The organism is Streptomyces inhibens (assembly GCF_003389455.1).
Lineage (GTDB): Bacteria > Actinomycetota > Actinomycetes > Streptomycetales > Streptomycetaceae > Streptomyces > Streptomyces inhibens.
On the sequence record NZ_QUAC01000185.1, the window covers coordinates 1 to 81851 of the forward strand.

Sequence of the window (81851 nt, forward strand, 5' to 3'; positions counted from 1 at the left end):
CGGCGGCCTCGATGGCGGCGGCGACCGCGCCCAGGGCGGCCGACCGGGCGGCAGCACCGCCGGTCAGCCAGCCGGGCTGGGCCGCACGGGCCCGCTCGACGGCATCCGCCGCGGCGAAGGCACCGGGGGCCGGAATCGACACGAGCACATCGGAAGGGTCGGCGGGATTGCGGGAGGTGAGGGTAGGTGCAGCGGCGGTCACAGGAGGAATCCTCCGGGGAAGGGGTCGTCCGGGTCGAGGAAGTACTGGGCGGTGCCGGTGATCCAGGCGCGGCCGGTGACGGTCGGTACCACGGCGGGCAGCCCGCCGACCTCCGTCTCGGCGACCAGTCGGCCGGTGAAGCGGGTCCCGATGAAGGACTCGTTGACGAAGTCACGGTCCAGGGGCAATGCACCGCGGGCATGCAGCTGTGCCATCCGCGCCGAGGTGCCGGTGCCGCAGGGCGAGCGGTCGAACCAGCCCGGGTGAATCGCCATCGCGTGCCGCGAGTGGTCGGCGTCCGAGCCGGGAGCGGCCAGATAGACATGCTTGACCCCGGCGATCTCCGGGTGCTCGGGGTGCACGGGCCGGTCCGGCGACGCGTTGATCGCGTCCATGACGGCGAGCCCGGCGGCCAGCAGGTCGTCCTTGCGGGCGCGGTCGAACGGCAGTCCCAGCGCGTCGAGTTCGACGAAGGCGTAGAAGTTGCCGCCGAAGGCGAGATCGTAGGTGACCGTCCCGTACCCCGGGACGTCCACCTTGCGGTCCAGGCCGGCACAGAACGCGGGCACATTGGTGAGCGTGACCGACTTCGCCGCACCGTCCTGGACGTGTACGTCGACGGTGACCAGGCCGGCCGGGGTATCAAGCCGCACCTGGGTCACCGGCTCGCTCACCGGCACCATGCCCGTCTCGACGAGGACGGTGGCGACCCCGATGGTGCCATGCCCGCACATCGGCAGCAGCCCGGAGACCTCGATGTAGAGGACGCCGTAGTCGGCGTCGGCGCGGGTCGGCGGCTGGAGGATGGCGCCGCTCATGGCGGAGTGTCCGCGCGGCTCGTACATCAGGAGCGTCCGGATGTGGTCGAGATGCTCGATGAAGTGGAGCCTGCGCTCGGCCATGGTGGCGCCGGGGATCACACCGACGCCACCTGTGATCACGCGCGTGGGCATGCCCTCGGTGTGCGAATCGACGGCGTGGAAGATATGGCGCGTACGCACGATGAGTCCTTTCGCAGCAGCGCGGGGGTGGTCAGCGGTGACCGTCGGCGACGGCCTTCTCGGTGGCGGCCCGGACTCCGGCCTCGATCTCCCCCGTGAGAGGGAAGCGCGGCGGGCGGGTGGGGCCGCCACGGCGGCCGACGATGTCCATGGACAGCTTGATCGACTGGACGAACTCGGTCTTCGAATCCCAGCGCAGCAGCGAGTGCAGGGACTTGTAGAGCGGCAGGGCGGTGGCCAGGTCACCGGCGACGGCGGCGTGGTACAGCTCGGCGCAGGTGGCGGGGAAGGCGTTGGGGTATCCGGCGATCCAGCCGACCGCACCGGCCACGGCGAGTTCGAGCAGGACGTCGTCCGCGCCGATCAACAGGTCGAGTTCCGGGGCGAGTTCGGCGATCTCGTAGGCGCGCCGTACGTCGCCGGTGAATTCCTTGACGGCGACGATGCTGCCATCCTGGTGCAGCCGGGCCAGCAGCCCGGGCGTCAGGTCCACCTTGGTGTCGATGGGGTTGTTGTACGCGACGACCGGCACCCCCGCCTTGGCGGCCTCGGCGTAGTGGGCGATGACGGCCTGCTCGTCGGCCCGGTAGGTGTTCGGGGGCAGCAGGAGGACCGAGCCGCAGCCCGCTTCGCCCGCCTGCTCCGCCCAGCGCCGGGCCTCGGCACTGCCGTAGGCGGCGACTCCGGGCATGACCCGCGCGCCGTCGCCCGCCGCTTCGACCGCGGTGCGCACCACGCGGGCCCGCTCCTCGTCGGTGAGGGTCTGGTACTCGCCGAGCGAGCCGTTCGGGACGACGCCGTCGCAGCCGTTGTCGATCAGCCAGCGGACATGCTCGGCGTACGCTTCGTGGTCGACGGACAGATCGTCGTGCAGGGGCAGCGTGGTGGCGACCATGATTCCGCGCCAGGGACGGGTGGTGTTCCAGGTGGTGGCGGTCATGCCGGTGAACCCTTCGATAGTGTGTGACATTTTACTGATGGATGCGGCGCCCACAAGGGCGGACCGCGGGTCAGTCGTCGACGCCCGGTGGGGGTCCCCCCTGCTCCTTCAGAGCTCGGGGGAGGCATCGGGCCGGATCCCGGTGGGTTCGTCGAGCGAAGCGAGTGCCGAGAGCGGCACGGGCACGGCGAACGGACGGCGTTCGGCGGGTGGTTCCACGGCCGCTTCGCCTGCCGCCAGGCACGCTACGGCCGCCCCGCACATCCGCCCCTGGCACCAGCCCATACCGGCCCTGGTGAGGAGTTTGACGGTGTGCGCGTCGCGGGCCCCGAGGTCGGTGACGGCTTCGCGGATGCTTTTGGCGGTCACTTCCTCGCAGCGGCACACGTCGGTGTCGTCGGTCAGCCAGCCCGTCCAGCCCGCTGCCGGGGCATGGCTGAGGGCCATCGCCTCGGCGAAGGCGCGCATCCGGTCCCGACGGCGTTGCAGCTCACGAACGCGCCCCTCGTGAACGGGGTGCCCGTACAGTCTGGCGGCTGCCGCGAGCCCGGCCAGTTCCCCTTCCGAGCGGGCGAGCTGCGCGCCACCGATACCCCCGGTCTCCCCCGCCGCCCACAGGCCGCGCACCGAGGTTTCCTGAAGGCCGTCCAGGGCCAGGGCGGAGGTCCCGCCGGCCACGGGGCGGGTGGCGCAGCCGAGTGTGGTGGCCAGTTCGATCTGCGGGGCAAGGCCGTGCCCCACCGCGAGCGCGTCACACTCGATCCGCCGGCCCGTCCCCCGTACGGGCCGCCAGTCGCGGTCGAGCCGGGTGACGGTGACGGCCTCCACCCGGTCGGTGCCGTGCACCTCGGTGACCGCGCTGCGGGTGCGCAGCCGTACCCGGTGCCGCAGCAGCGCGGCACCATGGACCGCCGCCTCGACAAGTTTCTGCGGGTTGGCCGCGAGCGCGCGGGGGTGACGGGCGTATCCCAGATAGCCGGACGCCTCGATGACGGCCGGGACCTGTGCGCCGGCGGTGGCGAGCGAGGAGGCGACCGCGAGCAGCAGGGGCCCGCTGCCCGCCACCACCACGCGCTTACCGGGCAGCACCAGACCGGACTTGAGCATGGCCTGCGCTCCCCCGGCGCCCACGACACCCGGCACGGCCCAGCCGGGAAAGGGCAGTTGGCGTTCGTACGCGCCGGTCGCGAGCAGGACCGTACGGGCCCGCACCCGCACCGACCGCTCCGCGGTGCCGTCGGCCCCGGTGACGGCATGCACCGCCCATGGGCCACCGTCCTCCTTTGTGACCGCCCAGACATGGTGTCCGGCGAGATGGCTGACGTCGCTCTCCTCCAGGCGCCGGCGCAGCTCCGCGAAGGCCCGCCAGTCATGGTGCAGGGCCTCGGGCCGCGCCGCGCCGATGGCCCGCGCAGGATGCCGGTAGAACTGCCCACCGGTCTGGGGCGAGGCGTCCAGCAGGACCACGGACAGGCCGAGTCCGGCCGCCGTGACGGCGCCCGCGAGACCGGCGGAGCCCGCTCCGATCACCGCGAGGTCGTACGGGTCAGACGCTGAGGCGGGCATGGCCGTGTCCCTCCTGGGTGGTGATCGCGTCGCCGGGGCGGGCGGGCACCAGACATGCCCTGCGGTTGGGCTCTCCGTTGATGGTGGCGAGACAGTCGTAGCACTGCCCGATGCCGCAGAAGGCACCCCTCGGGCGGCCGGTGTTGCGCGTGGTGCGCCAGGCGAGGATGCCTGCAGACCACAGGGCTGCGGCGACGGACTGCCCGGGCAGGGCGGTAACCGGACGGCCGTCCATAGTGATCTCGAAGGACGAGCCGGGGTTCGCCCCTACCAGTTCGGCGGGGGTACGGGCCACTGCGGGCCTCCTCTCTTGGTGGACGGATCAGACGGCAGCTTCGAAGCGGGCGGGGCTGAACGGGCTCATGTCCAGGGGAGGTTCACCCTCGCTCAAGGCCCGCGCGATGAGCAGCCCGGTGGCTGGTGCGAGCCCGACCCCCGCGCCTTCGTGACCGCAGGCGTGCAGCAGGCCGGGCACCCGTGGATCGGGGCCGATGGCCGGTAGATGGTCGGGCAGGTACGGACGGAACCCGGCATATGTCCGGATCGCCCGGACCCCGGCCAGGAACGGGAACAGTGCGGTGGCCTGGGCCGCCAGGCGGCGCAGCACCTCGGTCGACAGCGTACGGTCGAAGCCGACCCGTTCCCGGCTGGCACCGATCAGGACCGGGCCCGCCGCGGTGCCCTCGACCACGGCCGAGGTCTGGAGCGCCGCCGAGCCGCTGGCGACGTCGGCAACATAGTCGGCCGCGTACACCTTGTGCCGCACCACACGCGGCAGCGGTTCCGTGACGAGAACGAAGCCGCGGCGCGGCAGCACAGGAAGCTCGACGCCGGCGAGCCGGGCGACCTCGCCGCCCCAGGTGCCGGCCGCATTGACCACGTACGAGGCATGCACCTCGCCGGCCACCGTACGCACCCCGCGTACCGATCCGTCCGCCGTGGTCAGCAGGCCGGTGACCTCCTCCCCGAGCCTGAGGCGCACCCGGTCACCGCCCGCGCGCAGCAGATGCGCGGCGGCCAGGGCCGGCATGACCTGCGCATCCTGGCGGTAGTGGAAGCCGCCTGCCAGGCCGGGAGCCAGATGGGGCTCCAGGTCCTGCAACCGGTCCGCCGGGATTTCCTCCGCCCGCACGCCAGCCCCCTCCTGTCCGGCCGCGAAGTCGCGCAGGGCGCGCATCCCGGCCTCACCGGAGGCGACGACGAGGCCGCCCTTGGGTTCGTACTCGATCTGTGGCGGGAGCAGTTCGGCCAGCTCCCGCCACAACTCGGTGGACAGCAGCGCGAGATCGAGCTCGGGTCCGGGCTCTTTGTCGGAGACCAGGAGGTTCCCCTCGCCGGCGCCCGTGGTGCCGCCCGCGACGGGGCCGCGGTCGATCACGGTGACGGAGAGGCCGGCTCGGGCTGCGTAGTAGGCGCAGGCCGCGCCGACCACGCCCGCACCGACGACGATGACGTCCGAAGTGTTTCTCGTGGGCACGGCAGTAATATTTCACATTGCACTGACGGTTGCCAAGGGTTTCGCGGGATCCCAGGTGACTACCTCATCCGCGGGGGCGGCAACCTCGGACACGAGTGAGTAACGGACTTCTCGACGCCTTGTCAGTGCAATTTCACATTACTATGTTACCGGTCACATTCCAGCGCTCCCTCTGGCTGGCCGACTGTTCTCGGAGTGACCACTGATGAAAAAGCGCACCCTTATCGCCGTCGCCACCGCCCTGGCGGCGACCACCGCACTCGGCGCGGCCGGCTGTTCCGGCTCCAAGGGCCAAGGATCCGGCGGCAAGAACCCGGCGACCGCCAACCAAGGCGCCGCAGTGGGCGGCACTCCGCAGAAGGGCGGCACCCTCACGGTCCTGTCCAATCAGGACTTCAGCCACCTCGACCCGGCCCGCAACTGGGTCATGAGCGACATGGATTTCGGGACCCGGCTGCTCTACCGCACCCTCGTGACCTACAAGGCGGCTCCCGGCACGGCGGGCGGTGAGCTGGTCCCGGACCTGGCAACCGACCTCGGCACACCGTCCAACAGCGCCAAGACCTGGACCTTCCACCTCAAGAAGGGAATCAAGTACGAGGACGGGACGCCGGTCACCGCGCAGGACATCAAGTACAACGTGGAGCGATCCTTCTCCCCCGACCTGCCGGGCGGCTCCGACTACGCGGCCCGCTACCTCGCCGGCGCCGAGGGCTACCAGGGGCCGGCCCAGGGCAAGCACCTCGACTCCATCAAGACACCCGACGACCACACCATCGTCTTCGAACTCCGCAAGCCCTTCGCGGAGTTCCCCAACGCCACGGTGATGCCGAACTTCGCCCCGACGCCCAAGGAACAGGACAAGGGGCCGCAGTACGACAACCGTCCCTTCTCCTCCGGCCCGTACAAGATCGAGTCGTACGAGCGCGGTAAGAAGCTGGTGCTGGTGCGCAACACCCACTGGGCCGCCTCGACCGACGCGGTGCGCAAGGCGTACCCGGACAAGCTGGTGGTGGTGATGGGGCTGAAGGCCAACCAGATCGACGACCGGCTGATCGCCAGCCAGGGCCCGGACGCCTCTGCCGTCTCCTGGGGGGCACTGCGGCCGGAGAGCGCGGCCAAGGTGCTGCCGAACGCGGAGGTGAAGAAGCGGCTGATCGCCGAGTCCACCAACTGCACGGACATGGTCCAAATGCACACCGGCAAGACCCCGTTCAATGAGGTGAAGGTCCGTCAGGCCGTGCAGTACGCGCTCGACAAGGACTCGGTGCTCACCGCCTCCGGCGGGCCCGCGTTCAATGACCTGTCCACCGCCTACATGCCCGCCACCCTCTTCGACGGCAAGCAGCCCGACACCCTGAAGATCCCCGCGACCGGTGACGTCGAGAAGGCGAAGCGGCTGCTGAAGGAGGCGGGCAAGCCGGACGGGTTCGAGACAAAGATGACCGTCTCGACGGGGGACAAGGGGCGGGCCGAGGCGATCCAGCAGTCGCTGGGCAAGGCCGGGATCAAGGTCACCATCGAGACCGTCGACCCGTCCGCGTTCTACGCGACGATCGGCGACACCAAGAACCGTACCGACATGGTGTACACGGGCTGGTGTCCCGATTACCCGTCGGGATCCACCTTCCTCCCCTTCGTCTTCGACGGCCGCTTCATCAAGGAGAAGGGCAACTCCGGCAACCACTCGCTCTTCCGCGACAAGCCGACCATGAAGCGGATGGATGACATCGCCGCCATGACCGATGCCAAGCAGGCCAACGCCGCCTGGCGGAAGCTGGACGGCGAGATCCTCGCCAAGTCGCCGGCCGTCCCGGTCCTGGTCCGCCGTTGGCCACTGGTCCTCGGCACCAACATCGCGGGCGCCTACGGCCAGACCTCCTTCGGCGGCCAGCTCGACTACGCCACGGTCGGCCTCAAGGCCCCCTCCAAGAGCCAGGGCTGAGGGACCGTCAAATCATGACCACCGCAACCGCACCAGCGGAGGTTCCCGCGGGCAGCGGCCCCTGGCAGCTGGCCCGCGCGGAGCTGCGCCGCCGCACCTCCGTCAAGGTCTCCCTCTTCATCGTCGCGCTCTTCGTCCTCATGGCCGCCGGCGCCCCGCTGCTCAGCGGGCTCGGCGGCTGGTCTCCCGATGACTTCGACAAGGCCGCCGTCGATCCCTACCTGGGCGGAATGCCGATCGGTCCGCTCGGCGGGATCTCTGCCGACCACTGGCTGGGCGTCGAACCGGTCACCGGCCGCGACCTGTTCGCCCGTGTCGTGCAGGGCGCCCAGGTCTCCCTGCTGATCGCCTTCACCGCGACCGCGATCGTCGTGGTCGCGGGCACGGCGGCCGGGATCGCGGCCGGCTACTTCGGCGGCCGCACCGACGCGGTCCTCAGCCGCCTCATGGACCTGACCATGTCCTTCCCCTCCCTCATCTTCATGATCGCGATGATGTCGGTGGCCAAGGACGTCAACCGGATCGTTCTGATGACCGCCGTCATCGGCCTGTTCGGCTGGCCCGGCATCGCCCGTGTGGTCCGCGGCCAGACGCTCTCGCTCAAGCACCGCGAGTACGTCGACGCCGCGCGGGTGGGCGGATCGGGGCCCTGGCGGATCCTGACCCGCGACATCCTCCCGGGCGTCGCCGGGCCCGTCATCGCGTACACCACCCTGATCATCCCGGGCATGATCGCCACCGAGGCGGCCCTGAGCTACCTGGGCGTCGGCGTCCGCCCGCCCACCCCCTCCTGGGGCCAGATGATCGCCGAGAGCGTCGCCTTCTACGACACGGATCCCATGTACTTCGTCATCCCGAGCATCTGCCTCTTCCTGACCGTGCTCGCGTTCACCCTCCTCGGCGACGCGCTGCGGGACATCCTCGACCCGAGGGGAAGCCGCACATGATCCGCTATCTCAGCCGCCGGCTGATCGGCGTGATCGGCGTACTGGTCGCGATCGCCGCCGTCACCTTCACCATCTTCTACGTCCTGCCCTCCGACCCGGCCGCCGCGGCCTGCGGCAAGTCGTGCAGCGCCGAACGCCTGGAGGCGATCCGCGCGCACATGGGCCTCGACCAGCCGCTCTGGCAGCAGTTCTGGGACTTCCTCAGCGGCATCTTCACCGGCCGCACTCTGGGCAGCGGCCAGTACACGCTGCACTGCGGCTTCCCGTGCCTGGGCTACTCGTACGAGAACAGCGAGTCCGTCTGGGACCTGCTGATGGACCGGCTTCCGGTCTCCGCCTCGCTCGCGTGCGGCGCGGCGGTGCTGTGGCTGCTGCTCGGCCTGTCCGCCGGGGTCACCGCGGCCTTGCGCAAGGACACCCTCGTCGACCGGGTCCTGATGGTGGGCGCGGTCGGCGCCGCCTCGCTGCCGGTGTACTTCACCTCGATGATGCTGATCTACGGGCTGATCCGGGTCGCGGGGCTGCTCCCCTATCCGCAGTACGTGGCCTTCGGCACCGATCCTCTGCACTGGGCGAGCAATCTGCTGCTGCCGTGGCTGGCGCTCGCCATCCTGTACGCGGCCATGTACGCGCGCCAGAGCCGGAGCTCGATGATCGAGACGATGGCGGAGCCGTTCATCCGCACCGCCCGCGCCAAGGGCCTGCCGCGCCGCACGGTCGTCGTCAAGCACGGGCTGCGGGCCGGTATGACCCCGATCCTGACCCTCTTCGGCATGGACCTGGGCGGGCTGCTCGCGGGTGCCGTCATCACCGAGTCCATCTTCGGGCTGCCGGGCATCGGGCGGCTCTTCCACGGCGCGCTGTCGACCGGCGACCAGCCGGTCATCCTCGGCGTGACGCTGCTCGCCGCCACCTTCATCGTCGTCGCCAACCTGGCCGTCGACCTGCTGTACGCCGTCGTCGACCCGAGGGTGAGGTTTTGATGACTGATCCTCAGATTCTGCTCTCCGTACGGGACTTGAGTGTCACGTTCGCAACGAAGCGGGGGCCGGTGCGGGCGGTGGACTCGCTCAGCTTCGACGTCCACCGGGGCCACACCCTCGGCATCGTCGGCGAGTCGGGCTCCGGCAAGTCGGTGACCTCGATGGCCGTGCTCGGACTGCACACCGGCGCCGAGGTCACCGGTTCGATCAGCCTCGACGGGCAGGAGCTGGTGGGGATCCCGGAGCGGGAGTTCAACCGCCTGCGCGGCCGCCGGATGGCGATGATCTTCCAGGACCCGCTCTCCAGCCTGCACCCGTACTACACGGTCGGCGAGCAGATCGCCGAACACCACCGGGTCCACTTCAACTCCCGCCGCTCGGTGGCCCGCAAACGGGCCGTGGAGATGCTCGCCGAGGTCGGTATCCCCGAGCCCGAGCGCCGCGCCGGAGAGTATCCGCACCATTTCTCCGGCGGCATGCGGCAGCGCGTGATGATCGCGATGGCGCTCGCCTGCGAGCCCGAGCTGCTCATCGCGGACGAGCCGACCACCGCCCTCGACGTCACCGTCCAGGCCCAGATCCTGGAGCTGATCGCCCGGCTGCAGGAGGAGCGCGGGCTCGCCGTCGTCATGATCACCCACGATCTGGGAGTGGTGGCTCGGGTCGCCCACGAGGTCCTGGTGATGTACGGCGGGCGCGCCGCCGAACAGGCCCCGGTGGACACCCTGTTCGCCTCCCCTGCCCACCCCTACACCAGGGGCCTGCTCGACTCGCTCCCTCGTCTCGACGACGCCGACGACGTACCGCTGCGGGCGATCCCCGGCAGCCCGCCGTCCCTGCTGACCCCCGCCCCCGGCTGCGCGTTCGCGCCCCGCTGTGCCCGGGCGGCCGGCGCCTCCCCGAGCGACCGGCTGCGCTGCGAGACCGAACGGCCCCTGCTCTCCGGACCGGCCGGCCATCCGGCCGCCTGCCACTTCCCCGCATACGAAGGCGTCGCCTCATGACCAGTACAGCTCAGCCACTCCTCAGCGTGCGGGAGGTGACGATGGCCTTCCCGGGAAGGCGTCGCGGTACGGCTCCGGTGCGGGCCGTGGACGGCATCAGCTTCGATGTGGCGCCCGGGGAGACGCTGGGCCTGGTCGGGGAGTCCGGCTGCGGCAAGTCCACCACCGGCCGCATGATCATACGGCTCCTCGAACCCACCACCGGCTCGATCACCTTCGACGGCCGCGACATCAGCCATCTCTCCCAGCGTGAGCTCAAACCCCTGCGGCGTGAGCTCCAGATGGTCTTCCAGGACCCGCACTCCTCCCTCAACCCCCGCCAGACCGTGGCCAGGATCATCTCCGATCCCCTTCTGGTGCAGGGGAGTTCGGCGGCGGATGCGCGCAAGCGCGCGGCCGAGCTGATGGACCTGGTCGGACTCATCCCCGAGCACATCGACCGCTATCCGCACGAGTTCTCCGGCGGCCAGGCCCAGCGCATCGGCATCGCCCGCTCGCTCGCCACCAACCCCCGGCTGGTCGTCGCCGATGAACCCGTCTCCGCCCTCGATGTCTCCGTACAGGCCCAGATCGTCAACCTCATGGAGCATCTCCAGCAGGAGCTGGGGCTCGCCTACCTCTTCATCGCCCACGACCTCTCGGTGGTGAAGCGGGTCTGCGAGCGCGTGGCCGTCATGTACCTCGGCCGGATCGTCGAAATCGGCGACAAGGAACGGGTGTACACCTCCCCCGCCCACCCCTACACCCGCGCACTGCTCTCCGCCGTGCCCCTGCCCGACCCCGCAGCCGAACGGGCCCGCGAGCGCATCACGCTCCTCGGCGACCCGCCCAGCCCGGCGGCACCCCCGCCCGGCTGCACCTTCCACCCGCGCTGCCCCAAAGCCCGCGCCGTCTGCCGGACCGAGGCACCGCTGCTGCGGATCGCGACAGCGGGAGAGCGGCGGGAGGTCGCCTGCCACTTCCCCGAGGCGGCCTGAAAGCGGTTGTGCCCCGGATCCACACAAGGGAATCCGGGGCACAACTTCCGTTCTTTCGCTACGACTTGGTGACGCGTACCGTCTCTCCGTAGCCGTCGGCGCTCAGCACGTCGATCCGTACACCGGCCGCGGAGTCGGTGAAGGACTCACCGGCCCAGTACGGGGCATCGTCCAGCGGGCGGCACCCGCTTGCCGGAGTGGCGCCGGGTTTGGCGTCCATGACCTGGATCGGTCCGTAGCCGGTCCGCACGGACGTATCGACCTTGTAGACCAGCGCGCCGGTCGAACAGGCCGCGGTGTCCGCCTGGACCGACCGGCGGGATTCGACGACGTATGCGGTCGTCGGTCCGGTAGGCACCACGGCTATTTTGGTGCCACTGCCGTACTCGACCGCGGTGAGATACACCGTGCTGCTGCCCGCCGAGGCTTGGCAGTGGACCTGGCTGTCATCGGTCCAGCCGAGCTTCCACGACTCCCAGCCGAAATACTGCGGCGCCTTCCCGCCGACCAGACCCATCACATCCCAGCCTCCGACGAACCGGTGGCCATCGCTGCCCGTGTCAAAGGCGTAGAGGTCCGGCAGTCCGAAGGTGTGGGCGGTCTCATGGCCGACCAGTTTCGGACCCCAGTGCCACATGTCCTGGCCGAAGGTCACCGCCCACTTGATCCTGGTGCCGTCGGCGACGACACCCGCCGTGCCCGGGTCGTACACGTACGTGGGGGTGAAGGAGATCGCCGGCGCGTTCCTCGTCGCGACGACGTACACCATGTCGTACTGCGAGAAGTCCACCTGCGGATCGGCGGCCGTCACGGCATCCCTGAGGTATGCCTCGTGTGCCTCGTGGCCGAGACCGCGTGCGAAGCCGTAGTCGGTGGAGTTGTGCGGCATCCGTACCCAGCGCTGCTGCTGGGTGATGGCGAGCCACGCCTTGCCGTGCGAGGCGTTCCACACCCAGTCCGCGCCGGGCGTGAGCTGCGCGGCGTCGTCGGCCGGGGACTCGGTGGCCGGCGCGTCCGGGAAGTCCACAAAGATCATGCCGACCTTGATGGTGCCGGCGGGGCGCTGGAAGACGGAGTAGTCGGTGTCGTGGCCTTCGTCCGTCCAACCGGTGGTGCCGCGCAGGGCGCAGGATGATGGGTCGGCTGCGGCCGCCTTGGCGGACGGCGTGCCGAGGAGCAGCAGGAGCATGGCGGCGAGCAGTGCAGGCAGGAGCACCTTGTGCGCCGGCGTCAGGGGGTGGGGCAGTCTCACCGGATCACTACCTCTCGGTGTATGGCGTGTGACATTTCACATAAGACTGCGGATGCACGGCCCTGTCCGAAAGCTGTCGTAGCTCCATAACATCCACGCCATGGATCTGGAGGTACGGCATCTGCGGGTGGTCTGCGCGATCGCCGAGGCGGGCAGCCTCACTCGTGCCGCCGCCGCCCTGTGCATGACCCAGCCGGGAATCAGCGCCCAACTGCGCCGCATTGAAGCCATGCTGGGTGGAGCGCTGTTCGACCGGAGGCAGGCCGGCGCCGTCCCCACGCCCTTCGGCGAGCTGGTACTGAGCCGGGCCCACGCCATCCTGCCGGGCATCGACGGCCTCCTCGCCGACACCGCCCGGGCCGCCCTCCGAACGACAGCCCCTGACCGGGTCCGCATCGGGTCGGTCGGCGCCCCCTTGCTCGGCCATCTCCTCCTGGCCGTAAAGGAATTGCTGCCGCACTCCGAGGTGACCTCACGCTGTCACTATTCTCCCGCCACTCTGCTCGACGACCTTGCGGCGGGCCGCCTGGAAGCGACGGTGCTCGGCGACCATCCCGCCCAGGAGCTACCGCCGCGTGAGGGCGTGGCGCTCAACCCGATCGTCACCGAGCCCGTCTTCGCCCTCCTGCCGACGGCCCACCCGCTGGCGGCGCAGGAGGAGGTCTCTCTGGCCCAACTCATGGACGAGGACTGGGCAGTTCCCCGCCCCGACAGCGACCGCACTCGCGAATACTGGTCGTCCGTCTGCGCTCAGGTGGATCGCCGCCCGTTCACCCCGTACGAGGCCGAGGGGCGGCAGTTGATCGAGATCATACGGGCCGGTCTGGCCGTCAGCCTCTGCCAGGCCACCTTCATCGAGGTACCGGGCGTCGCTGTCCGTCCCCTGGCCGGAAATCCTCTGTGGTACCGGCATGTTCTGGCCTGGCACCGCGACGGCCCGCTCGCCGCACACGGTGCCGCAATCCACCGCAGAGTCGCCGACGGCTATCTGGAGACGTGCGCCGCCAGCCCTGTGTACGCACGCTGGCGGGAACGGCATCCGCATGCGGCCAGGTTGGCGGAGGCCAGAGGCTGAGCGGTGACGGTGCCGGGGTAGGGGAATCCGCCCTCATGGCGTGTGGCCGCGGCTCTCAACAGCTTCAGCTTGTTGATCGCCCGCTCGGCAGTGTTGCGCGGCGGCAGCTGCGCCGACGTGTTCGCCGACTTCTTCGTCGAGCCGGTCGACGAGGAGCATCGCCACATCGTCGGCAAGGTAGCCCTGGGTGTGTCGGATCAACCCCTGGTGCAGCTGTTCCAGGAACTCCTGCGGGGTGCGGGCGTGCACCGCTTCCATGGCCTCGGGAAGGGCGAAGAAGGCGTTGTCACGATCGCGGGCTTCGATCACTCCGTCGGTATGCAGCAGCAGACGGTCTCCGGGGGCGAACGGATAGCTCTCCGCCGTGCCGGGAGAACCGATGATGAAGTCCTCCAGGCCGAGGGGCGGCAGCAGGGAGGTGGGCATCAGCGGCTGAACCTTGCCCTGGCGCAGCACCAGCGGAGGCGGATGGCCACGGTTGACCACCTCGACCACGGGTCGGTCCGGCACCTGCACCACGATCGCGGTGACGAAACCCTCCAACCGGGTTTCCTGGTCGACCGCACCGGGCACGGCGCACTCCCGTCGCAGTGCAGCCACGCAGTGGTTCATCACCTCCCCCAGCTCATCCTCGTAGTGCACGGCCTCCCGGAACGCGCCCAGCACAGCCGCGGCCGAGCGCACAGCGGGCAGCCCCTTGCCCCGGACGTCCCCCACGATCATCCGGACCCCGTAGCGGGTCTGGACGGCCTCGTACAGATCGCCGCCGATCTGCGCCCCCCTCTCGGCCGCGAGGTACAAGCTCGCCGCCCGCACCGGTCCCAGCCGGGCGGGCACAGGTCTCAGCAGGACCTCTTGTGCCGCCGCAGCGATCCGGCGGACCTGGTTGAGCTCGCCCTCCCTGCGCGTACGCACGGCGCTACTCGTCGTGACACTGGCCAAGGACACCAGGAAGAGAGCCAGCAGGTTGGTGTAGACCTGCTGGCCGCCCCACGCATGGTTGTAGGTGGCGGTGGTCACGCTGACCGCCAGAGCGACAGCCGCTGCCGAGAGGGTGCCTTTGGGGCCCATCGTCACCGCGGCAAGCGCCGGCGTCGCGGTGAGGAGCGGGCCGGTATACAGGAAGTGTGCAGGTGAGAGCTCGATACCCACCACGAGCAGGGCGATCGCGAACGGCACACACTGCCCGAGCGTGAACAGACCCCGGCTATAGACGCCTGTTCCTGGTCGAGGAGGTGAGCGGAAGAGCGACCGCATGGGTACAGCCTGCCTCGTTGAAGCGCACTGTTCCACTCATCGCTCGTCCTGGCCTCCCACGCCTGCGGTGACCCCTGACCGGGACCGGGCATCAGGCGGCGCAACCAACGGCGAGGCACAGGGTGCCGTCAGGTGGCGTGCCATCCGGACCAGCGGGTCACCGCGATTTCCACCACGGGCCCTTCCGGCGGGCGGTCGGCGTACTGCTGCCGGTACTTCCGCGTCAGCAGGCTTACATAGCGCGCGGACGCCGCCGACCCCTCGGCCGGTGGCAGCACGGCGGCCGTGCCGTCCGCGCGCGCCCACCACAGGCGGTCCCAGTCCTCGTCGTAGCCGTCGGCCAGGAGGCAGACCTCGGGGTGGGCTCGGATGTTGGCCAGCCGCTTCAGCCGGGCCGACCGCTTCGGCTTGTGGTCCACGGCGAAGACCACGGTGTCACCGGTGAGCGCGAAGACCGCGGGGACCAGGTGCGGGCGGCCGGCGGCGTCGATGGTCGCGAGGCGAGCGATCCGGGCCCGGGTGAAGCACTCCCGGGCCCGGCCGCTCGTCATCCTCGGCACGGTGGCACCCGACGGCTCACCGGAAGCGTTCCGCGGCATCGGCGAACCGGTCCAGATACGACAGCGTCTCGGCCTCCGGCTTCGTCGGCAGGTAGAACAGCAGCCGCTCCACATCGAGCCGGGTGTACTGCTCGATGATCTCGGGCTTGTTCGCCACCCCGTAGACGGTCACCGGCACGTCCCGGCCCGCGATGCTCCGCAGCCGGTCGATCTGCGGCCCCAGCTGTTCGGGCGGCAGGCTGATGGCCAGCCAGGCGTCGCCGAGATCGGCCACCCGGTGGAAGGCCGCCTCGCCGCCGCCCACGAAGAGGGGCGGGTGGGGGCGCTGGACCGGCTTCGGCCAGCAGTAGACGGGGTCGAAGTCGACGAACTCCCCGTGGAACTCGGCCTTGTCCTTCGTCCACAACTCGCGCATGGCCCGCAGCCGCTCGTCCACGAGACGGCCCCGGGTGCGCGGATCGGTGCCGTGGTTCTCCATCTCCTCCCTGTTCCAGCCGATACCGACCCCGAAGACGGCCCGTCCGCCGGAGACAAGGTCCAGGGAGGCCACCTCCTTGGCCGTGAGGATCGGGTCCCGCTGTGCCACCAGAGCGATGCCGGTGCCCAGCAGGATCCGTTCGGTCACCGCGGCGGCCGCGCTGAGCGCGACGAACGGGTCGAGGGTGCGGTAGTAGATCTCCGGCAGCTCGCCGCCACCCGGGTACGGCGAGCGGCGGTCCACCGGAATGTGGGTGTGCTCGGCGATGAACAAGGAGTCGAGCCCTCGCTCCTCGATGGCGCGCCCGAGCGCGGTGGGCGCGATGCCCTGGTCGGTGATGAAGGTTGCTACACCGAACTTCACAGCGGCTCCCTCGGCTTCCAGGCTCTCGGGTTCGTGGGCTTTGCGGGGTTCGTGAGTTCGTGAGTCCGCGGCCAAAGGCCAGGTACCCCGATCGGCCCCGGCGCAACAATCCGTGCGGCCGACCGGGCGACCACCGAGCAGGGCGTACGGGGCGGAGGTGCCCGGGGCGATGCCACGGCGGGCTGTCCCGGCAGGACCGCGCGTGACGGGAGCGGCACTCGGCGCATACGTCAAGAGCACCATAAACAGTCGCGAAACCACTCACCGGGGCGTAACGCGCGCCCGAGATGCGGTCAAGGAACCGAAGCCCAGGTCAGTCCCGGGGCGCGGGATTTCCCTGATGAGCCATCAGAAAAGTTCGGCGTCGACTCGGCGCACGACCCCTTGCCAAGCCAGATCGTACGTGTTCGGATTATCTCCATCGGGCGGCCCCCCACCGTCACGAATCCGCTGCTCAACCCCTGTACGGCGGGGCGAGTCCGCCCTGCCCCCCGCTCCCCCATTCCCTTCGATCGACGCGTCCTGAGCGTGGCCGCCGCATGCCCGCGGCCGGCGCGAAGGCCGTGCTCGGTACCCGTAAGCGAGCCCTGGGAGGAACCCCGTGTTCGATCTCTCGTCCGTCGATCTGCTCGACGCGTTCACCCGCGAGCTGCGGCTGTGCAAGGTGCGCAGCGGCGAGCATGTCGTCGTGCTCTCGGAGCCCGGCAGCCGCGGCGACTACGTGGCGGCGGCCTTCGGTGCGGCGAAGGCGTGCGGTGCGCATGTCATCTCCGCGACCGTGCCGGGCGGCAGCCCCGCACCGATGCCGAGCACCCACACCGGTGCGGGCCCGGGTCTGGTCTCCGTCCTCAACGACAGCACCGCACAGGACCTGCTGAAGTCCGCTGACCTGGTCGTCGATCTGACCCGCGAGGGCTTCATCCATGCGCCGGTCCAGCAGGAGATCCTGCGCGCCGGAACCCGCATCATCTTCGTCTGCGACGCCCCCGACGTACTCATCCGCAATCTGCCCGCGGAGGGCGACAAGGCCGAGGTGCAGGAAGGTGTCGACCTGCTGAAGCGGTCGTCCGTCATGCGGGTCACCTCGGACGCCGGCACCAACCTGACCGTACAGCTCGCGGGCGCCAAGCCGGAGTTCCAGTGCGGATTCGCCGACGATCCGGGCCGCTGGGACCACTGGCCGAGCACGATGGTGCTGTGCTGGCCGGAGATCTCCGACGGGCAGCTCGTGCTGGCCGAGGGCGACATCCTGCTGCCCTTCAAGGAGTACGTCCGCGACCCCGTCACGCTGCAGATCGTCGGCGGACATATCGAGAAGGTCTCCGGCGGCGCCGAGGCCGAGATGCTGTCCATGTTCTTCGAGGACGCGCAGGACCAGTGGGCGCGCAGCCTCTCCCACATGGGCTGGGGCCTGATGCGCACGGCCGACTGGTTCGCCACCGCGATGTACGGCAAGGACGATCTGATGGGCATGGACGCCCGCGCCTTCGCCGGGAACTTCCTCTGGTCGACCGGCCCCCACCCGGTGCTGGGCCGCGAGTCGTACGCCCATCTCGACATCGCCATGCGCGGCTGCACCGTCTCGGTCGATGGCACCGAGGTGGTCACCGACGGGCAGCTCACCGACCGCTGAGCCCGCCACCTCGCGCACGAATCACCCGTACACGCCCGTGAGTTGGAGGAAGAGTGGCGTCCAGTCAGTCGTACGAAGTCACCGTCGTCGGGGGAGGTCTCGGCGGGCTGACCGCCGCGCTGGCACTGCGGCAGCGCGGTCTGCGGGTCACCGTCCTGGAGCAGGCGTCGCAGCTCGGCGAGGTCGGCGCGGGCATCCAGACCGCGCCGAACGCCAGCCGGATCCTGATGGGCCTCGGGCTGCGCCGGCAGATGGAGGCCATCCACACGGAGCCGCTCGACCAGGTGCGGCGCCGCTGGAAGGACGGCAGCATCGTCGGCCTGACCTCGCTGGGGCAGCGCTGCAAGGACGAGTTCAACGCCCCTTACTGGCACTACCACCGCGCCGACCTGCACCGCATCCTGCTGGACGCGTGCCTCGACCCCGCGGGGCCGGGCCCCGTCGTGGAGGTGCACACCGCGAGCACGGTCGTCGAGCTGGACCGCACCGACCCGGAACGTCCCGTGGCGGTCACCGAGGACGGGCGGCGCTACGCCGGTGACGCGCTCATCGGCGCCGACGGCATCCGTTCGCAGGTACGCGATCTGATGGGCGCCCCCGACACACTGCTGTTCTCCGGCGAGATGGCCTACCGGGCGCTGATCCCGGGCGATCTGATCGCGGCCGACCCGGCGACGCGCTGGCTCGTGGACCGCTACCAGAGCACCATCTGGTACGGGCCCGACCGGCACCTCGTCCACTACATGATCCGCGGCGGCGAGTACCTCAACATCGTGGCCTGCGTACCGTGCACGGACGAGGTCCGCGAGAAGTGGGCCGTCCCCGCGACGGCGCAGGATCTCATCGACGCCTTCCCCGGCTGGGACGACCGTGTGCCGGCGATGCTGTCCAAGGCGAAGGAGGATGTCTCCGTCTTCGCGCTCTACCACCGGCGCCGCGACCCGGTGTGGATGGACGGCCGCACAGCCCTCCTCGGCGACGCCTGCCACGCGATGCTGCCCTACCAGGCGCAGGGCGCCTCGCAGGCCATGGAGGACGCCGCGGTGCTCGCCGAGGAGCTCGGCGCGGTCACGGCCGACGGCATCGAAGGGGCGCTGCGCCGCTATGTCGACCGGCGCGCCAAGCACGCCGGGATGGTCCAGGACGCGTCGCTGCAGAACAAGACCTTCTACCACCTGCCCGACGGCCCCGAGCAGCGGGCCAGGGACGAGAAGCTCAAGACCTTCGACGGCGAGTCGGACCTCTCGTACGACTGGCTGTGGGGTGGCACCCCGCTCAACGATCCCGATCTCGGCGCGTTCTCCTACCAGTTCGCCCGCTGAGACCTCCCCTCCCGCAACACCGTGGAGCGAACGTGAAAACAGGCGATCAGATCGTTCAGGAACTCCCCTGGAGATGGTCCGTCCAGGGAAAGATCTTCATCATCGGTGGCCTCGGCTACCTCTTCGACGCCTATGACATCGCCCTGAACGGCTTCCTCATGCCGCTGCTGGGCGCACACTTCGACCTCTCGCTCGGCGGGCGCGGCCTCGTGGCCACCGCCAACCTCGTCGGCATGGCCGTGGGCGCCGTCGCCTGGGGTGCGGTCGCGGACCGGATCGGGCGCAAGAAGGCCTTCAGCGTCACTCTGCTGATCTTCGCCCTGTTCTCGGTGCTCGGCGCGCTCGCCCCGACGTACCCGGTCTTTCTCGCCCTGCGCTTCCTGGCCGGTGTGGGGCTGGGCGGCTGCATCCCCGTCGACTATGCGCTGGTGGGCGAGTTCTCGCCGCGCAAGTACCGGGGCCGGGTGCTGACCGCGCTCGACCTGTGGTGGCCGATCGGCGTGACGCTGTGCGGGCTCGTGTCGACGGCGATGCTGTCCCTCGACGGGAACTGGCGGTGGATGCTCGCGACGATGGTGCTGCCCGCACTACTGCTGTTCTGGGCGCGCCGCGGCATCCCCGAGTCGCCGATCTATCTGACGAAGAAGGGCCGGGAGACCGAGGCCCGGCACGTCATCGACGACCTCGTCGCCCGCACCGGCGCGCCTGTCGAGCCGTACGTCATCCCCGAGCCCGTCGCCGAGACCGGGCCGCGTGGAGTGGCCTCCGCGGCCGAACAGCTGCGCCGGATCTGGAAGTTCAGCCCGCGCATCACCTCCGCGGCCTGGCTGCTGTTCGCCACGGTCATGCTCGTCTACTACGCGGCGCTGAGCTGGCTGCCGTCCATCCTCAAGGAGGAGGGTCTCGGCGAAACGGCCGCCTTCATGAGCACCACCCTGATGAGCGGCGTCGGCATCGTCGGTGTCCTGGTCTCCACCGCGCTCGTCGATACCGTCGGCCGCAAGTGGCTCATCGGGGTCTCGGCGCCGGTCGCGGCGCTCGCGCTGGTGGTGTTCGCGCTGGTGATGAAGGTGCCGACGGGGTCGGCCGTGGCGATCGCCGCGTTCGGCTTCCTGATGCAGCTCACCATCCCCGCCATGTACGCGTACGTCTCCGAGCTGTACCCCACTCCCCTGCGGGCCAGCGGCTTCGGCTGGGCCTCGTCGGTCAGCCGGGTGCTCACCGGCTTCGCTCCGCTGCTGTTCGGCTCGGTGATGTGGCCCGTGCTGGGGCTCCCGGTGACGTTCGCGCTCCTGGGGCTCGCCGTGCTGGTGGCCGTCGTATGGATGGCGGTGGCGGCTCCGGAGACCAAGGGCCGGGCCCTGGACGGCGACGACGAGGAGCTGCGCGTGCCCGCGCCCCGGACGGTGCCGGAGCAGGCAGCCATCTGACGGTCCGGCCGCCCGACGGCACACCACGTACGACAGGAGGAGCATGAAGCCCGCCCCGTTCCGGTATCACCGGGCCCCCGACGTCGACGGAGCCACCCGGCTGCTGGCCGAGCTCGGTGACGACGCCAAGGTCATCGCCGGCGGACAGAGCCTCGTCGCGATGATGAACTTCCGGCTGGCCCGCCCGCGGCATCTCGTCGACATCGCCGGCATCCGGGAACTCGGCCGGCTGCACCGGGACGCCGACGGCGGTCTGCGCATCGGGGCGCTCACCACCCATCACACGGTGGAGACCGACCCGACGGGCGTGCTCGGGACGGGCTTCGCGGTCCTGCGGGACGCCATGGGCTGGATCGGACATCTGCCGATCCGTACGCGCGGCACGGTCGGCGGCAGCATCGCGCACGCCGACGCCACCGCCGAGTGGTGCCTGCTCGCGGTGGTCCTCGGTGCCGAGTTCGTGGCGCGCGGCCCGCGCGGCGAGCGCAGGATCCCGGTCGCGGACTTCTTCCTCGGCTACTACACGACCGCCCTCGCCCCCGACGAACTGCTCATCGAGATCGTCTTCCCGCGTCCCGCTCCGCACGCCGCCCTCACCGAATTCGCCGAGCGGCGCGGTGACTTCGCTCTCGTGGCGGCCGCCGTGGACCTCGACATCGAGGAAGGAACCGTACGCGGCGGCCGGGTGGCGCTCGGCGGGGTGGCGGCCGCGGTGGTGCGGGTGCCGGAGGCGGAGGCCGTCCTGGCCGGCGGCGGCTCCTTCGACGACTGCGCGTCCGCAGCGGCGGCAGCCGTCGAGCCCCCCGCCGACGCGTCCGGCAGCACGCACTACCGCAAGGAACTCGTCCGGACGCTGGTCCGGCGCGCCTGTGAGGAGGCGAAGTCCCGGTGAAGGAAGGGAAGTTGGTGGGCAGGTCGGTCGCGCGCCGCGAGGACCCGCGGCTGCTGTCCGGGCGCGGCCGGTTCGTCGACGACATCGCGCTGCCCGGCATGCTGCACGCCCAGTTCGTGCGCAGCACGGTCGCCCATGGTGAGATCGCCTCGGTCGATCTCTCGGCGGTACGCCATGTCCCCGGCGTCGTGGCGGCGTTCACGGCGGACGACCTGGAGCTGGGCGACATCACCGCCCAGCTGGGGCGGCCCCTCTCGGAGTACGTCCCGACCGCGATGCCCGTCCTGGCCCGGGACAAGGTCCGCTACGTCGGGGAGCCCGTCGCGATCGTGGTGGCCCGGGACGCGTACGCCGCGGAGGACGGCCTGGAGGCGGCCAAGGTCAGCTATACGACGTTGCCGCCGGTCACCTCCGAGGAGGCGGCGCTGGCGCCCGGCGCTCCGCTCGTCCACGACGAGGCCGCCCGCAACACCCTCGTGGACGTCTCCCTCTTCGCGACGGACGGCATCGACGAGATCTTCGCGTCCGCGCCCTGCGTCGTCCACGTCGAGTCCAGGACCGGCCGGCAGAACGCGCTGCCGCTGGAGACCCGCGGCGTCGTGGCGCACTGGGACGACCGCGAGGAACAGCTCGTCGTGCAGACCTGCACCCAAGTCCCGCACCAGGTACGGACGGTGGCATCCCGTAGCCTGCGCCTCGACGAGCGCGCGGTGCGGGTGGTCGTGCCCGACATGGGCGGCGGCTTCGGCCAGAAGTGCGTCGTCGGGCGCGAGGAGATCGCGGCCGCCGCGGCGGCGCTGCGGCTGCGCCGGCCGGTGAAGTGGATCGAGGACCGCAAGGACGCCCTGTCCGCGTCGTTCCTCGCCCGCGAACAGCATTACCAGGTGCGTGCCGCCTTCGGCGCGGACGGCAGGATCCTGGGGCTCGACGCGGATGTGGTGTGCGATATGGGCGCCTACTCCTGCTACCCGTTCACGGCGGGCATCGAGCCGCTGATGGCCTCCGCCGAGATGCCCGGTGTCTACAAGGTGCCCGCCTACCGGGTGCGCGGCCGGGCGATCACCACCAACAAGGCACCCACCGCGCCCTACCGGGGCGTCAGCCGTCCGCAGTACGTGATGGTCGTCGAGCGGCTCTTCGAGCGCGCGGCCCGCGAACTGGGCCTGGACCCGGTCGAGATCCGCCGCCGCAACGTCATCACCGACTTCCCGTACACGGGCGTCAACCACATCACCTACGACCCCGGTTCCTATCTGGAGTCGCTGAATCTGTGCGAGCGGCTCGTCCAGGACGAGGGCTGGTACGAGAAGCAGGCCGCGGCGGCGGCCGAGGGGCGGCACCTCGGCATCGGCTACGCATGCTTCAGCGAGCGCACCGGATACGGCTCCACGGCCTTCGCCCAGCGCAAGATGCAGGTCGTGCCGGGCTTCGACATCTCCGAGGTACGGATGGACACCAGCGGCGCGGTGACCGTCACCACCGGCACGATGAGCCACGGGCAGAGCCACGAGACGACGATGGCGCAGATCGTCGCCGACGAACTCGGCCTGGACATCGCCAAGGTGAGGCTCCACCAGGGCGATACCGACCGCATCACCTACGGGTGGGGGACGTTCGCGAGCCGCTCCATCACCGTAGGTGGCAGCGCGGTGCGCCTGGCCGCGGCGAAGCTCGGCGACAAGCTGCGCGCCATCGCCGCGGCCCGCTGGGGCATCGACGCCGACGAGGTGGAGCTGACGGACGGTGCCGCCCGCCGCCGGGACGACACCTCCGAGGTACTCACCTACGAGGACATCGCCGATATCGCCTACCTCCGGGCGCACCTGCTGCCCAAGGACATCGAACCGGGCCTGGCGGCCACCGCCACCTTCGACGTCTTCACCGACGGCACCTTCTCCAACGCCACCCACGGCGTCGTCGTCGAGCTGCACCAGGGCACCGGACAGGTGGAGATCCTGCGGTACGTATGCGTCGAGGACTGCGGCGTCGCCATCAATCCGCAGGTCGTGGAGGGGCAGTGCCGGGGCGGCATCGCGCAGGGCATCGCGGGTGCGCTGTTCGAGCAGGTGACGTACGACGACATGGGCGAGCCGTCGGCGACCAGCTTCATGGACTACAAGGTGCCCACCGCCCACGAGATCCCCGATGTGCTGATCCACCATCTGGAGACACCCTCCGCGTTCACCGAAACCGGCGCGAAGGGCGCCGGCGAGGGCGGCACCATCGGGGCGCCCGCCGCCGTCCTCAACGCCGTCAACGACGCCCTGCGCCCCACGGGCGTCGAGCTCGACCACACGCCCGTCACTCCCGAGACCGTGCACCGCGCCCTGAACCTGGAGGCCGCATCATGACCGACACCACCGCGCCGGCGCAGCGGGAGGTGCAGCTGATCACCCTCGACGTCAACGGCGAGCAGCACGAGGTGATCACCGAGCCGCGGCGCACCCTCGTCGACGTACTCCGTCACGAGCTGCGGCTGACCGGTACACACGTCGGGTGCGAGCACGGCATCTGCGGCGCCTGCACCGTGCTGGTCGACGACCGGCCCGTACGCGCCTGCCTGATGTTCGCGGCGCAGGCCGAAGGCGCCCGGATCCGTACGGTCGAGTCGCTGTCCGAGGGTGACCAACTCGGGGATCTCCAGCAGGCGTTCAGTACACACCACGGGTTGCAGTGCGGGTTCTGCACGCCCGGCTTCCTGATGCTCGCCGAGGGGTTCCTCGCCGAGCGGCCGGAGGCGACCAAGGAGGAGATCCGGGAGGTCGTCGCCGCCAATCTGTGCCGGTGCACCGGCTACCAGACCATCGTCGAGGCGATCGACGGATGCGCGCAGGCCCGGCGCCGGGCCTGCGCGAGCCGCTGTGACAGCAAGGAGAGTGACGTATGCAGCTGACCAACGCGGTCCCGGTCAAGGCCTCGCCGGACGAGGTCTTCGCGCTGATGAACGATGTCGAACGGGTCGCCTCGTGCATGCCGGGCGCCGCGCTCGACGGGCAGGACGGCGACGTCTGGCATGGCAGGGTGAAGATCAAGGTGGGGCCGATCAGCGCCGCGTACGCGGGCACGGTGCGGTTCCTGGAGGTCGACGCCGAGCGGCGGCGGCTGCGGGTCCACGCCCGCGGGGCCGACACCCACGGCAGCGGGGACGCGGAGGCCGATGTCGCGCTGGAGGTGGTGGCGGCGCCCGAGGGCGCGCTGCTCCAGCTGTCCACGGATCTGGTGATCCGGGGCAAGATCGCCCAGTTCGGCAAGGGTGCGATCGCGGCGGTGTCGGACCGGATTCTGCAGCAGTTCGCGCAGAATCTGGGGAGCCTGCTGGACCAGGACCGGGTCACCGGAGCGCCTGGCCCGCAGGGCGCGGCTGCGGCCCCGTCCCCTGCCCGGCAGCCCGCCGCCTCGCAGCCCGCGCTCGCGCAGGGCGCCGAGCTCGACGGTCTGGCGATGCTGCTCGGCCCCGGGGCCGCCAAGTACGGCCTGGCCGCCGGGGCATTCGCGCTCGGCCTCTTCGAGGGCTGGCTGCTCGGCCGGCTCGGCGCCCAGGCGCGGGAGCTGCGGGCCCTGCGGAGGGCGTCATGAGCGCCGCGCGGTACGGGCAGGAGACGGAACGCACCTACGCGCGGGCGGGCTTCGGCGCTCCCGTGCGCCGTGGCGGCCGGCCCGCGATCGTCGTGGTCGACCTCACGCGCGGCTTCACCGAGGACGGCTTCCCCTCGGGCGCGGACCTGACCGACGTCGTCGGCGCCACGGGCGGGTTGATCGAGGCGGGGCGTCCGGCCGGGGTGCCGGTCGTCTTCACCGCGATCGCCTACACGCCGGCCGAGGCGGCGGGCGACGCCGTCACCTGGCTGCACAAGGCGCAGGGCATGCGGGCCCTGACCGAGGGCAGCGCAGAGGTCGCGATCGATCCGCGGCTGCCGCGCGCGCCCCAGGACCATCTGATCGTGAAGAAGGGCGCCTCCGCGTTCTTCGGCACCTCACTGGCCGCCCTGCTGACCGGCCTCGGCTGCGACACCGTGCTGGTGTGCGGGGCGACGACGAGCGGCTGTGTGCGGGCGACGGCCGTGGACGCCGTGCAGTCCGGGTTCTCGGTGCTGGTACCGCGCGAGTGCGTCGGCGACCGGGCACCGGGCCCGCACGAGGCGAATCTCTTCGACATCCAGGCCAAGTACGGCGATGTGATCGACCTCAAGGACGCCCTCGCATACCTCGGCGGCCTGCCCAGGAGTGCCCCATGACCCCATCGAGCCCGACGCCGGAGGACCCCATGCCCCCCACCCCGCCCGCCCGCTGTCTGTCGCAGTCCGCGCTCGCCGATCTCGCCGACGTACCCGCCACGAGCCGCTGGGTGCGCTCGGCCGGCACGCGCCTGCACATCCTTGACTACGGCGGCCCCGGCGTCCCGCTCATCGTGCTGCCCGGCATCACCAGTCCCGCGATCACGATGGACTTCGTGGCGCGTGAACTGACCGATCTCGTACGTCCGTTGGTCGTCGACATCCGCGGGCGCGGGCTGTCCGACGACGGTGGTTCCTACGGCCTGGAGGAGTACGCCGAGGACACCGAGGCCGTCGTCACCGAGCTCGGACTCGACCGCCCGGTGCTCTTCGGGCACTCCATGGGCGCGCGCATCGCGGCCGTGACCGCCGTCCGGGGCAAGGTCGCGCTGCGGGGCACGGTGCTGGGCGACCCGCCGATGAGCGGACCGGGGCGCGGGCCCTACCCGACAACTCTGGACGCGTTCCTGGGCCAGCTGGCGCAGGCCGTGCGCGGTACGGACGCGGACGAGGTGGCCCGGGCGTGGCCGCGCTGGCCGCGTGCGGAACAGGAACTGCGGGCCCGCTGGCTGGCCAGCTGCGCGCAGGAGGCCGTCGTGGCCACCCACCGCGGCTTCGAGAGCGAGGACTTCTTCGACTGGTGGCCCTCGGTGCCGGGCCCCACGGCACTGCTGTACGGCGCGGACAGTCCCGTCGTCACCGCCGAGGGTGCGGCCGAGGCCGCCGGGCTGCACCAGACGGCCGCGCTCACCGAAATCCCGGACGCCGGCCACATGCTGTTCTGGGACAACCCGCCCGCCGCGCTCGCGGCGCTGCGCGAGGCGCTGCGCCCGATGCTGACCTGACGGCCGCCCGTGGGCCCCCTTCCCGGACCGTCCCGATCCGGCTGCCGAACCGGTCAAGAGCCGTGCTTAAGTGAGCTCATGGCTGACGAAACCGCACCCTCGCCGTCCACACCGCCCCGGGCTCCCGCCGCGCTGACGGCCGCCCCCGGCTACCAGGTCCGGCGCCTCTACCAGGCGTATCTCGCGGTCTGGATCCGCGCGGTGGACCCGACGCTCACCGGGCCGCAGTTCGCGGTGCTGCAAGCGGTGGACGCGGCGCCGGGGCACGACCAGCGGTCGATGGCGTCGGCGGTGGCCCTGGACACGTCGACGATGGCGGACGTCGCCCGGCGGCTGGAGAAGCGGGGCCTGATCGTGCGCAGGACGGCCGCCGACGACGGCCGCCGCAAGCTGCTCTATCTGACCGAGGAGGGCGAGCGGACCCTCCACGACGCGAACAGCCGCGCCCGCCGGCTCGACGAACGGCTCCTGGAGCCGTTCGGAGCCGAGGGGCGCGAAGAGATCGTGCATCTGCTCACGTCCCTCGCCGACCACTGGGAGGGACTGACCGAGGACGCGTAGCCCGTCCGCCGCGGCGGACCACGGGTCCTGGGTCGTCAACGACCGTACGTACACCGGACATCCGGAGGATCCCGTGACCGACCACCACATCGGCATGATCGTGCCCAGCTCGAACCTGACCATGGAGACGGAGCTGCCGCGCATGCTGCGCGAGCGCGAGGCCGTCCTCCCCGAGGACCGGTTCGTCTTCCACAGCAGCCGGATGCGTATGCAGCATGTGACGCCCGAGCAGCTGCGCGCCATGAACGCGCAGACCGAGCGCGCGGCCCTGGAACTCGCCGACGCGCGGCCCGACGTGGTCGCCACGGCCTGCCTTGTGGCGATCATGGCCCAGGGCCCGGGGCACCACTGCACCGCCGAGGCCGAGATCACCGGCGTGCTCCGTTCCCAGGGCGCGCAGGCGCCGGTGGTCTCCAGCGCCGGGGCCCTGCTCGACGGCATCAAGGCCCTGGGGGCCGGGCGGGTCGCGATCATCACGCCGTACATGAAGCCGCTCACGCGCCTGGTCGCGGACTACATCGAGGACGCGGGCATCGAGGTCGTGGACGCGCTGAGCCTGGAGGTCCCGGACAATCTGGCGGTCGCCCGCCTCGACCCCGCGGATCTGCGCGACCACTGGCGGCGACTGGACCTGTCACGGGCCGACGCGCTCGTCCTGTCCGCGTGCGTCCAGATGCCGTCACTGCCGTCGCTCCAACCGGTGGAGGACGCGGCGGGCCTGCCGGTACTCTCGGCGGCCGCCGCCACGGCGTACCGCATCCTCACCGAACTGGACCTGCCCACGTTCGTCCCGGGCGCGGGCAGCCTGCTGAGCGGCGGTGTGCCCTGCCCCGCCGCGGCCTGAGCCGCTGCGGGACATCCTGGCATGCGCCGCTACTACTGACACACCAACCCCAGGTGCCCTGATGCCCTGATGACAAGGACCGGCGCAGAGGCCGAGGGCCGACCCGCTACCAGGCAGGCGACCCTCGGCATACGTCTCTTCGCGTTCTGTCAGGCACGCCGTGCACCGCGCCCGCACCGCCCGCTCGGCCTACGGCACCAGGTCCGACGTTCCCCGCTGGTGCGGAATCGCGACCTCGTCGGACTGCTGCAGTGCCACGGTCCGCGTCGGGGCGGGAATCCTGATGCCCTCGGCCCGGTACCGCTGGTGCAGGCGCTTGATGAACTCGTGCTTGATCCGGTACTGGTCACTGAATTCGCCGACGCCGAGGATCACCGTGAAGCTGATCCTGGAGTCTCCGAACGTGTGGAAGCGGACGGCCGGTTCATGGTCGGGGAGAGCACCGCTGACGTCGGTCATCACGCTCTTGACGACCTCGGTGGTGACCCGCTCGACGTGTTCGAGATCGCTGTCGTAGCCGACCCCCACCTGCACCAGGATCGACAACTGCTGTTCCGGCCGGGTGAAGTTGGTCATGTTGGTGCCGGCCAGCTGGGCGTTGGGGATGATCACCAGGTTGTTGGAGAGCTGGCGCACCACGGTGTTTCGCCAGTTGATGTCGACGACATAGCCCTCCTCGCCACTGCTGAGCCGGATGTAGTCACCGGGCTGCACCGTCTTCGAGGCGAGGACGTGCACACCAGCGAAGAGGTTGGCGAGGGTGTCCTGCAGCGCCAGGGCTACCGCGAGGCCACCCACACCCAGCGCGGTGAGCAGCGGGGCTATGGAGATGCCCAGGGTCTGCAACACGACGAGAAAGCCCATCGCCAGCACCACGATGCGCGTGATGTTGGCAAAGATGGTGGCCGATCCCGCCACCCCGGATCTGGACTGTGCCAGGGACTTCACCAGTCCGGTGATCACCCGGGCCGCGGTGAGCGTGCCGACCAGGATGAGCAGCACGGTCAGCGTCCGGTTGACGTTGCGTCCGACCGTCGGCGTCAGCGGCAGCGCCGCGGTGGCCGCCGCCAGCCCGGCGCATATCGCCGCCCAGGGCACCACGGACCGCAGCGCATCCACGATGACGTCGTCCCCGCTCCACCGCGTCCGGTGCGCGTGCTTGGCCAGCCACCGCAGGGCCGCGCGCAAGAACAGGCCGGCCACGATACCGGCGGCCAGCGCGGCCCCCGCGACGATCAAGTCATGCAGTGTGAGGGCACGGTTCACCGGCCGGCTCCCACTGCCCGGAGGAACAGCTCTTCCGAGCACCGGATGTAATGTTTCGTCACCTTGACACCTGCTTGTCTCTAGGACTGTGAATGCACCGAGACGTCCGCGGACGCCCCGACACAAGCTGCCATCCTGCCGCACGCGGCGCGGCACGCAGCGGGTACCCCAGGAGGGAACCTCTGCCAGCTCGTTGGTGGGGGTGAGGCACTCGCTTCCCGGGGCGTCGGCACACCTGAGACCACCCCTGAAAGCTCATCGGCCAGCGGCGGCATGGTGGCCCAGAGCTCACCGCAGTCACCGAACGTGAGCGCTGACCGCGGAAGCACGACGGACGGCCGACGCGGGCCAGATGCCCAGGCAAGCACCTTGCTTGCGTCGCCTCGCCCTCCCTCTGGAGATCCCCGTGACGACCTTTGTCACCGTTGCCACCTGCTACGCCTGCACTCACATCGCCACCGCCCTGCGCCGCGCGAGCCATACCGACCTGAGCCTGACCCGCGACACCAGCAGCCCTCGCGCCCGCGCCCCGGCCGCCGCCGGCATCCGGCCCGTAGCCGGCGACATCACCGACCCCGACACCTACCGGCACCATGTGGAAGACGCCGACACGGTGGTGCACACCGTGCTGGACATGAACTACCCCGTCGGCACCGACACGAAGCTGTTCGCCAAGCTGCGTGCCGCCCAGGACCGCACCGGCCGCACCCGCCACCTCATCTACACCACCGGGGTGTCCAGTTACGGCCGCACCGGCATATCGCTGCTGGACGAGGAGCCCCCGGGACAATCCCGACAGCCCGCAGCACCATCGCCGCAACCATCGCCCATCTCACCGGCGACGGCCGACTCCCTATCACCGACACCACCCTCACGATCAACGACGGCGGCCTGAATTCCTGAACCGGCGGGCCACGCCTGAGGGGTCCACAGCATCCCCTGCCTGCGGCCCTGCGGTCAGGGTCAGGCGGGCGCCGGGAGGTCGCGGATCATGTCCGCCGCCTTCTCAGCGATCATGATCGTGGGAGCGTTGGTGTTGCCCCGCACCACGGTGGGCATCACAGACGCGTCCACCACCCGCAGGCCGCTCACACCGTGCACCCTGAGCCGGGAGTCGACCACCGGACCGATGGAGCAGGTGCCCGCCGGGTGGTAGAGGGTCTGCAGCTCGCGCCGGGCGAAGTCCAGCAGGCCGGCGTCCGTCAGGGAGTCGGGGACGCGGAAGTCGGCCCTGCGGTGCTTGCGCAGGCTCGGCTGGTCGGCGATGTCCAGCAGGATCCTTACGGCCCTGACCATCGTGGCGCGGTCCTCCTCGGTGGTCAGGTAGTTGTGCAGGATGTGCGGCTTTGCGCTGGGGATCGCGGACCGCAAGGAGACCTTGCCTCGGCTGGTGGGGGTGAGCAGGACCGCGCCGAACATGAAGGCGTGGTCGAAGACGGGGCTGATGCCCTCCTCGTGGAACATCACCGGGGTGGCGTGCACCTGAATGTCAGGGGCGTCGAGGTCTTCGCGGGTTCGGTGGAATCCCCCGGCCTCACCCACGTTGGAGGTGAGCGGGCCGCGGCCCTCGTCCTCCAGCATGCGCACGTTGTCCGGTGTCTCGGCGGTCAGCAGCGATTCGGTGTCGGTCAGATAGGAGAGGCCGACGTGCGCGTGGTCCTGCAGGTTCTCCCCCACCGGGAGGTCCACCCGGGCGTCGATGCCACGGGCCACCAGTTCATCGGCGGCGCCGATGCCGGAAAGCATGAGCAGTTGCGGGGAGTTGTAGGCACCTGCCGACAGCACCACTTCCCGTTCCGCGTGCCGTCGCAGCAGTTCACCGCCCCGCTCCAGCTCGACACCGGTCGCGCGATCACCGTCGAACAGCACGCGGGTGCACTGCGTTCCGGTGAGCACTTCGAGGTTCGGCCGGGCGAGGGCCGGTCGCAGATACGCGACGGCCGTGCTGCAGCGCAGACCGTCTCGCTGGGTGAGGTGGTAGTAGCCGACGCCGTCCTGTTCGGGCCCGTTGAAGTCGGCGGTGTAGGGGTGGCCGGCCTCTTGTGCTGCAGCCACGTAGGCAGCCATCAGCGGATGCCGGGAACGGCCCTCGCTGACCGTGAGCGGCCCGCCGCCGGCGTGCCACGGGGACGTGCGCCCCTGGAAGTCCTCGGCGCGCAGGAAGTACGGGAGGACGTCGTCCCAGCTCCACCGCTCGGCGCCGGCAGCGGCCCAGGCGTCGTAGTCGCGTCGGTTGCCCCGGATGTAGATCATGGCGTTCATCGACGACGATCCCCCGAGCATTCGGCCCCGGGGCAGGAACCGGCGCCGGCCGTCGAGGCCCGGCTCGCAGTCGCTGAGGTAGCTCCAGTCGTACTTCGTCTGGAACAGCTTGCTGAAGGCGGCCGGTACGTGGATCTCCTGGGCGTCGTCCACCGGCCCGGCCTCGACGAGCAGAACGCGGATGTCCGCGTCCTCGGTGAGCCGGGCTGCCAGAACGCATCCCGCCGACCCGGCACCCACGATGATGTAGTCGTACACCCATCCCCCTCACCCAGCACCCTGCGGACCTCTCCACCCAAGCCGTATCGGCACGTCCGCTCACACCGTGAAACCAGCCATTGTCGATCGTTCCGCCGACGGCCCGTGCGGCTCCGTCCTCGGGGCGGGCACCGTACTTTCCGACCGCCGCCCTCGCCCCCGCCATGGCCGAAACGGGCGGCGGAGCGATCAACAACCTCGGTTCGCGAATCGCTCGGCTGGGCATCCCTGTCGCGGCCCTCTACAGCTCCAGCAAGGGAGCGGCGGAGACGCTGACCCGGGCCTGGGCCTGGGCCGCCGGGTTCGGGCCGTCCGGCGTACGCGCCAACGCGATCTCCCCGGGCGTGGTGCGTGCGCCTGCGCCCGACGAGACCGAGGCGCGCACCCCGGCGACGTCATGATGAAGGGAACCCCGGCCGGCCGCGTCGGCAGCCTGGAGGCCATCGCGAACGCGGCGGTGTACCCGGCGGGCGACGAGTCCGCGTTCGTACAGCCGCCGCATCCTCCGCAACCGCCGCAACTGCTGCCTCCGCAGCCGGAGGAGGCGTTCCAGGACGTCAGCACGAACGAGACGACGACCAGGGCGGCGAGGATCCAGCTCCCCGCGACCGGGGCGAAGGCCGTCGGGACACGGCTTTCCGCCGGCGCTCGGCGTCGGGAACGGTCCAGGTCGCGACGCCACCATCAGGTATCGCCGCCGCGGGCAGGTACTTGACGTAGTCAAGTCACGGCGCCGGCCTGCGGAAACGCGGGTCGGTGCCTGTGCCGCTCGCGAGAAGCCGATGCCCAGGACGGCGACCCTCAAGTGGCCCACGCCAGTCGACCTTCCCTTTCAGCGGACCGTCCCTTCAGTGGACCGTCACCTTCAGCGGACCGTCACCTTCATGATGCGGCCGGAGGCTTCGACGACGAACAGCTCACGCCGCGGATCGTGGTCGCCGAAGCCGCGGGGTACGCGGACGCTGGAGGGCATACGCAGACCGGTCGCCAGGACACAGGATCCGCCGGTCTTCGGGTCCACCCGGATGAGTTCGCCATCGCGGAAGCTGGCGACCACCAGGTCGCCACCGAAGGAGGTGAGGTCGTCAAGGACCTTGGCATCCCAGGGGTTTGGGCTGAGTTCGGTGACCGTGGTGTGGCGGGCCGGGTCGTTCAGGGGGATGCGTACGACGGGTGACGCGGTGCTGGTGATGACACTCGCGTACAGCTGGTCGCCGACGATCTCCAGGCCGTTGGTGCCGAAGACGGAAGCGGCCCGCGTCCACTGCTCGTCCTTTGTACCGTCCGGGCGGATCTTGAGGATGCCGGTGGCCAGCTCGCGGCTGACGTAGAAGTTGCCGGCGGCGTCGATGGCAAGGCCGTTGATGCCGGATATCCCGTCGACGACCTTCTCGGGTTCCGGATGGGCGGCGGTCGGGTCGAAACGAACGATGCCGCCGCCTAATCCCGAAGTCAGCGGATTCACACCGAAGTTGACGTACATGAATCCGTCCGGTCCGCGTCGGATACCGCCGGGACCGTTCACCGGGAAGCTGGTCTTGAGCGTGCCGTCGGGGGCATAGCCCTCTACCCGGTGCTTGGCAATATGCGCGACCCAGAGGGTGCCGTGCCCGTCGAATTCCAGGTTTTCGCGCCAGTCCAGGAGCGGTACGCCCCCTTCGCGGAACACCTCCACACTCACACGCTGCGTGCACGGCTTCAGGGCCGTGCGCGCCGAGGCCCGCGCCTCGGTTGCCGCCACCGGCGTCTGCGTACCGGCGACCAACAGCGCTGACATCAGACCTGCCGCCGCGGCCGTACCAAACCCACGTATCGTCATCCCGCTACCTCCCATTGACCAGAAATTCGTTTATCCCTGGAGAGCTGAGCCGTCCGGCATTCTCTCGTCAGAGTGCTGTGGCTTGAGCGTTCAGGTTCACATCCAGGTGGCGATTGGCTTGTCTTTATCGTCCGGCGTCCACTCGACGGCGGTTGGCGCGCCCGTACCGTTGTCGGCGAGGAAGATGACGCAGCCCTCGATGCTCCGCCCCTTCGTCGCCTTCTTGAATTCCGCACTATCGGCGGTCGTGCACCTGCCGAACCCCCGGGTGGCCGGCTTCAACGAATCGCTGAAGTCGAGAGACGGCAGCACGTTGCGGCGGCGGTTGAGGCGGCGGGCTCCGCCACGCTCGTTCTACTGCCCGGCGCCGGCAAGCCGAGAACGAGAAGGGCAGCGCAGCGAAGGAGAGCGCAGCGGAACAGCCCCGGCCCAGTGTGCATGACGGAACGCCCAAGTTGAAGCAACTTTCTAGAATGATCTTCTAGATATGCTCTAGAGTGCCGGCCATGAAGGACGTCACTACGGCGGTAGTCACCGGCGGCAACCGCGGCATCGGGTACGCGGTGGCCGCCGAACTCGTCCGGCGGAACTACCATGTTGTGCTGGTCACACGGGATCGGGAGCGGGGCGAACGGGCGGCTGCGGCGCTGGGCGGATCGGCCGACCTGGTGGTCGGCGATCTGTCCGTGCTGTCCGAGGTGCGATCGGTGGCGGACGGGCTGCTACGGCAGTGCGGGCACATCGACGTACTGGTGCACAACGCGGGAATCTGGCCGTCCCGGTTGGTGCACACACCGGACGGGTTGGAGCGGGCCTTCGTCGTAAATCATCTGGCGCCGTTTCTCCTCAATCACCTGCTGGAGGAGCGACTGCTGGCGAACCGGACCCGGGTGGTCCAAGTCAGTGCCGGCCTGTACATCAAGGGGCGGCTCGATCTGAACCGGACTCCCGTCGGAGCCGACTTCCACCAGATGCGCACCTACTGCACCACCAAACTCGCCAACCTCCTCATGGTCCCGCTCTTCGCCAGACGTTGGCAGGGAGCGGGCGTGCATATCGACGCGGTACACCCGGGCGTGATCAGGACCGACCTCGGAGACCCCGGCGGGGTGCGGGGCCTGCTGCTCAAGGCGGTGAAGCGCTCCTGGGCCGCACCAGGGCAAGGCGCCGCCCCCGTGGTCCGGCTCGCTCTCTCATCCGGTGGCCCGTCCGGCCGATACTTCGACGTCGACCAGCAGGTACCCCTTGAGCCCATCGCGGCCGATCCGGCCATGGCGGAGCGGGTGTGGGACCAGGCGATGACGCTGACGGGACTCAGTGGTGTCGCCTAAGCGGCAGCCGAGGAAGGCCACCCCGCCGCCCAGAGCGCGATGACAAGGGAGCGCGCGGCGGCAAGCGAGGACACGGCGGCACCGCAGGACGCGACGACGACAACCGAGAGCGCGACGGCAACCGAGAGCGCGACGGCAACGGAGGACGCGACGACAACGGAGGACGCGACGACAACGGAGGACGCGACGACAACCGGTCGGGTCAATCGCATCAATCGGATCAACCCAAGGGGTCTCTCCCTCTCTCCGCATCCAGGGGCTCGACATCGGAGCCGCCTACGCCTTCGGCCGGCCGCTCACCCTCACCGGCGTCAGGCGCTTCCTCGACAGCTCCACGGTTCAGAGCATGCGCTGGCTACTCCTCCCCCGGGATCGCGCCCCTGGCCATCCGCCCACCCAGTCGGTACGCCCGCTCCGCGAAAGAGCACATGCCTACCTCGCCCGCAAACGCCGTCCGGACGAGCGGCCCTAGCTACTCCGGTCGCAGGGACCGCCAGATCCGGTCGGGCAGGATCCGCGCGGCCTGGGCGAGATCGACGTCGTACGTGCTGGACAGCCAACGGCGCGCGGTCTCGGCAACCGGTCCGATGACCAGCGCCTCGATCAGGGGCTCAGGGGTGGGCGCGATCTCGCCGGCTTCGATCCGCGGCCGCATCCACTCCACAACGCCGCCCAGCATGACCGCCTTGGCCGCGCGAATCTGGTCGGCGTGGGCCGCGAGATAGCCGGAGTAGGCGGAGGCATGGATGAACAGAGCGGCGTCCGGGTGCTCTTCGGTGAAGCGCAGATAGGCCCCGACGAGTGCGCGGACGCCGGTGTGGGCGGTACGAGTACGGGTCAGGGCAGCGGTCAGCTCGTCGAAAAGCTGCCCCATGCACCTGGTGTACAGAGCGGCCGCGAGACCGTCGAAGCTGCCGAAGTGGTGATAGAGACTGCCGAGGCTGACGCCACTGGCCGCGGTGACCGCGTTCACCGTGAACCCCTGCTGGCCCGATGAGGCATACACCTGGAGCGCGGCGGTCAGGAGGCGGTCGACGGTGGCCTCGCCGCGCTGCTGTTTAGGAGACATGGTGCGGTCCCGTCGACGTCATGTAGACACCCTAATGCAATCAGAACTAGAAGGAATCATTAGAAAGACGTTCAACAATGCCCGGCTGATGAGCCATGCGTGACGTATACATCCTTCCGCGACGGCGAACTCATCCCTGAGTCGACCCGGCGGCCGGCCGGTCCTGCATTCTGGCCGGCAGTAGCAACGATTCAGCCGACGCCAGCTACCTGCACCGCGCATTGATCAATCAGCAGAACGCCCCGGCCTCCGGCAGTGAACGGTCCTCCCCGCACGGGCAGGCCGGGAGACCGTGGCCTCGGTCCCACAGTGCCCGTGCAGGACGCCGGGCGCTGGCGTCGATGATGCCCGCAGGTCCCACACGGCCACGTCTCAGGATCGTCCACGCCCTCGGGCCTGGGGCCAGGACCTCGCGCACGTAGACGTAGCCGGGGCACGGCGACGTACCTGGCCACCGCGCGGCCGCGTCAGCCAACAGAAACATGCGGCTGGTCGAGATCCGCACCGGCTCAGCCATCCGCCCGGCAGGCTCCCCCGCGCACGGGCCCGTCTCGACGGGACCCGCGCGTGAGGTGGTCCCACTTAAGTGAGTCAGGCCCGGCCGTGGCGGGGGCCAGCGCGTTGGCGCTGTCGACCGGACCGGTGTCTGCGTTCAGACGTCCGGCGATCGCGGGTTCCCCTTCGAAGGGTGACGGGAGGCCGGAACCCCGAGGCGCACCCAGTGCGGCCCGGGTGGTGACGGCGAGATCAGGGGTACGGCATAGAACAGCTGGCCCAGTCCGAAGCTGCGGCGAACCGTCGAGCGCCCGCTCATGATCGAGGCGCGCAGTTCGAAGGGCCTTGGGACTTAGGACTTGGGGCTTGGGGCTTGGGGCTTGGGGCTTGGGGCTTGGGGCTTGGGGCTTGGGCGTCGACGTACACGAACAGTGCGTCCTATCCGTCAGGCCGGGCCGGAGGCATCCTGGCGGACTCGTGCCGCTTCGTCCGCCTGGCCCACGTCAACCAGCAGCTCGCTGAGGCGCCCCAACGCGGCCTGCTGTTCGACCTGGAACCGGCCCGGCCGCGCCCGAGTGAGCTGACGCCGATGATCGGCGGCCGCCCAGGCTTACGCAAGCGCCTCTCCCGCCCCGCCCCTCTGTGGCCAACTCCTCACGGGTACGGTCGAGTTGTCGGGCCCGACGCAAGAAGGTCTGCGAGTGCCTTCGACTGGCGCCGAGGCGGCGGCCTCCTGCCTGGCGACCCTCCTCCTACGGGCCGCAACGCTGAGCGAGCCCACGAGAGCGATCAGCCCACCCGCGATGGCAGTGGAATATTTTTCTTTTTGCGCGGCCTGCCTCACCACGGGCGCACTCACCCACAACGAATGCTGCGTGAGCGACACCCCCAGCCCTGTCGTGGACGCGCAAAACCCTGGCATGACAGGAGAGATGGCATCTCACAACAACCAACTCAAGGAGCACGTGGCGCTCCACCGGCCCCAACGCCCGGCCTCCGCCTCGGGCCTACGGCTTGCTCGTGTGGTGTGGGCAGCCATCGAACGCACTGCCCTGACTGCGTTGGAGCCCGCACTCTTCAGGGCTTCAGCGACCGTGATGTCAGAAGGTGAGCGTCTGCCCCTCACGCTGGGCCTGCTGTTCGGTGTAGGCGACGCCGTGGACCTTGAGTCCGGCTGGATCGAGCAGGGTGATCGATCCACCATGGTTGCCGAGATTGAATCCGTCGTGAACCGGGACGACGATGGTGGTACCCGGTTCAAGGCTCCCGGCGGGCAGTGCCAGCAAGTGTTGCTGCTGGTCGGAGAGGTGCCACCCGTTCAGGTCGACCGGGGCGGCAGAGGTGTTGACCAGAGTGACGGTTTCGGCCTCGGGTGCCGGGCCGACGGGGTTGACCAACGCGGCGAGGATGCGAAGGGTTGCCTCGTCGCCGGCGGGCGGAGGAGGCGCGGCTGCAATGGTGTGGCCCGTGGTGTCGTCGGTGTGCCATGCCTGCGATTGAAACGCCAGGAAGATGGCGATCCACCGGGATTCGGCGGGGAAGTGCAGGAGCAGGCCGCCGTCCTGCCACACCCCGTCGTCGTCGCGGAACCGCCCGGTATTGCCCTGGTTCATGTGGACGTCATGGATGCCGTCGCTCGGGCGGAAGCGGAACACTTTGTCGACGGGGGCCGGTTCGCCGAACCGCTGCCCGAAGACATAGACGGATGCCGTCCGATCGGCGATGGCCCGCTCCACGGAGTGGTCGAGAAGGTCGGCCAGGTCGTTGTCCACGCCGGGCAGTTCAGGTGGCAGTGTCCGCATCTGCGACGGATCGAAAAGGTTGCCGCGAATGAAGTCAAGGCTGGCTGTGCCCGCGCGTGATGGCAATGACGTCCAACCACTGCCGGCCGGCGGGAGCAGTTGGGTCATCGGGTGCCGGAAGTCGTCAAGAGCTATGTACAGGAGCTCGGACGGGGACTGCTGGGAAAGAACGTTGATTGCGGCGCGATAGGAGGTGCCGTCGTTGTCGGTGAGGTGGACCTGGTAGTGGGGCGAATCGTCGCCACCTTCACGCCGTCGTTCGACCGCCCTGCACGCCAATACACCATACTGATTCAGCGGCATGTGTCCGTCCTCCCAATTACTGTCCAGTTACCTTGGTTAGTCGTTAACCGTGAATTAGAGATAATGCAGGACCAGCCTGGCGCGATCGTGCATCGTTGCCGTCGCCGCCGTGCAGGGTGCGGCGATCGACGAACGCACCTTGCTGCCGCGGGGCGAGGCCTGACTGAGCCGACTCTGGTAGAACAGTCAGGCTGGGCAGTCCCTTTGGTCAATATCAGCTGTGAGGAGCTTGCCAGCTGCGGCGAGTGCGGGCGATTCGTCGTTACCTTCGACGAGCGTCATGAATGAGTAGGAGTGAGTGATCGAGTTCCTGAGCGTCGAAGAACCGAAGCGTGTCGATGTCTTCGACCTCCAGAACGGCGAGCACATCGAGATTCATTCGGCGGATCCGCGCGGCGATCACCTTCTGGTCCTGGGGTCCTTTCCCTTCACCAGCATGCCCTTATAGGTGCGCAGACGCATCTGCTCGGGGGTGTCGAGCAGATGGCTGGCGGGCAGCTCACCGTAGGGCCCTGCTGGATGGACGTCACCAACCCGATGTCGTCCACCGGCATGGTGGCTGCCAGGTACTGACGCCCCTCGGAGACGTGCAGCACAACCGCCACCTGCATCTGCATCTGCATCTGCATCTGCATCTGCACATCGCAGCCGGCGACGGGGCGGCCCGGTTCATTCCCCGCAGGTGACCCCGAACCGGGCACGGTGCTGTGTTGTGCTGCGGGTGTCAGGCAGTTTCGGGAGGCGGGGTGCGGCCGAGCGTCCGGACGGGTCCCTCTTGCCGGTTGGCGTCCGGTGAGTGTGCTCCGCCCGGAGCCGAGGCGACGCACACAAAGGCTGCGTCGGCTTCAGCGGGTCCGTTCACGAATCGCCGGTCGGGGCGGGCGGATGTGGTCGCTCACCGCCCGCGGGCCGGGCGGCGTCCAGGAGGCCGACGAACATGGTGCGGTGCAATTGCGCGACGTGGCGCCGGGCGATGTCGACCGCACCCGTCGGGTCGCCGCGGCGTACGGCGTCCACCAGTGCGTGGTGCTCGCAGTTGGACTGCCGGAGGGTGTCCAGGGGGTAGGGCAGGTAGTAGCGGTAGAGGTCCTCCAGTACGGCGCTGTACGGCGCGGCGGCGAAGGTGACGCCGGTGGCATCGGCCACCGCGAGGTGGAAGCGTTCGTCGTAGCTGCGGAATTCGGTCCAGCTCTGCGCTCCGTCCATGCCCGCGACCAGCCCGTCGAGGAGGTCGAGGGCCGCTTCGTCGGCGTTGAGGGCCGCCAGGTGGGCGATGCCGCATTCGAGGACGAGCCGGTGATCGATCAGGCGATGGACCTCGGCGGCTGCCGCACGGTAGGCCGCGGCCTCGGCCACCGCGCCTTTCACGGGGCGCTCGGCCACCAACGTGCCGCCGGTCCGGCCGCGCCGACGCTCCAGTACGCCGTCGTTGCGCAAGGAGGCGAGTGCGCGACGGACGGTTATGTCGCCGACGCCGAGCGCTGCGGCGATCTCATCGGTGGGCGGCAGGCGCTCGCCGGGGGCCAGCAGGCCGAGTTCGACGGCCAGGGCGATGCGGGCGCGCACCGTGCCCAGGGCGGAGAGGCGTTGAATGCCACCCAGTGGCGGGGCATTCAGACCCCGCGCCGCGGTTTCGGGCTCCGTGGCGTCCGGAAGGTGTCCAGGCATGGCCCACTCCAACAAACATCTCATTATGAGCTCTTTGAGAATAGCTCATTTCGCTCTAATTTCATGCGGGTCGTGCTGTTCCCCGCGGTCCGAGATCGTGCCGAGCAGCTTTCCCGGCTCACCGGCGACCTGGGTATCTGGCTGGCACCAGGGAGCGTGCGTGTACGGGAGCCCGGCGGCGAACTGTTCAACACCGCGATGGCCTTCTCGCCCGAGGGACGGCTGGCCGCCTCCTACCGCAAGATCTTCCCCTGGCGGCCCCACGAGCCCGCAACGGTCGCGTGGGCTTCTCGATCTGCTACGACACGTGGTTCCCCGAAGTCGCGCGCCACCTTGCATGGATGGGCGGGGATGTGATCATCAATCCCGCCCTGACCACCACGACCGACCGCGCGCAGGAGCTGGTGCTCGCCCGCGCCATCGCCATCGCCATCGTCAACCAGGTGTTCGGTCCAGGCAATTCGCCATGTCCTGTCAGACGACCGTGATCGGACAACCGTCATCGGGAAGCCGTCATCGGACAGCCGTGACCGGACACTCAGGTCGTGGTCTTCACCGGCTCCGCCTCCGCGGGCCCTGTCTTCGTGTGCTCGTTGAGGCGCTTGCCGAGCAGGACGAACAGCAGGATGAGCCCGACCGTGAGGACGATATGGCCCAGGCCGGCGATCCACGACACGGCCTCGGGGACATGGTTGCCGAGCACGGTCTCGGTGCCGCGGATGAGCATCGTGAGGACGGTGATCGCGATGCCCGCGTTGTAGAACCAGAAGAAGTACGTGAACTGCTTCGACTCGGACAGTTGGAACTGCTTGTCGAGGGCGAGGACGATGAGGAAGCCCAGCATGCCCAGCGCGAGCAAGTGGGTGTGGACGACCGACAGTTGAGTGTCGCCCTCAAAATCGTTGATCTTGGTGATCTCCCGGTAGTACAGCCCGGAGATCAGCCCGAGGATCATGTAGACGTGTGCCGCATAGTAGGACTTCCGCATCCCCGCGCCCTCTTCCGGATGGTCAACTACCGTACTGACGGGGGATATTGAAGCACTGCGGGCAGGGTCCGTCCCCAGATTTCGGAGATCGTTCAAGACCGGCAACCCTCGGCTGCCCCTGCAGCGCCCTGGGGCGCGCTGTGGCGTTCAAGGCTCGTCGTGAAGCCGGCGCCCCGCACCGACCCGCAGATCATTTACGGGACAGCACTGGGAGACTCCGACCCGTCCGCACCTGCCGCTCCCCCGGCCGCGTCGACCGCGCGTCCGGCCGCGTCGCCTGCACGACCGGCCACGTCGGCTGCACGACCGGCCGACTAGGGCCCACCGACCGATGAAAGCGGAACAAAGCAGGCGTACGCTGGCGAAAACGCCGTATTGCACCGCGAGTGAGCGATGGAGGCGGCGCATGACCGACCCTTACGGCTTCCTCAAGATCCCCCGTCGGCCCGTACCGCCGCGCCCCGTCGAAGAACGGCTCAACGACTGGAACGAGGTCTACGCGGGACAGGCGCTGCTTCCGCTCGTGTCGGAGCAGGCGGGCCGCTGCATGGACTGCGGCATACCGTTCTGCCACAGCGGCTGCCCGCTGGGAAATCTCATCCCCGAGTGGAACGCGTACGCCACGCGGGGCAACTGGCGAGCCGCGGCCGAGCGGCTGCACGCGACGAACAACTTCCCCGAGTTCACCGGACGGCTGTGCCCGGCGCCGTGCGAGGACGCCTGCGTGCTGGCCCTCAATGCCGATCCGGTGACGATCAAGAACGTCGAGCAGGCCATCGCCGACCAGATATGGGAGCGCGGGTACGCGCCCCCGCATCCGCCGGAGCGGCTCAGCGGGAAGACCGTCGCCGTCATCGGTTCCGGGCCTGCGGGGCTGGCGGCGGCGCAGCAGCTCACCCGTATCGGTCACACCGTCGCCGTCTACGAGCGCGCCGACCGCATTGGCGGACTGCTGCGCTACGGCATCCCCTCGTTCAAGCTGGAGAAGCAGCAGCTGAACCGCCGCATCGAGCAGATGCGGGCGGAGGGAACCAAGTTCCGCACGGGTGTGGACGTCGGCGGCGATCTTGACGCCACCGAGCTCAGAAGGCGCCACGACGCGGTGGTCATCGCCGTCGGAGCCATGGAGCGACGGGAGCTCCCCGTCCCCGGCCGCGAGCTGCACGGCATCCATCAGGCCATGGACTACCTGACCCTCGCCAACCGGGTCGGGGAGGGCGACTACGCCTCGTCCCCCGTCACCGCCGAGGGCAAGCATGTGGTGATCGTCGGTGGTGGGGACACCGGCTCGGACTGCCTGGGCACCGCCTTGCGCCAGGGCGCGGCCTCCGTGGTGCAGCTCGACATCAACCCGGAGCCGGGTGACGCCCGGCCGGACACCGAGCCCTGGCCCACGTATCCGAAGGTCTACCGGATCTCCCACGCCCATGAAGAGGCCCGGGGCCGGGAGGGCACGGATCCGAGGCTCTTCTCCTCCGCCACCCTCCGTTTCGAAGCCGGCACGGCAGGCCAGGTGCGCGCGCTGTGCCTGACGGAAGTGGAGCCCACGGCCAGAAGGCCGCGGCCGGACACCGAGCGGGTGATCCCGGCGGAGCTGGTCCTGCTCGCCCTCGGCTTCTGCGGCCCGGAACGGGGCAGCGGTCTGATGGAGCAGCTCGGGCTCACCTTGGACGAGCGGGGGAACTTCGCCCGGGATGTCAGCTTCGCGGCCGGAACGGCCGAGCGGGGCGAGCGGGCGGAGCGGGCCGAGCCGGCGGTCCGTGCCAAGACGGACGGGGTCTTCGTGGCGGGTGACGCGGGGCGCGGCCAGTCCCTCGTGGTGTGGGCCATCGCGGAGGGACGGGCCACCGCGGCGGCCACGGACCGCTATCTGACCGGTTCCACCGAGCTCCCGGCGCCCATCACCCCGATGGACCGGCCCCTGGTGGCGTGATGCCACAGGCAGCCGCTGCCGCCGCGGGCACCACCAGCCGCCTCGCGCGCTACCGGCTGCCGAACCCAGCGGCCCGGCTCCATTGGTGGTCCTTGTCGGCGCCGTCCCCGTCTCCCCTTGGAGCGCTGAGTAGCAGATGACCAAGAACCCCGGCGATGTACCGGCTCCCCCGCCGGCCGGCACCGGTAAGGGGCCCGCCGTCTCCCGCCAGGAGTTCGATGCGCTGTTCGCGACGGTCCGTACGTGGGGCCGCTGGGCCCCTGCCGACCGCGGTGCCTGGAACCGGGTGACTCCCGACCATGTACGGCGGGCCGCCGCCCTGGTCCGGTCCGGAACGGTCGTCCCGATGGCGCGCCCCTGGAACACGGTGCCCGGCCCTGACAACAGCAAGCCCGCCCTGCACTACATGTCCGATCTCGGCGATGTCGATCCTGCTGAGCCCTCCACACACAAGGACTTCATCGCCGTCGACTACCACGGCAAGGCCGTCAGCCATCTGGACGCGCTGTCCCACGTCGCCTACCGCGGACAGCTCTACGACGGGCGCATCGCGCGCGAGCTCATCGACGCCGGAGGTGCCCGCTTCGGTGCCGTATCAGCGCTTGGCGCCCTCGTGACCAAAGGCGTACTCCTCGATCTGCCCGCTGTCCTGGGGGGCAAGTGGCTGGAACCCGGACGGGCTGTGCACGCCGAGGACATCGTTGCCGCGGAGAAGGCGCTCGATGTGACGATCGGCGACGGTGACGCGGTGCTGCTGCGGTCCGGCAGCTTCCGCCGTCGCCAGGAGCTGGGCGCCTGGGATCCCGACACGGCGAGCGCCGGCCTCCACGTGGACGCGATGCCTCTACTGGCCGAGCGCGGCATCGCCCTGCTCAGCGGCGACGGCGACAGCGACGTACGGCCCTCGCCGGTCGAGGGGCTGCATTCGCCGGTCCATGCGCTCGCCGTCGCCGCGATGGGAGTGCCGCTCCTGGACAACCTCGACCTCGAAGCGCTCTCCGCCGCCGGCGCCGAGACGGGCCGTTACGAGTTCCTACTCCTGGTAGCTCCCCTGAACATCCCCGGCGGCACGGGCTCGCCCGTCAATCCGGTCGCGGTTCTGTGAGGGCCGAGCCGCATGGCACCGATACCGCCGCCGGCAGTGTCCGGACGGCGTCCGGCAAGCCCGGTAAGGCCAGGTCATCACCGTCGACACAACCTGGCTCCGGAATGCGAGCCCCGCGCTTCTCTTCCCTGTCCGCGCTCAGTACCGTTATATGTGCAAAGCTCTACAATTGGATCAAACGGTACAGCTGCTCCGACGTACGGGCGGCCATAGCGGCACGTACCGATATGGGAAGTGATTTGGATGGGGCTCGTGGCAGATGGCATCGGCCCCGCACGCGCCCGTGAGCAGTTCCTTCGCGGTGGGTCGGTCGAGGGGAACGTGAGAAGCCCGATCCTGAATTCGTGGCAGCGTTCCCGATCGCTGGGGCTCTCGCCGGACGGATGCGAGCTTCCCTTCCTCCAAGATCTCGATCTGGACGGCCGGCTCGCCCGCGCCGCCGCGCCCGTCATGGACCGGCTGCAGTCCAGGTTCGAGGGCAGGAACATGAATGTGTCCCTTGCCGATGGACGCGGGGCAGTGCTGCAACGCCGTTTCGGCGACACCTCTCTGGTCAGGCGTCTGGCCGCGATCCAGAGTGTCCCGGGCTTCGTGTTCGCCGAGCAGTTCGGCGGAACCAACGGAATCGGTCTGGCACTTGCGGAAAGACAGCTGATCAACGTCTACGGCGCCGAGCACTTCGCCGAACGCTCGCAATCAAATGCATGTTCGGCAATTCCCATCCGGGACCTGCTCAGTGGGCGCATAGAAGGCGTTCTCTGCTTCGGCTATCCGCTCACCGATGCGGATGTGGCGCTGAATTCCGTGATCCGCAAGGCAGCCCGCGCCATCGAACGGCGGCTGCTGGAGCAGAGTTCGACGCGGGAACGCGCCCTGCTCGACGCGTACCTCGACGCCAGGCGCCGCGCCCCGGCCGGCGAAACGACAGACAACGGCCAGCTGGGCGAGCTCTCTGAGGGCGGACTGGACTGGCGTGACGAATTGATCCTCAAGGAGAAGGCCGCCGATCTGATCTCCTCGCCGCAGCGAGCCGCCGTCGAGGTACCCCTGCCCGGCGGACGGCGGGTCACCTTGCTGAGCCGCCCGGTGACCAGCCCCTCCGGGGTGGAGGGCGTCGTCATCGAAGCGGTCTTCCCCTCACCGCAACAGCGCCTCGCCGTCCCCGTCGAAGCCGACGTATCGCCCCGCCCCCTGGCACCTCAGGCGCTCGCCCCCACCGCCCCGCTGCCCGGGCACCTTCCCGGCGCCGTACTCGGCCGGGCGGCCACGACGGTCCGCAGGCCCGGCACGCCGGGCGCCGCCGGAAGCACCGCCGACAGGGCGACCAGTGGGCTGGTGCTGGTGGGCGAGCCGGGAGTGGGGAAGTACGCGGTGGCGGCCCGACGCCGCCTGGAGCTGCTGTCCGAGGCCAGCACCCGCATCGGCACCACCCTGGACGTGAGCCGCACCGCCCGGGAACTCGCCGAGATGGCTGTCCCGCGCCTGGCCGACTTCGTCACCATCGACCTTCCCGAGGCCGTACTGCGCGGCGAGGAGCCGACCGACCCCCGCACCGGTCTCTACCGCACGGTGGTCCACGGCATCCGCGAAGACTGCCCCTTCTACCCTGCCGGTGGACGGGTCGACCTTCGCTCCTCCACACCCCAGCTCCGTTGTCTGGCCAGCGGGCAGCCGGTACTTGAGCCCGACCTGAGGACTGCCACAGGCTGGATCGCCCAGGACCCCGGGCACGCCCAGGACCTCCTCGACCACAACGTCCACTCCCTCATCGCCGTCCCCCTCCTCGCCCGCGGCATCGCCCTGGGCGTCGCAAGCTTCTACCGCTCGCGGGACCCTGCCCCCTTCGGGGACGACGACCGTTCGCTGGCCCAGGAACTCACCACCCGCGCCGCCATCTGCATCGACAACGCCCGCCGTTACACCCGCGAGCACACCATGGTCCTTGCTCTGCAGCGCAGCCTGCTGCCGCACAGCTTCCCCGAGCTGAACGCCGTCGAGGTCGCCTACCGCTATATGCCCGCCGAGTCCGGAGTCGGCGGAGACTGGTTCGACGTCATTCCCCTCTCCAGCGCCCGCGTCGCGCTCGTCGTCGGGGATGTCGTCGGCCATGGGCTGCACGCCGCCGCCACCATGGGCCGACTGCGCACCGCCGCGCGCAACTTCGCCGAACTGGACCTCGGCCCGGACGAGGTCCTCACACACCTGGACAATCTCGTGGGGCGCCTCGACCGGGACGAGGGCGGCGAGGAACGCTCCGCCGGCGGCACCGGCATCATCGGCGCCACCTGCCTGTACGCCATCTACGACCCGACCTCGCAAAAGTGCGTCATGGCCCGCGCCGGCCACCTCCCGCCCGCGCTGGTCGGCCCCGACGGCACCGTCACCTTCCCCGACCTGCCCGCAGGTCCGCCGCTGGGCCTGGGCGGTCTCCCCTTCGAAACGGCCGAGTTCCACCTCCCCGAAGGCAGCCAGCTCGTCCTCTACACCGACGGACTCATCGCGGACCGCCACCGCGACTTCGACACGGCCCTCGACCAGCTGCGCCGAGCCGTGGCCCACCCGAACCGCCCACCGGAGGAGACCTGTGAGGCAGTTCTCCAGAGCGTGGTGCCCAACCACCCCGCCGACGACATCGCACTGCTCGTCGCCCGCACCCACGCCCTGGACCCGCACCGCATCGCCACCTGGGACCTGCCGGCCGACCCGGCACTCGTCTCCGGCATCCGCGCCGCCGTGACGCACCAACTGGCCGCATGGGGGCTGGACGAGGTCGCCTTCTCCACCGAACTACTGCTCAGCGAGCTGGTCACCAACGCCATCCGCTACGGCACCGGCCCCATCCAGGTACGCCTGCTCTACGACCGCACACTGACCTGCGAGGTCTCCGACACCAGCAGCACCGCCCCGCACCTGCGCCACGCGGCCACCACCGACGAGGGCGGCCGCGGCCTGTTCCTCGTCGCACAACTCACCCAGGCCTGGGGCACCCGCTACACCCCCAACGGCAAGGTCATATGGGCCGAATGCGCACTGGAAGTGTCCGCAGGAAAGCCCGAAACCGTCGAAATATGCTTCGACGACATTCCCGCCATCGAATAGCCCATCCGGCCTCGAAGTCAAAAGGGGCCGTAGCATGGCGGAAATGCGGTAACCGGTCCGGGTAATGCACCGCGAGACCACACCACACGGCGCAATCACCGCCGCGAAGCGTTCAGCAGCATTGCCGATTCAGTCGGGAAGTACCAAGAGGCCGACCCCCGGAGAAGTCTGTGCATGACGCTCCTGACAGCACCCCTCCCGCGCGCCATGGCCCGGAGCCTCTCGTCCGTATACGCGGTCTCAGCAAGCGGTTCGGCGGCACACTCGCGCTGGACACGGTCGACCTCGACATCCACTCCGGCAGCATCCTCGCCCTGCTCGGCCCCAACGGTGCCGGAAAGTCCACCCTCATCAAGGTACTTGCGGGCGTCCACCACGCGGACGAGGGCGAGGTGACCGTTGCCGGACACCCGCTCGGCACCGAAGCGGCCTCCCGCACCATGTCCTTCATCCACCAGGACCTGGGACTGGTCGAGTGGATGACGGTCGCCGAGAACATCGCCCTGGGCACCGGCTATCCACGCCGCGCCGGACTGCTGTCCTGGCGGAGGACCCAGAAGCAATGCACCGAGGCCCTGGGCATCGTCGCCGCACATCTCGACCCGCGCGCCACCCTCGCCGACCTCCCGCGAGCCGAACGCTCTCTGGTGGCCATTGCCCGCGCACTGTCCACTCAAGCCGAACTCATCGTCCTTGACGAGCCGACCGCGAGCCTCCCGGCGGCGGACTGCGCCCGGCTCTTCGACGTACTGCACACCCTGCGCGACCAGGGCCATGCCATCGTCTACGTCACCCACCGGCTCGACGAGGTGTACAAGGTCGCCGACGTCTTCGCCGTCCTGCGCGACGGCCACCTCATCAGCCAGGGCCCGCTCGCCGACCACAGTCCGGCCCAGTTGGTGCACGACATCGTGGGCCACGAACCGGGCGGCTACCGGATCGCCCCCGCCGCAGGCCCGGCCGTGCTGAGCCTTGAGCGCGTACGGACCGACAACACGGCACCGGTCAGCCTGGAACTGCGCGCCGGTGAGATCCTCGGCATGGTGGGCCTCACCGGCGCCGGACACATGGAACTGGGCCGCGCCCTCGCCGGCGCCCGGCAGATCGTGGACGGACGGGTCCTGCTCGACGGCCGACCGTACGAACCGGGCACGGTCGCGGCCGCCGTCGACTCCGGCGTCGGCTTCGTGACCAGCGACCGTCAGGAAGAGGGCTGCGCCGCCGAACTGACCGTACGGGAAAACTTCCTGGCCAACCCTCGGGCGGACGGCCTGCCGGCCCTGCACTGGATCAGCCCCCGCCGCGAGCGGGCCGAGGCCACTGAGCTGATCAAACGGTTCTCGGTGTACCCCCGGGACAGCGAGGCACCGATCGCCACCCTGTCCGGGGGCAACCAGCAGAAGGTCATGGTCGGCCGGTGGCTCAGGATGAGCCGGAGCCTGCTGATCCTCGAAGAGCCGACCGCCGGGGTGGACATCAGCGCCAAGACGGCGATCTACCGCCTGCTCCAGGACGCGCTGGCCGAAGGCCTCGCCGTCCTGCTCATCTCCACCGACTTCGAGGAGGTCGCCAACGTGTGCCATCGAGCCCTGGTATTCGTCCGCGGGGCGGTGACGGTGGAGCTGAGCGGCAAGGCCCTCACCGTCACCGAACTCGCCCACGCCTCCTCGGCCATGGCCGCCCTGACCTGGACAACGAGACCATGACTCCCTCCCCCCGTCCCCCGCTGGGCCGCCGCTTCGGTCACCTCGTCGGCGCCTACGGCCTCTTGGCCCTCACCGCCCTGCTGTTCCTGGCCTTCTCCCTCACCCTGCCGGACACCTTTCCCACCCTGGACAACATCTCCGAGGTCCTGTCCAACCAGTCGATCCCCGCCATGCTCGCGCTCGGCGCGATGATCCCCATCGTCACCGCCAAGTTCGACCTGTCCATCGGCTACGGCCTCGGCCTCGCACACGTCATGACGATGCAGCTCATCGCCAACGAAGCGTGGCCCTGGCCACTCACCTGCCTCGTGGTGGTCCTCGGCGGGGCGGTCGTCGGCACCTTCAACGGCGTCGTCGTCGAATTCGCGAAGATCGACTCCTTTATCGCCACCCTTGGCACCGGCAGCATCCTGTACGCGCTCACCGGCTGGATCACCAACGGGGCCCGGATCGTCCCCGGCCCGCACGGACTGCCGGCCGCCTTCACCGACCTCTACGACTCCAGATTCCTCGGCCTGCCGGTGCCCGCCTTCTACGTCCTCGCCCTCACCGCCGTCCTGTGGCTGCTCCTGGAACGACTGCCGCTCGGCCGGTATCTGTACGTCATCGGCTCCAACCCCCGCACCGCCGACCTGGTGGGCATCCCCACCCGGCGCTACGTCATCTACGCCTTCGCCGGATCGGGCCTGATCGTCGGCATCGCCGGAGTGCTGCTCGCCGCGCAGCAGCGCATCGGCAACCCCAGCGTCGGCCAGGACTACCTGCTGCCCGCCTTCGTCGGTGCGCTGCTCGGCTCCACCGCGATCAAACCCGGCCGCGCAAACGCCCTGGGCACCCTGGTCGCCGTCGTCATCCTCGCCATCGGCCTCGCCGGCATCGGCCAGCTCGGCGCCCAATTCTGGGTCACCCCGCTGTTCAACGGCGCCACCCTGCTCATCGCCGTCGGCATGGCCGGCTATGCCGCTCGCCGACAGCTGCGCCAACGACGGACGGAACCTCCCCGAACACACCATGACCTGCCCAAAGTCACCTCGTGACCTCCACCTGTCCCCACCCGGCCGCCCCCTCCCCGCCGTCCTCTCCGCGTCGTCGCCGTGTCGCCCTCTCCGTGTCGTCCCCTCCGCCAGGAGCGCCCGTGCACCCGAACCGTCAGGCCGCGGTCAGCAGCGCAGTCGTGCTGGCACTGGCGGCCGGTGTCCTCGTCGGCTGCGAGCGCGGCGCGTCGACCGGCGCCGGGCCCTCCTCGGCAGGGCCGACAAAAGCCGGCTGCCCCACCGTCCTGGCGAGAGACAAAGCGGCCGTCCAGCGGGCCGAGAAGACCAACTTCACCTGGAACGGCCCCACCACCGGCCCCAGGGCAGCCTCCGGCAAAAAGATCGTCTACGTCGCGCAGACCATGACCAACCCCGGCGTCGCAGGCGCCGCCAAGGGCGTCAAGGAAGCCGCGCAAGCCATCGGCTGGAACGTCCGGGTGATCGACGGTCAGGGCACCCCCGCCGGGATCCAAGCGGCATTCAGCCAAGCCATCGCCCTCCGGCCCTCGGGCATCGTCATCGGCGGCTTCGACCCCCATCTGACGTCCCAGCAGGTCGCGAAGGCCAACGCGGAACACATCCCGCTCATCGGCTGGCACGCGGTCGACTCCCCCGGCCCGAGCAAGGACCCCAAGCTCTTCAGCAACATCACCACCAAGGTCCAGGATGTCGCGAAGATCAGCGCGGACTGGATCATCACGCACTCCCACGGCAACGCCGGAGTCGTCGTGTTCACCGATGCCTCGATTCCGTTCGCCAGGAACAAGTCCGAACTCATCAAGAAAGAACTCGCCACCTGCCCCAGCGTGAAGCTTCTCGCGGAGGAGAACATCCCGATCTCGGACACCAGCAGCCGGACTCCCCAGGAAGTCTCCTCGCTCCTCTCCCGCTTCCGGGACAGATGGACCCACTCCGTCGCCATCAACGACGTGTACTTCGCCGACGCCGCCCCGGCCCTGCGCGCAGCCCGCAAGAAGGGCGGCGCCGCCCCCTATAACATCGGCGCGGGCGACGGCGACCCCTCCGCCTTCCAACGCATCAACAGCAGGCAGTTCCAGACAGCCACCGTTCCCGAGCCACTCGCCCAGCAGGGCTGGCAGATCATCGACGAATTCAACCGCGCCTTCTCCGGCAGACCCGCCAGCGGATACATCGCCCCCGTACATATCGCCACGGCCGCCAACAGCCACGGAGTCACATCGTGGGACCCACCTGGCTACCGCGCGGCGTACCGGAAATTCTGGGGCAGGTAGGCCCCGGGACACACCACACTCAGGCCCCCGCAGAGCGCACACCACGATCTCGTCGTGGGCAGCGATCCCATGAGCGCCACCCCTCCTCGGCACGATCTACGACACGAACACCAACCACATACCGGCGTTGCACCGGGCCTCCAACAACCCCTACGCAACGCGACTCACGGAGGCAGCAGTGTGCAAAATCTGCACCCTCCCTTCAAGCCCTGGCAGTGACTTTCAGTAACCGCCAGCAGGCCAGCAACCGAGCGGTCGTCCCTCGACTCCGGGCTCACTGCGCCGCTTCATGGCCTTGGGGAGAATCGAACGGGGGCCGGCCCCCGCGCCGACCACTGCAGACCACATGGCCAATGCGGCTGACGCAGCTCTCGCCACGCGCATGGCGCGGTCCGTCGGCCTGGTGCTGCTGAGGGGGCGAGTGGCCGTGGACGTGTCAGAGGCGGAAGTCTTTGGCCTGACGGGCGGTTCGGGATCCATTGCCGTTGAGGCGCCGGGTGACGGCTCAACGCGGGCGGCATGGCCGGCAGTTGGCCTTGTGTCCAAGATCCTGGCCACACGGTCAAAAATGATCCTGGTGGCCAGTCCTACGCCAGGAAGGGCGAGCGGGAGTCGCGGAAGCCGGAACGCTCGTTCATCGAGAAGGCGCGACACGTCCAGATCATCGTTCTTCATGGGCTTCTTCTTCATGATCGCCGGGTACTTCACACCGGCCTCCTACGACCGCAAGGGCGCCCGGCCGTTCCTCCGGGACTGCCTCAAGCGGCTCGGCGTTCCCCTGCTCGCTTTCCTTCTGCTATACGTCCCCTGACGGGCTTCGGCGGGTACGCCGATCTGGGGGCCGCATTCGCCGAGCACCGCCAGTCCCTTCCCTACTGCCTTTATTACGTGTCGAGTTGGGATGCGGGCCCGCTGCGGTTCGTCTAGGTGCTCCTCGTGTTCGCCGTGCTCTACGCCCTTGTCCGCCGCCGTGGTGCACTCCACCTGCTCGACTCCGCCGGGGAGGCCGGCCGTGAGACGGCTCGGCCCCCGCGGCCGCTCACCGTCGTCGTCTTCACCATCACGCTTGCCCTGGCCACGTACCTGTGCCGCTTTGTCGTACCGAACGAGACCTACGTGCCCGTCCTCGGCCTGCCCAGCCCCAGCTTCATGCCGGAGTACACCAGTTTCATCGTCCTCGACGTGCTCGCCTACCGTCATGGCTGGCCACAGCCCCTCTCCCGCGCCGCGGGCCGTGTGGGCTTCGCCGTCGCCACCGCCACGACGCTCGCGTACCTCCCCTTCGTCACCACGGTGAAGGTAGGAGCGCTCGGCGGGCGCGGCACGTGCCAGTCGCTGGTCTCGTCCGCGTGGGAGTCGAGGTTCGCGGTGGGCATGGTCCTTGGTCTGACCGTCTCCTTCCGCGAACGTCTCAACCGACGGGGCCACCGCCGGGTTCCCGTCTCGCCACGCCTTCGCCCTCTACCTCATCCACGCGCCGTGCTCGTCGGGCTCGGTTTCGTGTTCCGTTGGTTGCACGCCCCGGAAGCCTCCAAGTTCGCGCTCCTTGGCCCTGCCTCTGTGCTGGGTTCGCCTACGCGGTCCGAACTTTTCCCACACGGATCGTGTGCTGTGAATGCTGTGACGGCGTCTATGGGACCGGACGGCAGTCGCTCGGAGTGTCGGAGTTGAGGCCGAGATCCCGCACCTACCCTTCGCAGCGCTGGCCCGGGCCGAGCTGCCACTCGCGCAGCCGCAGGGCTTCGGCAGTGGTGGGAAAACCGGGGCTCACCGGGGCCACGATCACGAGCAATCACCTCTCTGACCTGGGGTTTTCCGGGAAGATGTCTACGTTGACATGCCTCTGCGACCTTGGCCGGTCTTTCGTGGATCTTTCGCGTCTGCCCCAGGCGAACTGGCTTTGCTGGACCGGAAGCTGAGCGAGGTCGCGAGCCGTTGCGGTGCCCTCCCCGCGACGCCACAACGGCCCGCACCCTGACTGTCGGGAAAAGGCTCTCCGGCACACCGAACCTCCCCCAGGCATTGCACATCTTCAGGTGCGTAGGCGCGCGCTGACCTCGCGCGCCGATTTGCCTTCGAGGGGAACCCGACATGAAGAGCAAGCTGACCGCCTTAGCCTTCACGGCCGTCGTCGTCGCCGGCACTGCCGCTACCGCCATCCCGGCCTCGGCCGCCCCCGCCCAAGCCGAGCCGACCCGCTGCCACACCGCCGACCTGAAGGCCGGCTTCGCCACGGGGGATGACGCGAGGCCGGAGATGGAGCAGACCGAGAAGCAGACCCAGGCGTACATCTGGTTCACCAACCAGAGCAAGCGCACCTGCACCCTGTCCGGCTTCGCCGGTGTCGACATGATCGGCGCTCAGGAGACCGACGGCACCTGGTCGCTGGCGCGCTCCTCCAAGAAGCCCGAAAAGATGATCCTGGAGCAGGGGGACACGGTGGACTTCAGCATCACCCTGCTCCCGGTGGCCAAGTCCACGCCGCAGAAGGAGAAGTTCGTTCCGGCGAACTTCCTGGTCACACCGCCGAACGAGACGGAGCACTTCACCCTGAAGTGGCCGTTCGGCGGCCAGATCCTCAAGCAGGACGGCGCCACCCACCCGGCCACCTACATCAACCCGGTCGGGCGGTAACCGACTGGACAGCCTCTGAGCTTCCCTTCACCCTCACGTCCCAGAGCGCCAACTGGGGCGGCTACAACACCTGGTGCATCACCGGGAACGGGGTCTACCTGGAAAGGGCCGGCCACTGCTCGAACGGCCGGGATCGCTTCCACCTCGTGCCTTCGCAAGGCGGCACCTGCACGATCGGCCAAAAGTACGGCTCGGGGCCGGGGGACTACAACCACGCGACCATCCCCTCCGGCGGGAAGGCGTGGGTGAAGATGTTCAACAGCGTGCTGCCCGGTTTCCAGCAGTTCGCCTACTTCAAGGCCACCCCGCCGAGTAGGACCAAGAGGCCGTCTCCCACTGCCGGGGCATACCCGCGCTCAACGCGCCGGGCGGCATCGCTGAGCGCCGTAGTTGGCGAGTCTGAGCGCCTTAGTTGGCGGGCAGGGTAGCGCCGGGACCATGGCTCTGCTCCCGATTCGGGCGAAATCGGCAACCGCGTGTTTCGTGAGCGCTGTGCTGGGTGCATGGGGGTGCTCGGCCAGGCCCTGGTCGACGAGCTGTGCGACGACTTCGGATCCCCTTTCCGCATAACAGTTCGGATCCCCTTTCCGCATAAAAGATATGACGCCCCAACAATCATGCAGCAGGCGAACCGTGGACCAATCTCGGCTACACAACGCCCCTGCGTGACGAGCGCGTCCCAGACGCGTCACCCGGGCATAAACGCACCCCACCGGCCGGATCCGACCATTACGTCGCTGTCGCACATTCTTCCGATCACCATTCTCTGGGCGCTCCGGGACCATCGCGGATCCCGATGGATGCCAGGGGTTCTGCTGGTGACGGCGAGCCTCCAGCGGATAAGATATCGCGCGCTGCTCGCGATGGCGGTCGGTGAGGTAGGCGGTGGGGGCGAGGGTACCGTGGTTGATCTGCAAAAAGACACAACCCGGGGCGGTCCTGCTCAAGGCTCTGAACACGCGTTCGCTTTTCCTGGCCCACGGCACTTACGGCTCGTCCACAATACGCTAAAGCGATCATCACAAAGCGGTCCACGCAACAGCGGTGGGCCCTTTTTCTTTTCCGTGGCGTTCGCGGTCGGCATCCGCGTCTGGGGCCACGAAGTGGACGTGCGGCGAGAAGCGGGTGCTTCGTTTTCACGACAAGAGAAGTGTGGAGTGTGATGCCATGAACCGAGTCGGCAGAGACTCACGCCGGTCGGCCCGCAGGCTTGTGAAGCCGCTGGCGCGCATAGGGTTATCTGTTCTCTTACTGGCAGGCGGCGCCGTGGGAGCGACGGCCGGACCGGCCGCCGCTTCGACCGCCGACGGCACGCTGACGGTTGAGGTGCTGCGCGACTTCTTCGGCACCGGCGTGATCAACGCGACGATGGACGTGCCGCAGCGGGGCATGAAGGTGGAGATCTCCGACCCCGCCGGGCACGATGTCACCGGCGTCACGGATGCCACCGGAAAGGTCGTGGTGTCGCAGTCGACCGTGCTGAGCGGCGGCCAGTACCGCGTCGACGTCAGCATCCCGGCACCGTACAGCGACTATCTGCGGGCGGCGCCCGCGTCGACGGCGGGGAACCACTTCGACAGCTTCACGTCGTTCGTGGATGTGTCGGGCGGAAAGAACGCCTCGGTGGTGACGGGGGTGTGGGATCCGGCCGACTACGCGCTGCCGGACTCGCGGTACTTCGTGCCGATCCACAACGGCGCCAACGGGACCGACACCCGGGCCTTGGTGGCGTTCGGGACGAAGACCCGGGGCACGTGTCCCACCGATGTGGCGTGCCCGACCACGCTGGCCACGCAGGCCCAGGTGGGCACGACGTTCGGGTTGGCGTACGACACGTACCGGAGCCGGCTGTTCCAGAGCGCGTTCGCCCGCCGGTACACCCCGTACGGGCCGCAGGGTGGTGGCGCGATCTACACGGTGCCGGTCAACGGCTCGGGTGCGCCGGAGCTGTTCGCGCGGGTGCCGGACGCCGCGGTGACGCGGCACGACACCGCCAACATGATCAAGGATCCCGGGTTCACCGACGCGCCGGGCAAGGAGAGCATCGGTGGCCTGGCCCTGTCGGAGGACGGCTCCACGCTGTACGCGGTGAACCTGCGGACCCGCAGCCTGGTGAGCTTCGACGCGACAGGGGCCACCGCCGCGGCGCCCAAGTCGACGGTCCCGATCCCGGACCCGGGGTGCGCGAGCCCCGACGACTGGCGGCCGTTCGGTCTCCAGGTCCACAACAACACGCTGCACGTCGGCGGCGTGTGCAACGCAGAGAGCACACAGCAGCGCGCGGACCTGAAAGCCTTCGTCTCCACCTACGACGGCAAGCGGTTCACCACGGTGCTGAGCCACCCGCTCACGGACGAACGCGGCAGCGTCTTCGGTTCCGGCGACAAGGCCACCCACTGGAACCCGTGGAACACCGGCCTGGACACGTGGGACGACCGGAAGTCGGGCGGCGTCTTCATCGATCCGCAGCCGGAGCTGGCTTCCCTCGCCTTCGCCCGCGACGGCTCGATGATCCTGGGTTTCCGCGACCGGTTCATGGACGTGCTCAGTTGGGGAGGGCTGGACCCCCGCCCGGGGAACGACACGGCGGAAAGCGGCATGTCCGGTGGTGACATCACCATGGTCTGCGCCACTCCCACCGGTGAATACCAGTGGGAAGGCACCGGGAGCTGCCCCAACCACGCCACCCCCGCCAACAATGGCGGCCAGGCCGCCGATGTCGTCGAATACTTCCCGGGCGACTTTTACGCCAACGCGCACCAGGAGACCGCGCTGGGGTCCGTGGCCTATATCCCGCAGCAGCAGTGGGTCGTCAGCACGGAGTTCGACCCGGTCGTCAACGTCGCGACCTCAGGGACCGGGTACCACGACATCACGACCGGTCAGGGTCCGGGCAACAACCCGGCCGCCAACGGGTTCCAGTTCGTCAGCGGGGTACAAGGCGGGTTCGGCAAGGCCGGCGGGCTCGGTGACATCGCGTACGCGGCGGCGAACGCGCCGATCCAGATCGGCAACGTCGTGTGGTTCGACGGCGACCACAACGGGATCCAGGACCCGGGGCACGTGCTGCTGCCGGGGGCGACGATCAACCTGCTGGACGCGGACGGCAAACAGGTCGCCACGACCAGGACCAATGCCGCCGGCGAGTACTACTTCGGGGGTGTCGGCGCCGCGTACGAGCTCACGCCGGGCGCGAAGTACACGGTGCAGTTCGACGTGTGCACCGCGGACACCAGCCAGGTGCCCGAGCAGCCCCCGGCGAGCGAGCTGAGGTTCACGCTCCCGCGGGCCGGTGCCAACCGTGCGCACGACTCCAATGTGACCCCGCCGACCACCGGACCGTTGTGCAACGGCTACGCGCCTGTCACGGCGCCGGACAAGCCGGGCGGGGTCGATCACACGATCGACGCCGGGGTGTACATCCCGAAGGAAACGCCGACCCCGACCCCGACGCCGACTCCCACACCGACACCGACACCGACTCCGACGCCGCCCGCGGCCTCCACGCCGCCGTCGCCCGCGCCGCCTGCCAACCACCCGGCCCCGGCCGGTGGAGGCGGGGGTTCGCTGGCGAACACCGGTACGCCCGGGCTGGCGGAGATGATCGGCATCGTCGGTCTGCTGGTGAGTGCGGGCCTGGTCATCGCGTTCGTGACCCGGAATCGTCGCGCCCGGCAACACTGAACGAACCCGCACAACGGTGATCTGCCCGACCGCGATCCGGACGGCGCGGACGGGCAGATCACGTCTCGGCCGGTCCACGAGGGCCGGTCTTGGCGTGGTCTGCCACCGGACTGCCGAGTGCCGCCGCGAGCCCGCGGCGGCCGGACGGTGTGGTGATCGAAAGGATGAATCGGAGAGTGTCAGCGTCGAACGGCGTGCGGAGCGTGAGAATCCGGCAAGCCTCACCGGGTCGTCCGGCTGACCGGCGCCGATGGCCGCGGTCGCGCCGGGCCGCGACCGTCATCGGCATCGCGGCCGTCGCGGTGGCCGCGGTGGCCGCGTTCCTGGTCGCCGACGGCGGCTCCGGCGCCGGCGGTCCGCGCCCGCTGACGACGGATGAGGCGAGCCGGCTGGCGATCACGCGATTCCGTAACTACCAAGCGCAGGGCCGCGCGGTGACGATCACCGTGCCGGGCACTGCCGGCGGGCTGACCGTCACCGGGTCCGTCGACTATCGGCATAAGGTCGGTTACGGCGTGGTGCACGGCACCGGGCGCGACAAGTCCAGCGACGGGCTGATCCAGTGGACGCCCACCTCGGTGCACGTCCGCCCGATGACGGACGCCCCGGCGCACGCACCCGCGTCGCCGCCCCGTTCGGGCTGGTACGACCGTCCGCTGCTGTCGTCCGGCAGCGCGCTGGACACCTCCCTGTCCATCGCGCTCGGTCTCGGCGGCGACCGGCCGGACAACGCCGAACTGCTGCCGCAGAACGGCGCCGCCTGGTGGGGGCGGGAGCAGGTGGACGGGCGCTGGGTGGACGTCATGACCGGACCGTCCTCCCCTGACCGCTCCGGTACGGCGGGCAACGTGCGCTACTGGATCGGCTCCGACAGCACCATGTACCGGGTCCGCGTCAGCGTGGGTTCGCAGCCGGAGCCGGTAGTCATCGATTTCGACACCCACAAGTACGTTCCGGTCAAGCCGGTACCCGGAACCACCCCGACCCGGTAGCCGCTGTTCAGGACGTCTGCACCCGCGCGTTCGCGGCGAGCAGGGACGCCGGCGGCAGCCGGATGCCCTCCGTCTTCGGCAGGGCCGGGACGGGCGGGACAGCGGTGGCGCCCGCGGTGGCGGCGTTGGGGAACTGCGGCTGCGGAGCAGGCGCCGCGACCTCGGTGAACGGGATGCCACCGGGTGCCGTCGGCGCCGCCCACGTGCCGGCCGGCGAGGACGACCCGGCCGGAAGCGGGCAGGCCGCAGTCGTCGTGAGCCGGGCGGGCACGGTGGTGCCCAGATCGTTGCCCCGCAGGCAGTTGCCCCGTCCCCGCGTGGCGGTGGGGAACGTCCAGCCGACGTCGACGCCGTTGCCGGTGAACGTGTTGTCCACGATCTGGTTGCCGACCGGAGGTAAGTCGGTGGTCGCGGTGATCACCAGCCCGGCGTTGCTGTTGTCGGCGATGCGGTTGCGGATGAACCGGTTGTCGCTGCCGCCGTCGATGCCGATGCCGGTGCCCCACCCGCCGTCGGCCTGCTCCGGGGTGGCCGTCTGCTGGTTGGCGGCGATCAGATTGCCCGCGATGACGGAGCCCTTCTGCGGGAGCAGTTTCTCCTGGTGGTCGGAGTTGGTGGTGAGTCCGACCCGGTTGCCGACCAGGCGGTTGCCGACCACGTACACGTCCTCGCTGGCGTTGGTGCCTTCGTAACCGACCGCGTTGAGTTCGGCGACGTTGTCCCGCACCACGATGTTGCAGGGCTTGCACTGGCCGACGTAGATCCCCGAGTCGGCGCCGCCCGACGCGTACGAGTGCTCGATGACACCGTTCTGGGCGGAGAACGCGTAGATGCCGTACAGACCGTTGCGGGTCGCAGTCACGTGGGAGACCAGGAACGACTTCAGGAAGGTGACGGGCTCGTCGCCGGTGTCGTAGCCGCCGCTTTGCCCCGGCAGGCCGGCGGCCGCCTTCGCCGAACCGGTGACCAGGACCCCGTTCTGCGTGTTGTTCTCCACGGTCAGGTTCTCCACGGCCACCCCGGGCGCCGAGACAACGACGCCGTTCGGCTGCTGCAACCGCCCGTCGATGACCACCTTGTCCCGGGACAAACCGCGAAGAGTGATGCGCGCCGTGTCGATCTTCACCGACTCGTGGTACACGCCCGGCGCGACCAGCACCAGGTCACCAGGGTGAGCAAGAGACACCGCATCCGAGATCGTCGGGGCATCGCCAGGCACCCGGATCGTCACATGCGCACCGCTCGGTCGCCGGCCTTTGCCCGATCCGCCATCGCCGCCGCAGCCGACCACAAGTGTCAGCGTGCCCAGTACCGCCGCCACCACGCGAAGAGCTAATCGAGGCATGATCCCAGTCTCGCATGATGCCCAATTCCACGCCAGGATCCCGAAGTTGGCCGGCATCCGTGATTCCGGTGTGGCACTCTGCACACCATGCACCGAGCCGATCACCACCCGTCGCGCCGCACATTTCTCGATGTCACCGGCGCGATGGTGGCCGCCGGTCTGACCGCCGGGTGCACATCGGACTCCGCCCAGCCAGGCCGGCACGCCCCTTCCACAGTGGCCACGCCCATGCCGGTTGTGGCGACGGGCCGCCATCAGGCAGGCATCACGCTCCCCCAGCCGGCCCAGCCCAACCTGCTCGCGGTGGTGGCCGACCTCGGTGCCACCGTCGCTCCCGGGCCGTTACTGGCCGAACTCGGCCAGGCCATCCGCACACTCACCACGGGGACCGACCCACGACTGCTGGGCCTGCCGCCGGGCGACCTCACCGTGACCGTCGGCGTGGGCCCCCGACTGGTGCGCACGGCCGGTGCCTCGCTGCCCGGCACGGCCGACCTCCCGCGATTCTCCCGAGAGCGGATCGCCCCACGGGCACGCGGCGGTGACCTGCTCATACAGATCTGCGCCAGCGACGCGCTGCTCTTACCGGTCGCAGCCGCCGCGCTCCTGGACCAGGCCGGTGACCGCATCCACGAACGCTGGCGGCAGTCCGCACGCCGCGGTACGAACTTGCCTCTCGGCAACGGCCTTACCGCGCCACGAAACCCACTCGGTTTCATCGACGGCATCGTGGGCCCGCACACGACCACCGAACAACAACGCAACCTGTGGCTGGCCGGACCCCCCGCGGTCGCCGGCGGCACCCTTGCCGTACTGCGGCGCATGGAACTCGACCTGCCGCGGTTCGCCGCCCTGTCCGTAGCCGAGCAGGAAGCGGTCTTCGGGCGGCTCCGGGCCACCGGCGTCCCCCTCTCCGGCGGCACCGTCGCCTCGAGCCCGGAACTCGGCGCCAAGACACCAGACGGACGCTATCTCGTCCCTGCGGACGCCCACGTGCGCAGGGCGAACCCCGCCGTGGTCGGCGCCGGCCTCATGCTCCGCCGCTCCTACAGCACCGACGAGCCCGCCCCCGGCCTGCTCTTCATCAGCTTCCAGAACGACCTGCGGACCTTCACCGCCACCCTCACCCACATGGACACCTCCGACGCACTGCTGCAATTCACCACCACAACCGCCAGCGCGACATTCCTGATCCTCCCCGGCTTCGACCGGCAGCACCCGCTCGGTTCCCAGCTGTTCGGCTGATCACGCCGTGCCCGCCGCCTCGGCCTGATCAGACGGCCGACCGGCAGCGGCTCAGACCAGAACAGAGCCGGGAGTCGGCTCCCCCGATTGTCAGAAATGGATGCCAAACGCCGACCACCGGCGATCACCGAGCTGACCGCCGAACATGCTCGAAGACGTGCTGACGATCTACCAGCTCGGCATCGACGAAGGCAACACCACCTTCGAGACCACCGCACCCACCTGGGAAGCGTTCGACGCAGCCGAACTCCTCAACCACCGACACATCGCGCTCGACACCGACGGGCGCATCCTCGGCTGGATAGCCGCCACGAAGGTCTCCGACCGCTGCGCGTACGCGGGCGTGGTGGAGCACTCCGACTACGTTCACCCCGAAGCCCGTCGACAGGGAGCCGGGGCCGCTCTCCTCAACGCACTGATCGCGTCCACCGAAGCGGCAGGGATCTGGACCATTCAGTCCGGCATCTTCCCCGAGAACACCGCCAGCCTCCGGCTCCACCAGCAGGCAGGCTTCCGCATCATCGGCACCCACGAACGCATCGGTCGCCACCATGGCGCCTGGCGCGACGTCGCCCTTATCGAACGTCGCAGCCCAACCATCACCTGACCAAGGCCGAAGTCGCCCCCCTGGCGCCCTGTGACTGAGTTCTTCAGATGGCCCGTGAGCGGTTGAGTTGGCCCGGCTGAGCATCAGAGGTGGCCCGCTGGGTAGCGGAGGCTGACCTCGAAGATCAATGCGGGAGCCTCACCCGCTGAGTGTGGCAGCGCGCCCATCACTGTGCGGTGCCTGTCTGCATCGCCCAGCGATGGGCTACTCCGAGGAGGCCGATCAGCTCTGGAGGACGGTACCTCTAGCCGCTCCCGCATCCGTTGTGGGCACTGTCCCCGACAGGACGGGCTCGTCGTTTCCTACGGCGTGGTGAGGTTCAGCTGGTACGTGGGCTCACCATCGACCCAGGTGTCGATCTGCCTGCCCCCGTCGTGACCATCGACGTGCAGGCGCAGAGTGAAGCGGTAGGTGCCAGGCCCCGCGTAGCGCAGCTCCTTTACATCCAACGGGACGCCGTTCTTGGACACGCTGCGTAGATTCGATGCGTTCACGTAGCACTCGGGGAGCTCGCTCCACGAAGAGAGCGGGTATGAGATGAAGCACCTCGCCGATGCCAGCCCATACTCCAACGTCTTACCGTCAGTGGACGCGCACAACTCAACCTTTGAGCTCATCTGCTTCAAACCATCATTCGTGCGGAAGTCCTCGATGGAACAGCGTTTCTCCGCCCCCGGCACCGGGGCCGCACCGGCCGTAGTGGCCGACGCCGATAGCGCAACGGCGACCAGCAACGAAGCGCCCAAGCACACGGAAAGAGACGACTTTCGGACCGACATGAGGGATCCTCTCGCGGAGTCGACACAAACGAAGGGCCTGGACACGCGCCACGACCGGCGGAAGGTCCGCCCCCGCGCGACAGCCTGCCCAGCCGCCCACCCTTGTGAAGGGCCGCCGCGACCGCGCGGCGGACGGGCAACGAGCGCCCGCAGGAACAACCTGTCCGCAGCCGCGTTTGACCTCACTCGAACACCACGCGACGGCCGGAAACCCACCAGGGCAGCGAAAAGATCGCCTCATCGCTTCCGTCCAGCACAAAAGCCAGGGGCCCGCCCAGCGGCCACCAGGCGTCACCCCCGTCCCGCGTTCCACCTGTCTGACGCCTTTTCCCTCGCAGCCAGCCCATCCGGAGGCAGCGGACCCCGGGCACCTGCACCGGAGTCACGGCTTATTCCCCATCGCTCACCCGAGTGATCACCCCCCCGATTTCAGCCACGACGTAGCCAACACCAGGCGAAGGCGGCGTCCCTGGCGGTGTCGGCCCCCGGCCGGACCAGGCACTGGGGCCGCTAACCCCACCGGCGAAGGCGGCGTCCCTGGCGGTGTCGGCCCCCGGCCGGACCAGGCACTGGGGCCGCTAACCCCACCATCGAGAGCACCCGAGACTCCACAGGCGAGCGCTGACACCGTCCTAAGCACCGAGGATCGGAAACAGCTTCTCACCCACGGCTGAACACGCACCGGCCAACTGCGACGCTCAGCCGGGCCAACTCAACCGCTCACGGGCCATCTGAGGAACTCAGTCACATACGGTGAGACTTAGCGCTTGAGTTGGCCCTTTTAGCGCTTGTGTTGGCCCATCTTAGTTGGACCGGCCGACCCGACCTGATCTTCCTGAGCGAGTCCGTCGACGGTCGGCCTCAGCTTGCAAGGGCCGTACGTGGGGCCTTCCGATTGCGTGCCCACTCTTCCCGCCAAGGCAGGCGCTAACCTGGGCGAATCACGCCCTTTCTGACGGTCTGCGCAGTACGCCCGGCACCCGCCCCAGCCTGTCGCGAGCCGAAAGCCCGGAGCCCAAGGCCATGAGCACACCATCAACGCCCACACCGTCCGCGCCGTCGTGGCCGTACTGCGGATACGGCGCTGGCCTCGCTACCGACCCCGTCGGCTGCCCCGGCATCCATGTCCCCGGCCACACCTCATGCCTCGCCCACCTGAACGACACCGACCGCGACGCCTACCTCGCCCCCCTGACCCCGGGCGCCGACATCGACCACCGCGCCACCCCCTTCACCGAACCCCTCCTCCGAGCTCTCCACGACCCCACCACTCAGGGCCCCCGCATGGGCGCCGCCGTGTTCGGCAGGGCGCAGTTCTCCGACACCGCCTCGTTCGACGGGGCGCAGTTCTCCGAAGCCGCCGTGTTCGGCAGGGCGCAGTTCTCCGACACCGCCCGGTTCGACGGGGCGCAGTTCTCCGGAGCCACCTCGTTCCGCAGCACTCAGTTCTCCGACACCACCCGGTTCGGCGGAGCCCAGTTCTCCAGCGACGGCTCGTTCAGCGGAGCGCAGTTCTCCGGCGACGGCTCGTTCGATGAAGCGCAGTTCTCCGGCGACACCCGGTTCGACCGGGTGCAGTTCGCCGGCAATGCCGAGTTCAGGGGAGCGCGGTTTGCGGTGATGTCGTCGTTTGGGCCGGCGGTGTGTGCGAAGACTGTGGACCTGTCCGATGCAGTGTTCGGCAAACGGGTGGCATTGGAGATCGCGGCGGGCTTCGTGCACTGCGAGAGGACCCAGTGGGAGTCCACGGCAGCCCTGCGCCTGCGGTACGCGGCAACGGACCTCGGCCACGCGGCGCTTTTCTACCCCATGGCGGTCAACGCTCACCCCGTCTCCTTCACCACCCGCTTCGGGCAAACCGTGGACGAGAGCCTGCTGGCAGGCTCCGATGACAGGGTGAGACTGGTCTCGGTCCAGGGGGTGGACGCTGCGCGCCTGGTCCTGACTGACACCGATCTGAGCGACTGCCTGTTCTCCGAGGCTTTCCACCTCGACCAGCTTCGTCTGGAAGGTCGCTGCACCTTCGCTCCCACCCCCACCGGCCTCCACCGCGTATGGCCCTACCGGTGGACCCGCCGCCGCACCCTGGCCGAAGAACACCACTGGCGCGCGCAAACAGCCGGGCAGCCCGCCCCGCCCCCGGGCCAGGCCCCCTCACCCCGTCACTGGCACACCGGACCCCACCACCCCGACCCCAGCCTCACACCTGACCCGGAGGACGTGGTCGTGCTGTACCGGCAGCTACGCAAAGCATTCGAGGACGGCAAGAACGAGCCCGGCGCCGCCGACTTCTACTACGGCGAAATGGAAATGCGCCGCCACGACCGCACCGGCACCCCTGCAAGCGAACGGGGCCTGCTGTGGGGATACTGGCTGCTGTCCGGCTACGGCCTGCGCGCTTCCCGCTCCATGGGCTGGCTAATGACCGCCATCGCCGCCACCATCGTGCTCATGATGGGGCTCGGCCTGCCCGACTCCTCACAAAGACAGGATGCCGGCGGCACCGGCTCGACCAGCGGCGGGCAGGTGACGCTGACCGTGGACGAACAGGACCCGCGGCTGACTCTGCCCATCCAGGACCGGTTCACAGCAGAGCGCTTCGACAAAGCCCTGCAGGTGGTGCTGAACTCCGTCGTGTTCCGCTCCAGCAGCCAGGACCTCACCACCTGGGGCACCTACACCGCGATGCTGAGCCGCCTCACCGAGCCCGTCCTGCTCGCCCTGGCCGTCCTTGCCGTGCGCAGCCGCATCAAACGCTGACACCCCGAGTTGTTCAGCAAACCGAACATCGTACGGTTGTTCCTTGCTCCGATGCTCCCCGAGCTTCGAATAGCGCAAGCTTGGAACACCAACGCTTCCCCAGTCGACTGCGGTGCGCTGCCCCCGGGTCTGTACGGTCACCGGACAGACCCGGTAGACGGGACGACGGCTACCCTGCAGGCCAACCCCAACGCTGCGACGGGCCAATTCAAGCGCTAAGGGGCCAACTCAAGCGCTAAGTCTCACGCCCCCCAAGTACAACGCTCAGAGCCCGCCAACTAAAGCGCTCACTCGCCAACTACAGCGCTCAGTCACACACATGTGACTGAGCGCTGTAGTTGGCCAGTTGAGCGCGCGGTCGACGTCGTCCGCGTCGAGGCGTCCCGCCAGGCCGGCCTTGCTCTTGCCGCGCAGCGGCATGCGCTGTCCGGGCTGGGCGAGGAGTAGAGCCGTTCATGCGAATCCTGGTGGCGTCTCTTGCCCTCATCGCGCGCCTCCGCGTATTCGAGGCGCAGAGGGAAGGTGAGCTGGTGCGGAACTCGATAGTGCTATCTGCCGCGACGTCAGGTTCGTCCGCCGGTACGCCGCGACCGGCAGGACCCGGTCCGCAGCAGCAGCCCCCAGGCTGTCCCGTGCGGACCGGGTCCGCATCGCCGTGCCGCAGTGCGGTGAGTGGCCACGGACCCGGACGTGCCCGAGGGATACACCACGACCGTGGAGGCCATCGGTGCCGTCGTCCACGTCCGGGTGCGGGACGCGACGGGCGAGCAGGCGGCCGCGGGTCAGTTGGCGGTCCTGGGGGAGGCCGCGGTGGTGGACCGGGTGGTGACCGCGGAGACCCATCGGCGGCGCGGGTTGGGCCACTTCGTGATGCGTACGCTCGCCGAGCGCGCCGCGGCCCAGGGGGCGGTGCTGGGCGTACTCGGCGCGACCGATGCCGGCCGGGCGCTGTACGAGACGCTGGGCTGGAAGAAGCACGCAACGCTGGCGGAGTGCATCTACCGGCCTTGACCGAGACGCGCCCGCGGCCCGCGGCTCGCAGCCCGCAGCCCGCAGCCCGCAGCCCGCAGCCCGCAGCCCGCAGGAGAAGGGTCCTCATCCCCCCTCAGGCATCACGACGGCACAGCGTGAAGTGGCCGCCGACGAGGGCGGCGGCCGTCCATGCCACCAGGATCATCAGCGCGCCCCAGGGGCCGTAGTCGTGGCCGAAGCGAGGGTCGTCCTGCGGGCCGCTGATGTGCATGAGCACCAGGCCGGCCTGGTCGGGGAGGTACTGCAGGACGCTCTTGAGCGCCGGGACGTTTCCGAGCCCCTGGGATCCCAGAAGGAGCAGCGGAAGAAGGATGCCCAGCGAAATCGCGGAGCTGCGCAGCATAGTGGCCACTCCCATGGAGAACACACAGATGAGCGTCAAGTAGACGCAGGCGCCGACGATCGCGGTCGGCACTCCGGCCGCGCCGATCGTGGTGCGGTACGGCCCGAGTGCCGTCTGCGCGACGACGAAGGTGACGATCACCGTGGCCACCGAGACGACGAGGGCCACCAGTGCGCCCGACAGCACCTTCCCAGCGAAGAACACACCACGTCGCGGCACCGCCGCCAGTGAGGTCCGGATCGTTCCCGAGGAGTACTCGGAACCGACCAGCAGCGTCCCGAACACCACAAGGCCGAGCTGTCCGATCGTCACGCTGTACAGCCCGGCGAAGACCGGGTCGAAGTTCACGGCATGGTCGATGTTGGCGCGGAGGCCCCGTGCGACCAGAGTGCCGAGACCGATGCTGAGGACGCAGGTCAGCGCCAGGGTCCAGGCCGTCGACCGCACGGTTCGGATCTTGATCCATTCGGACGCCAGGACCGCTGGTGAGAAGGCCGTGTTCGTCATCGCTGCCACTCCCCGCTCCGGTAGGCCACGGAATCGGACTCCCCGGTGAGCCGCATGAATGCCTCTTCGAGAGAGGCCGTCCGCCGTGTCACCTCGTGCACCGTCACCCCGTGGAGCGCGATCAGCTCGCCGATCCGCTCCACGCCGGCGCCGGTGGCCTCCAGGCTGCCGTCGGCGTCGGCGTCGGTCCTGATCCCGGCGTCGGAGAGCACCGCGCGCAGCCGTGCGGGCTCGGGAGTACGGACGCGTACGCAGGGCCGGGTGTGGCGGTCGACGAACTCGGCGATGCCGGAGTCCGCGAGCAGCCGTCCGCGGCCGATGACGATGAGGTGGTCCACGGTCAGTGCCGCCTCGCTCATCAGGTGGCTGGAGAACAGGATCGTCCGGCCCTCGGCCGCCAGGTGCTTCATGAGGCGGCGGATCCAGACGATGCCCTCCGGGTCGAGCCCGTTCACCGGCTCGTCGAGCAGCAGCACCGGCGGGTCGCCCAGCAGAGCGGCGGCGATGCCGAGCCGCTGGCTCATGCCGAGGGAGAACGTCCTCGCCCGTTTGTCGGCCGCGCTCCCCAGACCGGTCAGGTCGATGACCTCGCGGACCCGGCGCTCCGGGATCCGGTTGCTGCGGGCCAGCCAGCGCAGATGGGCACGGGCCGTGCGGTTGCCGTGCACGGACCTGGCGTCCAGCAAGGCGCCCACGGTGTTCAGCGGTTCGCGTAGTCGCCGGTAGGGCAGTCCGTGGATGCGGACGTCGCCGCTGGTCGGCCGGTCCAGGTCCAGCATCATGCGCATCGTGGTGGACTTGCCCGCGCCGTTCGGCCCGAGAAAGCCGGTCACGCGGCCCGGGCGCACCTGGAACGACAGCGTGTCGACGGCGGTNTCGGCCCGAGAAAGCCGGTCACGCGGCCCGGGCGCACCTGGAACGACAGCGTGTCGACGGCGGTTTTCCGCCCATAGCGTTTGGTCAGTTCGCGGACTTCGATCATGCCGGTGACTGTGCCGCGGGGCGGGGGCCGGGCACATCGGGCCCGGGTGGGAGCGGACCGGGTCCCCCCGCGGGTGGAGCGGCCCTGCGGATACGGCCCGCGGATCCGCCCGGAGGATGAGACGCAAGGACGGCCCGGGGGCGGAGGTGGCGCTGCGCCCGCTGCGGATACGGTCGTGCCGTGGACATACGTCGAACGGCTGCCGCGGAGGCCCAACAGACTTTCTTCGCCCGGCGGTTGAGCCGGCACGCGCTGATCGTGCTGGACTGCGCGGCCGTGCTCGCCTACATGGCCGTGCTGCTGTTGACAGGCTCGGCAGGCTCCGCGGGATCCGCGCCGCCGCCACAACCGCCGTCCGACGGCCCATCGCCGTGGGAGCAGTGGGAGCAACTGGCGCTGATGGCCACGGCCACCGTGCCGCTCGCCGTACGACGGATCTGGCCACTCCCGGTGTTCGGCGTCGTGACGGTCGTGACCGCGGTGGCGGTGGCCCGGGACGCGGTGTGGGACCCGCTTCTCCCGGCGGCCTTCGCGCTCTACGCGGTCGCGCTCACCAGCCCGCTGCGGCGCTGGTGGGAGCGGTGGCTGCCCTACCTCACGCTCGCGCTGCTCTGTGTGGCGGGCACCCTTGAGGTGGTCCGCGCCGGGCAGCCGTACTGGCGGACGGGCGGTCCCGGCCTGCTCCTGCTCGGCTTCGCGGCGCTGCTGGGGGCATGGGAGCTGGGCGGCGCGGTCCGGCAGCGGCGCGCCTACGCGGCCCGGGTGGCCGAGCACCTTGCGCAACGGGCCGTCGCCGAGGAGCGGCTGCGGATCGCGCGCGAGCTGCATGACGTGGTCACCCACAGCATGGGCCTGATCGCGGTCAAGGCGGGCGTCGCCAACCACGTGGTGCGCACCCGCCCCGAGGAGGCCCACGACGCGCTGCGCATCATCGAGAGCACCAGCCGAGACGCGCTCACCGACATGCGGCGGATGCTCGGTGTGCTGCGCTCCGACACGGATGGCGAACGCCTGCCACCGCCCGCGCGGGGACCCGTTCCGGGCCCCGGCAACCTGTCCGGACTCGCGGAGCGGGCAGGAGCCGAGCTGTCGGTGCGGGGCGTGGAAGGACTGCCGCACGGGGTGGGGCTCACCGTCTACCGGATCGTGCAGGAGGCACTCACCAATGTGATCAGACATGCCCCCATGGGAACGCCTTGCCGCGTCGCGGTCGAAGCGACCCGGCACGAGGTACGCATCGACGTGACGGACGCCGGAAGCCATGTGACGGACGGCAGAAGCCGTGCAAACGACGGAAGCCGCATGACGGACGCCGGAAGCCACCGCGCGGAGCCGGCGCCGCCCGGACCCGGCGGCCACGGCATCATCGGAATGCGGGAACGCGTCGCGATGTACGGCGGGACCTTCGACGCGGGACCGCGCCCGGAGGGCGGTTTCGCCGTGACCGCCACAGTGCCGTACGGGGAGGCCCGGTGAGCGGCGTGGACGCGCCGAGCCGCCCGACCACCGGTCCCGTCCGCGTCCTGCTCGCCGACGATCAGGTGCTGCTGCGCGGCAGCCTGCGTGTGCTGGTGGACGCCGAACCCGGACTGATGGTCACCGGAGAGGCGGCGACCGGTGCGGAAGCGGTGCGGCTGGCCCGTCAGGACCCGCCGGACGTGGTCCTGATGGACATCCGGATGCCCGACATGGACGGCATCGAGGCGACCCGGGAGATCTGCAGCTCACCCGAGACGGCGGAGGTGCGGGTGCTCGTCCTGACCATGTTCGACCTGGACGACTACGTCTACGCGGCGCTGCGGGCCGGCGCCAGCGGCTTCCTCCTCAAGGACACCCCGCCGGGTGAGCTGCTGGCCGGCCTCCGCATCATCGCCGCGGGCCAGGCACTGCTGGCCCCGGCCGTGACCCGGCGCCTGATCGCGGAGTTCGCCCGCCGCCCCGAACCGTCCCAGCCGCTCGCCCGCACGCTGAACGGGGTGACCGAGCGGGAGCAGGAGGTGCTCATGCTCATCGCCCGAGGGCTCACCAACACCGAGATCGCCGAGCGGCTCCACCTGGGCATGGCCACCGTGAAGACGCATGTGAGCCACCTGCTCACCAAGCTCGGCGCCCGCGATCGCGCACAGTTGGTGATCGTCGCCTACGAAACCGGCCTCGTCGAGGCGGCGCGGACGGGGCCCCGGGCTGATACCCCGCCATACCGGCGGCGCTGACCTGGCCGGCGCCGCGTCCACCTCTCACCTGCTCGCGATGCGCGCAACTTCCCTCAACTGGGCGGCATGTCAGCTCCGCAGCGATGAACAGGCGCTCCCGGGAAACCGGATACCGCGAACAAGCGCAGCGCACCGCCCGACCGCGCCCTCCCCGCGTCTCATCGGTGGTTCCCGGACGGCACCCGGCGCCAAGGCCGTCTGTACGGTCCGTCGCACGTCTGGCACACGGCCGTGTAGAGCGCGGCGGCCGGGCCCGTCTCCTCGGCAGGCTCAGCCGAGTACTCGGCCCGCGAGATCCTCGCCACCAACTGTGGCTGGGGGCAGGTGCATTCCTCCGTCGTACGGCAACGGCGGCCCTTGGTCCCGGACCGGGCCGGGGCAGGGGCCGAGGCAGGGGGGTCATCGATGAAGTGCGGAAACCCCACGAACGGACCCGCCACCCACGATGCGTCCCGCTCTCACAACACCGTCAGCCCCGAAGCCCAGTACGGCCCGAACAACGGCCCCTGGAGTCGACGACGGCTCCTCCGATGCACAGGCGATCAACCGACTGCGCGGTGACCTGCTGCCTCCGGAGTGGATCGCCGAGCGGCTGTCCACCTACGAGCGGCCCGCGCACGAACGAGAGGAGCTGCACAGCATCCTCACCCGAGAACACGTCCTTGTACTGCATGCCTCGGAAAGCGCCGGCCGCTACACCGCCGCCCTGGCCGCCCTGCACCGCGAGGTGGGCGACAACATCCGGCACGTGCGCCGCGAACCGGGTGAGGTCTTCGCCGCCGAAGGACTGGAAGGCCAGGGGGCCGGCTGGATCCTCGACCTGCGGGAAGAGGGCGACAGGCTCCCCTCCGGCGTCGGCCCAGCCCTGAGGGAAGACGCCCTGCCACCTCAAGCGTGCCGGCTCCTATCTCACTGTCCTCACCGACACCGCGGCCTGGCGACACGCCAGCAAAGGGACCAACGTCCTAGCCCACGCCTTGCCGCTCCCCGCACCGGAAGAGGTGTTACGCGCCCACCTGGAGAAGGCAACGCCGCCGGTGAAGGCAGCCCGCTGGCTCGATGACTCCGAGATCGCCGAAGGCATCGCAGGCATGCCACCAGCCGAGGTGGTCGAGTGGGCCCGCGCAATCTGCGAGGCCGAGTACCTCGACCCGGATGGGGATACGCCCTTCGAGGACCTGGTCGATGAGGTGGTCCAGGCTTCGGAGGACTGGCGCACCCGGCTGCTGGAGTGGCATACCGAGCACGAGGACAGCGACCACCGCAACTACCTGCTGGCCGCTGCGGTGCTGGATGGCGCCCCGGTAGAGACGATTTACGCGGCCGCCGAGACCCTTGCCGAAGCTCTGGGCGAGACTCCTGCGCCCCGCCCCGGTCAGCAAGGCTTGGGCGTGATCGCCCTGACTCATGCCATCAAGGCCGACCTGTCCGATGAGGACACCGTCTGTTTCCGCGGACCGGCTACGTCGAGGCCGTCGTCGACTACTTCTGGGCCGACCGCCCTCATCTCATTCAGCAGTTCACCCGCTGGACGGCCGACCAGACCAGCAACAAGGACCTGCCTGACGACGTAGCAAATCAGCTGGCCGGCAGGGTAACTGGTTGGGCGCTTAGGTACATGCGCGGCAAGCGAGCCACAGAGCTCTTGCGTGAAATCGCTGGTCAATGGGCCCAGCCCCTGCCCGAGCAGGCCCGCGACCTGCTCACCGTAGCCGCCCTGGACACCGGGACCGGCCGGCGGGCCCGCGATGCCTACCTCACATGGGCCCGGCGCAGTGACCAGGACATCCCGCCGCACCTGAAGGTGGCGCTGGCTCAGGCATGCGAACGCCTCGCCGACATCTACCCCACCATGATGCTGCTACGGCTGACCGAACTCGCCGCCCACACCGACCACGAGGACGTCACCAACGCGGTTGGGCAAGCACTGACCGTGCTGTGGGACCAGCCCAAGAATCGCAAGGACATCCAAGGCCAGCTCGCCGAATGGTCTCGTAGCCCGGAGAAGGGCCGCCGTACCGCCGCACACCACGCCTTTCTGCACCTCGCCGCGCGCACCACCGAGGTCGGGTGCCCCGTCCTCCTGGCCACAGCACACGAGGACATGCACCGGGCCTGGCAGGCAGCCCGCTGGCGCGGCCTGCTGATGGACCACGCCACACTGCCCCCGTCCCTCCTGCAACAGGCCCTCACCGCCTGGATGAACGCAGCCACATCCCTCCAGGACCTACAGGACCTACAGGACCTACAGGACCCGATCCTGACCATCCTCCAGCACGCCGTCTATGAGCCGCAGACCGACACCGTCTACGCCGCCGACCGCTAGTTGGCTCTCAACCATCTGCTCTTCGCTTGGGCACCTGCGCAATCGCTCCGCCCCCCCGTCCGAGCAGGAAGTGCAACGCGACCGGCTGCTCCTTGCCCTACACAACGCCGACCCCGCCATCCCTGCGCCCGGCCCCCATGCCCCGGAGGACCAGCGCGCGGTGGCACCGAAGGCACCACGGAAGCCTGGAGCCGTGCTGCACTCTGCCCAGCCAGCTCCCTGGCTACCACTTCGACGCTCACCTCACCGGCGCCTGGCAGCACCTGCCCGCCCGTCGCCCGCACGAGCATCCTCAAGCTGCGGCAGCGGACCACGCACTGACTGTGGCGCGAGATGTCGCTGGCGCAGTCCAGCTAAGCCAGGCTGCCCTCGCGGAAGCAAGAACCAACAGTCGCCTCGGCCAGCCCGTGGACCTGCCGCACGCCCCTGTCCGTCTCCTGTGGGCGCACATCCAGCTGACCGCCGACCCTCAGCAGGCCGCCCGCGCCGACAGTCTCCTGCGCGACCAGCACCAGGCCGACCAGCACGCCCACCAAGACCGCCACCGCCTCCAGCGCGCCAAAGACCTGCGCGATGCTCTGCTCTCCGATCCGTCGCTGGCCTTCGCCTACTGGTTCCTCGACCACCCTGAGGCCATCGACGAGGAGACCGTGCAACGCGTCGAGCACCTGATCACCGCCGCAGCCTCCTACGCCCCCAACACCACCTGGGTCCAGGTAGCACAAATCCTTCAGGAGTTCGTCCGCAACCTGCCCGACGACGCTCGCCAGCATCTGGTCACCAGCCTCGCCCATATCCTTGACCGAGACGGCCAGCCCGAACGCGCCCATCAGATACGCACCGCAGGACAAACGCCGCCACCCGAACCGTCCCCGGCTGCAGGACTGAACGACAGTTCCTGAATCGCGCTCGGCTGTGGGGCTGTCCGATGGTTCGCCTGGTGGCTCACCGGACGCGCCCTAGAACAGCGAACACGGGTCGGCGTGGCCGAGAGAGTTCAGGTTCGGGAGATCGATGACGGCGAGGGCCGACGACTGCTGCGGATCATCCGCAGCGGCAGCGGATCGGTGGTGACCTGACGGCGGGCCCAGATGGTGTTGCTGTCCGCGCAGGGCATGCCGGTGGCGGAGATCGCCGAGGCGACGTTCACCAGCGCGGACCGGGTGACCGGTGGCGGGTGCCCCCCGATCCGGCTGGACACCCCTTCTGTCTGACCAGAAGCCGACGGCCAGAACACCGTTCGTCCTGAGCCCGCGCGTCGGAACTTCACGCCGAGATTGCCCCGTGGGGTGCCCCTTTCCCTTCCGGTACACCGTGTGCCAGCACCAACTTGAGCAGGAGCACAACAGGAAGCCAGCTCAGACCGGCTGGGCCGGGAAGGAGCGGGGAGACCATCGCGCCGGTGACCACGACGGCCAGCGCAATCGGCCGCTGCAACCGCTCTGGTGCGGCTTCGACGACGATGGCTCCGATGAGGGCCCAGCCGTACCACAGCACTCCCCACCACCAGGTGCCGCCCGGGAAGAGGATCCCGGCGAGGATTGGCTGGATGTGGAGGCCGGTAAAACCGATCGGATGGTGCATAAAGCGGACGCTCCTCCGCTCGGTCGCAGGCAGCGGCGAGTGGTAGAAACTCTTGGCGGTGTCGAGCCCGTTGGCCACGACGCCCCCCACCAGGTCCCAGACCAACGCCAGTCCGAGGGCCCACTGCCACCAGGACCAGCCCACGTGGCCCCCGGCTAGGACCACTACCAGTGCACCGAGCACCGCCGTCGCGTGCGCCAGGAGCTTCTCGGTGGGGGTTGCACCGGTGCCGAACAGCCAGTCATGCCGGTTTGTGCCCATGGGTGCCTCCTTGCCAGCGTAACGCTGTTGGTGGTTAAGGGGGGTTGAGCCGAGGCTTGATGAGGCGAGTCGCTCCGGAGGGGCGCACTCCGGAGCCCGGGCTCACCACTCATCACACAGACGTCGCGTCATTGGACAGCTCGCGGTCCGCGGCCGCGGAGCCGTCCGGCCGCGCATCCGGTACGAGCTGCCGGACGCTGAGGATGGTGAGCAGAGCGATGGCACCGGCGACCGCCGGCACCGCGCCGGCACCGGCCGCCGAGAGGGCGAGCCCGCCCACCGCACCACCGATGGCCACGCCCAGGTACTGGGCGGAGAAGTGCAGGCCCAGAGCCTGGGACCGCTGCTGCGGCGCAAGGCCGGCGAGCCGGGTCTGCTGGCTGATGCCACCGGACCACCATGCCGCGCCGAGGGTGAACAGCAGCGGGAACGCAATGACCTTGGCAACGGCCGGTAGGTGCATGAACGTCGTGAGGGTGAGGACCGCGAGGAGCAGCGTCATCACGAGCAGGGCGGTGCGCAGGACCGTCGCGATCGGATGCTTGGCGAGCGCGGAGCCGATCAGCCGTCCCGCGAGGAATCCGCCCGCGCCGAAGACAATCATCAGTGCGGCCACGCCCTCGCTGCCGAGCCCGGTTGCCTTGTGCACCACGGGCGATAGGTAGGTGTAGACGGTGTACGCGGCCAGGAAGAGCCCCAGCGTGGTCAGCAGACCCCACCGGATCGGGCGCTGACGCAGGAGATTGAGCCGTCCGGCAGCCGAAGCCGTGGACGGGGGAATCTCGGGGAGCCCGGCCCACACGGCCGCCGCCGTGATCAGCGCGAGAAGGGTGACAAAGCCGAACGCCGCCCGCCAGCCGAACCCGGCGCCCACGATGGTGCCGATCGGAGCGCCGAGGGTGAGCGCAAGTGCGTTCCCCCCGGCCGTCACAGCGAACGCCCGTGGCAGGTCTTTTGGTGGACACAGGGCGGCGGCCGCCGCTGCCGCAGGAGCCGCGAAGAGCGCGGCCCCCATCGCGGCCAGCACGCGCGCACCGGCCAGAGCGGCGATGTCAGGCGCGACCGCGGCAATCAGATTGGCTGCGGCGAACCCCAACGCGGCGCCGATGAGCAGCCGTTTGGGCCGCACGTTCTGGAACAGCCCGATTAACAGCGGCCCGGCGAGTGCGTAGACCAGTGCGAATACGGTGACCATCTGCCCGCACACGGAGACCGATGTATGCAGGTCGTGCGCCACATCAGGGAGTACGCCGGCGATCACGTACCCCTCGGTTCCTACTGTGAACGTACCGAGAGCCAGGAGGTAGATCCTTGGGTTCATAGTCCAACAGTACAAGAATCATTGAACCTTTGTGAGGGGTGGCGCTCCGTCCGGGCAAGCCCAACTCGTCATATCCCGCGAGCCGTTGAAGGGGCCGCCCGCCCCTTGGCCATGGCACCCACCTTCCAGTGATGGGCCGCGACGGCAAAGGCGTCAATAATGGCGACCCGTACCCATCACCACACAACCTCGGTGCGAGGTTGAAGAAGGCCAACCACCATGCGAGACACCTTTCACGCCGAGCTGGCCAATGTCAGCCTTGCCGACGCGATGCACGGCCTGAGTGATCCGCTCAGACTCCGCATCGTCGAACTCCTCGCCAACCAGGGCGAAACGGAGTGCTCCGACATCTACAACACCCTGGACATCAGCAAGTCGAACGCCTCCCACCACTTCCGCGTTCTGCGGGAGTGCGGGATCCTCCTCCGGCTACACCGAGGCCAGAAACAGAGCGCCCGGCTGCGCGCCGACGAGTTCGAGGAACGATTCCCTGGACTGCTGCGCGCAGTGCTGGACAACATCAACTCCGCCTGAACAACCCGCCGCCCTCTCCCGGAACACCCCTCACACCCAGGCACGTTGTCAGTGGGGATCGTGAGGGGCGGCCGTCATGGCGTTGTTCGGTGACGCCAAAGGGGCCGGGCGGTACGCCCGAGCTGCTTGCCCCACAAGGGAGCCGGTCCTTCTGTAAGCCCAGACAGTCCGAGAACTATCAGAAAATCTCTGACTCAGGCCACTAGGGTCTGTTACGAAAGTGGATCTTGATCGGCGGTGATCACGATGTGGCGCGTGGAGATCTGACAGATGCTCAGTGGGTCCGGTGGGAACCGTTGTTGCCGAAGGGGAAGAAGCAGGGGCGGCCGCCGATAAGGACCAGGCGGCAGTTGACAGACGGCATACGGTGGCGGACCCGGGCGGGGACGCCATGGCGGGATGTACCCGAGCGGTACGGCCCGTGGGACCGGGCGTACGACGTGTTCCGCAGGTGGCGGCGTGACGGCACCTGGCATCACATCCTCGAGCAGCTGCAGTCCGATGCGGATGCGAAAGACCTGATCAGCTGGGATGTCAGTGTGGACTCCACCGTCTGCCGTGCTCATCAGCACGCAGCTGGCGCGCGTAAAAAGGGGACCTCCAGAAGGAGCCTTTGGGAGGTATCGCCGTCGAGCCGGCGGATCACGGACTCGGGCGTTCCCGGGGCGGCCTGACCACGAAAGTCCACCTCGCCACCGCGCAGGGCCGCAAACCACTGTCTGTGCTCATCACGGCAGGCCACCGGCATGACAGCCCGTACTTTCAGCCCGTGCTCGAGAAAATCAGGGTCCGCCGTCCGGGACCGGGCCGTCCCCGCCCCCGGCCCGACAAGGTCCGCGGCGACAAAGCCTACGGTTCCCCAGCCAACCGGCCTACCTCCGCAGACGCGGCATCATCTGCACCATTCCAGCGAAGGCCGACCAGATCCGCAACCGCAAGAAGCTCGGCTCCCGAGGCGGCCGTCCACCGGCATTCGACAAGGACGACTACAAGCAGCGGCACGCGGTCGAATGCGGCATCAACCGCCCCAAGAGGCACCGGGCAGTGGCCACCAGGTACGACAAACTCGCCGTCCGCTACGAAGCAACCGTCCTCGTCGCAGCCATCAACGAATGGCTCTGACCAGCACTTTCGCAACAGACCCTAGGCGACCTTGGGGCCGCAGCGCATGCCGATGTAAACGCAGGCCGTGCCGTCCTCCAGGGTGGAGAAGACCACGGGCATGTAGTCCTCGCTGAACGCCGCGCCCACCCCGGTCCCCGCGAAGACCGTCTCCGTCACCGGTACCAGGTCTATTTCCAGGGGCTCGGAGAAGTCCTTCATACCGTCGACGAACTCGTACACCGCGTGGCCCGCACCGTCCCGCTCGGTCACGGTGATGACCACGCCCTCGCGCCGGTACGTGCCCACGAACGGCGCGAAGTCGACCACGGGCGGCTGGGCCGGCGGAGCGAAGGGCTCCGGCATCGTCACCCCGGCCAACTCGGCGAGGAGTTCCCGGTAGAGCGCCGCGTACACCTCACGCGCACCGCCGCCGTTGGTGAGCAGCGCGACCGCGACGCCCGCCGAGGGCACGACGCGCAGGTAGCCGTACTGCCCGATGGAGGCACCGTCGTGGCCGTAGCCCTGGACGCCGTGCCAGTCGTACAGGGTCCAGCCGAGGCCCCAGCCGTCCGAGCTGACCGTCCACTTGTCGGGGCAGTCGACCTCGCGCCGCTGCATCAGCGCGACCGTCTCCTCGGAGAGCACGCGCGTACCGTCCTCCGCCACGCCGCCGGCGAGGTGCATCCGTGCGAGCCGTGCGAGGTCCCCGGCCGTGGCGATGACCCTGCCGTACGGGCCCGCCGAGCGCGGCATCAGGTCCCAGGACGGCGCCGGGTCCGGGTCCTGGCCCGGCTCGCCCAGGTGACTCATCGCCGCGCGGAAGCGCAGGGCCTCCTCGGGCAGCGTCATGGTGTGGGTGAGGCCGAGCGGGGTGAGGAGCAGGTCCTTCAGCGCCTCGTCCCAGACCTTGCCGGTCACCACCTCGATGATGCGGCCGAGCACGTTGTACCCGATGCCGCTGTACGAGATCGCCTCGCCGGGCGGGCAGTCGAGCGCCACGTCCTTCGCGGCCTCGACGTACTTGGCGAGGCAGTCGTCGCCGCGCCCGCTGTCGTAGGTGAAGTCGCAGGTGAGACCGCTTGTGTGGCTGAGCAGTTGGCGTGTGGTGATCGCTCTGGTCGCCTCGGGGTCGGCGACCGAGAACTCCGGCAGCACGTCCACGACCGGCGCGTCCAGGTCCAGTTGGCCCGATTCGACGAGCCGCATGATCAGGGTGGCGGTGTAGATCTTGGCGATCGAGCCCATCTGGTAGACCGAGTCGGTCGTCGCCGTCACGCCCGTCCCGCGGTGCAGCACGCCACTGGCCAACTCGTGGACGGTCCCGTCCACGAGGACCGCGAGCGATGCGCCCGGAACGTGGTGCTTGGCGCGCAGCGCGTCGAGCCGGGCCTGCCAGTGGGCGAGGTCCAGCTTGCGGCCCGTCGAGTCCCTGGTCCCCCAGTCGCCCTCGGCGTTCCAGTTGCCCTGCGCGTCCCAGCTCACGTTCTTCGACATGTCAGCCCCCATCTGTTGCGTACGACGTTCTCTCGATGTGAACACTGTACGCATGGCGTAACGCTGTACGCAAGGTGCGTACAGCGTGCGCTAAGTAGTGGGGACGATGGACGTGGGACGAGCAGAGACGAGAGCCGCATGCCAGCCGACGAGAAGCCGACCGCCTCGGTGTGGACCCGGCCGCGCCCTCGGCAGCGGGAACACCTGACCCGCGAGCAGATCGTCGCCGAAGCGATCCGCCTGCTGGACGCGGAGGGCGTCGAGGAGCTCAGCATGCGCAAGCTCGGCACCCGCCTGGGTACGGCGGCCACCTCCCTGTACCGGCACGTGGCCAACAAGGGCGAACTGATCGAGCTGGTCGTGGACGACGTCTACGGCGAACCGGACGTACCTACCGCCGTCGACGGGACCCGGTGGCGCGCGGCCGTCACCCGCACCGCCACCGAACTGCGGGCGATGCCCCTGCACCACCCATGGATCGCCCCCGAACTGGGCCAGGTCGGCCTCGTCCACATCGACCCGAACGCCATGCCGATGTCGTCGACGCTGCTCGCGCAGTTCGAGGCGGCGGGCTCCCCCACGGACGAGATGAACCAGACCATGGGCACACTCATGGCGTACGTCATCGGGATCGCGACCGCCGAGGCCGCGTGCCTCTCACTGATCGCCCGCAGCGGCACGACCGAGCAGGAGTGGGTGGCGGGCCTGCGACCGGCCTTCGACGAGGCCACGCAGGAGCACCCGCGGCTGCGCTCGGGAAGCTCCGCCCAGCAGGACGTGCACCCGCAGCGGATCCGCGATGACAACTTCGCGTACGGGCTCGACCGCGTCCTCGATGGCCTGGCGGCCCGTCTCACGCCCTAGTTGCGGTTGCAGTATTAGCGCTTCACTTGGCGGATGAGTGCTTGACTTGGCGGGCGCTGCGGGACCGGGTCTCCGTCGCGGCGTGCGGCGTCGCCGAGCGCCGCGTCCAGCGCCGTACCGCCCAGACAAGGGTTCCGAGCACGAAGCCGTACACGGCGACGAGGCCGTGGCCGTTGTCCTGCGCGCACCACATCAGCAGCCCGAGCGTCGGGACGCCAACCGCGAGAGCCTGCTCCTTCTTGATCCGGGTGCGCGTCAGGAGGGCCGCGGCCAGGGTCGCCCCGAGAAAGTAGGTGGCGCCGGAACTGCCCGCGAAGTTGCGGGGGTCGGCACTGGAGCCGCCGCCCAGGCCGAGCAGGGCGTCGATCCGCTCCGGCAGGAGGATGCCGGCGACGAAGAGGAGCACCGTCAGCGGACCGCCGGAAAGCCACTGCGCGAGCGCCGCAACGAAAGCGAGGGTGGCGATGTTCCACAGCGCGCCGGCGACGCCGCCGTTCTGCATGAAGACCGAGGTGACCACCCGCCACCAGCCGGTCTTGGTGGGGTCGTCGTCGAGTGCGGCCATCGCCCCCGCCCAGCACAGCTGGAGGACGACACCGGCCACCGCCAGCACGGTCAGGCCGACCGCGACCCACGGGACGGGCCGCCCCCGCAGCGAGTCGCGCCCCACCGCGCCGAGCCCACTATTGATCATCATCACCATCAACGCAGCCGTGGTCGCGTTGAACAGCAGTCCGCCCATGTCCCCCGAGCCTTCCAACAGTGTTCGAAATCGGTCAGCCGTGACGCTAGCACAGCTTTTCCAACACTGTTTGAAAAGTTGCTACGGTGGCCCCATGAAGCTCACCAAGGAGCGAATCGTCGACGCCGGCATGGCCACGTTCGCCGAAACCGGATACCACGGCCTGTCCATGCGCCAAGTGGCCGAGCGGCTCGGCGCCCACGCGGGCAGCCTCTACTACCACGTGCACAGCAAGGACGAACTGCTCGCGCTGATGGCCGACCGCGTCTGCCGGCATGCGTACGACGCAGGCAGCACTGCTCTGGCCGCGCTTCCGCCCGAGGCGACATGGCGGGAAGAGATCGAGGTTCAAGCCGCTGAACTGCGCCGGAGCATCCAGCAGCACCCGGGCGGCGCACTCCTGCTGGCCGACAGCCCCGGGGCTCTGAGCACCGGCGGCCTGTCCCTGATGGAGCGCCTCCTCAAGACTCTTCTCGACGCCGGCGTCCCCGTCGAGCACAGCGGGATCGCGGCCGACACCCTCCTCAGCCACGTCACGGGCTTCGTCCTCCAGGAGCAGACCGAGCCCCAGACACCGACCGTCACCGCGGAGACCTACGCCGCCCTGCGCGCGCGCTTCCCCCTCGTCATGGAGCAGATGCCCCGACTGGGCCAGAACGAGAAGTTCCAGCGAAGCATCAAGCTCCTGTGCACAGCATTCGAGACCCTCATGAAGAACGATGACAGTCGCGCCTGAGGAGCAGAAAATCTCGCAGCCCGCCTGGCCGCTACCCTGCCCGCCAACTCCGGTCTTTCCGCTGATTCGAGGATCGTCGACGCACTCCACGTGATGCGTCACCGAGAAAGGGCCGATTACTCGCATCCAACTCGACGCTGCCACTGTCCCGTCTCAGCCGACCTGGCCCCAATCTCAGATGATCTGGTCCGATTCGCCCGCCGTCTCAGGCGATCTGGTCCGTGTGATTGCTGTGCGGTGCAGTCGGAGAGGAGTCCGAGGCTGCAGCCGATCAGGGCGACCCGTAGCGGTCCAGCCCGGGCAACGCTCGCCTGGCGCATCAGCGCCGGGGGCTGCCCGGGCCTCGCGGTGACAACCGTGTCCGCTGCCGAGCGTGCCGAAGAAGGCGCGGACATCGGTGACGAACTCCTCTGGCTGCTCCAGCGCGAGGAAGTTGCCGCCACGCTCCAGTTCGCTCCAGTAAGAACTCCTAACGCAATGACTTCAGGCGCCGCCAGCAGATGAGTGCGCATCCCAGGGTGAGAAAGGCTTCGTGGATGTCGT

At 69.4% G+C, this 81851-nt stretch carries 70 protein-coding genes and 6 pseudogenes; 48 read left to right on the forward strand and 28 right to left on the reverse strand.

Features of this window, described 5'->3' with window-relative positions; translation table 11 throughout:
- The 6 genes and pseudogenes from DY245_RS23050 to DY245_RS23075 all read right to left on the reverse strand — a co-directional run.
- Positions 1 to 202, reverse strand: a pseudogene (locus DY245_RS23050) (aldehyde dehydrogenase family protein); the annotation flags it as partial.
- Positions 199 to 1203 (reverse strand): proline racemase family protein, encoded by a 1005-nt coding sequence (locus tag DY245_RS23055; RefSeq protein ID WP_128509141.1) that lies wholly within the window; start codon positions 1201 to 1203, stop codon positions 199 to 201. The gene DY245_RS23055 and the pseudogene DY245_RS23050, both read right to left, overlap by 4 nt.
- A gap of 31 nt (positions 1204 to 1234) precedes the next feature.
- Complete coding sequence (locus DY245_RS23060; protein ID WP_128509142.1) at positions 1235 to 2143, reverse strand: dihydrodipicolinate synthase family protein; 909 nt, start codon at positions 2141 to 2143, stop codon at positions 1235 to 1237.
- 108 nt (positions 2144 to 2251) lie between these two features.
- Positions 2252 to 3709 carry an FAD/NAD(P)-dependent oxidoreductase gene (locus DY245_RS23065; RefSeq protein WP_128509143.1) on the reverse strand — a complete coding sequence of 486 codons (1458 nt, stop codon included), beginning with the start codon at positions 3707 to 3709 and terminating at the stop codon, positions 2252 to 2254.
- On the reverse strand, positions 3690 to 4004 hold the full coding sequence (locus DY245_RS23070; RefSeq protein ID WP_128509144.1) for a (2Fe-2S)-binding protein: 315 nt from the start codon (positions 4002 to 4004) through the stop codon (positions 3690 to 3692). The genes DY245_RS23065 and DY245_RS23070 overlap by 20 nt, the downstream gene beginning before the upstream one ends.
- A gap of 27 nt (positions 4005 to 4031) precedes the next feature.
- Positions 4032 to 5186: an NAD(P)/FAD-dependent oxidoreductase gene (locus DY245_RS23075; protein WP_128509145.1), complete on the reverse strand. Its 1155-nt coding sequence runs from the start codon at positions 5184 to 5186 to the stop codon at positions 4032 to 4034.
- 205 nt (positions 5187 to 5391) lie between these two features.
- Between DY245_RS23075 and DY245_RS23080 the strand changes: the two genes are divergently transcribed.
- Genes DY245_RS23080 through DY245_RS23100 form a run of 5 tightly spaced genes read left to right on the forward strand, consistent with a single transcriptional unit; the run spans position 5392 to position 11042 of the window.
- Positions 5392 to 7131, forward strand: a complete 1740-nt coding sequence (locus DY245_RS23080; protein WP_128509146.1) for an ABC transporter substrate-binding protein — start codon at positions 5392 to 5394, stop codon at positions 7129 to 7131.
- 14 nt (positions 7132 to 7145) lie between these two features.
- On the forward strand, positions 7146 to 8078 hold the full coding sequence (locus DY245_RS23085) for an ABC transporter permease (RefSeq protein ID WP_128509147.1): 933 nt from the start codon (positions 7146 to 7148) through the stop codon (positions 8076 to 8078).
- A complete protein-coding gene (locus DY245_RS23090; protein WP_128509148.1) occupies positions 8075 to 9061 on the forward strand; it encodes an ABC transporter permease in 987 nt (328 codons plus the stop codon). Before DY245_RS23085 ends, DY245_RS23090 begins: the two co-directional genes overlap by 4 nt.
- Positions 9061 to 10065 (forward strand): ABC transporter ATP-binding protein, encoded by a 1005-nt coding sequence (locus tag DY245_RS23095; RefSeq protein WP_128509149.1) that lies wholly within the window; start codon positions 9061 to 9063, stop codon positions 10063 to 10065. The genes DY245_RS23090 and DY245_RS23095 overlap by 1 nt, the downstream gene beginning before the upstream one ends.
- Positions 10062 to 11042: an ABC transporter ATP-binding protein gene (locus tag DY245_RS23100; protein ID WP_128509150.1), complete on the forward strand. Its 981-nt coding sequence runs from the start codon at positions 10062 to 10064 to the stop codon at positions 11040 to 11042. Before DY245_RS23095 ends, DY245_RS23100 begins: the two co-directional genes overlap by 4 nt.
- Positions 11043 to 11100: 58 nt before the next feature.
- Here DY245_RS23100 and DY245_RS23105 read toward each other — a convergent pair whose 3' ends face one another.
- Entirely contained in the window at positions 11101 to 12231 is a 1131-nt protein-coding gene (locus DY245_RS23105; protein ID WP_244943211.1) for a M6 family metalloprotease domain-containing protein, read from the reverse strand.
- A gap of 163 nt (positions 12232 to 12394) precedes the next feature.
- On the opposite strand from DY245_RS23105, the gene DY245_RS23110 reads away from it, so the two are divergent.
- Positions 12395 to 13369, forward strand: a complete 975-nt coding sequence (locus DY245_RS23110; RefSeq protein WP_128509151.1) for a LysR family transcriptional regulator — start codon at positions 12395 to 12397, stop codon at positions 13367 to 13369.
- A gap of 33 nt (positions 13370 to 13402) precedes the next feature.
- Here the strand turns inward: DY245_RS23110 and DY245_RS23115 are convergent, their stop codons facing one another.
- The 3 genes from DY245_RS23115 to DY245_RS23125 all read right to left on the reverse strand — a co-directional run bounded on the left by DY245_RS23115 (position 13403) and on the right by DY245_RS23125 (position 16027).
- Positions 13403 to 14626 (reverse strand): PP2C family protein-serine/threonine phosphatase, encoded by a 1224-nt coding sequence (locus DY245_RS23115; RefSeq protein ID WP_128509152.1) that lies wholly within the window; start codon positions 14624 to 14626, stop codon positions 13403 to 13405.
- A gap of 128 nt (positions 14627 to 14754) precedes the next feature.
- On the reverse strand, positions 14755 to 15186 hold the full coding sequence (locus DY245_RS23120; protein WP_128509153.1) for a TIGR03668 family PPOX class F420-dependent oxidoreductase: 432 nt from the start codon (positions 15184 to 15186) through the stop codon (positions 14755 to 14757).
- 16 nt (positions 15187 to 15202) lie between these two features.
- Complete coding sequence (locus tag DY245_RS23125) at positions 15203 to 16027, reverse strand: LLM class F420-dependent oxidoreductase (RefSeq protein WP_128509154.1); 825 nt, start codon at positions 16025 to 16027, stop codon at positions 15203 to 15205.
- Positions 16028 to 16628: 601 nt separating this feature from the next.
- Between DY245_RS23125 and DY245_RS23130 the strand changes: the two genes are divergently transcribed.
- From DY245_RS23130 to DY245_RS23180, 11 genes are all read left to right on the forward strand, one after another.
- Complete coding sequence (locus DY245_RS23130) at positions 16629 to 17660, forward strand: 2,5-dihydroxypyridine 5,6-dioxygenase NicX family protein (protein ID WP_128509155.1); 1032 nt, start codon at positions 16629 to 16631, stop codon at positions 17658 to 17660.
- Between the two features lie 53 nt (positions 17661 to 17713).
- Entirely contained in the window at positions 17714 to 18982 is a 1269-nt protein-coding gene (locus DY245_RS23135) for an FAD-dependent monooxygenase (RefSeq protein WP_128509156.1), read from the forward strand.
- A 32-nt stretch (positions 18983 to 19014) separates the two neighbouring features.
- The gene (locus tag DY245_RS23140) at positions 19015 to 20412 is read left to right on the forward strand and encodes an MFS transporter (RefSeq protein ID WP_128509157.1); all 1398 of its coding nucleotides are present in this window, start codon (positions 19015 to 19017) and stop codon (positions 20410 to 20412) included.
- 43 nt (positions 20413 to 20455) lie between these two features.
- The gene (locus DY245_RS23145; protein WP_128509158.1) at positions 20456 to 21304 is read left to right on the forward strand and encodes an FAD binding domain-containing protein; all 849 of its coding nucleotides are present in this window, start codon (positions 20456 to 20458) and stop codon (positions 21302 to 21304) included.
- Entirely contained in the window at positions 21301 to 23655 is a 2355-nt protein-coding gene (locus DY245_RS23150) for a xanthine dehydrogenase family protein molybdopterin-binding subunit (RefSeq protein ID WP_128509159.1), read from the forward strand. The genes DY245_RS23145 and DY245_RS23150 overlap by 4 nt, the downstream gene beginning before the upstream one ends.
- Complete coding sequence (locus tag DY245_RS23155) at positions 23652 to 24197, forward strand: (2Fe-2S)-binding protein (RefSeq protein WP_128509160.1); 546 nt, start codon at positions 23652 to 23654, stop codon at positions 24195 to 24197. Before DY245_RS23150 ends, DY245_RS23155 begins: the two co-directional genes overlap by 4 nt.
- Positions 24188 to 24880, forward strand: coding sequence for an SRPBCC family protein (locus DY245_RS23160; protein WP_128509161.1), 693 nt, complete (start codon positions 24188 to 24190; stop codon positions 24878 to 24880). The genes DY245_RS23155 and DY245_RS23160 overlap by 10 nt, the downstream gene beginning before the upstream one ends.
- On the forward strand, positions 24877 to 25539 hold the full coding sequence (locus tag DY245_RS23165) for an isochorismatase family protein (RefSeq protein ID WP_128509162.1): 663 nt from the start codon (positions 24877 to 24879) through the stop codon (positions 25537 to 25539). The genes DY245_RS23160 and DY245_RS23165 overlap by 4 nt, the downstream gene beginning before the upstream one ends.
- Positions 25536 to 26423, forward strand: coding sequence for an alpha/beta fold hydrolase (locus tag DY245_RS23170; protein WP_425329431.1), 888 nt, complete (start codon positions 25536 to 25538; stop codon positions 26421 to 26423). The genes DY245_RS23165 and DY245_RS23170 overlap by 4 nt, the downstream gene beginning before the upstream one ends.
- Positions 26424 to 26501: 78 nt before the next feature.
- A complete protein-coding gene (locus DY245_RS23175) occupies positions 26502 to 26984 on the forward strand; it encodes a MarR family winged helix-turn-helix transcriptional regulator (RefSeq protein WP_128509163.1) in 483 nt (160 codons plus the stop codon).
- A 73-nt stretch (positions 26985 to 27057) separates the two neighbouring features.
- Complete coding sequence (locus tag DY245_RS23180; protein ID WP_128509164.1) at positions 27058 to 27828, forward strand: maleate cis-trans isomerase family protein; 771 nt, start codon at positions 27058 to 27060, stop codon at positions 27826 to 27828.
- 189 nt (positions 27829 to 28017) lie between these two features.
- On the opposite strand, the gene DY245_RS23185 is transcribed toward DY245_RS23180, so the two are convergent.
- Positions 28018 to 29094: a mechanosensitive ion channel family protein gene (locus DY245_RS23185; RefSeq protein ID WP_128509165.1), complete on the reverse strand. Its 1077-nt coding sequence runs from the start codon at positions 29092 to 29094 to the stop codon at positions 28018 to 28020.
- Between the two features lie 406 nt (positions 29095 to 29500).
- Between DY245_RS23185 and DY245_RS23190 the strand changes: the two genes are divergently transcribed.
- Positions 29501 to 29989 carry a Rossmann-fold NAD(P)-binding domain-containing protein gene (locus DY245_RS23190; RefSeq protein WP_181923820.1) on the forward strand — a complete coding sequence of 163 codons (489 nt, stop codon included), beginning with the start codon at positions 29501 to 29503 and terminating at the stop codon, positions 29987 to 29989.
- A 68-nt stretch (positions 29990 to 30057) separates the two neighbouring features.
- On the opposite strand, the gene DY245_RS23195 is transcribed toward DY245_RS23190, so the two are convergent.
- Positions 30058 to 31614, reverse strand: coding sequence for a GMC family oxidoreductase (locus DY245_RS23195; RefSeq protein WP_128509167.1), 1557 nt, complete (start codon positions 31612 to 31614; stop codon positions 30058 to 30060).
- A gap of 125 nt (positions 31615 to 31739) precedes the next feature.
- On the opposite strand from DY245_RS23195, the pseudogene DY245_RS46635 reads away from it, so the two are divergent.
- Positions 31740 to 32104: pseudogene (locus DY245_RS46635) on the forward strand (SDR family NAD(P)-dependent oxidoreductase); the annotation flags it as partial.
- A gap of 375 nt (positions 32105 to 32479) precedes the next feature.
- Here the strand turns inward: DY245_RS46635 and DY245_RS23205 are convergent.
- Positions 32480 to 33433, reverse strand: a complete 954-nt coding sequence (locus DY245_RS23205; RefSeq protein WP_128509168.1) for an SMP-30/gluconolactonase/LRE family protein — start codon at positions 33431 to 33433, stop codon at positions 32480 to 32482.
- Between the two features lie 96 nt (positions 33434 to 33529).
- A complete protein-coding gene (locus DY245_RS23210; protein ID WP_128509169.1) occupies positions 33530 to 33745 on the reverse strand; it encodes a hypothetical protein in 216 nt (71 codons plus the stop codon).
- A gap of 194 nt (positions 33746 to 33939) precedes the next feature.
- On the opposite strand from DY245_RS23210, the gene DY245_RS23215 reads away from it, so the two are divergent.
- A complete protein-coding gene (locus DY245_RS23215) occupies positions 33940 to 34764 on the forward strand; it encodes an SDR family NAD(P)-dependent oxidoreductase (RefSeq protein ID WP_128509170.1) in 825 nt (274 codons plus the stop codon).
- Positions 34765 to 35236: 472 nt separating this feature from the next.
- Here the strand turns inward: DY245_RS23215 and DY245_RS23220 are convergent, their stop codons facing one another.
- Together DY245_RS23220 and DY245_RS23230 are read right to left on the reverse strand one after the other, a co-directional pair.
- The gene (locus tag DY245_RS23220; protein ID WP_128509171.1) at positions 35237 to 35833 is read right to left on the reverse strand and encodes a TetR/AcrR family transcriptional regulator; all 597 of its coding nucleotides are present in this window, start codon (positions 35831 to 35833) and stop codon (positions 35237 to 35239) included.
- Between the two features lie 1595 nt (positions 35834 to 37428).
- Positions 37429 to 38433: a DUF2278 family protein gene (locus DY245_RS23230; RefSeq protein ID WP_128509172.1), complete on the reverse strand. Its 1005-nt coding sequence runs from the start codon at positions 38431 to 38433 to the stop codon at positions 37429 to 37431.
- A 298-nt stretch (positions 38434 to 38731) separates the two neighbouring features.
- On the opposite strand from DY245_RS23230, the gene DY245_RS44585 reads away from it, so the two are divergent.
- Positions 38732 to 38881: a hypothetical protein gene (locus tag DY245_RS44585; protein ID WP_181923821.1), complete on the forward strand. Its 150-nt coding sequence runs from the start codon at positions 38732 to 38734 to the stop codon at positions 38879 to 38881.
- Positions 38882 to 39291: 410 nt separating this feature from the next.
- Here the strand turns inward: DY245_RS44585 and DY245_RS23235 are convergent, their stop codons facing one another.
- A complete protein-coding gene (locus DY245_RS23235) occupies positions 39292 to 40101 on the reverse strand; it encodes a FadR/GntR family transcriptional regulator (RefSeq protein ID WP_244943207.1) in 810 nt (269 codons plus the stop codon).
- Positions 40102 to 40382: 281 nt separating this feature from the next.
- Here DY245_RS23235 and DY245_RS46640 point away from each other — a divergent pair, with 281 nt between their 5' ends.
- On the forward strand, positions 40383 to 40589 hold the full coding sequence (locus DY245_RS46640; RefSeq protein WP_244943208.1) for a nitrilase-related carbon-nitrogen hydrolase: 207 nt from the start codon (positions 40383 to 40385) through the stop codon (positions 40587 to 40589).
- A gap of 50 nt (positions 40590 to 40639) precedes the next feature.
- Here DY245_RS46640 and DY245_RS23245 read toward each other — a convergent pair whose 3' ends face one another.
- Positions 40640 to 41089, reverse strand: a complete 450-nt coding sequence (locus DY245_RS23245; protein ID WP_128509174.1) for a DUF2871 domain-containing protein — start codon at positions 41087 to 41089, stop codon at positions 40640 to 40642.
- Between the two features lie 406 nt (positions 41090 to 41495).
- Here DY245_RS23245 and DY245_RS23250 point away from each other — a divergent pair, with 406 nt between their 5' ends.
- The 8 genes from DY245_RS23250 to DY245_RS23280 all read left to right on the forward strand — a co-directional run bounded on the left by DY245_RS23250 (position 41496) and on the right by DY245_RS23280 (position 52890).
- Positions 41496 to 43022, forward strand: a complete 1527-nt coding sequence (locus tag DY245_RS23250) for a glutamate synthase subunit beta (RefSeq protein ID WP_128509175.1) — start codon at positions 41496 to 41498, stop codon at positions 43020 to 43022.
- Positions 43023 to 43158: 136 nt separating this feature from the next.
- Positions 43159 to 44127, forward strand: coding sequence for a cyclase family protein (locus DY245_RS23255; RefSeq protein WP_128509176.1), 969 nt, complete (start codon positions 43159 to 43161; stop codon positions 44125 to 44127).
- Between the two features lie 243 nt (positions 44128 to 44370).
- The gene (locus tag DY245_RS23260; RefSeq protein WP_128509177.1) at positions 44371 to 47226 is read left to right on the forward strand and encodes a SpoIIE family protein phosphatase; all 2856 of its coding nucleotides are present in this window, start codon (positions 44371 to 44373) and stop codon (positions 47224 to 47226) included.
- 170 nt (positions 47227 to 47396) lie between these two features.
- Positions 47397 to 48932, forward strand: a complete 1536-nt coding sequence (locus tag DY245_RS23265) for a sugar ABC transporter ATP-binding protein (RefSeq protein WP_128509178.1) — start codon at positions 47397 to 47399, stop codon at positions 48930 to 48932.
- Positions 48929 to 49969, forward strand: a complete 1041-nt coding sequence (locus DY245_RS23270; protein WP_128509179.1) for an ABC transporter permease — start codon at positions 48929 to 48931, stop codon at positions 49967 to 49969. The genes DY245_RS23265 and DY245_RS23270 overlap by 4 nt, the downstream gene beginning before the upstream one ends.
- Before the next feature lie 98 nt (positions 49970 to 50067).
- Positions 50068 to 51219, forward strand: coding sequence for a substrate-binding domain-containing protein (locus tag DY245_RS23275; protein ID WP_128509180.1), 1152 nt, complete (start codon positions 50068 to 50070; stop codon positions 51217 to 51219).
- A gap of 673 nt (positions 51220 to 51892) precedes the next feature.
- The gene (locus DY245_RS44590; RefSeq protein ID WP_181923822.1) at positions 51893 to 52030 is read left to right on the forward strand and encodes a hypothetical protein; all 138 of its coding nucleotides are present in this window, start codon (positions 51893 to 51895) and stop codon (positions 52028 to 52030) included.
- Positions 52031 to 52155: 125 nt separating this feature from the next.
- Positions 52156 to 52890 carry a hypothetical protein gene (locus DY245_RS23280; protein ID WP_128509181.1) on the forward strand — a complete coding sequence of 245 codons (735 nt, stop codon included), beginning with the start codon at positions 52156 to 52158 and terminating at the stop codon, positions 52888 to 52890.
- 31 nt (positions 52891 to 52921) lie between these two features.
- Here DY245_RS23280 and DY245_RS48375 read toward each other — a convergent pair.
- Positions 52922 to 53005: pseudogene (locus DY245_RS48375) on the reverse strand (DUF317 domain-containing protein); the annotation flags it as partial.
- A gap of 305 nt (positions 53006 to 53310) precedes the next feature.
- On the opposite strand from DY245_RS48375, the gene DY245_RS23285 reads away from it, so the two are divergent.
- The 3 genes from DY245_RS23285 (at position 53311) to DY245_RS23295 (ending at position 58529) form a co-directional block, all read left to right on the forward strand.
- Positions 53311 to 53853, forward strand: coding sequence for a DUF4232 domain-containing protein (locus tag DY245_RS23285; protein WP_128509182.1), 543 nt, complete (start codon positions 53311 to 53313; stop codon positions 53851 to 53853).
- A gap of 1266 nt (positions 53854 to 55119) precedes the next feature.
- Positions 55120 to 57537 (forward strand): SdrD B-like domain-containing protein, encoded by a 2418-nt coding sequence (locus DY245_RS23290; RefSeq protein WP_128509183.1) that lies wholly within the window; start codon positions 55120 to 55122, stop codon positions 57535 to 57537.
- A gap of 311 nt (positions 57538 to 57848) precedes the next feature.
- Positions 57849 to 58529: a hypothetical protein gene (locus tag DY245_RS23295; protein ID WP_128509201.1), complete on the forward strand. Its 681-nt coding sequence runs from the start codon at positions 57849 to 57851 to the stop codon at positions 58527 to 58529.
- A 7-nt stretch (positions 58530 to 58536) separates the two neighbouring features.
- Here the strand turns inward: DY245_RS23295 and DY245_RS23300 are convergent, their stop codons facing one another.
- Positions 58537 to 59748 carry a right-handed parallel beta-helix repeat-containing protein gene (locus DY245_RS23300; RefSeq protein WP_128509202.1) on the reverse strand — a complete coding sequence of 404 codons (1212 nt, stop codon included), beginning with the start codon at positions 59746 to 59748 and terminating at the stop codon, positions 58537 to 58539.
- Positions 59749 to 59961: 213 nt separating this feature from the next.
- Between DY245_RS23300 and DY245_RS23305 the strand changes: the two genes are divergently transcribed.
- Both DY245_RS23305 and DY245_RS23310 read left to right on the forward strand, forming a co-directional pair.
- Positions 59962 to 61119, forward strand: coding sequence for a Dyp-type peroxidase (locus DY245_RS23305; RefSeq protein ID WP_128509184.1), 1158 nt, complete (start codon positions 59962 to 59964; stop codon positions 61117 to 61119).
- A gap of 96 nt (positions 61120 to 61215) precedes the next feature.
- Positions 61216 to 61726 (forward strand): annotated as a pseudogene (locus tag DY245_RS23310) (GNAT family N-acetyltransferase).
- Positions 61727 to 62028: 302 nt separating this feature from the next.
- On the opposite strand, the gene DY245_RS44595 reads toward DY245_RS23310, so the two are convergent.
- Positions 62029 to 62220 carry a hypothetical protein gene (locus DY245_RS44595; RefSeq protein ID WP_128509185.1) on the reverse strand — a complete coding sequence of 64 codons (192 nt, stop codon included), beginning with the start codon at positions 62218 to 62220 and terminating at the stop codon, positions 62029 to 62031.
- 1308 nt (positions 62221 to 63528) lie between these two features.
- Here DY245_RS44595 and DY245_RS23320 point away from each other — a divergent pair.
- The 3 genes from DY245_RS23320 (at position 63529) to DY245_RS23325 (ending at position 66276) form a co-directional block, all read left to right on the forward strand.
- Entirely contained in the window at positions 63529 to 65265 is a 1737-nt protein-coding gene (locus DY245_RS23320; protein WP_128509186.1) for a pentapeptide repeat-containing protein, read from the forward strand.
- A 321-nt stretch (positions 65266 to 65586) separates the two neighbouring features.
- Positions 65587 to 65712 (forward strand): hypothetical protein, encoded by a 126-nt coding sequence (locus DY245_RS47585; protein ID WP_280524996.1) that lies wholly within the window; start codon positions 65587 to 65589, stop codon positions 65710 to 65712.
- 243 nt (positions 65713 to 65955) lie between these two features.
- Entirely contained in the window at positions 65956 to 66276 is a 321-nt protein-coding gene (locus DY245_RS23325; protein ID WP_342354209.1) for a GNAT family N-acetyltransferase, read from the forward strand.
- A 94-nt stretch (positions 66277 to 66370) separates the two neighbouring features.
- Here DY245_RS23325 and DY245_RS23330 read toward each other — a convergent pair whose 3' ends face one another.
- Together DY245_RS23330 and DY245_RS23335 are read right to left on the reverse strand one after the other, a co-directional pair.
- Positions 66371 to 67147 (reverse strand): ABC transporter permease, encoded by a 777-nt coding sequence (locus DY245_RS23330; protein WP_128509188.1) that lies wholly within the window; start codon positions 67145 to 67147, stop codon positions 66371 to 66373.
- On the reverse strand, positions 67144 to 68022 hold an 879-nt coding region (locus DY245_RS23335), incomplete at its 5' end, for an ABC transporter ATP-binding protein (RefSeq protein ID WP_128509203.1). The genes DY245_RS23330 and DY245_RS23335, both read right to left, overlap by 4 nt.
- 287 nt (positions 68023 to 68309) lie before the next feature.
- Between DY245_RS23335 and DY245_RS23340 the strand changes: the two genes are divergently transcribed.
- Positions 68310 to 69605 (forward strand): sensor histidine kinase, encoded by a 1296-nt coding sequence (locus tag DY245_RS23340; protein ID WP_244943209.1) that lies wholly within the window; start codon positions 68310 to 68312, stop codon positions 69603 to 69605.
- Complete coding sequence (locus DY245_RS23345; RefSeq protein WP_244943210.1) at positions 69602 to 70342, forward strand: response regulator; 741 nt, start codon at positions 69602 to 69604, stop codon at positions 70340 to 70342. The genes DY245_RS23340 and DY245_RS23345 overlap by 4 nt, the downstream gene beginning before the upstream one ends.
- Before the next feature lie 469 nt (positions 70343 to 70811).
- On the opposite strand, the gene DY245_RS23350 is transcribed toward DY245_RS23345, so the two are convergent.
- Entirely contained in the window at positions 70812 to 71234 is a 423-nt protein-coding gene (locus DY245_RS23350; RefSeq protein WP_128509189.1) for a hypothetical protein, read from the reverse strand.
- 85 nt (positions 71235 to 71319) lie between these two features.
- Between DY245_RS23350 and DY245_RS23355 the strand changes: the two genes are divergently transcribed.
- The 4 genes and pseudogenes from DY245_RS23355 to DY245_RS47900 form a co-directional block, all read left to right on the forward strand.
- Positions 71320 to 71916: a hypothetical protein gene (locus DY245_RS23355; RefSeq protein ID WP_128509190.1), complete on the forward strand. Its 597-nt coding sequence runs from the start codon at positions 71320 to 71322 to the stop codon at positions 71914 to 71916.
- 71 nt (positions 71917 to 71987) lie between these two features.
- On the forward strand, positions 71988 to 72668 hold the full coding sequence (locus DY245_RS23360; protein ID WP_128509191.1) for a hypothetical protein: 681 nt from the start codon (positions 71988 to 71990) through the stop codon (positions 72666 to 72668).
- A 407-nt stretch (positions 72669 to 73075) separates the two neighbouring features.
- Positions 73076 to 73570 carry a hypothetical protein gene (locus tag DY245_RS23365; RefSeq protein ID WP_128509192.1) on the forward strand — a complete coding sequence of 165 codons (495 nt, stop codon included), beginning with the start codon at positions 73076 to 73078 and terminating at the stop codon, positions 73568 to 73570.
- Between the two features lie 81 nt (positions 73571 to 73651).
- A pseudogene (locus DY245_RS47900) lies at positions 73652 to 73834 on the forward strand (IS630 family transposase); the annotation flags it as partial.
- Between the two features lie 100 nt (positions 73835 to 73934).
- On the opposite strand, the gene DY245_RS23375 reads toward DY245_RS47900, so the two are convergent.
- Complete coding sequence (locus DY245_RS23375; RefSeq protein ID WP_128509193.1) at positions 73935 to 74513, reverse strand: hypothetical protein; 579 nt, start codon at positions 74511 to 74513, stop codon at positions 73935 to 73937.
- Positions 74514 to 74625: 112 nt separating this feature from the next.
- Entirely contained in the window at positions 74626 to 75834 is a 1209-nt protein-coding gene (locus tag DY245_RS23380; protein ID WP_128509194.1) for an MFS transporter, read from the reverse strand.
- A gap of 219 nt (positions 75835 to 76053) precedes the next feature.
- On the opposite strand from DY245_RS23380, the gene DY245_RS23385 reads away from it, so the two are divergent.
- Both DY245_RS23385 and DY245_RS23390 read left to right on the forward strand, forming a co-directional pair.
- Complete coding sequence (locus DY245_RS23385; protein ID WP_128509195.1) at positions 76054 to 76368, forward strand: ArsR/SmtB family transcription factor; 315 nt, start codon at positions 76054 to 76056, stop codon at positions 76366 to 76368.
- Positions 76369 to 76616: 248 nt separating this feature from the next.
- Positions 76617 to 77490, forward strand: a pseudogene (locus DY245_RS23390) (IS5 family transposase).
- A gap of 21 nt (positions 77491 to 77511) precedes the next feature.
- Here the strand turns inward: DY245_RS23390 and DY245_RS23395 are convergent.
- Complete coding sequence (locus DY245_RS23395) at positions 77512 to 78966, reverse strand: serine hydrolase domain-containing protein (protein ID WP_128509196.1); 1455 nt, start codon at positions 78964 to 78966, stop codon at positions 77512 to 77514.
- Positions 78967 to 79104: 138 nt separating this feature from the next.
- On the opposite strand from DY245_RS23395, the gene DY245_RS23400 reads away from it, so the two are divergent.
- Positions 79105 to 79830 (forward strand): TetR/AcrR family transcriptional regulator, encoded by a 726-nt coding sequence (locus DY245_RS23400; protein ID WP_128509197.1) that lies wholly within the window; start codon positions 79105 to 79107, stop codon positions 79828 to 79830.
- Between the two features lie 22 nt (positions 79831 to 79852).
- Here the strand turns inward: DY245_RS23400 and DY245_RS23405 are convergent, their stop codons facing one another.
- Positions 79853 to 80572 (reverse strand): hypothetical protein, encoded by a 720-nt coding sequence (locus tag DY245_RS23405; RefSeq protein WP_181923827.1) that lies wholly within the window; start codon positions 80570 to 80572, stop codon positions 79853 to 79855.
- A gap of 94 nt (positions 80573 to 80666) precedes the next feature.
- Here DY245_RS23405 and DY245_RS23410 point away from each other — a divergent pair, with 94 nt between their 5' ends.
- The gene (locus DY245_RS23410) at positions 80667 to 81308 is read left to right on the forward strand and encodes a TetR/AcrR family transcriptional regulator (protein WP_128509198.1); all 642 of its coding nucleotides are present in this window, start codon (positions 80667 to 80669) and stop codon (positions 81306 to 81308) included.
- The last annotated feature ends 543 nt before the right edge of the window (positions 81309 to 81851 follow it).

Coding starts and splice junctions, on each gene's coding strand:
- DY245_RS23375 (WP_128509193.1), bottom strand. CDS start 74,513: ATGGGCACAAACCGGCATGACTGGCTGTTCGGCACCGGTGCAACCCCC.
- DY245_RS23165 (WP_128509162.1), top strand. CDS start 24,877: ATGAGCGCCGCGCGGTACGGGCAGGAGACGGAACGCACCTACGCGCGG.
- DY245_RS23085 (WP_128509147.1), top strand. CDS start 7,146: ATGACCACCGCAACCGCACCAGCGGAGGTTCCCGCGGGCAGCGGCCCC.
- DY245_RS23405 (WP_181923827.1), bottom strand. CDS start 80,572: ATGGGCGGACTGCTGTTCAACGCGACCACGGCTGCGTTGATGGTGATG.
- DY245_RS23320 (WP_128509186.1), top strand. CDS start 63,529: ATGAGCACACCATCAACGCCCACACCGTCCGCGCCGTCGTGGCCGTAC.
- DY245_RS23260 (WP_128509177.1), top strand. CDS start 44,371: ATGGGGCTCGTGGCAGATGGCATCGGCCCCGCACGCGCCCGTGAGCAG.
- DY245_RS23385 (WP_128509195.1), top strand. CDS start 76,054: ATGCGAGACACCTTTCACGCCGAGCTGGCCAATGTCAGCCTTGCCGAC.
- DY245_RS23285 (WP_128509182.1), top strand. CDS start 53,311: ATGAAGAGCAAGCTGACCGCCTTAGCCTTCACGGCCGTCGTCGTCGCC.
- DY245_RS23145 (WP_128509158.1), top strand. CDS start 20,456: ATGAAGCCCGCCCCGTTCCGGTATCACCGGGCCCCCGACGTCGACGGA.
- DY245_RS23330 (WP_128509188.1), bottom strand. CDS start 67,147: ATGACGAACACGGCCTTCTCACCAGCGGTCCTGGCGTCCGAATGGATC.
- DY245_RS23160 (WP_128509161.1), top strand. CDS start 24,188: ATGCAGCTGACCAACGCGGTCCCGGTCAAGGCCTCGCCGGACGAGGTC.
- DY245_RS23175 (WP_128509163.1), top strand. CDS start 26,502: ATGGCTGACGAAACCGCACCCTCGCCGTCCACACCGCCCCGGGCTCCC.
- DY245_RS23250 (WP_128509175.1), top strand. CDS start 41,496: ATGACCGACCCTTACGGCTTCCTCAAGATCCCCCGTCGGCCCGTACCG.
- DY245_RS23215 (WP_128509170.1), top strand. CDS start 33,940: ATGAAGGACGTCACTACGGCGGTAGTCACCGGCGGCAACCGCGGCATC.
- DY245_RS23090 (WP_128509148.1), top strand. CDS start 8,075: ATGATCCGCTATCTCAGCCGCCGGCTGATCGGCGTGATCGGCGTACTG.
- DY245_RS23380 (WP_128509194.1), bottom strand. CDS start 75,834: ATGAACCCAAGGATCTACCTCCTGGCTCTCGGTACGTTCACAGTAGGA.
- DY245_RS23220 (WP_128509171.1), bottom strand. CDS start 35,833: ATGTCTCCTAAACAGCAGCGCGGCGAGGCCACCGTCGACCGCCTCCTG.
- DY245_RS23255 (WP_128509176.1), top strand. CDS start 43,159: ATGACCAAGAACCCCGGCGATGTACCGGCTCCCCCGCCGGCCGGCACC.
- DY245_RS23205 (WP_128509168.1), bottom strand. CDS start 33,433: ATGACGATACGTGGGTTTGGTACGGCCGCGGCGGCAGGTCTGATGTCA.
- DY245_RS23245 (WP_128509174.1), bottom strand. CDS start 41,089: ATGCGGAAGTCCTACTATGCGGCACACGTCTACATGATCCTCGGGCTG.
- DY245_RS23115 (WP_128509152.1), bottom strand. CDS start 14,626: ATGCGGTCGCTCTTCCGCTCACCTCCTCGACCAGGAACAGGCGTCTAT.
- DY245_RS23100 (WP_128509150.1), top strand. CDS start 10,062: ATGACCAGTACAGCTCAGCCACTCCTCAGCGTGCGGGAGGTGACGATG.
- DY245_RS23305 (WP_128509184.1), top strand. CDS start 59,962: ATGCACCGAGCCGATCACCACCCGTCGCGCCGCACATTTCTCGATGTC.
- DY245_RS23060 (WP_128509142.1), bottom strand. CDS start 2,143: ATGACCGCCACCACCTGGAACACCACCCGTCCCTGGCGCGGAATCATG.
- DY245_RS23105 (WP_244943211.1), bottom strand. CDS start 12,231: ATGCTCCTGCTGCTCCTCGGCACGCCGTCCGCCAAGGCGGCCGCAGCC.
- DY245_RS23170 (WP_425329431.1), top strand. CDS start 25,536: ATGACCCCATCGAGCCCGACGCCGGAGGACCCCATGCCCCCCACCCCG.
- DY245_RS23065 (WP_128509143.1), bottom strand. CDS start 3,709: ATGCCCGCCTCAGCGTCTGACCCGTACGACCTCGCGGTGATCGGAGCG.
- DY245_RS23230 (WP_128509172.1), bottom strand. CDS start 38,433: ATGCCGCTGAATCAGTATGGTGTATTGGCGTGCAGGGCGGTCGAACGA.
- DY245_RS44590 (WP_181923822.1), top strand. CDS start 51,893: ATGGGCTTCTTCTTCATGATCGCCGGGTACTTCACACCGGCCTCCTAC.
- DY245_RS23095 (WP_128509149.1), top strand. CDS start 9,061: ATGACTGATCCTCAGATTCTGCTCTCCGTACGGGACTTGAGTGTCACG.
- DY245_RS23410 (WP_128509198.1), top strand. CDS start 80,667: ATGAAGCTCACCAAGGAGCGAATCGTCGACGCCGGCATGGCCACGTTC.
- DY245_RS23400 (WP_128509197.1), top strand. CDS start 79,105: ATGCCAGCCGACGAGAAGCCGACCGCCTCGGTGTGGACCCGGCCGCGC.
- DY245_RS23235 (WP_244943207.1), bottom strand. CDS start 40,101: ATGCCTGGACACCTTCCGGACGCCACGGAGCCCGAAACCGCGGCGCGG.
- DY245_RS23155 (WP_128509160.1), top strand. CDS start 23,652: ATGACCGACACCACCGCGCCGGCGCAGCGGGAGGTGCAGCTGATCACC.
- DY245_RS23395 (WP_128509196.1), bottom strand. CDS start 78,966: ATGTCGAAGAACGTGAGCTGGGACGCGCAGGGCAACTGGAACGCCGAG.
- DY245_RS23080 (WP_128509146.1), top strand. CDS start 5,392: ATGAAAAAGCGCACCCTTATCGCCGTCGCCACCGCCCTGGCGGCGACC.
- DY245_RS23110 (WP_128509151.1), top strand. CDS start 12,395: ATGGATCTGGAGGTACGGCATCTGCGGGTGGTCTGCGCGATCGCCGAG.
- DY245_RS23270 (WP_128509179.1), top strand. CDS start 48,929: ATGACTCCCTCCCCCCGTCCCCCGCTGGGCCGCCGCTTCGGTCACCTC.